Raw genomic sequence first — 112,014 nt, forward strand, 5'->3', positions numbered from 1 at the left:
CGTCCCCGGACGGGCCGGGGCTCCGGGGCCGGGATCCGGGCCGGTGGATCCAGGCGCGCCCTGTGGCCAGCGGTGGATCCTGGTGCGACGCTGGGCGGTATGAACATCCCTTTCCTGGACAACTGGCTGAACCGGCGTGAAACGGAACAGGGTGCGGGGCTCGCCGCCGCCCTCGCGGCCGACCCCGAGGGCGTGGCCGAGATGTTCTCGGAGTGCGAGATGCTGCGCGTCCAGGCCCGGGCGGCCGGGCTCGAACTCGACGAGAGCCAGGCCTCCTTGGAAGAGCTCGACCAGCTGATGCCCCGCTGGCGCAGGGACCCCGAGGTCGTGCCCTGGCTCGGCAACGACGCCGGTTTCTACCTCGGGACCGTGATCATCCGGACCGTCCCGGGCGCCGGCTGGCAGGTGTGGCCCAACGGCCAGCCGGTGATCCGGCTGGCCTCGGGCCGGGAGCTGAACGTGATCGAGTCGGGGGTGTCCTGGGCGATGACCGGATCCCCCGAGCTCAGCCAGGCGTACGCCGAGGCCTCCGAGGCCTCACCGAGCTTTCCGCCCCGGTGAGCGTGTCGCGGCGGAGTACCCGTCCGCGGCTGGATAGCTTGCGCTGACCTCGACACACCGACAACCGGGCAGGGCAGCGCATGGCCGTCGATCCGTTGATCGAACTACGGGACGTCAACAAGCACTTCGGGCAGTTGCACGTACTGCGGGACGTCAATCTCACCGTCGGCCGCGGGGAGGTGGTGGTGCTCATCGGCCCCTCCGGATCCGGCAAATCGACCCTGTGCCGGGCGATCAACCGGCTGGAGACCGTCGAGTCGGGCACGATCCTGCTCGACGGGAAGCCGGTGCCGGCCGAGGGCAAGGACCTGGCCCGGCTGCGCGCCGAGGTGGGGATGGTCTTCCAGTCCTTCAACCTCTTCGCGCACAAGACCGTCCTGGCCAACGTCTCGCTCGCCCAGGTCAAGGTCCGCGGCCGCGGGAGGGAGGAGGCGGACCGGCGCTCCCGGGAGCTCCTGGAGCGCGTCGGCCTCGCCGACCAGGCCGCCAAGTTCCCCGCCCAGCTCTCGGGCGGCCAGCAGCAGCGCGTGGCCATCGCCCGCGCGCTGGCCATGGACCCCAAGGCCCTGCTCTTCGACGAGCCCACCTCCGCCCTCGACCCCGAGATGATCAACGAGGTGCTGGAGGTCATGCGGCAGCTCGCCCGCGAGGGCATGACCATGGTCGTGGTCACCCACGAGATGGGCTTCGCCCGCTCCGCCGCCCACCGCGTGGTCTTCATGGCCGACGGGCGGATCGTCGAGGACCGGACCCCGGAGCAGTTCTTCACCGCCCCGGAGAGCGACCGGGCCAAGGACTTCCTGTCGAAGATCCTCAAGCACTAGGAGCCGGTCGGCGCGGGCGCCGGGCTGGGCTCGGGCCCCCGCCACGGCCCCGGACGCCCCGCCCGCGCGTCAGCCGTTCTGGGGGCCGCCGGACAGGGCGCTCTTGGCCTTCCACTGGTCCCAGGACAGGTTCCACTCGCCGTAGCCGTTGCCCAGGTCCGCGGTGCCCTTGGAGCCGTCACCGACGACCTCGAAGGGGTCGCCGACCTGCACCTCGGAGTAGAGGGACGCGGCGTCGGAGTCGCTCATCCCCACGCAGCCCGAACTGGCGTTGGCGCGGCCGAAGTTGGCGCTGTTCCACGGCGCGGCGTGCGCGTACATGCCCGACCAGGTCAGCCGCATCGAGTAGTCGACCATCTTGTCGTAGGCGTCGCCCAGGCCCACCGTCTGGGAGTCCATCCGGATGGTGCCCTCCTTGGACATCAGCACCATCTTCCCGGACCAGGAGGCCTTCTTGCCGCCCGGAGTACCGGCCGAGACGGCGATGGTCCGCACGTTCTGACCGTCCTCGAAGACCTTCAGCTTCTTCGTGTCGAGGCTGACTTCCATCCGGCGGTCCTTGCCGATCTTGAACTCGGTGGTGTAGTCCCGGGCGAAGAGTCCGCCGCCCTTGCCGGAGTCCACGCCGTTCAGGTTCATGTCGACCTTCACGTCTGTGCCGGACTTCCAGTACTCCTTGGGCCGCCAGTCCACCCGGTCCTTGCCGGAGTAGTCCTTGAACCAGCCCCAGGAACCCTCGGTGTTGTCCGACGTGCTGACCTTCAGCTGCTTCTCCACCTCGGCCTTGTTGGTCACCGGGTTGTCGAAGACGAGCGAGACGGGCATCGCGACGCCCACCGTGCTGCCCTTGGGCAGGTTGATCGAGACCTTGTTCACCTTGTCGGCGGCGCCGGTCTTGAACTGCGCCGCCGCGCTCTGGCTTTCGGTGTTCTGCGCCTCCACCTTGTAGTCCGTGCCCGGGGAGGCGTTGCGCTCGGAGGTCCAGGTCTTGCCGTCGGCGGATATTTGGCCGGCCAGCTCCCCGCCCTTGCCGTCCGTCACCTTCACCAGCGCGAGCTTGCCGTCGGCGATGGTCACCTTGACCGGCTCGCCCGCCTTGACCTGATCACCCGTGAGGTTCACCGATATCGCCATGTCCGGCTTCGGCTTCATCTCGGTCTTGCCCGTCGCGCTGCCGCCGTCCCCGCCCGAGCAGGCGGTCAGAGCGGCGGCCAGAAGTGCGGTGCCCGCCATGGCGGTGCGGCGTATGCGGCTCAACGAAGGGCCCCTTCAGGTAGCGGCAATAGTGATCGTTCGCAAATACAGATGCGAATGGGGCGACTTTAGGTTGCACCTTCCGCGGAAAAGGTCCGCTTTCCCTTTGTGACGACCACCGCAGCGAAACGGTCATCGTCCGGTCACACGCGCCGCGCACGGCGGTCACGGCGGGCTGTGAGAGTCCGGTACATGCTCGCGACCCCTTCCCAGCAGGATCAGCACCGGCACCGGCCCCAGGACCAGAACCGCGAACGGGAGCTCCAGGTGCGCGCCCTGTCCGTCCCCGAGTACGAGGCGTTCCTCTCCCGGCACGGCCGGGCGAGCTTTCTGCAATACCCCTCGTGGGCCCGTGTGAAGGACCTCTGGCGCTCGGAAAGGGTCGGATGGCACTACCCGGGGGGTGAGATCGAGGGTGCCGGACTCGTTCTCTATCGCCAATTCCCGGGCACCCGCAAATACTTCGCCTACCTCCCCGAGGGCCCTGTCGCCGACTGGTCCGACCCGCACATAGACCGCTGGCTGACGCCCCTCATGCGTCATCTGCGCGCCGCCGGCGCCTTCGCCGTCCGCATCGGCCCCACCCCGGCCTACCGCCGCTGGGACGCCGCCACCGCCAAGGCCGCCACCGGGCCCGGCCGGCAGATATCCGACGTGCTCGCCACCGAGGTCGACCCGGTGGGCGCGGCCCTCGCCGACCGGCTGCGCACCCGGGGCTGGACGCGGTGCGGCGGCGAGAGTGACGGCGACGCGCAGCCCCGCCACGTCTTTCGCGTACCGCTCGCCGGCCGCTCCCTCGACGACGTGTGGGCGGGCCTGAACCAGGAGTGGCGGCGCAATGTGCGCAAGGCCACGAAGGCGGGCGTGGAGTGCGTCCTCGGCACCTCGGCCGACCTGCCCGAGTTCTACCGGCTGCTGCGCATCACCGAGGAGCGCGACGGCTTCCGGCTCGGCCGCTCCCTCGCGTACTACGAGCAGCAGTACCGGGTCCTGAACGAGGAGCAGCCCGGCCGGATGCGGCTCTACCTGGCCGTTCACCGGGGCGAGATCCTCGCCGCCCACACGATGATCGTCGCCGGCAGCCGGGTCTGGTACCAGACCGGCGCCTCCGCCGACCACCGGCGCGACGTGCGCCCCAGCAACGCCCTGCAGTGGCGCATGATGTGCGATGCGCACGCCCTCGGCGCGCAGGAGTACGACATGCGCGGGGTACCCTCCACCCTCGACCCCGACGAACGTTCCTTCGGGCTGCTGCGCTGGAAGCTCGGCACCGGCGGACAGGTCGTCGAGACGCTCGGCGAGTGGGAGACCCCGATGGACGGCTACACCAACACGGCGCTCTACAAGGCCTTCCAGGCCTACCTGGCCCGCCGGTGAGCAACGCCGCCACCGCCGAGGGCGCCGCCCCGGCCGCCGCGCCCGCACCGGCGAAGAGCTCGGTGCTGCGCAGCGGCGCCCTCATGGCGGCCGGTTCGATCGTCTCCCGCGCCACCGGCTTCCTGCGCTCCGCCGTCGTCGTGGCGGCGCTCGGCACCGGACTGCTCGGGGACGGCTACGCCGTCGCCAACACCGTCCCCAACATCGTTTACATGCTGCTCATCGGCGGCGCGCTCAACGCCGTCTTCGTCCCCGAACTGGTCCGCGCCGCCCGCGAACACGCCGACGGCGGCAGCGCCTACACCGACCGGCTGCTCACCGCCTGCACGGTGGCGCTCGTGGCGCTGACCGCCCTCGCCGTCCTCGCCGCCCCGCTGATCGTCTCGGTGTACACCGACTACGACGGGGCCCAGGCGACGACCACCACGGCCCTGGCCCGCTACTGCCTGCCGCAGATCCTCTTCTACGGGCTGTTCACCCTGCTCGGCCAGGTGCTGAACGCCCGCGGCCGGTTCGGCGCGATGATGTGGACCCCGGTCCTCAACAACCTCGTGATCATCGGCGTCTTCGGGCTCTTCCTCTCCTTCTCCCACGACGCGACGGCCGGGCTGACGGCCGCGCAGACCCGCCTCCTCGGGCTCGGCACCACCGCCGGCATCGTCGTCCAGGCCCTCGCCCTGATCCCCTCGCTGCGCGCCGCCCGCTTCCGCTGGCGCCCCCGGTTCGACTGGCGCGGCAGCGGCCTGGGCCGTCCGCTGCGCAACGCGGGCTGGCTGGTCATGCTCGTCCTCACCAACCAGATCGCCTACTGGGTCATCACCCGGCTGTCCACCACCACCGGACAGCACGCCGTCGAAGCGGGACTCGCGGGCGGCGCCGGCTACACCGCCTACAGCAACGCCTACCAGCTGTGGATCGTCCCGCAGGGCATCGTCACCGTGTCCCTCGTCACCGCCCTGATGCCCCGGATGAGCGCCGCCGCCTCCGACGGCGACCTGGGCAGGGTGCGGGCCGACGTCTCCTACGCGCTGCGCTCCAGCGCCGCCCTCGTCGTGCCGGCCGCCGCGCTCTTCGCCGCCCTCGCGCCCTGGGTGATGGGCAGCGTCTTCGGGTACGGGCGTACGGGCCCCGCCGACATCGCGGTCATGGCGGGCATGCTGATCGCCTTCGCGCCGGGCCTGATCGCCTTCTCCGCGCAGTACGTGCTCTCCCGCGGCTTCTACGCGCTCTCCGACACCCGCACCCCCTTCTTCCTCAACCTCACCATCGCCGCCCTCAACGCCGGGCTGGCGGCCACTGCCTACGCCCTGCTCCCGCCGCGCTGGGCGGTCACCGGCATGGCCGCCGCGTACTCCGTCGCCCTGTTCGCGGGCGCCGCCCTCACCGGCCACACCCTCGCCCGCCGGCTCGGCCCGCGCGCGGGCACGCGTACCGAGAGGCGGGCCAACGCCGTACGGACCCACCTGCGGCTGCTGACCGCCTGCGTGCCGGCGGCCGCCGCCGGGTACGCGGCGGCCCGCGCCGCCGACCCCTTCGGGGACTTCGCCGCCGTCGGGGCGGGAACCGCGGCCCTCGCGTTCGTCGTCGTCCTCCTCGCCGGGCCACTGCGCCTGACGGAGATCACCGACCTGCTGGGTTCCCTGCGGCGCAAGACGGGCCGATAACGGGAGGCCAGGCCGTTCCCACCCTGGATACTGACCGGATGCCACGCGTACTGCTGATCGAGGACGACCCTTCCATCCGGGAAGGAGTGGCTCTCGGCCTGCGCCGGCGCGGCCACGAGGTGAGAGCGGCCGAGACCGGTGAGGAGGGCCTCGCCCTGATGGGGGCCTTCCGGCCCGAACTCGTCCTGCTCGACCTGATGCTGCCCGGGATCAACGGCGTGCAGGTCTGCCACCGCATCCGCGAGACCAGCGAGGTGCCGATCATCATGCTCACCGCGCGCGGCGACGACTTCGACATCGTCATCGGCCTGGAGGCCGGAGCCGACGACTACATCGTCAAGCCCGCCCGCACCGAGGTCATAGAAGCCCGCATCAAGGCCGTACTGCGCCGCCTCATCGACCCGGTGGGCGTCCGCCCCGAGGTCGAGGTGCACGCCGAACTGGCCATCGACCGCAGCGGGCTCACCGTCGCCAAGAACGGCGAGCGCGTCGCCCTCGCCCCCAGCGAGCTCAAGCTCCTGCTGCACCTGTCGGCCTCGCCCGAGCAGGTCTTCTCCCGCCAGCAGCTCCTGGAGTACGTCTGGGACCACAGCTACCACGCCGACGCCCGCCTGGTGGACGCCTGCGTGCGCCGCCTGCGCCACAAGATCGAGGACCCGGCCGGAGCCCCCCGCTACATACAGACCGTGCGGGGCTTCGGCTACCGCTTCGGCCCGGTCCAGGGCCCGCGACGGTGAGACGCATAGCGCCGCTCGGCCTGCGCACCCGGCTCATCGCCGCCTTCCTGCTGGTCGCCGCGATCAGCGCCGTGACCACCGCCGCCTTCACCTACCAGCAGGCGCGCAACGCCATCCTCAAGCAGACCCAGGACACCGCCGTCAACACCCTGCGGGACCAGGTCGAGCAGCAGGAGATGCGCCTTCCCCTGACCCAGCAGGAGCTCCAGCGCGTCGTCATCGAGCTCGGCAAGCGCGGCAAACCCCACCCGTGGATCATCTTCGGCGAGTACGAGGACCTGCGCGTCTCCACCAATCCCGACACGCCGACCTCCACCGTGATCACCGAGGGCCTGCGGGAGAAGGTCCGCGAGAACCGGTACTCCGCCTTCCAGCGCGTCGAGGACCAGCGCGGCAACCCGTGGCTCACCATCGGCGTCCCCGCCCTCTTCGAGCACAACGGCTACCGCGAACCCACCGGCGCCGTCTTCTACGCCAGCGTCCCCCTCGCCACCGAGAAGCAGACCGTCCAGGCCATGGTCGACGCCGCCCAGCAGGGCGCCGTCCCGGGACTGGCCATCGCCGTCGTGCCCGCGCTGCTGGCCGCCCGCAGCGTGCTGCGGCCGGTCCGCGACATGCGCCGGGCCGCCCAGCGGATGGGCCGCGGCCGCCTCGACACCCGCATCGAGGTCCGGGGCGCCGACGAACTCGCCGGACTGGCCCGCACCTTCAACGAGACCGCCCGCGCCCTGGAGCAGTCGGTGACCGAGCTCCGCGAAGCCGAGACCCGCGCCCGCCGCTTCGCCTCCGACGTCTCCCACGAACTGCGCACCCCCCTCGCGGGGATGCTCGCCGTGACCGAGGTCCTCGACGAGGACGCCGCGCACCTGGACGCCGACACCGCCAAGGCCCTGCGCCTGGTGAGCGCCGAGACCGGCAAGCTCGCCGTCCTGGTCGAGGACCTGATGGAGATCTCCCGCTTCGACGCCCGGGCAGCCGAGCTCAACCTGGACGACGTGGACATCGCCGAATCCGTGCGCAAGACCCTCGAACGACGCCACTGGGACGACGAACGCGTCCTCGTCGAGCTGCCGTACGGGGTACGCGCCCGACTCGACCCGCGCCGCTTCGACGTGGTCCTCGCCAACCTCGTCGGCAACGCCCTGCGGCACGGCGGCGCGCCCGTGCGCGTCACCGTACGGACCGCAGCGGGCCAGGACGGCGGACGGCTGCTGATCGAGGTCGCCGACAGCGGGCCCGGCATCGCCCCGGAGGTCCTGCCGCACATCTTCGACCGCTTCTTCAAGGCCGACGCGGCGCGGACCCGCTCCGCCGGAAGCGGCCTCGGACTCGCCATCACCCTGGAGAACGTCCGCCTGCACGGCGGCACCCTCCGGGCGGCCAACGGCCGCCTCGGGGGAGCCGTCTTCACCCTCGACATGCCGTTGGAGGCCCGCGCATGACCGGATGGAAGAGGAGAACGCGGACCGCCGCGGTGCTGGCGGCCTCCTGCGTCCTGCTGCTCGCCGGATGCGGGATCAAGACCACCGGCGTGATCGACAGCGGCCACGCCGCCACGGTCAAGAGCCCCGGTGGAAAGACCGCCGTGCTCTACTTCGTCTCCAAGGACGGCAGCCGGCTCGTCCCGGTGCCGTTCCCCGTCGACAACGCCTACACCATCGCGCCCAGGGCGCTCCTCCTCCTGCTGCTGAACGGCCCCAGCGGCCCGGCCGAGGAAGCCGGCCTCACCACGGCGCTGCCCCCGCTGGCCCCCGGACACGAGTCGGCGCTGGCGGTGGGCCCGTACGCGCAGAGCACGGGGATCACGGTCCACCTGCCCTTCGCCGTGGCGGGACTGTCGAAGACGGCCCGCGACCAGCTGGTGTGCACCATCGGCGTCTCCGCCGTGCCGGACGTCATCACCCCGGTCGTCCTGCGCGACGCCAACACCACCTACCCGGCCGCCGAGTGCGAGGCGCGGAGCTGACGCGTGCGGCCGGCCCGCGGGCGCCCTCGCGGGAGCCGCACCCTTGCGGCCCCGCCGCACACCGGTCACGGTGGCCCCATGGACCACGCCGCGGACGGACCCGACGTCTTCGACCCCCGGATCTACGCCGAGGGCATCCCCCACGAGCGCTACCGGATCCTGCGCGAGCACCGCCCGGTCTCCTGGCAGGCCGAGCCCGAGATCGACGGCTGGCCGGCCGGACCCGGCTTCTGGGCGGTCACCCGGCACGCCGACGTCGTGCGCGTCCTGCGCGACCACCGGACGTACTCCTCCTGGCTGGGCGCCACCCAGATCCGCGACCCCGACCCCGCCGACCTGCCGTTCCTGCGCCGCACCATGCTCAACCAGGACCCGGCCAAGGCCGCCGGCGACCACGGCCGGCTGCGGCGGCTGGTGGCCCGGGCCTTCACCCCGGCCCGCGTCGACGCCTTCGCCGGACGGGTACGGGACCGCGCCCGGACCCTGCTCGCCGCCGCCCGGGACGGCGCCGAGGACGGCGCCGCCGACCTCGTGCGCACCGTCACCGACGAGTACGCGCTGCTGAACCTGACCGACCTGCTGGGCGTCCCGGCCGCCGACCGGGCACTGCTCCTGGAGTGGACCGTACGGATCATCGGCTACCAGGACCCCGAGGACGCGCCCGCGCCCCGGCTCGGCCCGGACGGCAAGCCCCTCAACCCGCGCTCCCCGGCGCTGCTCGGCGAGATGTTCGCGTACGCCCGCGACCTGGCCGCCCACAAGCGCATGCACCCCGGCGACGACGTGATGACCGCCCTGGCCGGGGCCGGACTGGACCCGGCCGAGCTGGAGATGTTCTTCTTCCTGCTCACCGTCGCGGGCAACGACACCGTGCGCAGCGCGGCCCCCGGCGGCCTGCTGGCCCTCGCCGGCGACCCGGACGCCTACCGCCGGCTCGCGGCGGGGCACCACTCCCCGGCGGGAGCGGTCGAGGAGCTCCTGCGCGTCCACCCGCCGGTGCTCAGCTTCCGCCGCACGGCCGCGGTGGACACCGAGCTCGCCGGGCAGCCCGTAGGGGCCGGGGACAAGGTGGTGGTCTTCCACGCCTCCGCCAACCACGACGAGCGCGTCTTCACCGACCCCGGCCGCCTCGACCTCGCCCGGACGCCCAACCCGCACGTCTCCTTCGGGGACGGCCCGCACGTCTGCCTCGGCGCCCACTTCGCCCGGCTCCAGCTGCGCGTCTTCTACGAGGAGTGGTGCGCGGCCATGCCGCCGCCCGAACTTGCGGGCCCCCCGCGCAGGCTCGTGTCCAACTTCATCAACGGGATCACACGGCTGCCGCTACGGGTGTCCGGGCCGCCTCGGTGACGTCGGCGACCAGCTCCGACACGTCCGGCCCGTAGGCATCGGAGTTGATCACCTTCAGCACGAGGCAGAAGGAGTCCCCGTGGTACGTGCGGGCCAGGCGCTGGTGGTGCCGGGCCAGATAGCGGGCCGCGGCCTGGTTGCTGTTGGCGGTCTGACCCGACAGCAGGAACACCGGTCGTGAGCCGCGCCCCGCCGTCAGCCGCGCCAGCAGGACGTACTCGACCTGGCCCATCTGCCAGCGGTAGGTCTCGCCGCCGACCTTGATGGACCCGCGGTCGGGACCGCGCTCCGTGGAGGTGTCGACCCGCACCCCCGGCAGCATGGAGCTCAGGTGTGCCGTCGTACGGGCGTTGGAGACGGGCCCGCCGACGCAGAACTCGGCGCGCTCGCCGAACCCCTGGCGGGCCGTGTCGTGGGTGACGATCTGCACGTTCGCCCCGCAGTCCTTGATCAGGGCGGATATCTCCAGCAGGGCGAAGGCGTCGTTGCGGTGCAGCGACGATTCGGTGCCGCCCATCTGCCGGTTGACCACGAACAGGCAGTCGGACCCGGTCGGCAGCCCGAAGAAGGCCTGCTTGCGGCGCAGTTCGCGGCGCGTGAGGTAGGTCCGGGTGAACCAGCCGAAGCCTCCGCTGAGCGCGGTGGCTATCACCCCGAGCACGATGTTGCGCACGTCGTCGTTCATGCGCGGGATGCTAGGGCATCGCCCGCGGGGGCTCATCCGCCGGTCCGCGCGGGGGCTCACCGACCGGCACAGGGCCGACGTCCTGACGGAACGCCACGGCGGCGGATAGGCTCGGCGGACGCTGCCACTGGAGGTCCGGATGCACCGTCCCGCCGCACGTCAGTTAGCGCTCGTCGCCCTCGCCGGGGCGCTGGTGTCCACGGGGGCCGCGGCGCCCCCGCAGGACTCCGCCCCGGCCAAGGTGCCCGTCGCCGCCGGCTACGGAGGGGCCGTCGCCAGCGTCGACGCCGACGCCTCGGCGGCCGGCATCGCGGTCCTGCGCTCCGGCGGGAACGCCGTGGACGCGGCCGTCGCCACCGCCGCCGCGCTCGGGGTCACCGAGCCCTACTCGGCGGGCATCGGCGGAGGCGGGTACTTCGTCTACTACGACGCCCGTTCGCGCCGCGTGCACACCATCGACGGCCGCGAGACCGCCCCGGCCACGGCCACCGCCGCGCTGTTCCAGGAGAACGGCCTGCCCATCCCCTTCGCCGAGGGCCAGACCAGCGGCCTCGGCGTCGGCGTCCCCGGCACCCCCGCCACCTGGAAGAGCGCCCTCGACGCCTGGGGCACCCGGCCGCTGCGCCACCTGCTGAAGCCCGCCGAGAAACTGGCCCGGGACGGCTTCACCGTGGACGCCACCTTCCGCGCCCAGACCGAGGCCAACCAGGCCCGGTTCAAGGACTTCCCGGACACCGCGAAGCTGTTCCTGCCCGGCGGCGCCCTGCCGGTGGTCGGCTCCACCTTCAAGAACCCCGACCTGGCCGCCACGTACGCCGAGCTCGCCCGCAAGGGCACCGGCGCGCTCTACCGGGGCCCCCTCGCCGAGGACATCGTCGACGCCGTCCGCAAGCCCCCGGTGGACCCGGCGGCCACCCGCACCGTCCGCCCCGGCGACCTGACCACCGGCGACCTGCGCGCGTACGAGACCAAACGGCAGGCCCCGACCCAAGTGAGCTACCGGGGCCTGGACGTCTACAGCATGGCGCCCTCCTCCTCCGGCGGCACCACCGTCGGCGAGGCGCTGAACATCCTGGAGGGCAGCGACCTCGCGCAGCTGTCCGAGACGCAGTACCTGCACCGGTTCATCGAGGCCTCCCGGATCTCCTTCGCCGACCGCGGCCGCTGGGTCGGAGACCCGGCCGCCGAGGACGTGCCGACGCGGGAGCTGCTCTCCCAGCGGTACGCGGACACGCGTGCCTGCCTGATCAAGCCCGACCGGGCGCTGACCAGCCCGCTCGCCCCCGGCGACCCGCGGAACCCAGCGCCGTGCGCCACCACCGGGCAGGCCGCGCCGACCACGTACGAAGGGGAGAACACCACGCACCTGACGGTCGCCGACCGCTGGGGCAACGTCGTCTCCTACACCCTGACCATCGAGTCCACCGGCGGCAGCGCGATCACGGTCCCCGGGCGCGGCTTCCTCCTGAACAACGAGCTCACCGACTTCTCCTTCGCCCCGGCCGCGCCGGGCGTCCCGGATCCGAACCTGCCCGGCCCCGGCAAGCGGCCGCGCTCGTCGATGTCCCCGACCATCGTGCTGGAGGAGGGCCGCCCGGTCCTGGCGGTCGGCTCCCCGGGCGGCGCCACGATCATCACCACCGTCCTGCAGACCCTGACCGGCCACCTGGACCGGGGCCTGCCGCTGGTCGACGCGATCGCCGCGCCGCGGGCCAGCCAGCGCAACCAGAGCACCACCGAGCTGGAGCCGGGCCTGTGGAACAGCCCGCTGCGGACCTCGCTGGAGGCACTGGGTCACGGCTTCCGGCAGAACCCGGAGATCGGCGCCGCCACCGGCGTCCAGCGCCTGCCGGACGGCCGCTGGCTGGCGGCGGCCGAGACCACGCGCCGGGGCGGGGGCTCGGCGATGGTCGTCCACCCGCACGGCAAGCCGTAGCAGGCACTTGAGCGGGGGTGGGATCGGCGGCCGTTAGACCGCGGTGAGGATCCGCGGGCCGTCGGCGGTGATCGCGACCGTGTGCTCCGCGTGAGCGGCGCGGCTGCCGTCGACGGTCCGCAGGGTCCAGCCGTCGTCGTCGCACCGGTAGTCGTCCGTACCGCCCGCGGTCAGCATGGGCTCGATGGCGAGGACCATGCCGGGGCGCAGCTTCATGCCGCGTCCCGGCGGCCCCTCGTTGGGCACGCCCGGGTCCTCGTGCATGGCGCGGCCGATGCCGTGGCCGCCGAAGCCGTCCGGGACCCCGTATCCGGCGGCGCGGCAGACCGTACCGATCGCGTGGGCGATGTCCCCGATCCTGTTGCCCGGCACGGCGGCGGCGATCCCGGCGGCGAGCGCCGCCTCGGCGGCCGCGATCAGCCGGAGGTCGGCGGGGCGGGGCCTGCCGACGGTGAAGCTGACCGCCGCGTCCCCGACCCAGCCGTCGAGCTTCGCCCCGCAGTCGATGCTGACCAGATCGCCGTCGCGCAAGCGGTAGGTGTCCGGGATGCCGTGCACGATCGCGTCGTTGACCGAGGCGCACACCACGGCGGGGAAGGGCACCGGGGCGAACCGCGGCCGGTAGCCCAGGAAGGGTGAGCTCGCCCCGGCCTCCCGGAGCACTCCTCGCGCCACCCCGTCCAGCTCCAGCAGGGACATCCCCACGCGGGCGGCCGCCCGTACGGCGGCCAGCGTCTGGGCCACCACCCGGCCCGCGGCGCGCATCTCGTCGATCTCTCGGTCCGTCTTCAGTTCCACCATGCCAATAACTATACCGGTATAAGAATAACGGGATAGTTATTGGGCTGCGGGGTAGGATGAGGGCATGGTTCGTACCCCTCTCACCCCCGAAGAGCGCGAGCGCGGCGAGCGGCTGGGCGCGCTGCTGCGCGAAGCCCGGGGCGGGCGCAGCATGGTGGAGGTCGCGGCCGGGGCCGGGCTCTCCGCCGAGACCCTCCGCAAGATCGAGACGGGCCGGGCGCCCACCCCGGCCTTCTTCACGGTCGCGGCCCTCGCCGAGGCGCTCGGACTCTCGCTGGACGACCTGCTCAGGCGCAGCGCCGCGGTCCCCGCCTGACGTCTCCTCTGGCACTGTCCTCTGGTCGGTGGATCTGCCGTTCGGGCGGGCCCGCAGGCCGATCGGCCCAATCGCGGTGGGACCGCCGGAGCGCGGGGGAAGCGTGATTGCGTGTCAGCCACGAACGCATCCCAGCGACTCGGTTTCGGCCTCGTCGGCGCCCTCCTCGCGGGCGGTCTCCTGCTCGCGGCCTGCGCCGTCCCGGACGGCCGGCCGCGCTCCGGTGACGTGCTCGTCCACCACCCGGGCGTCGTCGCCGGCCACACCGAGCTACAGCGCGCGACGCCGTGAGGATCAAGGACGCCGATGCGCCTGGTCCGCGTCATCCGGCGGGGCGCGGACCGCCGGGCACCCACCGGGCCCGGCCCCGCTCCGCCCGCTTAGGGTCTCGCTATGGATCTCGAAGAGCTCGGCAGGGCGCGGTACGTCAGTCTGACCACCTTCCGCAAGGACGGCACGGCCGTGGCCACGCCGGTGTGGGCGGCCGCCGACGGCGGTGAGCTGTACGTGTGGACGCGCAGCGATTCGTGGAAGGTCAAGCGCATCAGGAACAGCGGCCGGGTCACCGTCACCGCGTGCGATGTGCGCGGGCGCGTGGTGGAAGGCGCGCCCGTGCGGGAGGGCGAGGCCCGGCTGCTCGACGAGGCGGGGCTGCGGCGGGTGCGGAAGCTGCTGTCGCGCAAGTACACGTGGCAGTTCTGGATGGTGGACGTACCGGCCACCCTGGCGCGGCGGGGCAAGCGCCCGCACACCGCGATCGCCGTCAAGCTTTGAGGCTCCCGTAGCCCGCCCGTAACACGGGTGGGGTCCAATGCGGTCATGGAGAGCGCGACTTCGCCGGCGATCAGTCAACTCTGCGCGTACTTGCGGGGGTTGACGCAGAGACTGGATCCCGGGGCAGGCTGGTACGGGGAGTTCCTGCGCCGGGATCCGGAGGGGATGCGGGCCTGTCTCGACGGGGCCGCGATGCCGCCCTGGGACGTGGTGGAGTCGCTGCTGCGGGACCTGGCGGTGGCGCGGGGCGCGGAGTTCGCGGCGCGCGAGAGCGCCCACGCGGCGCGGCTGCGCGCCGCGGCCGTCACCGTGTGGGACCGGCTGCCGGGCGGTGAGGCGGAGCTACGGACCCTGCTCGCGGCGTCCGCCTCCCAGCGGGCCGAGTCCGAGACGGCCCTGCGCAGCCTGACGACGCGGCTCGGCACGACCACCGACCGCGCCGAGGCCGACGCCCTGGCCCGAGAGCTCTCCTGGACCCAGGACGACGCAACCCGCGCCGCCGCCCGCCACGAGGACCTCACGTCCCGCCTGACGACCCTACAAGCCGCCCCCCTCACCCCACCCCCGTCCCCACCACCCCCCGGACGAACCAACCCCGCCCCACCGCCGCCCCCACCCACCGGACCCGCCGAAGCCCAGACGGCACCCAAGCCGTGGGCAGGGTGGGCCGAAGCCCAGGCGGCGGACGAGCCGTGGGCCGGGAGTGGCGAAGTCGGGTCGGTGCCCCGGGTGTCGGCCGGGCAGGCCGCGTACGACGGGGAGTCGGAGTGGGGTGGAGGGGCCGGGGCTGGTGACGCCGGGCCCGTGGCGCCGGTGGGGCGGGCCGAGGGGCGGTGGTTGCGGGGTGGGCGGCGGGCCGGGGGTGCCCGGTACGCCGGCTCGGCCGCCCCCGCCGCCCCGGCGTTCACCGCCCCGCCGGGCCACCCGGGCGGCACCGGCGCGGAGCCCGGGTCCGAGCCCGGCGAGCTCCCCGCGCCCCGCGGCGCCCGCTTCGGCACCCCGCAGGATTCGGCGCCCCGCGGTGCCCGCTTCGGCCGCCGCGAAGGGCGGGACGCCGAATCCGTCGCCCCGGGCGTCCGCGGGGGCCGGCCGGAGCCGGTGGCCGCTGAGACGCCCGCCGGGGGCGGGGAGCGGCCCGGTCATCCCCGGGGCGGCGGAGAGCGTCGCGCGGAGGACCTCGCCGCCGAGCTGCTCGCGCTGCGCGCGCAAGGGCGGAGCGGGGAGGCGCACGCGCTGCTGTGCGAGGCCGCGGCCTGGCCCGCAGGGCGGTTGCCCGCACTGGCCGCCGAACTGGCCCGCGCCGGGCTCGCCGCGGACTGGGACACCCTGCTCTGGGAGGCGGCCTCGCTCCCGCCCGGGCACCTCGCGGCCACCGCCGCCGCCCTCGGTGACGCCGGCCGCCAGGCCGACTGCGACCGCCTGCTGCGCCAGGGCGCGGCCCGCCCGGCCGCCGAGGTCGCGGCCGCGGCGCTCGCCCTCGACGAGGCAGGCCGGATCCGGGAGGCCGAGGCCCTCCTCGGCGCCTTCGTCCGGGTCCGCACCGCCGAGGAGGCGGCCGGGCTGGCCCGCCGCGACCCGCAGTGGTTCGCCCCGCGCCTGCTCAGCGCGGCCCGCGCCCTGGCCGGGCCCCACCACCGCGACCTCGCCCACGCCTTACGCGTGGCAGGCCTCGTCACGCCCTGAACCAAGACACAACCCGCCCGTCTGCTGACCGCAATCGACCGAGGGGTGACGTAACGAGATCGACTACTCCAACTGTGCAAGGCGGTCTTGCCCCGGGCTGTGACGAGGCCTACGTTCTACTCCCTACGTACTCCGTCTACGTGCGTAGAACCCGGCGTTCCCGTTCGCGAGGAGCAGCTCATGGCCCAAGTCGTCCGCGCCGCGCTGGTCCAGGCCACCTGGACCGGAGACACCGAATCGATGATCGCCAAACACGAGGCGCACGCCCGCCGGGCCGCCGCCCAGGGCGCGCAGATCATCGGCTTCCAGGAAGTGTTCAACGCCCCCTACTTCTGCCAGGTCCAGGAGCCCGAGCACTACCGCTGGGCCGAGCCCGTCCCCGACGGCCCGACCGTCCGCCGCATGCAGGACCTCGCCCGCGAGACCGGCATGGTGATCGTCGTACCGGTCTTCGAGCTGGAGAGCGCGGGCTTCTACTACAACACCGCGGCCGTCATCGACTCCGACGGCAGCTACCTCGGCAAGTACCGCAAGCACCACATCCCCCAGGTCAGGGGATTCTGGGAGAAGTACTACTTCCGCCCCGGAAACCTCGGCTGGCCGGTCTTCGACACCGCCGTCGGCAAGGTCGGCGTCTACATCTGCTACGACCGCCACTTCCCCGAGGGCTGGCGCCAACTGGGACTCGCCGGAGCCCAGTTGGTCTACAACCCCTCCGCCACCCACCGCGGCCTCTCCTCGCACCTGTGGCAGCTGGAACAGCCCGCCTCCGCCGTCGCCAACGAGTACTTCATCGCCGCCATCAACCGGGTCGGCCAAGAGGAGTACGGCGACAACGACTTCTACGGCACCAGCTACTTCGTCGACCCGCGCGGCCAGTTCGTCGGCGACGTCGCCAGCGACAAGGAAGAGGAACTCCTCGTCCGCGACCTCGACTTCGGCCTCATCGAAGAGGTCCGCACCCAATGGGCCTTCTACCGCGACCGCCGCCCCGACGCCTACGGAGGACTCGTACAGCCGTGACCAACCCGATCCCGCTCCACAGCCGCCACCGCACCGTCCTGCCCGACTGGCTCGCGCTCTACTACAAGCACCCCATCGAGCTCACCCACGGCGAGGGCCGCCACGTCTGGGACGCCGACGGCAACCGCTACCTCGACTTCTTCGGCGGCATCCTCACCACGATGACCGCGCACGCCCTGCCCGAGGTCACCAAGGCCGTCTCCGAACAGGCCGGGCGGATCATCCACTCCTCCACGCTCTACCTCAACCGGCCGATGATCGAGCTGGCCGAGCGGGTCGCCGCCCTGTCCGGAATCCCCGACGCCCGCGTCTTCTTCACCACGTCCGGCACCGAGGCCAACGACACCGCCCTGCTGCTCGCGACCACGTACCGCCGCTCCAACCAGATCCTGGCGATGCGCAACAGCTACCACGGCCGGTCCTTCTCCACCGTCTCGATCACCGGCAACCGGGGCTGGTCCCCGACCAGCCTCTCGCCGCTCCAGACGTACTACGTGCACGGCGCGGTCCGCTCCCGCGGCCCCTTCGCCCACCTCGACGACACCGCCTTCACCGCGGCCGCCGTCGCGGACCTGGAGGACGTACTGGGCCAGGCCCGCGGGGGAGTGGCCGCACTCATCGCCGAACCCGTCCAGGGCGTCGGTGGGTTCACCTCCCCGCCCGACGGCCTGTACGGCGCGTTCCGCGAGGTCCTGGACCGCCACGGCATCCTGTGGATCAGCGACGAGGTGCAGACCGGCTGGGGCCGCACCGGCGACCACTTCTGGGGCTGGCAGGCCCACGCCCAGAACGGCCCGCCGGACATCCTCACCTTCGCCAAGGGCATCGGCAACGGCATGTCCATCGGCGGCGTCGTGGCCCGCGCCGAGGTGATGAACTGCCTCGACTCCAACTCCATCTCCACCTTCGGCGGTTCCCCCGTCACCATGGCCGCCGGCGTCGCCAACCTCGCGTACCTGCTGGAACACGACCTCCAGGGCAACGCCCGCCGTGTCGGCGGCCTCCTCCTGGAGCGGCTGAGGGCCATCGCCGCGCACGTGCCCGCCGTGCGGGAGGTCCGCGGCCGGGGCCTGATGGCCGGCCTGGAACTGACGAAGCCCGGTACCGACGAGGCCGACCCGGACGCGGCCGCCGCCGTACTGGAAGCGGCCCGCGAAGGCGGCCTGCTGCTGGGCAAGGGCGGCGGTCACAACACCAGCGTGCTGCGCATCGCCCCGCCGCTCTCCCTCACCGTCTCCGAGGCGGAAGAGGGCGCCGAGATCCTCGAACGGGCTCTGCGCAGCGTCCAGTAGGGGGACCCACCATCCAGTAGGGGGACTCACCCATGAGCATCCGCACCCTGATCCGCGGCGGCCTCGTCGTCACCGCCGCCGACGAACTGCACGCGGACGTCCTGATCGAGGACGGCCGCGTGGCCGCCCTCGCCGCGCACGGCTCGGCCGCCGCCGCGGCCTGGACGGCCGACCGCACCATCGACGCGACCGGGAAGTACGTCATCCCGGGCGGGGTCGACGCGCACACCCACATGGAGCTGCCCTTCGGCGGCACCTCCGCCTCGGACACCTTCGAGACGGGCACCCGGGCCGCGGCCTGGGGCGGCACCACCACCATCGTCGACTTCGCGGTGCAGAGCGTGGGCCACGCCCTGCGCGAGGGGCTCGACGCCTGGTACGCCAAGGCCGACGGGCAGTGCGCGATCGACTACGCCTTCCACATGATCCTCTCGGACGTCAACGAGCACACGCTGAAGGAGATGGACCTCCTCGTCGAGGAGGGAGTCACCTCCTTCAAGCTGTTCATGGCCTACCCGGGCGTCTTCTACAGCGACGACGGACAGATCCTGCGGGCCATGCAGCGGGCCTCGGGCAACGGCGGGCTGATCATGATGCACGCCGAGAACGGCATCGCGATCGACGTCCTCGTCGAACAGGCCCTGGCGCGCGGGGAGACCGACCCCCGCCACCACGGCGAGGTCCGCAAGGTGCTCCTGGAGGCGGAGGCCACCCACCGTGCCATCCAGCTCGCCCGGGTCGCCGGGTCCCCCCTGTACGTGGTCCACGTCTCGGCGCAGGAGGCGGTGGCCGAGCTGGCCGCCGCCCGGGACAAGGGCCTGCCCGTCTTCGGGGAGACCTGCCCGCAGTACCTGTTCCTGTCCACCGACAACCTGGCGGAGCCCGACTTCCAGGGTGCCAAGTACGTCTGCTCCACCCCGCTGAGGCCGCGCGAGCACCAGGCGGCCCTGTGGCGGGGGCTGCGGACGAACGACCTCCAGGTGGTCTCCACCGACCACTGCCCGTTCTGCTTCCGCGGCCAGAAGGAGCTGGGCCGGGGCGACTTCTCCAAGATCCCGAACGGCCTGCCGGGGGTGGAGAACCGCATGGACCTCCTCCACCAGGCGGTCCTGGACGGGCACATCAGCCGCCGCCGCTGGATCGAGATCGCCTGCGCGACCCCGGCCCGGATGTTCGGCCTCTACCCGCAGAAGGGCACCATCGCGCCGGGCTCCGACGCCGACATCGTCCTCTACGATCCGCACGCCGAGCAGGTCATCTCCGCCGAGACCCACCACATGAACGTGGACTACTCGGCGTACGAGGGCAAGCGGATCACCGGACGCGTCGACACCGTGCTCTCGCGCGGCGAACTCGTCATCGAGCAGCGCGAATTCACCGGCCGGGCCGGCCACGGGGTGTTCATCCCGCGCTCCACCTGCCAGTACCTGTAAGGAGAGTCCCGTATGGACTTTGGCCTCGTCCTCCAGACCGACCCGCCGGCCTCCCAGGTCGTCAGCCTCATGAAGCGCGCCGAACGCAACGGCTTCCGCTACGGCTGGACCTTCGACTCGGCGGTCCTCTGGCAGGAGCCGTTCGTGATCTACAGCCAGATCCTGGCCCACACGCAGAAGCTTCACGTCGGCCCGATGGTGACCAATCCGGGCACCCGCACCTGGGAGGTCACCGCCTCCACCTTCGCCACCCTCAACGACATGTACGGCAACCGCACCGTCTGCGGGATCGGGCGGGGCGACTCGGCCATGCGGGTCGCCGGGCGCAAGCCCAACACCCTGGCCCGGCTCGGCGAGGCCATCGACGTCATCCGCGACCTGGCGGAGGGCCGCGAGGCGGTCGTCGACGGCAGCCCGATCCGGATCCCGTGGATCCGCGAGGGCAAGCTCCCCGTCTGGATGGCTGCGTACGGGCCGAAGGCCCTCGCGCTGGCCGGCCAGAAGGCGGACGGGTTCATCCTCCAGCTCGCCGACCTCTACCTCACCGAGTGGATGGTGAAGTCGGTCCGGCAGGCCGCGGCGGAGGCCGGCCGTGACCCGTCCGCGGTCACCATCTGCGTGGCCGCCCCGGCGTACGTGAGCGCGGACCTGGCGCACGCCCGCGACCAGTGCCGCTGGTTCGGCGGGATGGTCGGCAACCACGTCGCGGACCTCGTCGGCCGTTACGGCGAGCACTCCTCGATGGTCCCCGACGAGCTCACCGAGTACATCAAGGCCCGCCAGGGCTACGACTACAGCCACCACGGCCGCGCCGGAAACCCCTCCACCGACTTCGTCCCCGACGAGATCGTCGACCGCTTCTGCCTGCTCGGCCCGGTCGAGGCGCACATCGAGAAGCTGCGCGCCCTGCGCGACCTGGGCGTGGACCAGTTCGCGGTGTACGACATGCACGACGCGAGGGAAGCGACCATCGACGCGTACGGCGAGCACGTCATCCCGGCGCTGCGTGACTGATCCCCGCCCGTGAGGAACGTCGTCGTCAGTACAGGCCCATGCGGCGGGCGGTCTCCTCGCCGTGCCGCATCCGCTGGTGGGCGTCCTCCCCGAGGGCGGTGAGCACTCCGGCGACGACCGTCTCGACGACGGCGAGGGTCGGCACCAAGCTGTCGTAGGGGGAGGGGGCCGCGACCTGGCTGGGCAGGACCACGTCGGCGTGGGCGGACGACGGGGAGAGCCACATGTCGGTGAAGAGGATGACCTTCCCTCCCTGGGCTCGTACGAGTTCGGCCATCGCGACCTTGTCCTGCTCGTAGCGCCGGTAGTCGAAGACGACGAGGACGTCACGGCGGTGGAGAGCCGCGAACACGGCGGTGCGTTCGACGCTGCGGTCGGGCAGGAACCGCACGTCGTTGCGCAGTTGCATGAGGTGCAGTCCCAGGTACTGGGCGAACAGGTTCGTGAAGCGTCCTCCCACCAGGGTGATGCGGCGTTTGCCGTCGGACAGCAGTCCGATCGCGTGTTCGAGGTCGTGCGGGGGCAGCTCGGCGAGGGTCTGTGCCACGGCGGCGCTGAAGACGTCGCTGCCCCGTTGGAGGAGGGACAGGTCTTCTTCCGGCCCGCCCTTGCTGCGGCCGTAGTCGGTGGCCTCGTACAGGGAGAGGGGGGAGGCGTTGCGTTCGTCGAGCTCCGCTCGCAGCGCGGCCTGGAAGTCGGGGAAGCCCCGGTAGCCGAGCCGGTTGACGAAGCGCAGGACCGTGGGGGTGCTGACGGCGGCCCGCTCCGCGAGGACGGCCATGGTCTCGAAGCCCGCTGAGGGGTAGCCGGCCAGCAGCACGCGCGCGACCTTGCGTTCGGCGGGGCTGACGTCGCCCAGCTTGAGGCGGATCTCGTCGGCGAGCGTGCCAGGGGCCATGCGCGGGGTCTGCTTTCGTGGTGTGGGACAGGGGTGACGGGTGGCTGGTCGAGCTTACTGCCGCCCAGCGCGGGGAGGGGCCGGCCGGACGCCCTTGTGCCGGGGCGGCGTCACTCCGGAGTGACGGCCACCTCCAGGTCGGTGAGCGTGCGCGCGGTGGCGCCGTCACTGGTCCATGCGGTGAATCCGGGTCGCTTGCCGAAGGTGACGGTGAACCGGGGCCCGCTCTCGAAGGTGGCCGCGGTCGCGGTGCGCTGGACGGCGCTGGCCGCGAGGGCGCGCGCGCTGCCCAGGAACGAGTAGGGAGCGCCGGCGGGGTTCGCCGCGGAGTGGAACACGTCGGGGTTGGCGGGGACGGGGGTAGCGGAGGTCGCCACCAGGGGCCGCTTGCCGGCGTCGGGCAGGACGCGCCAGCGGCTGGGGTCGTAGCGGTCGCCATCGGTGAGGTAGGTGTAGCGGGCGCCGGTGAGGGACCACGCCCCGGATGCGGTCTTCCCCGTCCGGGCCTGGCGCAGGTCCAGGACGGCGACTCCTTGCGGCCCCAGAACGCGCAGGCGCTCGTGCGGGGTGCGGGGCGCCTCCACGACGAGGGCGGTGTTCTCCTCCAGTGCGTACACGCGGTCGTGTCCGGTCTCGGCGGCGAGGCGCAGGGCCCTGCCTTCGCGGCCGTAGGCGCCGGTGTGGGTGTCGATGAGCCCGGAGCGCAGGAAGCCGAACCCGCCGGCGGGCAGATACCCGAGCCGGGTCGGGTCCTCGAAGTAGCCCGGGCTGCTACCGTCGCGCAGCCCTTCGTAGGAGTCGCCTCCCGTCACCATGTCGGCTGCGGCGGCGATCTGCGCTCCGGCGCTGGAGCCGGATACGACCGCACCGGCGGCGAGCTTGGCGCGGATCGCGGCGAGGACCTTGGAGTCGGTGTGGGCGGAGCCGTGGAGCAGGGTGGTGACGTAGCGGTACTGGTCGCCCCCGCCGAAGAAGAAGCCGGTCATCGAGTCGACCTGCCGGACGACCTCGTCGGAGTCGGCGTTGGCCAGGTGGTCGAGGTCTACGGGGATCCACTCGGCGTCGGCGGCTCCGTGCCGTTCGAACAGGGCGGCGTAGTAGGCGCCGTTGCACTCCGCGTTGCTGCACTTGTCCGGGTCGGAGGCGTACGGGTCCTGGCTGGCGGGAACGGAGGAGGCGGTGATCACTCCGATCCTCGCCGAGGCGCCGCCGGCCCTGGTGATGATCTCGCCGTAGACCTGTGAGTTGTCCGCCTTCAGTCCGCCGCCGACGAGGACGAGGGAGCCCCGGTCGCCCGCGCGGGGCGGGGTGGCGGCTCCAGCCGTCGGGGCGAGGGCGAGGGTGAGCAGGAGGGCGGTGCCGGCCGCCAGTGTGGTGCGGCGGGCTCGGGTGGGGATGCGCATGTGGTGTCTCCTGGGGAGGGGCCCGGTGGTGGCCGGGACCGCGGTGGGTGTCAGCCGATGCGGCTGTCGCCGAGTGCGGCGACGAGGGACGCGAGGAGCGCGACGCGGAGCGGAACGGTGGAGGTGTCCAGCCATTCCTCGGGGGTGTGGTCGGCGCCGCCGACCGGGCCGAGGCCGTCCAGGGTGGGGACGCCGGTGCCCGCGATGAAGTTGGCGTCTCCCACGCCGCCCGTCGCCGCGCCGCCGAGCGGCACCCCGAGCTCCGCGGCGATCTTCCTGGCCAGGTCGAACATGCGGCGCGAGGCCGGTGTGTCCTCCATGGGCGGGCACAGGTCCAGCTGCTCCACCGTGGCGGTGGTACCGGGTACGGCGGGCCGCGCGGCCGCGGCTTCGATCGCGGACCTGGCCGCTGCGATACCGGCGGCGGTGGCCGAGCGCACCTCGACCCGCAGTTCGGCTTCCGGGCAGACGATGTTGGCACGGGTCCCCGCGCGGACGACGCCGACGTTGACGGTGACGTCGTCCTCGTGGCCGTTGAGCGCTTGGAGGGCCACGACCAGGTGGGCGGCCGCCAGGGCGGCGTTCGCCCCGCGCTCCGGTTCGATGCCGGCGTGCGCGGCCCGGCCGGTGACCGTCACCCGGAAGTCGGCGACGCCCTTGCGGGCGATGACCACGTCGCCGTTCTCCCGCGCGCACTCCAGGGCGAGCGCGAAATGGGCTCCGCGGGCCGCCGCCTCCGTGACTGGGCGGCTCGCGGGTGCGCCGATCTCCTCGTCCGGCGTGGCCAGGAAGACCAGTTCGGCGTACTGCCGCGTGCCGGTCTCTTCGAGGACCTCAAGAGCGCTGAGACCTGCGAGCAGGCCGCCCTTGTCGTCGCTGACGCCCGGCCCGCGCGCCATGCGGCCGTCGAGGGCGAAGGGCCGTTCGGCGGCGGTGCCTTCCTCGAACACGGTGTCCAGGTGAGCGACGAGCAGGACGCGCCGGCCGCCTTCGGTGACGGGCAGGTCGCCCCGTTTGCGAGCGACGATCACGTCGCCGACCGGGTGGCCGTGGGCGGGAGCCGCGGCGATGCGCTCGACGTCGAATCCGAGCCTCAGCAGCCGCTCCCGGGTCCAGTCGGCCATCCGGTTGACGCCGTCGGGGCTGTACGAGCCGGAGTCGATGGCGACCAGGCCGGCCAGGTCGTCCAGGTAGCCCTCCAGGCGGGCCTCGGCGTACGGGAGCAGCGCGGTGGCGCGCAGCCGCTCCCGGGAGGGGGCGGTCACAGGACCTTGGAGAGGAACGCGCGGGTGCGCTCCTGACGAGGTTCGACGAGGACGTGGCGGGGATCGCCGGATTCGACGACGACGCCGTCGTCCATGAAGACGGCGGTGTCCCCCACCTCGCGTGCGAAGCCGATCTCGTGGGTGACGACGACCATCGTCATGCCGTCGGCGGCGAGCTGCCGCATCACGTCCAGGACGTCCCCGACGAGCTCGGGGTCGAGCGCCGAGGTGGGCTCGTCGAAGAGCATGAGCTTGGGCTGCATGGCCAGGGCCCGGGCGATGGCGACGCGCTGCTGCTGCCCTCCGGACAGCTGCGCGGGGTAGTGGCCGGCCCGGTCACCGAGGCCCACCCGCTCCAGCAGGTCGTGTGCGGCGGCCTTGGCCTGCGCCTTGTCGACCCCGCACACGTTGACGGGGGCCTCCATGACGTTTTCGAGGGCGGTCATATGGGGGAAGAGGTTGAACCGCTGGAAGACCATGCCGATGTCACGGCGTCGCGCGGCGACCTCCTTCTCCCGCAGTTCATGCAGCCGCGGGCCGCTCTGGCGGTAGCCGACCAGCTCGCCGTCGACGGCGAGCTTCCCGCCGTCGACCCTGTCGAGGTGGTTGATGCAGCGCAGGAAGGTGGACTTTCCGGAGCCGGACGGCCCCAGCAGACAGCACACCTCGCCGCGCCGGACGGTCAGGTCGATGCCCTTGAGCACTTCGAGCTTCCCGAAGTGTTTGCGCACGCCCTGGGCGTGGACCATGGGGACGTTCACCGGACCGCCTCCTTGCTGTCCTTCTTCGCCCGAGCGGGTCGGGTGAGGGCTCCCGCGAGCATGCGGCGCAGCGGCGAGACGTGACCGCCGCGCCCGGCGCCGCGGCCGTAGCGGCGCTCCAGCCACGCCTGCGGAACGCCGAGCAGGGTGACCAGCCCGAGGTACCAGAGGCTGGCGACCACGAGCATGGGGATGACCTGGTAGTTCTGCGCGTAGACGTCCTGGATGTTCGACATGAGGTCGTGCGCCGAGATGATCGACACCAGGGCCGTCATCTTGAGCATGTTGATCGTCTCGTTGCCCATCGGCGGGATGATCACCCTCATGGCCTGGGGCAGCACGATCCGGCGCATCGTCAGGGCGGGCCGCATGCCGAGGGAATGGGCCGCCTCGGCCTGGCCGGTGTCCACTGACTGGATGCCGGCGCGGACGATCTCCGAGGCGTACGCGGCCTCGTTGAGGCCGAGGGCCAGCAGCGCGGCGACCGCCGGGGTGAGCAGGGAGTTGGTCTCGATCCGGAGGAAGGTGATGTCGGTGAACGGGATACCGATCATCACGTACTGGTAGAGCGCGGCGGCGTACCCCCAGAAGATGATCTGGACCAGCAGGGGAGTGCCGCGGAAGAACCAGACGAAGAGGGACGACATCCCGTACAGCACGGGATGGGCCGACAGGCGCATCACCGCGACCAAGGTGCCCAGGACGAGCCCGAGGGCCATCGCCGCCGCGGTGAGCCAGAGGGTGGTGACCAGCCCGGAGAAGATGAGGTCGGCGAAGAGGTAGTGGCCGATGATCTCCCAGTGGAGGTTGTCGTTCTTCGCCAGCGATCCGGCCGTGCCGGCGAGGGCGGCGACCGCCGCGAGGGCCGCGATCCAGCGGCCGTAGTGGCGCAGCGGAACGATCGTGAGCTCCTCGGGCGCCGCACGGTCGAGGTCGGCGGGAGCCGTGGTGGTGGTCATCTCTAGTCCACCGCCGCGTTCTTGGTGGCCTCCTTGACGGCGATGGAGGCGACGCCGTACTTGTCGAAGATCCTGGTGACGGTTCCGTCGTCGATCAGGGCTTGCAGCGCCTTCTGGATCGCGTCGCTGAGCTGCGGCAGTTTCTTGGACACGGCGATCCCGTTGGGTGAGGCGCCGTATCCGCCCGCGGCGGCCGGGTCGTCGACGACTTCGAAGGCGTTCCCCTGGTCGGCGGTCTTGGCGGCCCAGCCCGCGGCCGGCTTCGTCTGGACCTGGGCGACGACCTTGTCGGAGCGCAGGGCGAGCTGGGCGTCGGAGTCCTTGGGGAAGGTCTGGATGTCGATCTCGGCCTTGCCCGCGGCCTTGCACGCGGCCTGGTGTTCCTGGAGCAGGCTGAGCTGGTTGGTCGCCGCCTGCACCGCGGCCTTCTTGCCGCAGAGGTCGTCCAGGGTCGTGATCTTCGCCGGGTTGCCCTTGACGACCATGATCCCGGAGCCGGAGACGGAGTAGTCGACGAAGTCGACGACCGCCTGCCGTTCCTTGTTGTCGGTCATGGCCGACATCGCCGCGTCGAACTTTCCCGCCTGGACGGCGGGCACGATGCCGTCGAACTTCTGCGGCGTGAAGGCGAACCTCACCCCCAGCTTCGCGCCCAGCGCCTGGCCCAGGTCGTAGTCGAGGCCGGTCAGTTCGGGCTTGCCTTCGGTCACGAACATCTCGAAGGGTGCGTAGGGGACGTCGGTCGCCACGCGCACCACACCCGACTCTCTGATCTTCGCGGGCAGGGCGGAGTGCAGCGCCGCGTCCTTGGCGATCGTGACTCCCGCGACCGCGACCGTGGCTGGGGCGGCGGCGGACGGCTCGGCGGCACCGTCAGAGGCCTCGCCCCCGCAGGCGGAGACCGTGATGAGGATCGCCGCGGACAGGGCGGAGGCCGTCGTCGCGCGACGCAGGGGCGGGGTTGGCATCACAGGTAACCCTCTCGGAAGACCGGTCGGCGACGACTGCGTGCGCCACCGTCTGACACGCCAGGAAATTACATGATGGGCATGTGATTGGCTAGATGTAACGCCTATTTCATGAAGGGCAACGCGCTGCGGGCGGCAACCGGACAGGCAGGAGAGGGGCTCTCATCTGCCCAATCAAGGATGGCGGCCTCATCGTTGACCAAGTGCTGCGTTACATCTACCGCCCTGTCTGATTGACCTGTACTTTCCGTTGCGGCAAGCCGCAGCGCCTGCTTCACCGCATCGCTGCGCCCCCCTCACCGCTGCTCACGGAGGACCCCATGCGTCCGTTCCCCCGCACCACCCCGCCCGCGCGGCGCCGAGCCGCACACCGCGTCGCCACCTGCGTGGCAGCTGCTCTGGCGGTCGTCGCCGGTGCGTGCGTCCAGGCCGATCCGGCCGAGGCCGCCGCGAGCCGGATCCGCCTCGGCAGCTCCGCGGACGCCGGCCGGGCCACCTGGTCGGGCCCCGCCTTCACCATGAACGGGTCCGGTGGCATCGTCTCCGCCTCCATGACCAAGGCCGTCGACGCCATCCGCGGCGGAACCGGCTCGCTCGACGTGGTGGTGCTGGCGGCGTCCACGCCGAGCTCCGGCAGCAGGACGCCCGAGTGCGATGCGGTCATGCGCCTGAGCGGGATCAACTCCTGCACCACCTGGACGCTGACCAGGGCGAGTGACGGCAACAACGCCCAGGCCAACACCGACATCCGGAACGCGGAGTTCGTCTACTTCGCCGGCGGTGACCAGTGCAAGTACGCGGCCTGGAAGTCCACCTCGCTCCGCTCCTCCGTCCAGTCGGTCGTCGCCAAGGGCGGGGGCGCGGGCGGCGGCAGCGCCGGCCACCACATCAACAGCTCCGTCGTGTACGACGCCTGCCGAGGGAGCATCACCTCCGGCGAGGCCCTGGCCGACCCCTACGACGCGTACGCGACCTTCACCACGGGCATGTTCGACTGGCCGAACTACGCCGGCACCATCAACGACTCCCACTTCGTCACCCGCGACCGCATGGGCCGCACCATGGCCTTCGTCGCACGGGCGCTCCAGGACGGGCTGGTCACCGGCGGAAAGGCCTGGGGCGTAGGCGTCGAAGAGGGCGGCTCCCTCTTCATCGACAAGAACGGCCTGGCCACCCTCTCCGGGGCCGACACCTACGTCGTCCTGGGAGACCACCAGCCCGAGAAGGCCGTGCCCGGGCAGCCCCTCACCTACTCCGGCTTCAAGATCTGGCGCCTCACCTCCGGCCAGACCTTTGATTTCAAGAACCGCCCCACCTGCGGCTACTACCTCAGGAGCGTCACCAACGGCGTGACCGACGGCAGCCTGTACAGCGGCACCCCCGTCACCGGCTGCTGAGGCCGACACGGACAGCGCCGCCCTGCGGTGACCTGCCTGTTCGGTGATCTTCCTGCGTCGTCGGCCGTCGGCTCGTAGCGTCTGGTACGGAGCGGTTGTTCGAGCCGCCGCCGAAGGAGCGCAGGAAGGGAACCGACCATGTCGGAAGTGATCGAGAGCCTCGCACACGAGGGTGGCACCGTGCTCGTCACCGCGTTGGCCACCGGGCTGGTGGGCGCCGCGCAGAGGCTGCCGAGGCTTTGGCGCCGTGAGGGCGCCGAGGAGCGGATGGCGGCGGAGCTGGAGCGTTCGGCCCGGGAACTCGCCGACGCGCAGCCCGAGAACCCCGAGGCCGGGGCGCGCGTGGCGGTGGTGTGGGAGACCCGGTTGCGCGACCTGCTGATGACCGATCCGGCGGCCCGTGACGAACTGGAAGAGCTCCTGGCCGAGATCCGGCGCGAACACCCGCAGGTGACGACGAGCACCACCCAGCACATCACGGCGAGCGCTCCGAACGCGACGGCGCAGGGCGTGATCGGAGGCAGCATCTACAACCACGCCCCCGCCGCCCCGCCCGGGCACGGCGCGCTCCCGTCGTCGGACACCCGGGCATGACGGTACCCAGCTCGCCCGGCGGGGAGGGGCCCGCAGAGGCGTTACGGGGCGACGGCTCCCCGGGCGCCAGGATCGTCCAGAACGTCTACGCCTTCGACGGCTTCGCGTACGGGGCGATCAACGCGGACGTCCACATCCACGGTGACGGCCGGCCCGTGTACGTACTCGCCGAGCACGAACCGCCGGACGGCGATCCCGACCCGTCCTGGATCGAGCAGCCCAGCCGCCTGCTCAACGCGGGCAACGCGGTCGTGCCGTTCACCGGACGCACGGCCGAAGTGGACGAGTTGATCCGGTGGCGCGGCCCGGGCGCGGGGGGCCACAGCCCTGCCGGAGCCCCGAGCACCGGCCACGACGGTCGCGCCCTGGCCGTCCGCTGGCTACACGGCCCGGGCGGCCGCGGCAAGACCCGGCTCGCCGATCACTTCGCCGCGCGGTCCGTCCGCCAGGGGTGGAAGACCGTCGTCGTCCGGCACGGCGGGACGGTCCTGCCCGAGTCCGCGGGCAGTCACGACGCCCGCGCCGGCCATCTCCGGGGGCTGCTCGTCCTGGTGGACTACGCCGACCGGTGGCCCCTGCGGGACCTGACCTGGCTGTTCGCCAACAGCATGTTCAACGGTGGCCCGCGCGGCGGCGACCACGGGGCGCGGGTTCCGGTACGGGTCCTGCTGATGGCCCGTACGCCGCACGCGTGGCCGGCGGTGAAGTCCATGATCGGTGCACGGGCCGACGCCTCCGAGAGCGAGCTGGCACCCCTGGCGGCGGAACCGGGCGACCGGGAGCGCATGTTCACCACCGCGCGCACCGAGTTCGCGGAACTGTACGGGCGACCCGACGCGGCATCGGCCCCCTCCGCGGTGTCGCTGGCGGACCCCGCCTTCGGGCTCACGCTCACCGTGCACATGGCAGCCCTCGTCGCCGTGGACGCGCACGTCCACGGGCGCACCGCCCCTCGGGACCCGGCCGGGATGTCGGCCTACCTGTTGGAGCGGGAGCACGAGAACTGGCGGAGGCTCTACGAGAACGGCGCGGCCGGCCTGGACTTCCGTACCCCACCGGACGACATGGCGAGCGTCGCGTTCGTCGCCACACTGACCGGCGCTTCCACCTGGGAGGCGGCCGCGGCGGCCCTGGAACGGGCGGGCGTGGCCGACGGCCCCGGGGCCCGGCGCTCCCTCCTGCGCGACCACGCCCGCGTCTACCCGCCGCTGGACCCGCGCACCGTACTCGAACCGCTCTACCCCGACCGGCTGGCCGAGGACTTCCTGGCCCTGACCGTGCCCGGGCACACGGTCACCGGCTACCGCTCCGACGCGTGGGCGGTGGGGGTCCCGAAGGCACTGCTGACGGCGCCCGGCGCCGCCGCCGTCGCCCCGCGCGCCGTGACCCTCCTGGCCTCGGCGGCCGACCGATGGCCCCACCTCGCCGAACAGGTCCTGCACCCCCTGCTGCGCGAGCACCCCGACGTCGCGCTCGACGCCGGCAGTGCCGCCCTGGTGGCCATCAGCGCCATCGACGAACCCGACCCGGAGGTCCTCGAAGCCATCGAACGGGCCGCGTTCCGGAGGCTGGGCGGCATGCCACACGTGGACCTCGACACCGGCCTGGCCGCCGTCGCCGTACGCTCGGCCGCCTTCGTCGAGCCCGGCGCCTCCGATGTCGGACGGGCCGGGCGGTACCGGCACCTCGCGCTGCGCCTGGGCGGCGCGGGGCGCTGGGCGGAGGCACTCACGTACGCGCGGCGGACCGTGGACCTCCACCGTCACTCCCAGGCCCCGGCACAGGAGCGGGCCGGGGCGTTGTCCACGCTGGCGGTCGCCCTGGCGCACGCGGGGAAGCACGCGGAGGCCCTGGAGCGGTCCCGGCAGGTCGTGGACCTCTACGAGGCCCTGGTGCGGGCCGACCCCGAGGCCCATACGGTGCTGCTCGCGGAGGCGCTCGGCAACCACGCCAACCGGCTGGCCGAGGCCGGACGGCGGCGCGAGGCCCTGGAGTGCTCCGCCCGTTCGGTCGAGCTGATCGGATCGTCGCTGCCCGACTCCCTACCGTTCCCCCGCGTCCAGTCGCTCTCGGTGAGCATGGCGTTGGCCAACCACGCCAGCCTGCTGTACGAGGAGGGGCGGCACGAGGAGGCGCGCGACCACTACCGCCGTGCCACGGAGCAGTTGCGTGGCCTGGGCCAGGTCGACGAGGCCTTCGTCCGCCCCATGCAGGCACGTCTGCTGCTCAACCAGTCGCTCCTGGACGCCGCGACGGGGGACCTGGTGGGGGCGGTGGCCGGTTCCGCTTTGGCGGTCGAGCACCTGACGGAACTGGCTGAGATCAATCCGGGCAGCCACCTGCCGGGACTGGCCCAGGCCCTGGTCACGCACACCGGACAGCTGTGGACGTTCGGACTGCGCGAAGAGGCCCTGGAGCGGTCCCGGCAGGCGATCACGGTCTGGGACAAACTGGCCGACCAGAACCCCGGCGCGCACCGGGCGGGCCTGGTCGCGGCGTTTCGCAATCACGCCGGGTTCCTCGCGCAGACCGGCCGGCGCGAGGACGCCCTCGACTGCTCGCGCGTGGCCCTGGGGCTGGCGGAGGAGCTGGGCGGGGAAACGGACGGCGCGTCGCGTCCCTCCGACCCGGCGTCCCACCTCCCGGAGCTCGGGCGTGCCCAGTGGGCGTACGCGTTCGTCAGGTCCGTACTGGACACCGACCTCGATGACGGACTCGTCGTCGCGGCCCGGGCGGTCCTCGTCTTTCGTGATCTGGCGGAACGGAACCCGCAGACGTACGCCGCCGACCTCCTGGGCGCCTACGCACTCGTCGCCGACCTGCTGGAGCGCCTCGGCCGGGGCGAGGAGGCCGCCGAAGTGCGCCTCACGGCCGCCCGGCGGCGCGCGGAGACGGCCGCCGCCGGACCCGACGGTCCCCACGGACCTGAGGCACAGGACGCGAAGGACCAGCTGGAACGCGTCTACCGGGCGGAGGCCGAGGCGGGCCACGTACCCGCGATGATCCACCTCGGCCGCCTGCTGGAACAGGCGGACCGGATGGATGAGGCCGAACCGTGGCTGCGGCGCGCCGCCGAGACCGGCGAGCCCACGGCCGTCGTGCTCCTGGCCGGCGCCCTGCTCACCCGGGGCCGGGACGCCGAGGCCGAACCCTGGCTGGAGCGGTCCGCCCGCAGCGGTGACGTCACCGCCATGACCCTGCTCGGCGAGCGACTGGCCACAACGGGCCGCGGATCCCAGGCGGAGCCGTGGCTGCGCAAGGCCGCCGAGGCGGGCAACACCACCGCCCTCTACGAGTTCGGAGTCCTCCTGATGAGCACCGGGCGGGCGGAGGAAGCCGAACTCCCGCTGCGCCGGGCCGTGGGGGCGGGCCATCCCCGGGCCGCCGGCACCCTGGGCGTCCTCCTGTACGAGGGCGGCCGTGCACGGGAAGCGGAACCGTTCCTGCGGCAGGCAGCCGACGCCGGTAGCGCGAGTGCGATGAGCAACCTCGGAACGCTCCTCTACAAGGCGGGCCGGACGCGGGAGGCGGAGGACGCCTACCGGCGCGCGGTCGACGCCGGATTCGACCGCGCCCAGTACGACCTCGGCGTGCTCATGGAGAACACCGGACGGCCCGCCGAGGCCGAACGGTGGTACCGCCGGGCTGCCGAGTCCGGACACCTGCTCGGCGTCACCGCCCTGGCCCTCCGCCTGTGCGAGGCCGGCAAGCTGGGCGAGGCCGAGCCATGGCTGCGGCGCGCGAGCGAGGCGGGAGACGTGGGCTCGATGGTCAACCTGGGGCTCCTGCTCGGGCGCACCGGCCGGCTCCCGGAGGCGGAACGGTGGCTCACGCGGGCCGCGGCGGCGGGCAACGCCGCGGCCGCGCAGCTGCTGAGCGGTCGACCGTTCAGGGGAGCCGGGGACAAACCCCGGCGCCGCTGGGGCTTCCGCGCCGGCGGCTGACCCCTGACCGCCCTGGCCCGGCCGGGCTGAGGAGGGTGCGCAAGATTCAGCGATGACCGAGGAGTTGGACCAGCCCCACCGGGAGGAACGCGGGCCGGTGGGGCTGTCCGATCTGGTACGGCACGAAGCCCAGCGAGGCCGCGACCTCGACCTCCTCGGCCGTCTCCGCCTGGAAGACGAGCCGGCAGGGCCCTGCCTCGCTCCGCGCGCGCTGCCAGAGGACTGGAGCCGGTTTGCGTTCCGCCTCGGTGCGGGGGGTGAGGATGCGGCCGCCGAAGTCCTCCCAGGCGAAGGGCACGGAGCCCTTCCACTTGGCGTCGACCTCCTGCTTCAGCCGGGCGGCCCGCTCGGCGTCGGTCGTGCCCCACGAGGACGGCACGTTGGTGATCAGGCCGACCGTGATGCGGCGCTCGCGCAGGGCGCGCAGATAGGAGGCCGCTCCGGACCGGTAGGTGATGCCGCCGTCCTCGGCGGTGTGTACGAGGGTTTCGCCCAGGTCGAAGTACACGAGGGGGCAGCCGCGCTCGCCGGCCGGGCGTGCGGCCGAGTCCCTGCCCGCGACCCGGCTCGCGGTCCCGGGCGCCGCCGCACTCACGGTGGTGCAGAGCACGACCGACGCCAGGGCCGCACCGAGCACGAGGCCCACCCGGGCCGAACCCCTGGAGGGTGATCTGTTCATGGTGGCGTAGCCCCTCTCCCTGTCCCCCGCAAGGATGCACGAATGGCCGGTCCATGACATACGGGTGCGGCGGGGTTTTCTGTGAGCCCGTCGGCGGCCCCCGCACGTGAGGGACGCCTCAAGGGTGCTCGGCGACAGCCGGGGCATACGGGGCAGGAAGCGGTGCGGGCGGCCGCCCCGGGGAAGAAGGCCCGGGCCCAGCAGTCTCGCGCACGCATGCCGATAGGCCAGGAAGGGTTGATGGGGGACATGAGGGAAACGAGCCACTTGGTGATGCCGGAGGTGGTGGACAGCCCCGCCGCCGCTCAGCAGCCGTCCGGCGCCCTGGCGCGGTGGATGCTGCGCCACCGGGTCCAGCCGGTGGGGCCGGCGGCCGGTGAAGGCCATACCGAGCCGCAGGCGTGGTGGAAGGTGATGTGCCTGACGGGCGTGGACTACTTCTCCAGCCTGGCGTACGTGCCCGCGATCGCCGCGCTCGCCGCCGGGGCGGTCTCCCCCCTGGCGACCCTGCTGCTCGTGGCGCTGACCTTGCTCGGGATGCTGCCGATGTACCGGCGGGTGGCGAAGGAAAGCCCCAACGGAGCCGGGTCGGTGGCGATGCTGGAGGACCTGCTGCCGTTCTGGTGGGGCAAGCTGTTCGTGCTGGTCCTGCTCGGGTTCGTGGCGACCTCGTGGATCATCACGATCACCCTGTCCACGGCCGACGCCTCCGTCCACGTGGTGGAGAACCCCTTCTTCCCCGCCGCGCTGCACGGCCACGAGGTCGCGCTGACCGTGGTGCTGCTGCTGGTCCTGGGCGGGGTGTTCCTGCTCGGGTTCAGCGAGGCCGTCAGCGTGGCCATCCCGCTGGTCGCGGTCTTCCTGGCGCTGAACGCCGTCGTCATCGGCGTCGGCCTGGTCCACGTCTTCACCACCCCCGGCGCCTGGTCGCAGTGGACGGACGCCCTCTTCGACGGCGGAGGGGGCTTCGGGCACCTGATGGCTCCCGCGCTCCTGGCCTTCCCCCTGCTCGTGCTGGGCCTGTCGGGCTTCGAAACCGGCGTGAGCATGATGCCCCTCATCGCCGCCGACGGCGCAAACCCCGAACAGCGGCTTCGCGCGCGGGTCCGCAACGCCCGCCGCCTGCTGACCACCGCCGCCCTCGTGATGAGCGTCTACCTGCTCGCGGCCAGCTTCGTCACCACCCTCCTCATCCCCCACGAGGCCTTCGAACCCGGAGGCGCCGCCAACGGCCGGGCCCTGGCGTGGCTCGCCCACGAACACGTCGGGGAGGCGTTCGGCACCGTCTACGACATCAGCACCATCCTCATCCTCTGGTTCGCCGGGGCCTCCGCCATGGCCGGGCTGGTCAACATCGTCCCGCGCTACCTCCCCGACTACGGGATGGCGCCCGAATGGGGACGCGCGGTACGCCCCGTCGTGATCGTCTACACCGCCCTGTGCATCCTCATCACGATCGCCTTCGACGCCGACGTCGACAAACAGGCCGGCGCCTACGCCACCGGCATCCTGGCGATGATGGTCTCCGGTGCGTTCGCCGTCACCGTCTCCGTCGCCCGCCGACGCCGGCGCGCCACCACCGTCGGCTTCGGCCTGCTCACCGCGGTCCTGCTCTACGCCCTGGTCGCCAACATCGTCGACAAGCCCGACGGCATCGCCATCTCCGCCTTCTTCATCGCCGGGATCATCGTCGTGTCGCTGGTCTCCCGCGTCTCGCGCACCACCGAACTGCGCGCCGACCGCATCGTCTTCGACGAGAACGCACGCCGGTTCATCGACGACACCCTCGCCCATGACCGGGCCATCAACATCATCGCCAACCGCCGCCAGGGCGGCGACCACGCCGAGTACAGCGCCAAGGAGCGCGAACAGCGCGGCGTCAATCCGGTGCCCGGGCAGGCGGACGTCCTCTTCCTGGAGATCGACGTCGTCGACCCCTCCGACTTCAGCGACACCCTCACGGTCCGCGGCGTCGAAGTGGACGGCTACCGGATCCTGCGCGCCGACGCCCCCGCCGCCCCGAACGCCATCGCCGCCATCCTGCTGGCCCTGCGCAACGTCACCGGGGTCCAGCCGCACTGCTACTTCGCCTGGGCCGAGGGCAGCCCGGTGGTCCACATGGTCCGCTACTTCCTCCTCGGCCGCGGCGACACCGCCCCGGTCACCCGCGAGATCATCCGCAGCAACGAACCCGACCCCGGGCGCCGCCCCGGCATCCATGTCGGCGGCTGACCGGGATCCAGGGCGGCGACCCGGCTGCAGGGGCCACGACCCGGCGGCCGAGCCGCCCGTCACCGGGAGGGACTTCGGCCGGTTCTGCCCGTATTGGCTTGTTCGCCCTTTCGTCGCAGGGCCCGCTGTGCGTATATTTGCCGTAGAGCAACTATTGCCGTGCATCAACTCTTGGGTGCCGACGGGGGCGCTTGGGCAGCCGGTGAAGGGAGACCCGCGTGGTCAGCAGTGCGGCCGGTACGGCCGATGTCCGACGTCTCGTGCTGGATTCACTGAAGGGCCGGGCCGACGACATAGCTGACCGCTGGGTCCTGCTCCAGATGGAGCGGGCCCCCATGGACCCCGCGAACGGCGAGCGCGACCTGCGGTACGAGGCGGACGTACTGGCCTCAGCGCTCCTGAGCGGTCTGGACAGCACGCTGCCCGTGGAGCAGGTGGCCGCCGAGCACCGCGAACTGCGCGAGGCGGTCCGGGACCTGTCGCTGCGCCGGGCGCGGGCCGGGGCGGCGCCGACCGCGACCTCGCTGTCGGTACTGGCCCTCAAGGAGGTCCTGCTCGGGATCGTCCAGGAGAGCATCGACGACGCCCACGCACTGCTCGCGGCGGCGCTGCTGATCAACCGGCTCCTCGACGCGGCGGGCGCGCTGTCCTTCGCCACCTACGTGGAAGGGCGCGAGGACATCATCCGGCGGCAGAGCCGGCAGTTGCTGGAGGTCTCGACACCGGTCGTCCGGCTGTGGCGGCAGGTCGTCGCGGTGCCCCTGATCGGCACCCTGGACACCGCGCGCACCCAGGTGGTGATGGAGAACCTCCTCCAGGCCATCCAGGACGAGGACGCCCAGGTCGCGATCATCGACATCACCGGGGTCCCGACCGTCGACACGGCCGTGGCCCAGCACCTCATGCAGACCGTGCGGGCGGTGCGCCTGATGGGGGCGGACTGCGTCATCAGCGGGATCCGTCCCACCATCGCCCAGACCATCGCGCAGCTGGGCATCGACCTCTTCGACATCCTCACCCGGGCCACGCTCGCCGAGGCCCTGTCCGAAGCCATGAAGATCACCGGCGGTTCCGCGCCGGCTCCCTGTGCTCCGGTCATCCGGTGACGGCGCCCTCCTCCGCCGTGCCGATCCTGCGTCTGGGCGACGTGCTGGTCACCGGGCTGCTCGACGAGCTGGACGACAAGTCGGCCATCGCCTTCGCCCGCGAGCTCACCGAGCGGATCTCCGCCGACCGGGCCCGGGGAGTCCTCATCGACATCTCCCGCCTGGAGATCATCGACTCGTTCGTGGCACGGAACCTGATGGAGGTCACGACCATGGCCCGCTTGCTGGGAGCCAGGGTGATCGTCGCGGGCATGCGCCCTTCGGTGGCCATCACCCTCGTGGAGCTGGGGATCGAACTGACCGGCGTGGAAACGGCGTTGCACGCCGAACAGGGCATGGCCGCGCTGGGCTGGACCCGGACGGCGCCGCCCCGGGAAGGGGCGCCACATGAGGCCACTGGCTGAGGGCAGGCACACCAGGGACGGCGGCCGGCCGGACACCCCGCAGCCGGCCGGCGTCGACGAGGGACCCCTTCGGATCCCGTTGACCACGGAGGACGACCTGCTCATGGTCCGGCACGCCGTCCGTTCGGCCTCGGTCGCGGCCGGGTTCTCCATCATCGACCAGACCCGCGTCATCACCGCGGCCAGCGAACTGGCGCGCAACGCCTACGTCCACGGCGGCGGCGGGAACCTGACGATCGACTCCGCGTGCGACGAAGGGCGCAGCGGGCTGCGCCTGACGATCAGTGACCACGGACCGGGCATCCCCGATCTGGCGGCCGCCCTGACCGACGGCTACAGCACCGGGGTCGGCCTGGGCCACGGACTGGGCGGAGCGCGCCGCCTGATGGACGAGTTCGAGGTGCGCACGGAGCCGGGCGCCGGCACGACGATCATCACCACGCGGTGGCGGCGGTGACCTCCCGCGGCGGGTCCTCGGTGTCGCCTCCGGGCGCGGGAAGAGCGGTACCGGCTGCGCCGCGCGCCGCGGGGCGGCTCGCCCCGGGCGTCCAACTGCGCAGCCCCCCGAAGGTCCTGTACCCGCTTCCGGGCCTCCCGGAGGGTGCGGGCGGGGCGGCGGCGGTAGCGGCTCGGACCCCGCGGCCATGAGCCGGCTGTTCTGGTCCCTGCCCCCGCTGCGCGAAGAGGTGCGCGACCTGGCCGCGGTCTACCGGCTGCCCGCCGACCTGCGGGGGCGTCTCGTCCTGTCCGTCACCGACATGGCCGCCCCCGAATTCGAGGCCGGGCATCCCGTCAGGCTGACCGCCGTCCGCGACGCGTCGGGCACGGGCGCCCACCTCGCCGTCACCCTGACCGCGCCCCGGGCAGGGCACCCCTTGCAGGTCGGCGGGCTCGCCCTGACGGCGCTGGCCGCCTCCGCCACCTCGGTGACCTGGAACATCACCCTGCCGGCCCCGGAAGCCGCCCTCCCCGGCGCAGCGCGCTCCGCCGGCCGGCCCGAGCACGGCCCCGGCGCACCGGCCGACCACACGGCGGCGGCCGACGAGGAACTGCGCGCCGCCCTCGCCCTCGCGGACGGGCTCGCGGCCGAACGCCGTCGGCTCAAACACGAGCTGGCGGAGACCAACGCGGGCGTCCTGGCCCTGTACGTCCACCTGGAAGAGCGGGAGGAGGAGGCCGGCCAGGCGCACGGACGGGTGCTGCGGGAACTGGAGGACGCGCTGCGCCCCGAGCCGCTGGAGGTCGAGGGGGCGGAGCTGGCCGTGCACTTCGCCCCTGCCGATCCCGGCGCCCCGACCGGCGGCGACCTGTACGACTGGTTCACCCTGCCGGACGGGACGGTGCACATCACCGTCGTCGACGCCCTCGGCCACGGCGTGCGCGGCATCCGGACCGCCATCACCGTCACCCACGCGGTGCGCACGCTCGCCCTGGAGGGGCACGCGCTGGACTCCGTCCTGGCCCGCAGCCACCACATCCTCATGTCCTTCGACGCCGATCTGATGGCCACGGTGCTCCTGGCCCGGCTCGACGTCGTCACGGGGGAGCTCCAGATCGCCAACGGCGGCCACCCCGCGCCGGTTCTGGTGCGGGCGGGCGGAACCGCCCGGTACCTCGAAGCGCGGGGAAGGGGCATCGGTCACCCCGGCCCGGGCCGTGGGGGAGTACGCCGGGAGCACCTGGCCCCGGGTGACATGCTCCTGCTGTACACCGACGGACTCCTGGAGGGCCGCAAGGATCCGGCCGAAGGTGAGCGCAGGCTCATCGCGTCGGCCCGGACGCACGCCGGCCGCCCCCTGTGCGAAATCCCGGCCGCGATCGCCGCGGACCTGCACTCCGTCGTCCCGCACGCGGACGACACCCTCGCCCTGGCCGTCCGGCTCACACCCCGCATACCGCCGCCGGCGCCGCCCCGGCCCGGGTGACCGGAGCCCGGCCTCTACGGCCCAGGGGCGGGGTCGGCGTCGGGGGGAGCGCTGTCCGGGGGGTGTGTGGCGCGGGTGAAAGCACGCAGGCCGGCCAGCAGGACCTCCCGTTCGCCGTCGGGCACGTGCCGCAGGACGTCGCGCAGGTCCTCCGCACGTCGTTCGGACAGGGACAGGAGGGCGTCCGCGCCGTCCTTGGTCAGGGAGAGGCCGATCTCGCGGCGGTCCGCGGCGGCGCGGTCGCGGCGCAGGAAGCCCGCGGCCTCGAGCCGGTCGCACAGTCGGCTCGCCGCCGGAACCGATGCGCCGACCATCTCCGCCAGCCGGGAGAGGTTGGCTCCCGGAGCGCGCCGTACGGCCACCAGGGCCCGGACCTGAAGGGCCGAAAGACGGGGCGAGGAGTTCTGTCCGGCGCGGTTCCAGCAGTCCACCAACGCCTCGGCGGCGTCCGCGACCTCGCGGGACGCCTCGTACAGAGGATCGTCGGCCGGTTCCGCGCGGTCCATTGTGGCGGTCGCCTCCATGAGCAGGTGCAATGCCCCCAGAGGCCGCCGGCATCGGCCACCGCCTCCGCGCGGGGTCTCCCGCGTCTGCCCTCTCTGACGAAAGTATGCCCTCTGCAACGGCCGCATCCCTCCCGTATCCCGACGACACCACGGGCAACTCCTGTCCCGGTGACCGGCGGGTGCGGGTCCGCTTCCCTTCGGCGGCCCGTCCGGCCTATAGTTGCAGCAGGGCAACAGTTACCGTCCGGCAAATACCGGCCCTGCCGACGACCCCGCCCCCTGCCCGAAAGGCACCCCGTGATCAGCAGAGCGGTCCGTACCCGCCCCCGCGCAGAGCGCCGGCCGGAGGGGCGGACGGCTGACGGGGCCGCCGACCAGCCCGGGGAACACGACGGGTGGACGCGCTGATGGCGGGTTCTCCCGCGCCGGCGACCCGCCGGGTACGGATCGACCACCACAGCGCCGTGCACGACGCCGCCGAAACCGCCCGGTCCCTCGCACGGGAATGCGGGCTGCCCGGTGCCATGCCGGACCAGGCGGCGGTCCTCGCCTCCGAGCTCGCCGGAAACCTCGACAAACACGCCGTCGACGGCAGCCTCTACCTCCAGCCGCTGCCGCTGGGCGGCGGCCTGGAGATCCTGGCCGCGGACCGCGGGCCGGGCATGGCCGAACTCGAACGCTGCCTCACCGACGGCTACACCACCAAGGGCACCCTCGGCGCGGGGCTCGGCGCCGTCCGCCGCATCGCCACGGACCTCACCATCAGCACGCGGGCCGGCACCGGAACCCTGATCTGCGCCCGGCTCACCCTTCCCGAGGCCCGCGAGGCGGCCCGGGAAGCGGTGGGACTGCTCAGCCTGCCCGCGGCGAACGAGGACGAGTGCGGGGACGCCGCAGCGGTCACCGACCTCTCCGGTCTGCGCACCGCCGCCGTGGTGGACGGGCTCGGGCACGGCCCCGACGCCTCCGAGGCCGCCCAGGCGGCGGTGCGCACCTTCAAGGCCCACTCCGAAAGGCCGCTCACGGAGATCATGACCGCCATGCACCGGACCCTGCGCCACACCCGCGGCGCCGCCGTCGGCCTGCTGCGGCTCGCCGCCGGAGAGGCCGAGTACTGCGGCGTGGGGAACGTCCGGGCCGTGGCCATAGGCCCGGACGAGGTCCACCACCGGCTGACCGGCCAGCCCGGTACGGTCGGCTGGCGGATGCCCGCGCCGCGGACGCACGGCTTCCCCCTCGCCGGCGCCTCCACCGTCGTACTCCACAGCGACGGCATCGACCTGCGCTGGGCCCACACGCCGCCGCCCCATCTGCTGCGTCTGCCGGCCCCCCTGCTCGCCGCCGCCCTCGTACACGGCTACCACCGCACCCGCGACGACGCCACCGTGGTCGCGGCCCAGCCCCGCAGCTCGCGATGACGAACGGGGAGACCTTCCGCGACGTGACGGCCCTGCGCCGGGCGGTGCGCGCCCTCGCCCGCCACCACCGGCTGCCCGCCGAGGTGCGCGGCCGTCTGGTCCTGTCCGTCACGGAACTGGCCACGGGGCAGTTCGAGGCCGGACACCACGTCGAGCTCGCCGCCACCTGCGACAGGGGCACCGGAGACGACGGCCCCCAGCTCGTCATCACCCTGACCGCCCCGCAGGCAGCCGCGGCCCTGCGCTGCGACGGCTTGGCGCTGCCCGCCCCCACCACCACGGCGAACTCCGCCACCTGGCGCACCGCCCTCACGCACACCGCCGGCCGGCTCCCCCCGCCCCGGAAGCAGATCTCCCCGGGGCGGTGGACCGACCCCCAGGCCGACGCGGACGCCCAGGCCGACGCCGAGGAGGAGATGCGCGCCGCACTCGCCCTCGCGGACTCGCTCGCGGCCGACCACCGGCTCCTCAAGCACGAACTGGCCGAGACCAACGCGGGCGTCCTGGCCCTCTACGTACAGCTCGAAGAGCAGGAAGAGCAGCTGCGCAGCGCCCACGGCCGGGTGCTGCGCGAGCTGGAGGACGCACTGCGCCCCCCGCCGCCCCAGGTCGACGGCCTGGAACTCGCCGTCCACTACGCACCCGCCGACCCGGCCGCCCCCACCGGCGGAGACCTGTACGACTGGTTCGTGCTGCCCGACGGGACGGTCCACGTCACCGTCGTCGACGCGCTGGGCCACGGCGTCACCAGTACCCGCAGCGCGATCACCGTCACCCACGCCGTGCGGGCGCTGGCACTGGAGGGACACTCCCTGCAGTCGCTCCTGGCCCGGACGCACGAGCTCCTGAAACCCATCGACGCGGACCTGATGGCCACCGTGCTCCTGGGGCGGCTCGACCCGGCCACCGGGGAACTGCACCTGGCCAACGGCGGCCATCCGCCCGCCCTGCTCCTGCGGGCCGACGGCACGGCGGACTACCTGGAGGTGAGGGGCCGAGGCATCGGCTTCCCCTCTCCGGGCAGCGACACGGTCCTGACCGTCCGCATCGCACCGGGAGACCTGCTGCTCCTGTACACCGACGGGCTCACCGAGAGCCGCCGCGACATGATCGAAGGCGAGCGCAGGCTGATCCGGGCCCTGCGCGACCACTCCCACCTGCCGATGGCCGAGATTCCCGGCGCCGTCGCAGCCGACATGCACACCATCGTCTGCCACGCCGACGACACCCTGGCGCTGGCCTTCAGAATGAGGGGACCGAACACATGAGCCGGACCGCCATCCCGACCGGTCAGCACCCCGTGCGCCGCCCAGGGGCACACGCGAGCGGGCTGGCGAACGCCCGCAGGGGTGACTAGATTAGTGCGATGCCGCACGCCTTCCCGTTGCCGTCCCCCCACCCTGAACAGGTGGCTCTTGAGGCGTCCGCTCTCCTGGAGATGCTGGACCTGCTTTGGGGCCGCGGTCAGGAAGCCATGACCGCCGTGCCGCCGTCCCAGCTGCGCGCGCTCACCGTGATCGACGAGCGGGAGGGCATGAACCTACGGGACCTCGGCGAAGTGCTCGGCTCGACGCCCCCGTCCGTCAGCCGGCTGTGCGACCGGCTGGAAGCCGCCGGGCTGATCCACCGCTCCCGCGCCACGGCCAACCGGCGGGAACTGGAAGTGCGGCTGAGCCGTGGGGGACGCGCCGTCCTCGCGTCCGTACGCGCCGCCCGGGCGGGCGAGCTCCAGGCAGTCCTCACCCGCATGTCGCCCGCGCAGCAGCGAGCCCTCTTCGAGGGCATGACCGCGTTCCACAGTGCCGCCCTGGAACACATGGGCGTCATCGGAGAGGCTCCGGCCGCGAACGACATCTGCGACATCGCCTGAGCGCCTGAGCGCCTGAGCGCCCCTGGACGCCTGATCGCCTTGAGCGGCGGATGCCGCCGGGCGGCGGGGCCAGGCCCCTCAGCCCGTGGCCGCGCGGCCGAACCAGTCCATGCACAGCACCAGGGCGTCGTCCTCGGCGTCCGCGCCACGGTGCGCGGCCAGCTCCTGGAGGATGCCGCGCGGCACCGCGGCGGCGGGCAGCAGCCGGGTGGCCTGGATGGCCCGCGCCAGCGCCCGCTCGCTGTACGCCTCTCCGCCCGCGGAAGCGGCCGCGTACACACCGTCGCTGACGAAGACCAGCCGGTCGCCGGGCAGCGCGGTAAAATCCTGCGTCACATACGGGGTCTCCTCGAACATGCCCAAGGGGAGCTGCGCCTCGAACTCGACGCGCTCCACCGCCTTGTCCCGCAGCCTCCACAGTTGCGGAGAGCCGGCGTCCACGACGTGCCCGCGCCCCGTGGCCAGCTCGACGGACAGCAGGAGCGTGGAGACGTACTCCGTACCCCGGTAACGGGCGTAGATCGCCTGGTCGGCCAGAGCGGCCTGATCGGCGATCCCGATGCCCGCCCGGCGGGCGTTGCGCAGGGCGTTGATGGCGAGGTTCGTCAGCAGCGACGCATCGATCCCCTGGCCCATGCCGTTGGTGACGGTCAGGGTGAGGGTCTCCCCGGTGGTGGACCAGTCGAAGTTGTCGCCGTGGATGTCGTAAGCGGGCTCCAACTGGGCGCCGATCGCGTACTCGGGGCGGGCACAGGAGCGGGCGGGCAGCATCTGCCACTGCATCTCCGCGGCCAGAGTGAGCCGGGAGGCCCGGCGGGCCTGGAGGTACAGGTCGGTGTCGCGTTCGGCCACGATGATCTCGTGCCCCAACAGCTCGGCCAGCTCCCTCAGTTCGCGGAACGCCTCGGGCGTGCATCTGTGCTCGGGAAGGCGCACCGTCAAGATCCCCAACCGGTCACCCCGTACCGTGACGGGCAGATGCAGGTCGACGGCGTCGTTCTCGGCCGCGTCCTGCCGGTACGGCTCCTGACTGGCGAACGCCCTGCCCTGGGGGGTGCTTTGTACGGGAAGCGGCTCGGCGGTGTGAGGCAGGAAGGTCACGGGCTGCAGGCACGTGAGGCTGTAATCCGCCATGAGCAGTTCCACCGCGGTCGCCTCGAAGTGCTCGACCAGCGCGGCGCGGAGGGTACGCAGGAGATCGTCCGGGGCTGCCGTGCGGACAGCGCGCTCCACGGCCAGGAAGTTCGTCATGGTGAGGGCCATTCTGTCGAGACGTTACGAAGGAGGAGGAGACCTGCGGTGCGCGGGCGCACGGTGAGCCGTCCGCGGCCGGGGGTGTCCGCACGACCGCCGTGTCGAGCGGGTCCCGCGGGCCTCGGGGCTGTCAGCCACCTTCGTAGTTGTCATGTGACAACTATGAATGCTAACCGGCCCCGTGATGAAGACTCGCCGACGGGGAGCGGTCGGAGGGCGGTCGGCGCGCCATGCGGGCGCGGACGGACTTCCCGCCGCGCCCTTCGCGGGTCACCGTCACCGCGTTCGCCAGGCGGTGCACCAACGGCAGTCCGAATCCGCCCGTCTCACCGCTCACGTCGGGGGGTCGTATGAGGGGGAGACGGGAGCTGGTGTCGCGCACGCAGACGTCGACATGGGCCTCGGCGGCCGCCAGCTCGAAGGAGCACGTGCCGCCCGTGTGGCGCAGGGCGTTGGTGACCAGCTCGGAGACGACCAGCACGACCGCCTCGCCCACGCCCTCCTCGACGGCCGGGTCCAGATCCCGCAGGAACCCCCGTGTCCGCCTGCGCGCCTCCGCGACGGCTCCTGGCCGGCGTGGCAAGACGCAGACGACTTCCTGTGCTGACACGACGGCTGTGTTCTTCTCGCAGCGGTTCACGCGGCTCACCTCGGTTTCTGCCTTCCGGTTGCGATGGCTTTCCACCTCGAAGCAATTGCCCGGAATAACAGGCGCGTAACACCGCGTCCCAGACCGTGCCGGGGTCACCCCCGGACGCCGGACGGGCCGAAACTCTCGGACGTGCGTGCGGGCGGACACGTGCGCCCAGCCGCGGATTCCGTCATTTTCGAGAAACAGCTGAGGGATGCCGATAGCCGGTAGCCGATAGTCGATAGCAGGAGAAATCGACTAGGTGCGATGCGTGATTCGGGTCGAAGTTCGATCTGAAATGCCGCGTCGTCCGGGCTGCGGTGTGAGCAGGCGATCAGGCGTCGATACGGCGCTGGGCGAACCAGTCGGCCATGGCCGGGTCGCGGTGGTCGAAGAACAGCGACTTTCCGGTGTCGAGGGTGGCGATGGCCGCCATCTGGTCGTCCGTGAGTGCGAAGTCGAAGACGTCGAAGTTCTCCGCCATGCGCTCGGGACGGACCGACTTGGGGATGGCGACGACGTCGCGCTGGATCAGCCAGCGGAGCACGACCTGGGCGACGGACTTTCCGTGCCGGGCGCCGATCTCGCTGAGCAGCGGATGGGTGAACAGGTCGTTGCGTCCCTCGGCGAACCCGCCCCAGGACTGGATCTGCACGCCCCGCGCCCGCATGAGTTCCTGGTCGGCCGTGCGCTGGAAGAACGGGTGGGTCTCGATCTGGTTCACCGCGGGCGTGATCTCGTTGTTGAGGGTCAGGTCGACGAGCCGGTCGGGGTAGAAGTTGGCGACGCCGATCGCCCTGGCGAGGCCCTCCCGGTTCAGCTCCTCCATGGCGCGCCACTGGCCGTAGACGTCGCCGTAGGGCTGGTGCATCAGGTACAGGTCGACGTGGTCCAGGCCGAGCCGGGCCAGCGACCTCTCGAAGGCGCGCCGGGTGTTCTCCTCGGCGGGGGCGTCCTGGATCCACAGCTTGGTGGTGACGCACAGTTCCTCGCGCGGGATGCCGCTCTTCTTGATCGCCCGGCCGACGGCCTCCTCGTTCCCGTAGGCGGCGGCCGTGTCCAGCAGCCGGTAGCCGGCGGCGAGGGCCGCGGTGACGGCCTGCTCGGTCTCCTCGGCCGGGATCTGGTAGACGCCGAAGCCGAGGATCGGGATCTCGACGCCGTTGTTCAGCGTGACGTTCCGCATGGGGTCTTCCTCCGGATGTCAGTGGCGGGTACGAGGATGTGACCGTACCGCTCGACCGGCGACATCCAGGGGGATCCATGTCCGTACCCGCACCCGCGTCCTTCCGTTTCCCCACAGGGTGGTGCGCCACCGACCTCGGCTCCCACCGGCCGTGCGAGTTCACCTACGAGGTCTACCCGCTGGAGAGCCTGCCCTCCCTGGACTCCGTCCGCCTCGACGGCGGCTACGGGTGGCTGGGCGGCGGGCCGGGTGCGCCGGAGGGGCCCGAGCAGGGTCACGGCGAGCGCCTCGCGGCCGTGGAGGCCGAGCTCGCACCCCTCGGCCTGCGCCTTCCCGCCGACTTCCGCACCTTCTACGGCAGCGGCAGCCTCGGCCGCGCCTTCGACGAGGTGTCGGTGACCGCCTGCTGGAGCGACCTGTCCGGAGCGTTGCGGAGCCCGGTCGAGGAGGGCGCACGCCTCGTACGGTTCCTCCGGGACCAGCAGGACTGCGTGATCTGGTACTTGTACCTGCGTCCCTCGGGCGAGACGTTCGTGGTCTGCTCGCACCTGGACCTGGAGCTCGCCCCGGACATGGCGCTGGCCGGGCAGGAGCCGAGCGCGGCGCAGGCGGCCGACTTCCGTGCCGCGGCGGCGGAGTCGCTGGTGCGGTGCGCCTCGACCTTCGAGGAGTTCGCCTACCGCTTCGTGGTGGAGAACGAGCTGTGGATGCACCTGAACACCACGAACCCGGACGTCGCGCTGGCCCCCCACCTCCAGGAGTACCTCGACCACTACGCGGCCTCCGTGGGATCCGCGGCGAATAGTGGGTAGCCCGAGAGTATGAGCGAGCAGAATCCGAACAAGGACGTAGAGGAATGGGTCACCGGAGACGAGCCGGCGACCGGGCCCCAGCTGAGCTACCTGCGCACCCTGGCCAGGGAAACGAGCGAAGAGGTCCCGGCGGACCTCACCAAGGCCGAAGCCTCCAAGATGATCGACCGGCTACGGGAGGCTTCGCCCAGGACCGGCGGCTCGCCGGACCCCGGCGGGGCCGGTCGCGGCGGCCCGCAAGGGTGACGGCCACGCTGGGTACGTTAAGGGTGAGGGGGAACGGAAGGGACGTTCCGCTCGCGGGAGGCCGACGATGTCCCGCACGCATCGCTTCCACGTGGATCTGGAGGGGCACTCCGTCACGGTGCTCCTCGAATGGCCCGGGCACGAGATCGAGGTCCTGGTCGACGGTAAGGTCGTGGCCTACCGGCGCAGGCCGGAGAGGCGTGGCACGGTGCTGCACGCGGAGCTCCCCACGGACCCGCCGCAGCCCCTCACCCTGCTCGTCGAGGACATGGGTGACACCCCCTTCTGCTCCCTGATGACCCCCGACGCCCGCTACCGCCGCTTCCTCATGCCCGAGGTGCCCTTCCCGACGCACGCGCCGGGTGGCTGGCGGCCCGCGAGGACGCTACGGCGACTGCTCCGGCACCTGCTCCGCCGACTGCGGCGGATCCTGCGCCGTGTGCCCGGCTGAGGGCGCAGCCGGCCGCCCCCACTCCACCCGCGCCCGTCGCGATCATCAGGGCCGGGGCCCGCGTCGTGCCCCACCTACCCGGAAACCCGGGCGAACGGGTTCCCTCCACCGCAAATGGGTAAATTCCGGTAAACGTACGGCTGAAACGTGCGCTTCTTCGTTCCGCCCCGTGACGTGAGGAGGGGCAGGCATGGAACCGTGGCTGATGTGGCTGATCGCCGCGGCGGTGCTCGCCGTCGCGGAGGTCTTCACCCTCACCGCCGCGCTGGGCCTGCTGGCGGCCGCAGCCTCGGTCACCGCCGGCTGCGCCGCCCTCGGCCTCGCGCTGCCGTTGCAGTTCTTGGTGTTCACCCTGGTCGCGACGCTCAGCGTGCTCTTCGTACGCCCCTTCGCGCTGCGCCACCTGCTCCCGCTGCAAGAGGCACGGTTCGGCGTGGACGCGCTGGTCGGCAAGGCCGCCTACGCCGTCACCGAGGTCTCGGGGCGGGGCGGCAGGGTGCGCATCGACGGCGAGGAGTGGAGTGCCCGCGCCTACGACGACACGCTGGTGATCCCTCCCGGAACGACCGTCGACGTCATGGAGATCAGCGGCAGCACCGCACTCGTCTACCCCCGGGAGTGAACCATGGAAGCTTCGGCGTTCCTCGTCGTCGGCCTCATCGCCGCGGTCTTCGCCGTCTTCACCGTGGTGCGGGCGGTACGCATCGTCCCCCAGGCGCGCGCCCGCAACGTCGAACGGCTGGGTCGCTACCTCCGCACGCTGAAACCCGGGCTCAACGTCGTGATCCCGTACATCGACCGCGTGCATCCCATGATCGACCTGCGGGAACAGGTGGTCTCCTTCAAGCCGCAACCGGTCATCACCGAGGACAACCTCGTCGTCGAGATCGACACCGTCCTGTACTTCCAGGTCACCGACCCGCGGGCAGCCGCGTACGAGATCGCGAACTTCCTGCAGGCGGTCGAGCAGCTCACGGTCACCACGTTGCGCAACGTCGTCGGCTCCATGGACCTGGAGAAGACCCTCACCTCGCGCGACACCATCAACAGCCAGCTCCGTGGGGTCCTGGACGAGGCCACGGGCAAATGGGGGCTGCGCGTCAACCGCGTGGAGATCAAGGCCATCGATCCGCCGCAGTCGATCAAGGACGCGATGCAGAAGCAGATGCGGGCGGAGCGGGACAAGCGGGCCGCGATCCTGGCGGCCGAGGGGCAGCGGCAGTCGCAGATCCTCACCGCCGAAGGGGACAAGCAGTCCGCCGTGCTGCGCGCGGAGGGTGCCCGGACGGCCGAGATCCTCAAGGCGGAGGGCCAGTCGCGCGCGATCGACGAGGTGTTCCAGGCCGTGCACCGCAACGACCCGGACCCCAAGCTGCTCGCCTACCAGTACCTCCAGGTGCTGCCTCAGCTCGCCCAGGGCGCGGGCAGCACCTTCTGGGTGATCCCCGGCGAGGTCACCTCCGCGCTCCAGGCCGTGTCCCGCGCCTTCGGCGAGGTCCTCCCGCAGTCGCCCGCCACCCGCGCGTCCTCCTCGGACGACCGGGCAGCCCAGGCCGCCGACGACGCGGCCCAAGCCGCACAAGCCGCCGCCCAAGCCCTAGCCGACGCGGCCAAAGCCGACCCCACCTCAGGACCACTCCCGTAACGGCCCCGGCCCGCCCGCCCGGCGAACACGCGCGGTGGCGGATCGGCGGATCCCCGCGGCCGGGGCGGCACTCGACTATGCGCCCCGGCGAGTAACCGCAACGGGGTAGCGGCGGCTCAAACCCTGCCGGCGTCATGACGGGCGGGCTGCGATCTGGTGGCGAGCTGCGCCCCAGACTTGCTCGAACTCGTCGGACGTCAGCTCCTCCGGCTCGTGGCCTTCCCATGCGGAGACGGGCAGTTCTGCTGTGATCCCGAACCTGGGGTCGTACTCGTCGAGGGAGGCGGCCGCGATCGGCGTCAGCTCAGGCCCTTGGAGCTCGATTTGCCGGGTCACCCAACTTTCGGCGTCGACCTCGAAGTAGAACCAGATGTCTTCCTCGTCCCAGTAGCAGCGCATCCATGTGGTCACCAATCCATGATGACGGGGGTCTGAGGGCCTCGTGACACTTCACGGCCGGGAAACGTTGGGGTGGGGCGTCGGCCGCAACCGCACCGCCGGCACCCTCCCCACGTTCAGCGGTGGCGGCTGCCCCGGATGGACGAAAGCAGGCTGGAGACTCCCGGGACCGCCCGTCGGGGCCCGGGACGGGGGGAGGTGGGGCGCCGGGTCAGGGGGCTGGGGTGGTGGTGCGGAGGTAGGTGTTGAGGTGGTGGAGGTGGGTGGGGGAGGCTTCGCGGACGGCGGTCAGGATTTCGGGGTGGAGCGCAATCGGGCGGTCGAGGCGTTGGAGGGCCTCGTGGGCTTCGGTGCGGGCCTGGGCGGCGAGGGGGGCGGTGTCGAGGAAGTAGGGCAGCCGCATGCCGTATTCGGTGGCCGTCTCGACGGCATCGGACACGAACAGGTTCACTGAGTCCTCGACCGTCATGTCTTCCACCGGGGCACGCACCGGGGTGAACGGGGCCAGGAGTTCGGGCCGTGCGGACGGGGTGAGGATCATGTCGGCGAGGTGGCGGGCGATGACGGGGGAGCCGTGGAACCCGTCGCGGTAGGTGCCCGTCGCCACATACAGGCCGTCGATGCCGGTGGGGCCCAGCAAGGGTAAGCGGTCCAAGGGGACGGGGCGGTGGGCGTAGTGCCAGCGCCGGACGGCCGACATCGCGAGGCGGGTGTCGAACTGGTCGGTGGCGAACCGCATCAGGGACTGGGTGACACCGAGCCGGGGGCCCTCCGGCGGGTCGAAGCACACGATGTTCGTCGCGCCGAGGTACTCGACGCCGCCACCCAGGGGGACCAGGTGCATGCCGCACGCCCCGGAGCGGGTGGGGGTGCGGATCACCCGGTCGAAGCCGGGGCCCGTGTGCCGCCGGGTCTGGACCGCGCAGCCCGTTCCGTGCAGCAGGGGCGGGGTCCGGTGGGCGAGGACCTGGTCCAGGAGGGGCTGGGAGGCGGCCCCGGCCGCCACCACGACGGCGCCCGCGGAGATGGTGGTGCCGTCGGCGAGGTGCAGTGCGGTGGTCCGGCCGTTCGCGGTCAGCAGCCCGGACACCTGGCCGTCGACGGACGTGACACCCAGGCGGCGCCCGCAGCCCTCCAGGGCGGCGAGGACGGCGCGGGCGTCGACGGCCCCCTCGCGTTCCAGATACAGGGCGCGGACCGGGCGCTCGTGGGGTACGGGCCGCAGGCCCGGGATGTCGAGGGCCTGCACCTCGTGGTGCGGCTCCGCGTACTCCTTCAGCGCCGCCTGGACCGCGTCGAAGTTCCGTACGGCGGTCGGGGTGGCCTGAGCCCCCAGCACGACGAACGTGCCCGGCGCCACCATCGCCGGCGCCGGGCCGCCCCCTTCCCGCAGGGCTTCGAGCCAGGCGGGCCACGCGTCCAGAGCCGCCCGGGCCAGCGCGAACTTCGCCTGGGACGCCGCGTGGCGGGAGGTCACGTCGGTGACCTCGGCGAAGCAGTTGAGCATCGCACCGGCCGCGACCGTCGCCGAGCCCGGCCTGGTACCCGGCCCCGCCACCACCACCCTGAGCCCCGGGGAGCGGCGTACCAGCTCCACCGCGACCGACCACCCGAGCACCCCGTTGCCCGCCACCGCCACGTCCGCAGTCAGCCGCCGCACCGCACCGCCCCCTCTTCCCGCCCGTCGCGCCCCTCAGCGCCCTTCAGGCCTTCACGCCGTCGCGGCAACCTTCCCGCCCCCGCCGCCCGTACACCGCCCGGCCCGAGGAAGATCGCCGGGCCGGGCGGGCGGGCCGGGCTGGGCCTGGCCCGGGGGCGGGACTCAGGACCTCGTGCGGCGCAGGCCGAGGCCCACCAGGAGCGCCGCCGCGAGCAGGATCACCGCGTCGACCCCCAGGACCGTACGCACCCCGTCGAAGAGCGAGGCCTGCGTGGTGGCCAGGACACCGAGCAGCGGGATGCCGATCGTCAGGCCCACCTGCTGCGTGGTGGTCACCAGCCCGGTCGCCAGGCCCTGTTCGCCGTCCGGCACGCCACTGGTCACCACCAGCCCGTACGAGATGATCGCGCCGAGGTGGCACATGCTGGCCAGCGACACGGCCGCGGTCGCCACCCACGCGCCCGACTCCGCTCCCACGGCGAGCAGCGCGGCGGTCAGTACGCCCTGGCCGAGCAGGGAGCCGACCAGGGTGCGGCGGGCGCCGAAACGGCCGATGACCTTCGGCGCGTAGGCCCCGGCGAGGGCGGAGGCGGCGCCCTGGACGCCGAAGACCAGGCCCGTCAGGAAGGAGGACAGCTCCAGCGTCTCCTGGAGGTAGAGCGTCAGCACGAAGATGACCGTCGACATCATCGAGAACGTCACCAGGCCGCCGACATTGCCCCAGGCGACCGTGCGCCGCTTCAGCATCGGCAACGAGACCAGCGGAGCGGGGGACTTCGACTCCACCGCCACGAACGCGGTGAGCAGGACGAGTCCGAGCACCAGCGTGCCCCACACGTCCACGTCGCCGAAGCCGCGGCTGGCCGCCGTCGACAGGGCGTAGATCAGCGCGAGCAGACCGCCCGTGACGGTGACGGCGCCGGGGACGTCCAGGCGGGGCCGCTCGGTGGTGCGGGACTCCGGCAACAGCCCCGGCGCGAGGGCCAGTACGACCACCGCGGCGACCGAGAGCAGCCCCATGGTGGAGCGCCAGCCCAGGGTGTCGGTCATGACGCCGCCGAGGACCATGCCGATGGTGAAGCCGAGGGACAGCAGGGTTCCGGAGATGCCGAGCGCCCTGTCCCGCAGCGGACCCTCGGGGAAGGTCGTCGTGAGCAGGGACATGCCCGTGGGCACGATGACGGCCGCGCCCAGGCCCTGGAGCGCGCGCCCGGCCAGGAAGGACGCCGGGTCCCAGGCGAGGGTCGCGAGCAGGGAGGCCGCGCCGAAGACCAGGAGTCCGGTCAGGAAGAGCTTCTTGCGGCCGTACAGGTCGGCGATCCGGCCGAAGAGGAGCAGGAAGCCGCCGGAGGGCAGCGCGAACGCGGTGACCGCCCACTGGAGGGCGGACTGGCTGAGCCCGAGATCCTTGCCGAGCACCGGCAGAGCCACGTTCAGTACGGAGAAGTCGAGCGCCACCATGAACTGGGCGGCGCAGAGTACGAAGAGGACCAGCCGGGCGCGGCCGGAGAGCCGGCCGTCCCCCGGAGCCGGGGGAGTCTGGGCAGCCGGGGGAGTGGAGGGGGCCGCGTGAGCCCCGGCAGTCGGGGGAACCGCCGGGTGCGGTCCGCTGGTTGTCGTCTGTGTGTCGATCGCCATGGCCACCACCCTCGTGGCCCGGGAAGGTTCGTGGAGAGGAGGAACTTATCCTGGTGTCGCCGCCACCAGGCAGCTGACAGGGGGGACTCAGTGGCCACACCGATCGACGCGCACCGGCGCAGCGAACTCCGCGAGTTCCTGATGAGCCGACGGGCCAGGATCACCCCGGCGCAGGCCGGCCTCCCCGACGGCGGGGCCCGCCGCCGCACCCCGGGACTGCGCCGCGAGGAGGTCGCCGTACTCGCCGGGGTGGGGGTCTCCTGGTACCAATGGCTGGAGCAGGGACGCGACATCACGGTGTCCGCGCAGGTCCTGGACGCGGTGGGCCGGGTACTGAAGCTGACCAGCGCCGAGCGCCGGCACCTGTACGTGCTCGCCGGACTCAACCCGCCGGCCCTGGAAGTCGCCCCGGCCGACCGGGACATGTGCGCGGGCCTGAAGCGGCTGATCGAGGCGTGGATGCCCTTCCCCGCGCACATCATGGACGCCTACTGGAACACCGTGCTGTACAACGACGCCGCCGCTCTGGTGTTCGGGATGCGGCCCGAGATCGTCCAGAACTGTCTGATCGCCTTCTTCACCGACCCCATCTACCGCTCCCGCTCCCCGCATTGGGAGGAAGTCGCCAAGGCCGTGGTGGCGCAGTACCGGGCCGCCTGCTCGGAGCGTCCCCACGACGAGGGGTTCCGTGCCGTCGTCGAGGAGGCGCGCGAGCTCAGCCCCGAGTTCGCCGAGCTGTGGGACCGGCGGGACGTGCGGCCGGGCGGACAGACGCAGAAGCAGATGGAGCATCCGGTGGTCGGCACCCTGCACGTGGAGTCGACGCAGCTGCGCGTACCGGCCCGCCCCGACCTGGCGATCGTGCTCCACACCCCGCTGCCCGAGACCGGCACGGCCGAGAAGCTGGAGTGGCTGGCCTCGCCGGAGGGCCGGCGCGAAGCGATGTTCCCCCTGGCCGGCTGAAGCGGCGCCGTTCACCCGGCGGCCACGGGGTGGCCGGCCGCCCGTTCTGGACCGGCGGTGGGGTTTGCCGGCCGGGCGTGCTTTGCTGGAGACATGATCGATGAGTTCCTGGCCCATGGCCTGTCCGATGTGGAAGAGGCCGTCCGCAAGGCGGCGGCGATCGAGATCATGCCGAGGTTCAGGCAGCTGGCCGAGCACGAGGTCGTCCAGAAGAGCGGTCCCCACGACCTGGTGACCGTCGCCGACCGCAAGGCGGAGGAGCACCTCACGGCCGCCCTGACCCGGCTGCTGCCCGGTTCGGCCGTGGTCGGCGAGGAGGCCGTGCACGCGGACCCGACGGTGTACGGGGCGCTGCGCGCGGACGCGCCCGTGTGGATCGTCGACCCCGTGGACGGCACCCGGCAGTTCGTCAACGGCGACCCGGCCTTCTGCACCCTCGTCGCGCTGGCCCACCGCGGGGAGATCCTCGCGTCCTGGACCTTCGCCCCGGCGCTGGAGGAGCTGGCGACCGCCGTGCGCGGGCAGGGCGCGTACGTCAACGGCGAGCGGCTCCACAGCGGTTCGCCGCAGCCGGGCGCCGACCTGCGGGTCGCCGTCGCCCACCCGCTCTACACCTCCGAGGCGGACAAGCGGACGCTGGGCCGGCTGGACGTGCCCGGGGTGGCGGCGAGGCCGTGCGGTTCGGCGGGCCTGGAGTACCTGAAGGTGGCCCGCGGCGAGGTGGACGGCCTGGCCTTCACCTGGCCCTCGGCCTGGGACCACGCGGCCGGGCTGCTGCTGGTCGACGAGGCCGGCGGCTCCCAGAGCACCGTCGACGGGGTCCCCTTCCGAGTGGACCGGGACAACGCGCTGCCGTTCGCGGTCGGCCGCGACGAGCCCACGACCGCCCGCGTCCTCGCGCTGCTCCGGGGCGCCTAGGCCGTCTCTTTCGGATCTTGCCGGGCCCGCGCCGCCCGGCACCGCGCCTCGCCGCGTTGTCGGGGCGCCCGAGTACGTCCAGTACTCGGGCGCCCCTCCGCCTTGCGATGCACGGCACCGGACGACGCGGGCTCGACCGACAAGATCCGAAAGAGACGACCTAGTCCTCTGACACGAGCCGCCGCGGGTTCGTGTTCCCGGAGTCACGGGTGTGCGCCCCGCCGTGTCCGGCGCCATATCCTGAGGGCGCAGGCGCCGCCGGAGACGAAGGAGTCGCAAGTGCCGTCGATTCTCGATGCGGTCGTGGTGGGGGCGGGGCCCAACGGGCTGACCGCCGCCGTCGAACTGGCCCGGCGCGGCTTCTCCGTGGCCGTCTTCGAAGCCGCGGACACGGTCGGGGGCGGAGCCCGCACCGAGGAGCTCACCCTTCCCGGCTTCCGGCACGACCCCTGCTCGGCGGTGCACCCGCTCGGCGCCGGCTCGCCGGTCTTCGCCACGATGCCGCTGAAGCAGTACGGGCTGGAGTGGCTGCACGCCCCGCTGCCCATGGCGCACCCCTTCGACGACGGTACGGCCGCCGTCCTGTCGCGCTCGGTCGCGCAGACGGCGGCCTCGTTCGGCCCGCGCGACGCGGGCGCCTACCGGCGTCTCGTCGGGCCGTTCCTCGGCAAGTGGGACACCCTGGCGCGCGACTTCATGTCCCTGCCGAACACCGCGCTGCCCCGCGATCCCCTCACCCTCGCCCGCTTCGGGCTCGCCGGGCTGCCGCCCTCCACCTGGCTCCTGCGCCGCTTCCGCGACGAGAAGGCGCGGGCCCTGTTCGCGGGGCTCGTGGCCCACGTCATCGCACCGCTGGGCGGGATCGGCACCGGCGCCGTCGGCCTGACCTTCGCCCTGGCCGCGCACGCGAACGGCTGGCCGATGGCGCGCGGCGGGTCGCAGTCCCTCTCGGACGCGCTCGCCGGATACCTCCGCGACCTCGGCGGCACCGTCCACACCGGCTTCGAGGTCAAGCGCCTCGACGAGCTCCCGCCCGCCCGGGCCTACGTCTTCGACACCTCACCCACCGCACTGGCCCGGATCGCCCGCCTCGGCCGCGTCTACGACGGCTACCGGTACGGCGCCTCCGTGTTCAAGCTCGACTACGCGCTGGACGGCCCGGTCCCCTGGACCGCCGAGGCGCCGCGCCGCGCCGGCACCGTCCAGATCGGACCGCGCACCCGCGACATCGACGCCGCGCTGCAACTCGCCTCGGGCGGCCGGGCCCCCCGTAACCCCTTCCTCATCACGGCGCAGCCCAGCCTGGCCGACCCCGGCCGGGCGCCGGAGGGCAAGCACGTGTTCTGGGCGTACGGGCACGTCCCCGCCGGCTGGGACGGCGACCTCACCGACGCCGTCGAACGCCAACTGGAGCGCTTCGCCCCGGGCTTCCGCGACCTGGTCCTGGCCCGCGCCACGGCCGGACCTCCCCAGCTCGCCGCCCGCAACCCCAACTACGTCGGCGGGGACATCGCCTGCGGGGCCGCCTCGGGGCTCCAGCTCCTGCTGCGGCCCAAGCTCACCCTCTCCCCGTACACGACGGCGCACCCGGCGGTCTTCCTCTGCTCCTCGGCGACCCCGCCGGGCCCGGGCGTGCACGGCATGTCCGGCCACAACGCCGCCAAGGCGGTCTGGCGCCACCTGCGCCGGCTTCCCTGACCGCGCACGCCCCGCCGTACGCCCCGTACCGCGGGTCTACGAGGGCGCCCGGGTGCCCGGTCGGACCGCTGTGGCCGCGTCCACGTCGGAGTGCATGGGGAAGAGGTGGTCGAGGCCGACGATGCCCAGGACGCGGGCCGTGCCCGCGGGGACCGCGGCCAGGGCGATGTCCGCCCGGGCGGCCACGGCACGGTTGCGGGCGAGGATGAGGGCGGCGATGCCGCTGGAGTCGCAGAACCGCAGGCCGGAGAGGTCCAGGACGAGCAGCTGGCCCGGTCGCAGGCTGAGCGCGACCAGAGTCTGCCGCAGGCGCGGCGCCTGGTCGAAGTCGAGGTCGCCCGCGATCTCCATGACGGGACCGGTCGGGGCGTCTCTGGTGGTGATCGTCAGGGAGTTCATGTCACCTCGTGTCCGCGCGGAACGGCTGGGGGACGCGGCACGCCCAGCGCGAGGAGGGCGGTGTCGTCGTCCAGTCCCTCGCCGAAGCCGGCGAGGAGCCCGGTGAGGGCGGTGATCAGCTCCTGCGCCCCGCCGTGGGTGCAGCCGACGGCGAAGGAGCGCAGGGCGTCGTCCCCGTAGAGCTCGCGGTGCGGGCCGATGCGGGCTTCCGTGAGGCCGTCGGTGTACAGGAGGAGGGTGTCGCCGGGGCCCAGTGTGGTCTCGGCGGAGGTGAACGGGGGATCGGGCAGCACGCCGATGAGGAGACCGCCGGGGGTGGGGAGGTAGTCGGCCCGTCCCTCGGCACGCAGGACGAGAGCGGGGGGATGGCCGCCGGACGCGAGGCGCACGGCGGTCGTGCCGGCGGTGGCGTCGTGTTCCATCACGCCGAAGATCGCGGTGCAGTAGCGCGGGTCCCCGCTCGTGAACTGCTCGTGGAGCACGGTGTTCAGGGTGGCCAGCGCGGCGGCGGGGTCGGGGTCGTGGAGGGCGGCGGCGCGCAGGGTGTGCCGGGTCAGGGAGGTCACGGCTGCGGCCTGGGGGCCTTTGCCGCAGACGTCTCCGAGGAAGAACGCCCAGCGCTCGTCGTCCAGCGGGAACAGGTCGTAGAAGTCTCCGCCGAGCCGGTCGACGGAGGCCGTGTGGTAGTAGGAGGCCGCCGTCATCCCCGGTACCGCGGGCAGGGCGGCGGGCAGCAGGCTCTGTTGCAGGACCGCGAGTGCTTCCCGTAGCCGTTCCCGGTCCGCTTCGGCCTGGCGGCGTGCCTCTTCCGCCGCGCGGCGCTCGCGGAGCAGCTCGTTCTCGTAGGCGCGTCGCTGTCGTGCGTCGAAGACGGTGGTGCGGATGAGCATCGGCTCGCCGTCGCCGCTCGTCTTGACCGTCGAGGAGATCAGGACCGGGAGCCGTCTCCCGCCGGAGCCCTTGAGCTCCAGCGCGATCTCGCTGACCTTGCCCTGCATGCGCAGCAGGGGCGCGAAATGCGTCTCGTGGTAGAGCTTGCCGCCGACGGTGAGCAGGTCGGTGAAGCGCTTGCGGCCCACGACGTCCTCGCGCGTCAGGCCGAGCCAGTCCAGGAGCGTGGCGTTGACCTTGGCGATGGTGCCGTCCATCAGGGTGGAGAGGTAGCCGCAGGGCGCGGACTCGTAGAGTTCGTCGGCGGTGTCCTCCAGCAGGGTGGTGAACGCGGCGTCGGTGGCGGCCTTCTCGCCCTCCGGTGGCGGCGGGTCGTGCGCCGTGCGGCACATCACCGCAGGCTCCGGACGAACGACCTGATGGCCGACGTGGTGGCCTCGGGGGCGCTCAGCTGGGGGCAGTGGCCCGTCGCGTCCAGGGTGATCAGGCGGCTTCCGGGGATGGCCGCGTGGACGTAGGCGCCGACCTCGCGCGGTGCGATCACGTCCTGCGAGCACTCCAGCACCAGCGTCGGCACGCCCACCGACTTCAGGTCGCGGCGGCTGTCGGAGAGGAACGTGGTGCGGGCGAAGACACGGGCCATGGCCGGGTCGGTGGCGCAGAAGCTGTTGGTCAGCTCCTCTCCCAGTTCCGGACGCTCCGGGTTGCCCATGATCACCGGCGCCATGGCGGCCGACCAGCCGAGGTAGTTGGACTCCAGCGACTCCAGCAGCTCGTCGATGTCCTCGGCGCTGAAGCCGCCACGGTAGGTGTCGTCGTCGATGTAGCACGGTGAGGGGCCGACCATGACCAGCGAGGAGAGCCGCTCCGGGGCGGCCGCCGCCGCGAGGACCCCGATCATCGCGCTGACCGAATGCCCCACGAAGGTCACGTCTCGCAGGTCCAGGGCCTCGCAGACCTCGATCACGTCGCGGGCGTAGCCGTCCAGCGACGCGTACCGCTCGTCGTTCCAGGCGGAGGGGTCGGAGCCGCCCGAACCCACGTAGTCGAACAGGACCACCCGGAATTCCCCGGCCAGCGCGGGCGCCACCAGGCGCCACATGTTCTGGTCGCAGCCGAACCCGTGGGCCAGCACGATCACGGGGTTGCCGAGTGAACCGCTGACCTTGACGTTGTTCCTCCGCATGATGTCCATCGCGCCATCCTGTCATCCGGAACGCAAGCGGTCTCCGGCCGCCCTGTGCTTCCCTGATCATGGCCGGGTGGGGGGCGCGCCCCCGCAGGTCCGATCCCGAAGGGAAAGCGATGGTCTGCATCACCCTGGTCCTGGGCGACATCACCGCCGAGGCGGCCGACGCCATCGTGAACGCCGCGAACTCCTCGCTGCTCGGCGGCGGCGGGGTCGACGGGGCCATCCACCGGCGCGGCGGGCCGGAGATCCTGGCGGCCTGCGAGGACCTGCGCCGCTCGCACTACGGCAAGGGCCTGCCGACGGGCCGGGCCGTCGCCACCACGGCCGGCCGGCTCCCCGCCCGGCACGTGATCCACACGGTGGGCCCGGTCTGGTCGCGCGAGGAGGACCGCTCGGAGCTGCTGGCCTCCTGCTACCGGGAATCGCTGCGGGTCGCCGACGAGCTGGGGGCCCGCACGGTCGCCTTCCCGGCCATCTCCACCGGGATCTACGGCTGGCCCATGGACGACGGGGCCCGGATCGCGGTGCGGACCGTACGGGAGGCCCGGACGGAGGTGGAGGAGGTGCGGTTCGTCCTCTTCGACGCGGCCGCCTACGCCGCCTTCGAAGAGGCGGCCGGGGACGACGGGGACGCCGCGGACGCCGGATAGGACCCCCTGCGGCTACCCGCGGGGGCGCGGGCGGGGGTACGTACGGGACTGCTTGACGCTGCCGTACGCGAAGCTCGACTCGATGGAGGCGATGCCCGGGATCGCGTGGATCCGGTGGCGCACCAGGGCCTCGTACGCTTCGAGGTCCTCGATGACCACGCGGAGCAGGTAGTCGCTGCTGCCCGCCATCAGATAACAGTCCTGGATGTGCTCGATGAGCGCGACGTGTTCCTCGAACACCCGGACCGCCTGCGCGGTGTGGCGTTCCAGGCGGATCCGGACGAAGACGGTGACCGGCAGACCGAAGGCGACCTGGTCGACCATGGCCGTGTAGCCGCGGATGAGGCCCGCCTCCTCCAGCCGCCGTACGCGGCGCAGGCACGGCGACGGGGACAGCCGTACGCGGTCGGCGAGGTCCTGGTTGGACAGGCGTCCGTCGGCCTGCAACTCCCGGATGATCTGCAGATCGACTGCGTCCATGGCTCTCCTTGGCAGATTCTGCCCCAAACGTATGTCCGAGGAGCAGAACTGGCAATCGGCTGCCCCGCTCCACGCCCTAACGTTGCCCGGGACGGGCCGGACCGGCCCGGTCCCAGAGGCTGGAGCAATTCCCTTGGTCGCGACGAACACCTCCCCGGCGGCCGCGCCTCCCCGTGCGGCGGGCCCGCAGGCCGGACACCCCGGCCGGCGCGGGCTCTCCCCCCAGGCCGAGGGCATGCTGGCACTGCTGGTGACCGTGGCCATCTGGGCGGCCTTCGCGCTCAGCGCCCGCGCCCTGAGCGCCTCCTCCCTGCTGCCCGCCGACGCCGCCCTGCTGCGGTTCGGGGTGCCCCTCGTCGTCCTGTTCCCCGCCCTGTGGCGCCGCCGCCGTCGCATCGCGGCGGTGCGGCCGGGCGCCGCCGCCAAGATCATCTGTGGTGCCGGGGTGCCCTTCTTCCTGGCCGCCATGCACGGCGGCGCCCTGACCTCCGCCGCCTTCGTCGGCTCGATCGTCCCCGGGATGGTCCCGCTCTTCGTCTCCGCGATCATGATCCGGCGCGGGCACGGCGTCCCCCGCGGGACACAGGCGGCCGGTCTCGCGCTGATCGCGGCCGGTGTGGCCGCCCTCGTCTGGCGCTACGTGGTCCCGGTGGACACCGACGTGCTCGCCGGCTCCGGCATCCTGCTGGTGGCCAGCGGACTGTGGGCGCTCTACACGGTGGGCCTGCGCGAAGTCGACCTCGACCCCGTCGGGTCGATCGGACTGCTCTGCCTGCCCTCCTTCGCGGTGATCGGACTCCTCGCCTTGACCGGCGTGCTCCCTACCGGCATCGCCCACGCGGCGGGCGGCGACATCGCGCTGTTCCTCGTCGTACAGGGCCTCGGAGTCGGACTGTGCGCCGGCCTGCTGTACGCCTTCGCCATCCGCAGGCTGGGCGCCGAGCGCAGCTCCGTCGTCGGCAGCCTCAGCCCCGTCGCCGTCGTCCTGCTCGCCGTCCCCCTGCTCGGCGAGTCCCCGACCTTCGCCGTACTCGTCGGCGTCCCCCTCATCACCGCCGGCGTCGTCCTCGCCAACCGCCGGCCCCGACCCAAGGTTCCCGCAGATGCTTGAGCTCCTCCCCCCGCCGCCCACCGACCCGCTGTGGGACCTGACGTACGAGTTCGGTGACGACGACCGGCCCGAGCGCCTGAACCTCGTCCTCGGCGTCTACCGCGACCAGACGGGCACCACGCCCGTCATGGCCGCCGTGCGCGAGGCCGAGCTCCGCCTGGCGCAGCGCTCCGAGTCCAAGGAGTACCGCGGCCTCTCCGGGAACGCCGCCTTCAACCGCGCCCTGCTGGACCTGGTCCTGGGCACCGCCCCCGGCGGACCGGCCGACCGGGCCGCCGCCGTGCAGACCGTCGCGGGCTCCGGCGCGCTGCGGCTGCTGGCCGATCTGATCTGCCGGACCCGCCCGGGCACCACGGTCTGGATCAGCGACCCCGCCTACGTCAACCACCGGCCCATCCTGGAGGCCGCCGGGCTGAGGGTGCGCACCTTCGGCTGGCGCGACCGCGAGGGCGGATTCGACACCGCCGGCGTGCTGCGGGACCTGCGCGACGCCCGGCGCGACGACGTCGTCCTGCTCCAGGGCTGCTGCCACAACCCCACCGGCGTGGACCCGCTCCTCGACGACTGGGAGGCGCTGGCCGAGTCGGCCGTCCGAGGTGGCTGGGTGCCCTTCGTCGACCTCGCCTACCACGGGCTCGGCGACGGCCTGGAGGCCGACCTGCTGGCCACGCGGATGCTGGCGGCGCGCGTGCCGGAGATGCTGGTCGCCGTCAGCTGCTCGAAGAACTTCGGCCTCTACAGCGACCGCGTGGGCTGCGCCATCGTGCTCGGCGCCACGGAGCGGTCGGTACGCAACGCCGAGACGGCCCTGCAGAACGCCGCCCGGACGCTGTACTCGATGCCGCCCGAGCACGGCGCGGCCGTCGTGACCACGATCCTCCAGGACGACGGGCTGCGGGCCGCCTGGCGGGCGGAGCTGGACGTCATGCGGGACCGGATCACGGCCAACCGGGCCGACCTGACCGCGCACCTGGGCAACCTCGGCTGCGAGGAGCAGGCGCGGACCCTCGCCCGGCAGAAGGGCATGTTCTCCATGCTGCCGCTGACCCCGCACGACATGCTCCGCCTGCGCCGGCAGTACGCGATCTACGGCACGACCTCCGGGCGGATCAACATCGCGGGCATCCCGGCACACCGGATCCCCTGCCTGGCGCAGGGCATCGCGGGGGTCCTCGGCGCGGCGGACGCGCCCCGGCCGGTCATCCTCTGAGGGACGCGGGGCCCGGGTACGGCCACCGGCCCCGGGGCCGCTCACCGTACCCGCCGCTGATCGCCGTACACGGAGCCCCGCGCCCGGGCCTCGGATAGGGTGAATCGGTAGGAATCAGGCCCCCCGGGGTGAGGTCGGTGCATTGGACGCTTACCAGTCGACGAGCGAGGTGCCCGACCAGCCCGTGGCGGCTGTCGGGTACGCCGGCGTGCTCCGCGAGCTGCTGCCCATCGCCCTGTGGCGGGAGGACGCCGACGGCCGCATCGTGGAGTGGTCCCTGGCCGCCCAGGACCTGCTCGGGCACCGCCCCGAGGACATCCTCGGCCGCCCCGGCACCTCCGTCCTCGTCCCCGAGGCCAACCGCGAGCTCGCCGACCAGCTCACCCGGCGGGTCCAGGCCGGGGAGACCGTGGTCGGGACCCTGCCCGTCCGCCACCGCGACGGCCACCGCGTCCGGATGGAGATGTGGATCGTCCCCGCCGTCGACCCGCAGGGCCGTACGGGGGCCATGCTCATCGCCGTGGAGACCTCCGAGGTCCTGCACATGCGGGACTCCCTCGCGGCCCTCCAGAGCCTCTTCACCCAGTCGCCCATCGGCCTCGCCACCCTCGGCCCCGACCTGCGGTTCCTGCGGGTCAACGACGCCCTGGCCCGGATGAACGGCGTCTCGGCCGCGGCGCACCTCGGCAAACGCCTCACCGAGGTGGTGCCCGGGGTCAACGCCACCGCGCTGGAGGCGACCATGCGCCAGGTGCTCGACCGGGGCACCGCCGTCGTCGACGTCCGCCGCACCGGGCGCACCCCCGCCGACCCCGAGCACGACCGGACCTGGTCCTGCTCCTACGCCCCGCTGATGGACGGCTCCGGCCGGCGCCTGGGCCTGATCGCCTCCCTCATCGACATCACCGAGGGCCAGCGGGCCCAGGCCGAGGCTGAACGGGCCCGGCACCGCTTCGCCCTGCTGGCGGAGGCGGGCACCCGCATCGGTACGACCCTGGACCTCCGCCAGACCGCCCAGGAGATCGTGGAGGTGCTGGTACCGCAGCTCGCGGACTCGGCCGACGTCCAGCTGCTGGAAGCGGTCCTCGGCCCGGACGAGGGCGGGGGGACGGCGGGCTCCACGGCCGGCGTCATGCGCCGTCTGGCGGCCCACTTCCCCGACCCGTCGGCCCCGACCGCGCAACTGGCCGCGGGCCAGACCTTCCAGATCCCCCCGGGCACCGTCTACGAGCAGGTCATCGCCGAGGGACGGCCCATGAACCTGTACGCCTCCGACATCCCGGCGCTCATCACCTCTCCGCGCGCCCAGGCCCTGCGCGCCTACCTCGCCACCCTCGGCTCGGCCCGCCTGGTCCCGCTGGTCGCCCGCGGCACCGTGCTCGGCGCCGTCGCGGTGACGCGGACGCGCGAGCGCGAGCCCTTCGACGAACAGGACTGCGTGCTCGTCGACGAGCTGGTCGCCCGCGCGGCGCTCAACATCGACAACGCGCGGATGTACACCCGTCAGCGGCACGCCGCCCTGACCCTCCAGCGCAGCCTCACCAACAGCGCCCTGCCCGAGGTCCCCGGCCTCGAACTCACCGGGCGCTACCTGCCGGCCAGCGACCACGACGTCGGCGGGGACTGGTTCGACGCCATCCCGCTGCCCGGCGGCCGCACCGGGCTGGTCATCGGGGACGTGATGGGGCACGGGATCCACGCGGCGGCGGTCATGGGGCAGCTGCGGACCTCGGTACGGACCCTCGCGCGCCACGACGTGCCCCCGGCGCAGATGCTCCGCTCCCTCGACGCCGTGGTGGCCGACCTGGGCGAGGACGAGATGGCGACCTGCGTGTACGCCGTGCACGACCCGGCGACGGGCGGCTGCGTCGTCGCCCGCGCGGGCCACCCCCCGCCGGCCGTGGTCGCGACCGACGGGAGCATCACCTTCCTCGACGGGCCGCCCGGGACCCCGCTGGGCACCGGCGGCCAGGACTTCCGCACAGAGGAGGTGCGGCTGCCCGCCGGGAGCCTGCTCGTGCTCTACACCGACGGCCTCATCGAGGCCCGGGACCGGGACCTCGACGAGGGCATGGCCCAGCTGGCACTGGCCCTGCGCGGGGCCCGGCAGCCGCTGGAGGAGCTGTGCGACGGCATCCTGGAGCGGCTGCTGCCGCACGCCCAGCAGGACGACGTGGCGATGCTGCTGGCCCGGACCCGACCTCAGCCCTGACCCGGCGGCGGCCCTGACGCGCCCGGCCTGACGCCCTGACGCCCCGACGCCCGGCCTCCCGCGCCGGGAGGCACAGGTCACCAGGCCATGTCCTCCAGCGCGTCCAGGTCCAGCGGGGCCGGCGCCTGCGGCTCCGCGCCCCCGGTCAGCGGCAGCTCGGCCCAGATGACCTTCCCGCGGTCGGTGTAGCGGGTGCCCCACCGGTCGGCGTACTGGGCGACCAGGAACAGCCCGCGCCCGCCCTCGTCGGTGGTGGCCGCGTACCGCAGGTGCGGGGAGGTGCTGCTGCCGTCGGAGACCTCGCAGATGAGGCTGCGGTCGCGCAGCAGACGCACCCGGACGGGCGCGCTCCCGTACCGGATGGCGTTGGTGACCAGCTCGCTGAGGATCAGTTCGGTGGTGAAGGAGACGTCCTCCAGGCCCCATGCGGCGAGTTGCGCCGAGCCCGCGTTGCGCACCCGCGAGACGGCCGAGGGCTCGCCCGGCACCTCCCACTCGGCGATCCGGTCGGCCTCCAGCCGCCGGGTGTCGGCGATCAGCAGGGCGATGTCGTCGCTCGGCACCGGGAACAGCATCGCCGCGAGCACGTCCGAACAGGCCTGGTCGGGGCTGCGGCCGGGCCGCGCCAGCGTATCGCCCAGCAGCCGCAGGCCCGCGTCGAAGTCCCGGTCGCGGTCCTCCACCAGGCCGTCGGTGAACAGCACCAGCCGACTTCCCTCGGGCAGCCGGAACGTGGCGGCCTCGAAGGGCATGCCGCCCACGCCGAGCGGCAGCCCGGTGGGCAGCTCCGGGAACTCCACCTGCCCGTCGGGGCGGATCAGCGCGGGCCCGGGGTGTCCGGCGCTGGCCATCGAGCAGTGCCCGGACACCGGGTCGTAGACCGCGTACAGACAGGTCGCGCCGGTGATCCCGGCCGGCCCGGCCACCCCGTCGGAGTTGCCCTCCTGCGCGGCCCCGCCGTCCCCGGCCTCGTTCTGGTCGATCCGGTTGATCAGCTCGTCCAGGTGCCCCAGCAGCTCGTCGGGCGGCAGGTCCAGGGTGGAGAAGTTGTGCACGGCGGTCCGCAGCCGGCCCATGGTGGCCGCCGCGTGCACCCCGTGCCCGACGACGTCGCCGACGACCAGCGCCACCCGGGCGCCGGGCAGCGGGATCACGTCGAACCAGTCCCCGCCCACCCCCGCCGTCGCGGGCAGGTAGCGGAAGGCCACGTTCACCGCGCTCTGGTCGGGCAGCACCCGGGGCAGCAGGCTGCGCTGGAGCGTCACCGCCATCGCGTGCTCGCGGGTGAAACGGCGGGCGTTGTCGATGGAGACCGCCGCGCGGGCGCCCAGCTCCTCGGCGAAGGAGAGGTCCTCCTCCTCGAAGGGCTCCGGGGTGTCGGCCCGCCAGAAGTTGGCCATGCCGAGGACCACGCCCCGTGCCTGGAGGGGTACGGAGATCAGCGAGTGCAGCCCGTAGTCCAGGGCCGCGCGGGTCCCTTGGGAGTCCTGGGCCCGCCAGCCCATGGCCGCGTGCAGATCGGCCGCCAGCACCGCGTGACCGGCGTCCAGGGCCGCCGCCATAGGGGCCGTCGGCACGACGAACCGGATGACGTCGCCGACCGGCTGGAGCGGCGAGTCGGTGCGGATCCCGGAGATGGCCGCCCGGCGCATCTCGGTGTAGGCGCCGTTGACCAGCGAGGGCTCGTCACCGCGCAGCACCGGATCCAGCAGTTCCACCGTGACGAAGTCCGCGAAGCGCGGGACGGCGACCTCGGAGAGCTCCTCGGCGGTCCGCACCACGTCCAGGGTCGTACCGATGCGCACCCCGGCGTCGTACAGCAGCTGGAGCCGGCCGCGGGCCACCTCGGCCCGGCCGGAGAGCGCCGCGAGTTCGGTGGAGTCGCGCAGGGTCACGACGTGGCCGGTGGGGCGGCCCTTGAACGGCTTGGTGGGCCGTACGTTGACGGCGAGGAGTCGGTCGCCCGCCAGGTGGACGAGGTCCGTCACGATCCGGCCGGAGGCCAGCAGCTCGGTGGTGCGCGGGTCCAGGCCCAGCTCGGCGACGGGCCGCCCCTCGGCCTCGGCCGACAGGTCGAGGAGCCGCCGGGCCTCGTCGTTGGCCAGGACCAGCCGCCGGTCGGCGCCGATGATCAGCACGCCCTCGCGCACGGCGTGCAGGACGGCTTCGTGGTGCTCGTTCATCCGGGTCATCTCGGCGGCCCCGAGCCCGCGGGTCTGGCGGCGCAGCCGCCGGCTGACCAGGGCGGCGCCGCTCGTGCCCAGCAGCAGGCCGCCCGCCGCGGCGCCGAGCAGGAGCGGCAGCTGACCCTCGACCACCTGGGAGACGTTGGCCACCTCTATGCCGGTGCCGACCAGGCCGACGACGGCGCCGCTCGCGTCCCGGACGGGGACCACGGCCCGGACGGCGTCGCTCGGCTCCCCGGTGAAGGTCTCGGTGAACGACTCCCCGGCGACGGCGCGGTCGAGGTCCCCGGTGGCCTTCTGGCCGATCAGCTCGGGCCGCGAGTCGGTGTAGCGGACCCCCTCGGTGTTCATCACGGCGATGAAGTCGACGCCCGAGCCCCGCCGGGCCGCCTCGGCCAGCGGCTGGAGCGCGGCGGTCGGATCCGGCGACTTCAGCGCCTCGGGCAGACCGGGCGCGTGCGCGAAGGCCTCGGCGGCCGCGAGCGAGCGGTGACGGGCGTCGCGCTGGCTGTCGTACCGGGCCTGGACCACCAGCGCCACCGCGGCCGCGGCGATCAGGAGCAGCACGATCACCGCCTGGAGGGCGAAGACCTGACCGGCGACGCTGCGCCCCCACCGGGACAGGCGCGCGAGAAGGCGCGAGCCCCACCCGGTCGGCTGGCGACCAAAACGTCCCGTCATGAGCCCTTTTTAACACTGTCCCGTGGGTTTGGGGCTGGGGGCCGGGGCGGCGGCGGCCGCACGGTACGCGCGGGGAGCGAGGCCGACGTACGCCGTGAAGTGCTGGCGGAAGGTGACCTCGCTGGCGAATCCGGTCCGGCGGGCCACCTCCCCGACGGGGTGGTCGGTGCGCTCCAGGAGCTTGCGGGCCGCGTCCAGCCGGTGCTCCAGCAGCCAGCGGTGCGGGGTGGTGCCGGTGGCCGCGGTGAAGTGGCGGGCGAAGGAGCGCGCGGACATCCCCGCCCAGCGGGCCAGGGTGGCCACGTCCACCGGCTGGTCCAGGGAACGCAGGGCGCGTTCGCGTACGGCGGCCAGTGCCTCGGCGGTCCGGTCCGTGGCCGGGACGGGCCGGTCGAGGTACTGGGCGTGGGCCCCCGCACGGAAAGGGCCCGTCACCATGGAACGGGCGATGGAGGCGGCGGCCTCGGCGCCGTGCGCCTCCCGGACCAGGTGCAGGCAGAGGTCGATCCCGGCGGCCACCCCGGCCGAGGTCCACAGCCCGTCGTCCTCCACGTAGAGCGGGGCCTCCTCGACCACGACCGCCGGGTACCGCGCGGCCAGCTGCGGCGCCAGCCACCAGTGGGTGACGGCCCGGCGGCCGTCGAGCAGCCCGGCCTCCGCCAGCACGAACGCTCCGGCGCACAGGGCGGCGACGGGCACGCCCCGGGCGTGCGCCGCGCGCAGGGCGGCGAGGACGGGCTCGGGCGTCGGATCGGCCGGCTCGGCCAGCGCCGGTACGACGACCAGATCGGCCGTGGTCAGCCAGTCCAGGCCCCGGTCGGGGGTCAGGGTCAGGCCGCCGGGCAGGGCGACGGGACCGGGCTCCAGGGCGCAGCGGCGCAGCTCGAAGGGGGGCGCGGCGCCGCGGCTGCGGCCGGCACCCCAGACCTCGGTGATGACGGCCAGGTCGAAGCTGCGGATGCCGGGCTGGACGACGATCGCGACGCGGTGCATGACGGCATCCTGCCAGGGGCGCCCCGTCAGGGCTGCCAGGCTGGCAGGATCCCATCGGTTCGGGACATCGGTGGTCCTGTCGGGCCGGCCGCGCGGCGGACAGCATGGAGGCATGACATCGCACGCGATCGAGATCGCTTCCGACAGTGCCCTGCTGGTCATCGACGTGCAGAAGGGCTTCGACGACGCGTCCTTCTGGGGGCCCCGCGACAACCCCGCCGCCGAGGACAACATCGCCGCCCTGATGGACGCCTGGCAGGACGCGGGCCGCCCGGTGGTCCTTGTACAGCACCTCTCCGAGCGCCCCGGTTCCGTCCTGGCCGCCGACCACCCCGGTCACGCCTTCAAGGACCTGGTCGAGAAGCGGCGCGCCGACGCCCTCGTGATCACCAAGAGTGTGAACTCCGCCTTCTACGGCACGCCGGACCTGGCCGAGTGGCTCACCGCGCGGGGGATCGGCCAGCTGGTCGTCGTCGGCATCCAGACCAACATGTGCGTCGAGACCACCGCCCGCATGGCGGGCAACCTCGGCTACGACGTCCTCGTGCCGCTCGACGCCACCCACACCTTCGACCTGGCCGGACCGGCGGGGACGTCCCTGACCGCCGCCCAGCTGGCGACGGCCACGGCGGTCAACCTCCAGGGCGGCGGCTTCGCCCGGGTGGTCACCACGGCGGAGCTCCTCGGCTGAGGCCGCCCGCCCCTCAGCCCCGCCGGCGCCTCACACGCCGGCGAGGCCGGACGGTCAGAGCACGTCGGCGGCGATGGTGGCCGCGACCCGCTCCAGCAGGGGACCGGCGTTCGGGATGGACTTGGCCGGGTCGGGCTCCAGGTCCGTCAGCGGGTACGCCCGCTGGATCCCCGCCGACCGGAGGGCTTCCTCGCTCAGCAGCAGCCGTCCGCAGACCGCCACGACCGGCTTGCCCGCCGCGCGGGCGGCCGCGGCCACACCGGCCGGGGCCTTGCCGTGCAGGGTCTGCTCGTCCAGCGAGCCCTCACCGGTGATGACCAGGGTGGCCCGCTCCAGCGCCGGCGCGAAGCCCAGCACCTCCAGCATCAGCTCGATGCCCGGGCGGAACGTCGCGCCGAGCAGCAACGCCCCGTAGCCGATGCCGCCCGCACCCCCCGCACCCGGGAGCACCGCGCACTCGGCGGCCTTCGCCCCGATCGACTTCTCCAGGACCACCGCGAAGTGGGCCAGCGCGGCGTCCAGCGTCGCCACGTCCTCGGGCGAGGCGCCCTTCTGCGGGCCGTAGACCGCCGCGCACCCCTTCGGGCCGGTCAGCGGGTTGTCCACGTCGCTCGCCAGGACGAAGTCCACGTCGGCGAAGCGCGGGTCGACACCGGACAGGTCCGCCGACGCCAGGTCGGCCAGCGCGCCGCCGCCCGGACCGACCGGTTCGCCGTTCGCATCCAGGAACACCGCGCCGAGCGCGGCCAGCATGCCGGCGCCGCCGTCGGTGGTGGCGCTGCCGCCCACGCCGAAGACGATCGAGCGCGCACCGGCGTCCAGCGCGGCCTTCAGGAGCTCGCCCGAGCCGTACGTGGTGGCCGTCAGCGGGGCGAAGGTGCCCGCCGGCAGCAGCTGGAGCCCGGAGGCCTCCGCCATCTCGACCACCGCCGTGCCCTCGCGGAACGCGAAGGCGGCCGTGACCTGGTCACCGAGGGGTCCGGTGACCCGTACCTCCCGGCGTTCAAAACCGGCCGCCACCGCCGCCGCGACCGTACCGTCGCCGCCGTCCGCCACGGGGAGGGTCTCGATCTCCACGCCCGGGACGGCCTTGCGAAGACCGGCCGTCACCCGCTCCGCGACCTGAACGGCCGTGAGCGAGCCCTTGAATTTGTCCGCGGCGATGAGCACGCGCGCGGCCTCAGTTACTGCTCCGTCCGTCACCTTTGCCATTCCCTTGCTATCGAACAGTGCAGTCGCGCCGCCATGAGCTTATCCGGAGGATCCTCCTATGCCCATGAGTGGCCTAGGCCACACCCGGCGCGTCATGCCCTTGAATACGGATATACGCCCGCATAGTGGGGCCGCATGAGTACGGATGCGCGGGAACAGTCACGTCCGGACGTCCCGGGCGGTGGCCCGGACGTCCCCGCGGACGGTGCTCACGACCCGGCGGACGGCGCACCCGACCACATGGTCGTCACCGTGGGAGTGGTAGCCGTGCTGGCCGTCGTCGCCTGGGCGGCCTCGGCCAAGGGCTCCTTCGACACGGCGTCGAGCACCGCGCTCGCCTGGGTCCTGGACAACTTCGCCTGGCTGTTCGTCATCGCCGCCGACCTCTTCCTCGTGATGTGCGTCGTGCTCGCCGTCAGCCGCTTCGGCCGGATCCGGCTCGGCCGGGACGACTCCGAGCCCGAGTTCACCAACCTCGCGTGGATCGCGATGATGTTCAGCGCCGGCATGGGCATCGGCCTGATGTTCTTCGGAGTGGGCGAGCCCCTCACCCACTACCTGAACCCGCCCCCCGCCTCCGGCGCGGCCCCCGGCACGGGCGCAGCCGCCCGCACCGCGATGGAGTACTCCTTCTTCCACTGGACCCTCACCCCCTGGGCCATCTACGGCATCGCGGGTCTCGCCCTGGCCTACGCGACCTTCCGCAAGGGCCGCGGCAACCGCCTCAGCTCCGCCTTCGTCCCCCTGATGGGTGAGGAGCGGGCGAACGGCCGGCCGGGCAAGGCCATCGACCTGCTCGCCGTCTTCGCCACCGTCTTCGGCACCGCGACCAGCCTCGGACTCGGCGCCCTCCAGGTCTCCAAGGGCCTCAACATCACCACGGGGATCGAGGACTCCACCACCGTGGAGCTGATCATCATCGGCTCCCTCTCGGCGGCCTTCGTCCTGTCCGCCTTCTCCGGCCTGCACAAGGGGGTCAAGTGGCTGAGCACCCTCAACATCGTGCTCGCCGCCACCCTCATGCTCTTCGTCTTCGTGCTCGGACCCACCGTCTACGTCCTCGACGTGATCCCCTCCAGCGTCGGCGGCTACCTCCACGAACTGCTGCCCATGGCCAGCCGCACCGGCGCCTTCACCGACGCCGGCTGGCTCGGCGCGTGGACGATCTTCTACTGGGCGTGGTGGCTCTCCTGGGCCCCCTTCGTCGGGACCTTCATCGCCCGCATCTCGCGCGGCCGCACCATCCGCGAATTCCTCATCGGCGTGCTGCTCGTGCCCAGTGGGGCCACCGTCATCTGGTTCTGCGTGATGGGCGGCACCGCCATCCGGCTCGACTCCACCGATACCGTCGACTTCGCCTCCGAGCTCAAGGACGGTACGGAGGCCTCGCTCTTCGCGATGCTGGACGCGCTGCCGCTGTCCACGCTCACCTCGTGGGTCGCGATGCTCCTGGTGATGACGTACTTCGTCACCAGCGCCGACTCCGCCTCCCTGGTCATGGGCTCCCTGACCAGCCGGGGCTCCCTGCACCCGCCCACCTGGCTCGTCGTCACCTGGGGCGTGCTGATGGCCGCCGTGGCCGCCGTCCTGCTCGTCGCGGGCGGCCTGAAGTCCCTGCAGACGGCCACCATCCTGGTCGCGCTGCCCTTCGTGGTCGTCATGCTGCTGCTGTGCTGGGCCCTGCTGAAGGAGCTCCGCGAGGACCCCGGCGCCGGACCGCCCCGCCACCACCCCCCGCGCGGCGCACGGGACGCCGTCCGGGCCATGACCGGCGACGCCCTCACCGAGCGGGGCCGGGGCCGGGGCCCGGGCCGCGCGGACGGCCCCGGCCGCCCTGGGTAGGGTGGCGCGGTGACCACCACGGATGACTACGCCACGTACATCGCGAGCCTGCCCCGGGTGCTGGCCGGCGCCGCCGCCCTCTACCGGGACGCCGAGGGCAGGGTCCTGCTCGTCGAGCCCAACTACCGCGAGGGCTGGGCCCTGCCGGGCGGCACCATCGAGTCGGACCAGGGCGAGTCACCGCGTACGGCCGCCCGCCGCGAGAGCGCCGAGGAGATCGGCATCGACGTGCCGCTCGGCCGGCTGCTCGCCGTCGACTGGACCCTGGGCGCCGCCCGCCCGCCGCTGGTCGCCTACCTCTACGACGGCGGGGTGCTCGACGCGTCCCAGCTCGCCTCGATCACCCTCCAGGAGGAGGAGCTGATCTCCTGGCGGCTGGTCGAGCCGGCCGAACTCACCGCCTACCTGCCGGGATCGCTCGGGCTGCGCACGCAGGAGGCGTACCGGGTCCTGCTGTCGGGCGAGGGCACGGCGGAGCTGGAGAACGGCCGGCGCCCGGTGAGCGCGTGAGCCGTGACCACCTGCCTGTAACACCGGGCTTACTCCGACCAGGACAGAATCAGCAGATGATCACGATGTACGCCTGGCCCAGCACCGCCGACGGGCCCGACGCCCTGCCCATGGTCCACTTCACCACCGACCAGCAGGCCGGCGGCGAGGTCACCCCCGAGGGCACCCCCGTCTGGCTGTTCGACACCGCGATACGCGAAGGCGGCTGGGCCCGGTTCACCGACTTCGAGGGCTGGTCCGCGCCCGCCGCCGGCTGGCAGGCCTTCTACCGCCGCGAGGACGACCTGCTCGCCGTCACCGGCCCCGGCTCCTGCGAGGGCTGGTACCAGGGCAACCTCGGAGCCGACGCCGACTGGGTGACGGCGGCCGCCACCCAGCAGAGCGTCGTCCTGCTCGCCGCCCCCGTCCAGCACCCCTCGCTCTACAGCTACGCCGTGGAGGCGGGCGCCGCCTTCGCCCTGCTCGTGCCCCTCCTCGTGGTCTGACGACGCGCGCCCGAGGTGCGGGGCGCCGCGGCCGATGCTGGAATGAGCGCCCATGGAGCGCTGCCGTCTGCTGGCGGTCCACCTCCTCCGCTCGGCGGTGTCGGTGGTCCTGCTCATCGCGCTGTACTACCTGCTTCCGCTGGACCAGGGGCTCGACGCCGCCGTGATCACGCTCCTGCTCCTCGGGCTGGTGGCCTTCGGCTGTGTGCTCGCCTGGCAGATCTACGCCGTCAGCCACGCGGAGTACCCGCGGCTGCGGGCCCTGGAGGCGCTGGCCACGGCCGTGCCCCTGTTCCTCGTGGTGTTCTCGGTGACGTACTTCCTGCTCGCGGCGGAGCAGCCGGGGTCGTTCTCGGAGCCGCTGACCCGGACCGACGCCCTGTACTTCGCGGTCACGGTCTTCGCGACCGTGGGCTTCGGGGACATCGTCCCCACCTCCGGGACGGGCCGTGCGCTGACCACCGTGCAGATGATCGCCGACTTGATCATCGTCGGCGTGGTCGCCAAGGTCCTCTTCGGCGCGATCAAGGTCGGACTGCGCCGGAAGGGCGCCGACGCGGACGACTAGAGGGTCTCCTGGAGCTCCGGCAGCGTCCGGAGCCGGTCACCGGACTCGAAGGCCAGCAGCCGGACCTTGCGCTCGACCCCGCCGCCGTAGCCGGTCATGGCGCCCGAGGCCCCGATGACCCGGTGGCAGGGCACGATGATGCCCACCGGGTTCTTCCCGTTGGCCAGCCCCACCGCGCGCGAGGCGTTCGGCTTGCCCAGCTCCGCCGCGAGCCGGCCGTACGACCAGGTCTCGCCGTACGGGATCCGTACGAGCTGGTCCCAGACGCTGCGCTGGAAGGCGGTGCCCTCCAGGCGCAGGGGGAGCGCGAACTCGGTGAGCTCCCCGGCGAAGTACGCGGCCAGCTGGCGCACCACTTCGGGGAAGGGCTCCTCGCTCGCGGCGACCCGCTCCCCGAAGGACTCCTCGGCGGGCCGGTGCCGCTGACCGGTCATGTACAGGCCGCACAGGACGCCGTCCGCGGCGACCAGGGTGAGCGCGCCGTAGGGGCTGTCGACGACGGTGTGCTGCTTGCTGCTCATGGCGTGCTCCTCAGGCGGGCAAGTGGTTGATGGGGTGGGCGTCGGTGGCCCACAGGTACTGGACGGCGTAGGCGCGCCAGGGCCGCCAGCCGGCCGCGCGGGCGGTCAGCGCGGAGGGCGTGGACGGCAGCCCGAGCCCGCGCGCCGCGCGCCGGACCCCCAGATCGGACGGCAGGAACGCGTCCGGGTCGCCGAGCGCCCGCATCGCGATCACCTCGGTGGTCCACGGACCGAAGCCGGGCAGCGCGCTCAGCTGCGCGCGGGCCGCCTCCCAGTCGCTGTCGATGCCGAGCGGCAGCGAGCCGTCGGCGAGCGCCGAGACCAGCGTCGTGAGCGTGGTGCGCCGGCTGCGCGGCAGGGCCAGGGACTGCGGGTCCAGCCCGGCGAGCGCCTGCGGGGACGGGAAGAGGTGCGTGAGCCCGCCCAAGGGGTCCTCGATGCTCTCGCCGTGCGCGCTGACCAGCCGGGCCGCGTGCGTGCGCGCCGCCGCGGTGGAGACCTGCTGGCCGAGGACGGCCCGTACGGCGAACTCCGCCGCGTCGACCGTACGCGGGACCCTGCGCCCGGGGGCCTTGTCCACGAGCGGGGCCAGCAGCGGGTCGGAGCGGAGCTGGCCGTCGACCGCCTCCGGGTCGGCGTCCAGGTCGAGCATCCAGCGGCAGCGGCTGATGGCGATGGTGAGGTCGCGCAGGTCGGTGAGGGCGAGGCGGCAGCCGATGTGGTCGGGCCGCGGGGTCAGGGCGACGACGCCCGTGCCGTAGGGGAGCCGCAGGGTGCGGCGGTAGGCGCCGTCCCGCCACTCCTCGACGCCGGGGACGGCGGTCGCGGCGAGGTGCCCGAAGAGGTTGTCGGGGTTGAGGGGGGCCCGGAACGGCAGCCGCAGACTGATCGTGCCGGGGATCCTGGGCGGGGCGTTCTTGTTCCGGCTGGCCTTCACCGCCCTGGCCCGCAGCTCGCTCGGGGAGAGGGCGAAGACCTCGCGGACGGTGTCGTTGAAGGTACGGATGGAGGAGAAGCCGGAGGCGAAGGCCAGGTCGCCCATGGGGAGCTCGGAGGTCTCGATGAGCAGCCGGGCGGTCTGGGCGCGCTGGGCCCGCGCCAGGGCGAGGGGTCCGGCCCCCAGCTCGGCGTTGAGCTGCCGCTCGACCTGGCGGGTGGAGTAGCCCAGGCGGGTGGCGAGGCCCGGGACCCCCTCCCGGTCCACGACCCCGTCCTGGATCAGCCGCATCGCCCGTGCGACGGCGTCGGCGCGGGCGTTCCACTCGGGCGAACCGGGACTCGTGTCGGGCCGGCACCGCTTGCACGCCCGGAAGCCGGCCTGCTGGCAGGCGGCGGCGCTGGGCAGGAAGGTCATGTTCTCGACCTTCGGCGGGACGGCGGGGCAGCTGGGCCGACAGTAGATCCGGGTGGTCAGGACGGCGGTGAAGAACCAGCCGTCGAAGCGGGCGTCCTTCGACTGCACGGCCCTTACGCAGCGCTCGGTGTCGGTGTGCATGGCTCCAGGATCCGGGGCGCGGCCGCCTGCGGCTGGCGGTTTTCCGACATCAAGCGTAGGGCCTGAACCGGCCCGCGCCGCAGCCGGACGACAGAGGGCCCCGGATGCCATTGGCATCCGGGGCCCTCACACCTGCCGAGCTCAGCGCAGCGTCGCCGCGCGGGCTTCCCGCCGGTTGTGGCGGAACGTGTTCGCGCGACGGGTCGTCGCGAACAGCGGGATGGTCGCCGCCATCGCGATCTGCAGGGCGCAGCCGGTCTGGAGCAGCAGCTGACCGCCCGGGGCGTCGAACGCCCAGGCCGCCAGCAGCCCCATCGCGCTGATGATCCAGCACAGCATCGCCACCGCGAGGACACCCCGCGGCTTCGGGTACTCGACCCGGCTCACCATCAGCCAGGCCACCCCGATGATCGCCAGCAGCGTCGGGACGAACGGCAGCTCCAGCAGCACGATCGAGACGACCGTCAGCGCGCCGAAGGGGCTCGGCATGCCCTGGAACATGCCGTCCTTCATCGTCACGCAGCTGAATCTCGCGAGTCGCAGCACCACGGCGAGCAGCACCACGATCGCGGCCAGCGCCGACATCTTCTGGTGCGCGTCGACGGCGACCATGCCGTAGACGAGCACGAAGTAGGCCGGAGCCAGGCCGAAGCTGATCAGGTCGGACAGGTTGTCCAGCTCGGCGCCCATCGGCGAGCTGCGCAGCTTGCGGGCCACGATGCCGTCGAAGAGGTCGAAGACCGCGGCGAGCAGCATCAGTATCACTGCCGTCGCGGCGCTGTTGCGGGCCATGCCCGACTCGCCGCTGCCGGTGAGGTGCGGAATGAGGATCCCGGTGGTGGTGAAGTACACCGCCATGAATCCGCACGTCGCGTTACCGAGGGTGAGGGTGTCCGCTATCGACAGCCGCAGCGAGAGCGGCATGTCGTCCTCGGCGGACTCCTCCTCGGCGGGCTCGGGCACCCAGCCGGCGGCCGGAGTCTCAGGGTCAGTCACGGTCAATTCGTGTCACCCCCGCGGTGGTGGCCTGGCCGACCTCGACCGCGACCTCGACACCCTCGGGGAGGTAGATGTCGACGCGGGAGCCGAAGCGGATCAGACCGATGCGTTCGCCCTGCTCCACCTTGGTGCCGGCCGGCAGGTAGGGGACGATGCGACGGGCGACGGCGCCGGCGATCTGCACCATCTCGATGTCGCCGAGCTCGGTGTCGAAGTGCCAGACAACGCGCTCGTTGTTCTCGCTCTCCTTGTTGAACGCCGGGACGAATCCGCCGGGGATGTGCTCCACGGACGTCACCGTGCCCGCGAGGGGCGCGCGGTTGACGTGGACGTTCAGCGGGCTCATGAAGATCGCGACCCGGGTCCGTCCGTCCTTCCACGGCATGATGCTCTGCACCACACCGTCGGCGGGGGAGATGACACGGCCCTGAGCGATCTCACGCTCGGGGTCGCGGAAGAACCACAGCATGCCCGCGGCGAGCGCGGTTGCGGGCACGGCCGCCGCGGCCCAGCGTCCGGACTTGCGGGCCCGGGTGAGGCTGAGCGCCGCGGTGGCGACGGTCGGCAGAAGCCACGGCGATGCTCCGCGCGCGAGGCGTACGCCAAGGAGGCTGTCGCGAGGTGCAGAGGTTTGGCTGTGGGGCATGGATGACCTTCGTAGCGGGTGATTGCCGCGCCGCAAACAGGGGGACGGGACGGCGGCTTTACTGGAATGCTATCGGTTGCGCGCAACAACTGGGCAAGCCAGAAGCCGAGTCGATGACCGTCAGCCAGTGACTGGTAGTGACCCCCCTGCGGCGAATCCATGGATGATTCGCCGCAAAAGGGACATTCAGCCCTGGAGTCGGTACTCCTCAAGCAGGCGTCGCCCGATGATCATTTTCTGGATCTCGGCGGTACCTTCACCGATCAGCAACATCGGAGCCTCTCGGTAGAGACGCTCGATCTCGTACTCCTTCGAGAACCCGTATCCGCCGTGGATCCGGAAGGCGTCCTCGACCACTTCCTTGCAGTACTCGGAGGCGAGGTACTTCGCCATCCCTGCTTCCAGGTCGTTTCGTTCCCCGGAGTCCTTTTTGCGTGCTGCGTTCACCATCATGGCATGAGCGGCTTCGATTTTGGTAGCCATTTCGGCCAGCTTGAACTGGATCGCCTGGTGCTGGGCGATCGGCTTGCCGAAAGTGTGACGTTGCTGGGCATACGAGACACCCAGTTCGAAAGCACGCTGAGCGACGCCGCAGCCACGCGCCGCCACGTTGACGCGGCCGACCTCGACCCCGTCCATCATTTGGTAAAACCCTCGGCCCGTCTCGCCGCCGAGGACCCGATTGGCCGGAATGCGCAGTCCGTCCATGATGAGCTCGGTCGTGTCGACGCCCTTGTAGCCCATCTTGTCGATCTTGCCGGGGATGGTCAGGCCCGGACGGACCTCACCGAAGCCCGGCTCCTTCTCGACGAGGAAGGTCGTCATCGACTTGTGGGGCGCGGTGCCCTCGGGGTGTCCTTCGTCACTGCGCACGAGGACGGCCACCAGGGTGGAGCTGCCGCCGTTCGTCAGCCACATCTTCTGGCCGTTCAGGACGTACTCGTCGCCGTCCTTCACCGCCTTGGACGTGATGGCCGACACGTCCGAGCCGAGGGCCGGCTCGGACATCGAGAACGCGCCGCGCACCTCGCCCAGCGCCATGCGCGGGAGGAAGTAATCCTTCTGCTCCTGCGTGCCGTGCTGCTTGAGCATGTACGCCACGATGAAGTGCGTGTTGATGATGCCCGAGACGGACATCCAGCCGCGCGCGATCTCCTCGACGCACAGGGCGTAGGTGAGGAGCGACTCACCCAGGCCGCCGTACTCCTCCGGGATCATCAGCCCGAAGAGGCCGAGCTCCTTGAGGCCGTCGACGATCGCCTGCGGGTACTCGTCGCGGTGCTCCAGCTCGGTCGCGACCGGGATGATCTCCTTGTCGACGAACTCCCGGACGGTCTTGAGGATCTCCCGCTGGACGTCCGTGAGCCCGGCGGTCTGGGCGAGTCGGGCCATGGCTACTTCCCCTGTTCCTTCAGCTGCGGGCGGCCGGGCTGCTCGCCGCCGCGCTCCTTGATGTACGTCTCGGTCGGGACCATCACCTTGCGCCGGAAGACGCAGACGAGGGTGCCGTCCTGCTTGTAGCCCTTGGTCTCGACGTAGACGATGCCGCGGTCGTTCTTCGACTTCGACGGGGTCTTGTCGAGGACCGTGGTCTCGCCGTAGATCGTGTCGCCGTGGAAGGTCGGCGCCACGTGCCGCAGGGACTCGATCTCCAGGTTGGCGATGGCCTTCCCGGAGACGTCCGGCACGGACATGCCGAGCAGCAGCGAGTAGATGTAGTTGCCCACGACGACGTTCTTGCCGAAGTCGGTCGTGTTCTCGGCGTAGTTGCTGTCCATGTGGAGCGGGTGGTGATTCATGGTCAGCAGACAGAAGAGGTGGTCGTCGTACTCCGTGACCGTCTTTCCGGGCCAGTGCTTGTAGACCGCGCCGACCTCGAACTCCTCGTACGTGCGTCCGAACTGCATGGCTCAGGCCTCCGGGATCTCGAACTTGCTGGTGCGCTGCATGCCCGCGGCCCGGCCCTTGCCCGCGATGACCAGGGCCATCTTGCGGCTGGCCTCGTCGATCATCTCGTCGCCCAGCATCGCCGAGCCCTTCTTGCCGCCGGCCTCCGAGGTGCACCAGTCGTACGCGTCGAGGATCAGCTCGGCGTGGTCGTAGTCCTCCTGCGAGGGGGAGAAGACCTCGTTGGCCGCGTCGACCTGGCCCGGGTGCAGCACCCACTTGCCGTCGAAGCCCAGCGCCGCCGCCCGGCCGGCCACCTCGCGGTAGGCGTCCACGTCACGGATCTGGAGGAAGGGGCCGTCGATCGCCTGGAGGTTGTGCATGCGGGCCGCCATCAGGATCCGCATGAGGATGTAGTGGTAGGCGTCCGCGCCGTAGCCGGGCGGCTGCATGCCCACGACCAGGGACTTCATGTTGATCGAGGCCATGAAGTCGGCCGGGCCGAAGATGATGGTCTCCAGGCGCGGCGAGGCGGCGGCGATCTCGTCGACGTTCACCAGGCCCTTGGCGTTCTCGATCTGCGCCTCGATGCCGATCTTGCCGACCTCGAAGCCCATGGTCTTCTCGATCTGCGTCAGCAGCAGGTCCAGCGCCACGACCTGCTGGGCGTCCTGGACCTTCGGCAGCATGATGCAGTCGAGGTTCTGGCCGGCGCCCTCGACGACCGTGATGACGTCGCGGTACGTCCAGTGCGTGGTCCAGTCGTTGACGCGCACGACCCGGGTCTTGCCCGTCCAGTCGCCGTTGTTCAGCGCGTCCACGATGGTGTGGCGGGCGCCTTCCTTGGCGAGCGGCGCGCAGGCGTCCTCCAGGTCGAGGAAGACCTGGTCGGCCGGCAGGCCCTGGGCCTTCTCCAGGAACCGCGGGTTCGAGCCGGGCACCGCGAGGCAGGAGCGACGCGGGCGGAGACGGTTCACCGGGTGGACAGGCGTGGTCATGCGGGGACCTCCGTGCTTGCAAGGATTTCGAGAGGGGCGAGCTTGTTGGCTTTGCGGATCTCGTCGACGATACGGCCGATGATCTCCGTGATGCCGAAGTCCTTCGGCGTGAAGACGGCGGCGACGCCGGCCGCCTTGAGCGTCACGGCATCCGCGTTCGGAATGATGCCTCCGACGATGACGGGGATGTCACCCGCCCCCGCCGCACGCAGGCGTTCGAGGACGTCCGGGACGAGTGCGCTGTGGGATCCGGACAGGATGGACAGTCCCACGCAGTGCACGTCCTCGGCCAGCGCCGCCGAGGAGATCTCCTCCGGTGTCAGCCTGATGCCCTGGTAGACCACCTCGAAGCCCGCGTCGCGGGCCCGGACGGCGATCTGCTCGGCGCCGTTGGAGTGGCCGTCCAGGCCGGGCTTGCCGACCAGCAGGCGCAGCCGGCCCGAGCCGAGCTCGTCGGCCGTACGGGCCACCTTCTCGCGGACCTCGTGCATCGGCGTGCCGGGCTCGGCGGTGACCGCCACCGGCGCCGAGGAGACCCCGGTCGGGGCGCGGAACTCGCCGAACACCTCGCGCAGCGCGCCCGCCCACTCGCCGGTGGTGACACCCGCCCGGGCGCACTCCAGGGTGGCCTCCATCAGGTTCTCGGTGCCGGCGGCGGCCTCCTTGAGGCGCTCCAGGGCCTGCTGGGTGGTGGGGAAGACGAACGGGTCGCCGTTCCCCTGCCGCTCCGAGGACTCCTGCCGCTCGGCCCGCCAGCGGACGATGCGCTCGACGGTGAGCGCCTCCACCGCGGGGTCCACCGTCATGATGGCGCCGTCCAGGTCGGAGGTGAGCGGGTTCTCCTCCGTCTGCTGGAAGCAGTTCACGCCGACGATCTTGTCCTCGCCGGCCTCGATCCGCGCCCGCCGCTCGGCGTGCGAGGAGACCAGCTGGGACTTCAGGTACCCGGACTCGACGGCCGCCATCGCGCCGCCCATCTCCTGGATCCGGTCGATCTCGGCCAGGCAGTCGGCGACCAGGGAGTCGACTTTGGCTTCGATGACGTGGGATCCGGCGAAGATGTCCTCGTACTCCAGCAGGTCGCTCTCGTGCGCGAGGACCTGCTGGATGCGCAGCGACCACTGCTGGTCCCAGGGCCGGGGCAGGCCCAGCGCCTCGTTCCAGGCGGGCAGCTGCACCGCGCGGGCGCGGGCGTCCTTGGAGAGGGTGACGGCCAGCATCTCCAGCACGATGCGCTGGACGTTGTTCTCCGGCTGCGCCTCGGTCAGGCCCAGGGAGTTGACCTGGACGCCGTACCGGAAGCGGCGCTGCTTCTCGTTCTCGATGCCGTAGCGCTCGCGGGTGACCTTGTCCCAGATGCGGCCGAAGGCGCGCATCTTGCACATCTCCTCGATGAAGCGGACGCCCGCGTTCACGAAGAAGGAGATCCGGGCGACGACCTCGCCGAAGCGCTCCTCGGGCACCTGGCCCGAGTCGCGCACCGAGTCGAGGACGGCGATCGCGGTGGACATCGCGTACGAGATCTCCTGGACCGGGGTGGCCCCGGCCTCCTGGAGGTGGTACGAGCAGATGTTGATCGGGTTCCACTTCGGGATGTGGTTGACCGTGTACGCGATCATGTCCGTCGTCAGGCGGAGCGAGGGCCCCGGCGGGAAGACGTGCGTCCCGCGCGAGAGGTACTCCTTGACGATGTCGTTCTGCGTGGTGCCCTGGAGCTGGGAGATGTCCGCACCCTGCTCCTCGGCGGCCACCTGATAGAGCGCCAGCAGCCACATGGCCGTGGCGTTGATCGTCATCGAGGTGTTCATCTGCTCCAGGGGGATGTCCTGGAACAGCCGCCGCATGTCGCCCAGATGGGAGACCGGGACCCCGACCCGGCCCACCTCGCCGCGGGCGAGGACGTGGTCGGGGTCGTAGCCGGTCTGCGTCGGCAGGTCGAACGCGACCGACAGGCCGGTCTGGCCCTTGGCGAGGTTGCGGCGGTACAGCTCGTTGGACGCCTCGGCCGTGGAGTGGCCGGCGTACGTCCGCATGAGCCACGGACGGTCCTTCTGGCGCTCTGTCATCTCAGGCTGTCCCTTTGGCCTTTGAGGCGTCTCAGACGTTGCGGAAGCGGTTGATGGCGTCGAGGTGCGTCGCGCGCAGCTCGTGGTCGCGCACGCCCAGGCCCTCCTCGGGGGCCAGCGCGAGGACGCCGACCTTGCCCTGGTGGAGGTTGCGGTGGACGTCGTAGGCGGCCTGGCCGGTCTCCTCCAGGGAGTAGACCTTCGACAGGGTGGGGTGGATCTTGCCCTTGGCGATCAGGCGGTTGGCCTCCCACGCCTCGCGGTAGTTGGCGAAGTGCGAGCCGATGATCCGCTTGAGCGACATCCACAGGTAGCGGTTGTCGTACTCGTGCATGTAGCCCGAGGTCGAGGCGCAGGTGGTGATCGTGCCGCCCTTGCGGGTGACGTAGACCGAGGCGCCGAAGGTCTCGCGGCCGGGGTGCTCGAAGACGATGTCGATGTCCTCGCCGCCGGTCAGCTCGCGGATGCGCTTGCCGAAGCGCTTCCACTCCTTCGGGTCCTGGGTGTGCTCGTCCTTCCAGAACTTGTAGCCTTCGGCGTTGCGGTCGATGACCGCCTCCGCGCCCATGGCCCGGCAGATGTCCGCCTTCTCGGGGCTGGAGACCACGCAGATCGGGTTGGCGCCGCCGGCCAGGGCGAACTGGGTGGCGTAGGAGCCCAGGCCACCGCTGGCGCCCCAGATCAGGACGTTGTCGCCCTGCTTCATGCCGGCGCCGTTGCGGGAGACCAGCTGGCGGTAGGCGGTGGAGTTGACCAGGCCGGGGGAGGCGGCCTCCTCCCAGCTCAGGTGGCCGGGCTTCGGCATCAGCTGGTTGGACTTGACCAGCGCGATCTCCGCCAGGCCGCCGAAGTTGGTCTCGAAGCCCCAGATGCGCTGCTCGGGGTCGAGCATCGTGTCGTTGTGGCCGTCGGAGGACTCCAGCTCGACCGAGAGGCAGTGCGCGACGACCTCGTCGCCCGGCTTCCAGGCGTTGACGCCGGGGCCGGTGCGCAGCACGACGCCCGCGAGGTCGGAGCCGATGACGTGGTACGGGAGGTCGTGGCGCTTGGTGAGCTCCGACAGGCGCCCGTAGCGCTCCAGGAAGCTGAAGGTGGACACCGGCTCGAAGATCGAGGTCCACACGGAGTTGTAGTTGACCGACGAGGCCATGACGGCCACCAGGGCCTCGCCCGGGCCGAGCTCCGGCACCGGGACCTGGTCCAGGTGGAGGGACTTGCGCGGGTCCTTCTCGCGTGTCGTCAGCCCCGCGAACATCTCCGCCTCGTCCTTGTGCACGGTGATCGCGCGGTACGAGTCGGGCAGCGGCAGGGCTGCGAAGTCTGCGGCGGTGGCGGACTGCGACTGAATCGCGTCCAGGATGTCCTTCACGGTAGAGCCTCCGGCTAGCGCTGATGAGGGTGCGCTGAGGTGATGACGGGGTGCGTGGAGCGGGTGGGGTGTGCCGTCGGTCCGGCTGTGCGGTGGTGCGGGGCGACGCTCGGTGCAGCGTGCGGTGCCTGGTGACGCAGGCAGTCCGGGGCGCGTTCCGTGCCGTGTGGGCGTGGGTCGCGGGGACGTCCGGACGAGAATCAACGTATGGCACCCCGTGTCACCCGGCAAGGCACCGCGTGCCAAAACTTTCTCTCATTTGCCGATTGACCTGCACCGATGAGCGATGATCGATCAGAGTTACCCGCGAGTAGGGGCAAGCCGGACAAACGAAAGCGGCCACCCCCGGTAACAGGAGTGGCCGCTGTGACGCGAATCGCTTCGTGTGTCGCCAGCTGTGTCGCTACGTGTCTCGCTCCGCGGACTACGTGCCGCGCAGCGCCTCTTCGATGGTCCGCATGACCTCGTCCAGCGGAGCGTCGGTGCGGGCCACCGCCACGAGCACCTCGCCCTGCGTCCGGACGGCGGCCGGCGCGGCCGGCGCCGCCGTCGTGAGGGTGCGGCCCGCGCCGATCCCCGAGCCGAAGGTGTTGCGCACGATCGAGAAGGCGTGGTCCAGCTGCGCCTCCACGTCGCCCTGGCCGCCGGCCCGCAGCCAGCGCCGCAGCACGTGGTTGTGGGCGGTGACCACCGCCGAGGCGGCCACCTCGGCCAGCAGCGGGTCGTCGTTGCCGTCGTGGTGGTCGGTCTCGTCGAAGTGGGCCAGCAGGTAGCGGGTGAACAGCCGCTCGTACCGGGCCACCGAGGCGATCTCCCGCTCCCGCAGCGCCGGCACCTCGCGGGTCAGCCGGTAGCGCTCCACCGACACCGCGGGCGAGGCCGCGTACATCTTCATGACTTCCTTGATCCCGCGGCACACCGTGTCGAGCGGGTGCTCGTGCGCCGGGGCCACGTCCAGGACGGCCTCGGCGCGGGTCAGGGTGTCGTCGTGGTCCGGGAAGATCGCCTCTTCCTTGGACCGGAAGTGCCTGAAGAAGGTCCGGCGCGCCACCCCCGCCGTCGCGGCGATCTCGTCGACCGTCGTCGCCTCGTACCCCTTGGTCGCGAAGAGCTCCATGGCCGCGGCGGCGAGCTCACGGCGCATTTTGAGCCGCTGCGCGGCCGCCTTGGTGCCGGCCGGGCTGTCCGGGGTCTCGGAGGCCGTGGCGGCGCGGGGCGAGGTCTTGGCGGGCTGGGACATAGAGCGAAAGTACTTCATTCGTGCAGGGGAGCGCGCCTGCGGGGGGTGGGAGGGGGATGGATGCGGGGGAGAGCCCGCACTGGGCTCGGGAGGGTAAGTCCGCCGTGAGGGTCCGGCGGACCCGAGCAGCCCTCCCCACGCATCCGGCTCGTGGCCCGACCGATTACCGGCGGGCGGCGTACTCACGGAATCCGCGGCCGGTCTTCCGGCCCAGGCAGCCCGCCGCCACCAGGTGCTCCAGCAGCGCGGACGGGGCCAGACCCGGGTCGCGGAACTCCTTGTGGAGGACCTTCTCGATGGCCAGCGAGACATCGAGGCCGACCACGTCGAGGAGCTCGAACGGCCCCATCGGGTAGCCGGCGCCCAGCTTCATCGCCGCGTCGATCTGGTCGATGCCGGCGTAGTGCTGCTCGACCATCTTGATCGCGTTGTTGAGGTACGGGAACAGCAGCGCGTTCACGATGAAACCGGCACGGTCCCCGCAGTCCACCGGGTGCTTGCGCACCTTCGTGCAGATCTCGCGGACCGTCGCGTGCACGTCGTCGGCGGTCAGGACCGTGCGGACCACCTCGACCAGCTTCATCGCGGGGGCCGGGTTGAAGAAGTGCATGCCGATCACGTCCTGCGGACGCGAGGTCACGCGGGCGATCGCGATCACCGGCAGCGAGGAGGTGGTGGTGGCCAGCACCGCACCCGGCTTGCAGACCTTGTCCAGGGCCGCGAACAGCTCCTGCTTGACCCCGAGGTCCTCGGCGACGGCCTCCACGGCCAGGTCCACGTCGGAGAAGGCGTCCAGCGAACCGGCCGGGGTGATCCGGGCCAGGGTCTGCTCGGCGCCGTCCTGCGTCAGCCGGCCCTTGGACACCGCACGGCCCAAGGACTTGCCGATGGCGGCCTTCGCGGCCTCCGCCTTCTCCTGACTGCGGGCGGCCAGCACCACGTCGAACCCGGCCTGCGCGAAGACCTGGGCGATCCCGCTCGCCATGGTGCCCGAGCCGGCCACGCCGACCGAGCTGACCGGGCGGCCCTCGCCGAGCCGGGCGCCGTCCGTCGGGGTCTGCGCGTCACGGACGACCGTGGAGCTGCCCGCGGCCTCGTACGTGTAGAAGCCGCGGCCCGCCTTCTGCCCGGTCAGGCCCGCCTCGGCGAGCTGTCCCAGGATCGGGGCCGGGGCGTGCAGACGGTCGCCGGAGGAGGTGTACATCGCCTCCAGGACGGTGCGGGCGGTGTCCACGCCGATCAGGTCGAGCAGGGCCAGCGGGCCCATGGGCAGACCGCAGCCGAGCCGCATCGCCGCGTCGATGTCCTCGCGGGAGGCGTACCGCGCCTCGTACATGGCGGCGGCCTGGTTGAGGTAGCCGAACAGCAGGCCGTCGGCGACGAAACCGGGCCGGTCGCCGACCGGGACGGGCTCCTTGCCGAGCTCGCGGGCCAGCTCGGTGACCGTCTCCACGGCCGTCGGCGCGGTCAGGACGCTGGAGGCGACCTCGACCAGCTTCATCGCCGGGACCGGGTGGAAGAAGTGCAGCCCCACCACGCGCTCCGGGCGCTGCGACTCGGCGGCGAGCCGCGTCACCGACAGGGCGTTCGTGCCGGTGGCCAGGATCGTGTCGGGCCGCACGATGGCGTCGAGCTCGCGGAACACCTGCTGCTTGAGCTCGTACGACTCCGGCACGACCTCGATGACGAGGTCGGCCTCGGCGGCGGCGCCCAGGTCGGTGTAGGTGCGGAAGCGGGCGAGGACGTCCGTCCGCTCCTGCTCGGTGAGCCGCTCCTTGGTGACGGAGCGGGCGGTCGCCGCGGCGAGGGAGTCCGCGGCCCGGCGGGCGGCGGTCTGGCTGATGTCGATGCCGATGACCTCGCGGCCGGCCCGGGCGAGGACCTCGGCGATGCCGGTGCCCATCGTGCCGAGTCCGACGACGGCGATGGTCTGGAGGGTGGGCTGACTGGACTGACGGTCCATCGAGGGACTCCAGTGGAAGAGGGTGACGACTGGGGAGCGCGCGGCGCACAGCGCGCGCTGATGCCGTACGACAGAGCCGTGCGGTGAAGAGCCCGGAGAGAGGGCCCGGAGGGGGAAGAGCACCCAGGGGAGGTGACCCAGCGGGTGGAAGCGGCGCGACCCTGTCCCGGGGGGCGCCGTGCAGAACGAACCGACCGGCACGGGGCGGCTGCGTCACCAGGCCGCCCTCGTACGTGTTGTAAGGACAGTAACTCGCCGGTAACTGCTGCGCCAGAGCGCGGAGATGTGACCTGTACCGCCCAAATGTACCGATCATCGATCATCGATCAACCGGGGTCGCCACCCATCCGGGAGAACCCGGCACGGCGCCGCTCCTGGCGCCCTAGGGTGGCCGCGTGAACGACGTGCTGGAACGCCTGCGGGCGGAGGCCGGTCAGTCGCCCGCGTACGAGGCGCTGCGCGCGGCCGGCCCCGACGAACTGGCGGCCTCCCTGACCTCGGCCGGGCTGCCCCTGTGGGCCCGCGAGCTGGCCGCCTACCGGCTGGGCCTCGCCGGAGACCGCCGCGCCTTCGAGTCCCTGGTGCTGCTCCTCAACCACCGCGACCCGCCGCGCTGCGCGGCCGCCGCCGAGGCGCTCGCCGTGCTGGACGACCCCCGCACCGCCCGCGCGGCGGCGGCCCTCGCCACCAACGCCCTGCGCACGGCCTACGCACTCCAGCCCGTCCGGCTGCTCACCGCACTGCGCGCCCCGGAGTCCGTACCGGCCCTGCTGGCCACCCTCGCCCGGCTGCTGTCCCCGAACGATCCGTACTGGCGGGTGGCCCTGGCCTGCGTCGAGGGCCTCGGGGCGCTGGCCGACCCCCGTGCCCGCGAGCTCCTCGTGCGCGCCCAGTCCCACCCCCGTCTCGCGGTGGCGGCGACGGCCGCCCTGCGCGGGCTGCCGCCCGGCTGACCGGGCGGGGTCCCCGGATCAGGCCGGCTCGGCCGGGACGACCGCGAAGGCCTCCACCTCCAGGAGGAGCTCGGGGCGGAAGAGGGCCGCGACCTGGACGGCTGAGGAGGCCGGCAGCCGGTCCGCGGGGATGACGGCGTCGCGGGCCGCCCGTACCGCCGGCAGGTGGGCCACGTCGGTGACGAAGTAGGTCAGCTTCACGACGTCGTCGAAGGTGGCCCCGGCCGCCGCCAGGCACCGGCGCAGGTTCTCGAACACCTGGCGGGCCTGGGCGGCGGCGTCGCCCTCGCCGACCACCTCGCCCTTCTCGTCGAAGGCGCACTGACCGGAGACGGCGACGAACCGTCCGGTGCCCCAGACGACATGGCTGTATCCGGTCCCGGGACTGACGCCCTGCGGGGCGTGCACGCGGGTCAGGTGGCTGCGTTCAGGCGTGGTGGTCATGGGCATGATCTTGCCCGGGGAAGATCAGCCGCGGAAGCCCAGCAGACCGTGCAGGGCCGCGCCGCCCGCGGAGGACGGGACCGCGCGCGTCGCCGTGGTCGGCTTCGGGGGCGCCTGCGCGGCGCACGTGGCGTCCGCGGCCTGCCCCGTCCTCAGGTACGCCGCCACCTTCTCGTCCAGGCACTTGTTCCCGCTCAGCGCGATGCCGTGGTTGCCGCCGCCCTCCTCGACCACCAGGGCCGAGCCCTTCAGCTTGTCCTGCATGCTCAGCGCCCCCTGGAAGGGGGTCGCCGCGTCCTCCGTCGCCTGGAGCAGGAGCGCGGGCGGGAGGTCCGCGTTGGTCACGTCCGGGGCCTGGAGCGGCTCCGCCGGCCAGAACGCGCACGGAGCGTTGTACCAGGCGTTGTTCCAGGTCATGAAGGGCGCGGCGGCGTGGGTGCTCCACATGTCAGCGCGCCACTGGTTCCAGTCCTTCGGCCAGGCCGAGTCCCGGCACTGGACCGCCGTGTAGACGCTGTAGCCGTTGCCCGCGGAGGGCTCCACCGCGCCGAACCGCTCGTACGCCGCCACCAGCGGCTTCGGGTCCTTGCCCACCGCGTACGCCGCGAACGCCTCGGCGAGGCTCGGCCAGTAGCCGTTGTAGTAGCCGCCGGGCATGAAGGTGTCCTCCAGCTCGGCCGCGCCCACCTTGCCGCCCGCCGGCGTCGTGCGCAGCGCGTCCCGCATCGCGTACCAGCGCTCCTCCACCGCCTCGGGGTCGGTGCCGAGCCGATAGGTGGCGTCGTGCTCCGCCACCCAGGCCAGGAAGGCCTTGTGGCGGGCGTCGAAGGCCTTGTCCTGGGCGAGGTTGTCCTCGTACCAGACGCCGTTCGGGTCGACCACGGAGTCCAGGACGAGCCGGTGCACCCGGCCCGGGTGGAGCTTGGCGTACACCGCGCCCAGGTAGGTGCCGTAGGAGTAGCCGAAGTAGCTGATCCGCTCCGCGCCGAGGGCCGCGCGCAGCACCTCGATGTCCCGGGCGGCCGACACCGTGCCGATGTGCGGGAGCACGTCCGCGTGCTTGCTCCCGCAGGACTCGGCGAAGGAGCGGACCCGGTCCAGGTTGGCCTGCTCGGTCGCCTCGTCGACGGGTACGGAGTCCGGCCGGACGGGGGCGAAGTGGCCGGGCGCGCAGTCGAGGGCGGGCTCGCTCCTGCCGACGCCCCGGGGATCGAAGCCGATCACGTCGTACTGGCCGGCCACGTCCTTGGGGAGGGCGGAGGCGACGAAACCGGCCAGGCCGCGACCGCTGCCGCCCGGGCCGCCGGGGTTGACCAGCAGCGGGCCCTGCGAGGTGGCGGCGGTGTGGGGGACCCGGGTCAGCGCGAGGGTGATCTGGCGGCCGCCGGGCCGGTCGTGGTCGAGGGGCACCTTGAGGGACGCGCACTGCAGCGTCGTGTAGCGGGGGGTCGCGCAGCCGGTCCAGCGCAGCGGGGCCTGCTTCGGCGCCGGGGCGGGCGGGGCCGCCGAGGCCGCCGGGGCGGCGGTGACCGGGCCCGCGAGGGCGGCGGCGACGGTGGAGATCGCCAGCAGGACGGCGGCGCGCTTCTTCAAGGGGTGCAGCATGGGGCCTCCCAGCCGAGGGTTCTGGGCGGAATCGTCCCGGAAACCGTGCCCGGAAGCCGGGATTGGGCCGCCCATTGGCCCGATGTGATGACCGTTCAGGGGCCGTCCGAGGTCACCACGGGGTGAGCCGGAGGGGCCCGGTCGCCACCGGCCCGGCCGTGCGCCCGGGCGCGGCGACGGCGAGCGCGGCGCCGCGCCGGGCCGGCCCGGTGCCGAAGTGCGCCGCCGGAGCGCGGACTTGGCGGGTGATCCACGGCCGGTACCGGGTGGGCGCGTACGGCCCGGCCGCATGCATCCGCTCGTACCCTGCGACGAGGCGGGGTGGTGCTCGCCCCGCCGGGCCGCGAACCACTCGCGCGCCCCGGGCCGCAGATGGAGTACGAGGGGTGTCACGGAGGCGGCGCCGCGAGGCGGCGGCGGCCCGGACGGCGTCGTGCGGCCGCTCGGGGCGTCACCGAGGAGGGCGTCCGCCTCCGCCGTCGCGGCCGACCCGGATTTGGGCCCCCGCCCCGGAGGTGGTTGGCTTCGCGGTGAGACGCGGACACAACTGCTGGAGGAACAGCTATGGGGCAGGTCGAGGCCACCACGGAGCGGATCATCGCAGCCGACGCGGAGACGGTGTTCGACGCGCTGGCGGACTACACCGGGATCCGGGGGAAGGTGCTGCCCGAGCACTTCAGCGAGTACGAAGTGCGCGAAGGCGGCGACGGCGAGGGCACCCTGGTGCACTGGAAGCTCCAGGCCACCAGCAAGCGCGTGCGGGACTGCCTGCTGGAGGTCACCGAGCCCACCGACGGGCAGCTGGTGGAGAAGGACCGCAACTCCTCCATGGTCACCACCTGGCTGGTCACCCCGGCCGGTGAGGGCAAGTCCAAGGTCGTGGTCTCCACCGTGTGGAACGGCGCCGGCGGCATCGGCGGCTTCTTCGAGCGCACCTTCGCGCCCAAGGGACTCGCCCGGATCTACGACACCCTGCTGGCCAACCTGGCCGCCGAAGTAGAGGCCTGAGACGGGGAGTTGCTTCGGCGGAGGCCTGCCGGGGCCGCCACACGTGGGCCGCACGCGGGCCGTGGGCGGCTCACCGGATCGGGTGGATTTCCCGGCCCGCGTGAGCCGCAGGCCCCCCGTCGGCTCCCGCTGGCCCGCCGACGCGCCCGGGGCGCATGACCCCGGGCCGCTCCCGGCGCCGGACGGTTAGGCTGGGCGTCGCGCGCGACCGCGCAACCGACCGCCCGGGGGCCCGATGAAGATCCTCATCTCCGCTGACATGGAAGGCGCCACCGGCGTCACCTGGCCCGCCGACGTGATGCCCGGCACCCCGCAGTGGGAGCGCTGCCGGGGGCTGTTCACCTCGGACGTCAACGCCGCCGTCCTCGGCTTCTACGACGGCGGCGCCGACCAGGTCCTCATCAACGAGGCCCACTCCACCATGCGCAACCTGCTGCTGGAGGACCTCGACGCCCGCGCCGAGATGATCACCGGCCGCCACAAGTCCCTCTCCATGGTCGAGGGCGTCCAGCACGGTGACGTCGACGGGATCGCCTTCGTCGGCTACCACACCGGCGCCGGCTCCGAGGGCGTCCTGGCCCACACCTACCTCGCCAACTCCATCACCGGCGTCTGGGTCAACGGGGTGCGCGCCAGCGAGGGCCTGCTCAACGCCCATGTGGTCGCCGAGTGCGGTGTCCCGGTCGTCCTGGTCACCGGCGACGACCTCACCTGTGCGGACGCCGCCGGCTACGCCCCGGAGGCGGTGACCGTCGCGGTCAAGGACCACGTCTCGCGGTACGCCGCCGTGTGCCGGACCCCCGCCCGCACCGCCGCCGACATCCGGGCCGCCGCCAAACAGGCCACCGCCCTGGCCGTGCGGCACGAGCCGGTGCGGGGCGGCCCCTTCACCGTGGAGCTGGAGTTCGACGCCGAGCACCTGGCCCTGGCCGCCACGGTGGTTCCCGGTGCGGAGCGGTGCGGGGAGCGCAGGGTCGCGTACACCAGCGAGACGATGTACGAGGGGATCCGCACCTTCAAGGCGGTCACGACGGTCGTGTCGGCGGCCGTGGAGGAGCAGTATGGCTGACATGCACGCACTCCATACCGAGACCCCGATCGAACAGGCAGACGCCGTCGGCGCCGTCGCCGCCGTCGACGAGAGGGCCCTCGCCGAGGCCGTCGAGTTCACCTCCGACCTCATCAGGATCGACACCACCAACCGGGGCGGCGGCGACTGCCGCGAACGCCCCGCCGCCGAATACGTCGCCGAGCGGCTCGCCGCCGCAGGCCTGGAGCCGGTCCTGCTGGAGCGCACCCCGGGCCGCACCAACGTGGTCGCGCGGATCGAGGGGACCGACCCCGGCGCCGAGGCCCTCCTGGTCCACGGCCACCTGGACGTGGTCCCGGCCGAGGCCTCCGACTGGAGCGTGGACCCCTTCTCGGGCGAGGTCCGCGACGGCGTGGTCTGGGGCCGCGGCGCCGTCGACATGAAGAACATGGACGCGATGGTCCTGGCCGTCGTACGGGCCTGGGCGCGCGCCGGAGTGAAGCCGCGCCGCGACATCGTGATCGCCTACACCGCCGACGAGGAGGACAGCGCCGTCGACGGCTCCGGCTTCCTCGCCGACCGGCACCCGCACCTCTTCGAAGGCTGCACGGAGGGCATCAGCGAGTCCGGGGCCTTCACCGTGCACGCCGGACGCGGCCAGGCGCTCTACCCGATCGCGGCGGGCGAACGCGGCACCGCCTGGCTGAAGTTGACCGCGCACGGCACCGCCGGTCACGGCTCCAAGCCCAACCGGGCCAATGCCGTCAGCCGGCTCGCCGCCGCCGTGGCGCGGATCGGCGCGTACGAGTGGCCGGTCCAGCTCACCGACACCGTCACCGCCTGCATCGTCGAACTCGCCGCCGTACAGGGCCTGTCGGTCGACCCCCGGCAGCCCGGCTTCGACCTCGACGCGGTGCTCGACAAGCTCGGCCCGGCCGCCGTCCTCGTCGAGGCGACCGCCCGCAACAGCGCCAACCCCACCATGCTCAGCGCCGGTTACAAGCTCAACGTGATCCCCGGCGAGGCCACCGGCTACGTCGACGGCCGGATGGTGCCGGGCGGCGAGGCCGCTTTCATCGCCACCCTGGACGAACTCACCGGACCCGACGTGAAGTGGGAGTTCCAGCACCGGGAGGTCGCCCTTCAGGCTCCCGTGGACGGGCGGACCTTCGCCGTCCTGCGCGAGTCGGTCGAACGCTTCGACCCGGACGGGCACGTGGTGCCCTTCTGCATGGCGGGCGGGACCGACGCCAAGCAGTTCTCCCGCCTCGGGATCACCGGCTACGGCTTCTCCCCCCTGAAGCTGCCGCCCGGCTTCGACTACTGGGCGCTCTTCCACGGGGTGGACGAGCGGGTGCCCGTGGAGGCGCTGCACTTCGGCGTCCGCGTCCTCGACCGCGCCCTGCGGGCCCTGTGAGGGAGAACCGGTGATGGCGGCGCCGACCCTGCCCTACGGAAGCTGGCCGTCCCCCATCGACGCCGCGCTCGCCGCCTCCCTGGACGGGCGGCCCGAGTACGTGGGCACGGTCGGCCCCGAGGTCTGGTGGACCGAGCCCCGGCCGGCCGAGGGCGGCCGCCGGACCCTGGTCCGCCTGCCCGCCGACGGCGGACCCGCGGTCACGGTGCTGCCCCCGCCGTGGAACGTGCGCAGCCGCCTCACCGAGTACGGCGGCCGGCCCTGGGCCGCGGCGCAGCGGCCCGACGGCGGGCCGCTGCTGGTCTTCGTCCACTTCGCCGACCAGCGGCTGTACGCCTACGAGCCGGACGCGCCCGGGGGCGCCGCGCCGCGGCCCCTCACCCCCGTCTCGGCGACCGGCGGCGGGCTGCGCTGGGCCGACCCCGTGCTGCGCGGCGGTGAGGTCTGGTGCGTGCTGGAGGAGTTCACCGGGCCCGCCCCGACCGATGTGCGCCGGGTGCCGGCCGCCGTCCCGCTGGACGGCTCGGCGGCCGGGGACCGGGGCGCCGTAAGGGAGTTGACCGATGACCGGCACCGGTTCACCACCGGGCCGCGGCTCTCCCCGGACGGCCGGCGCGCCGCCTGGCTGGTCTGGGACCATCCCCGGATGCCCTGGGACGGCACCGAACTGAAGCTGGCCGAGGTCACCGCCGACGGGACACTGGCCGAGGCCCGCACCGTGCTCGGCGGCCCCACCGAGTCCGTCGCCCAGGTGGAGTGGACGGCCGGCGGGTCCCTCCTCGCGGTCAGCGACCGCGGCGGCTGGTGGAACCCGTACCGGGTGGATCCGGACACGGGCGAGGCCGTCAACCTGTGCCCGCGCGAGGAGGAGTTCGGCGGCCCGCTGTGGAAGACCGGGCTCTGCTGGCTCGCCCCGCTGCCTGGGGGCACCTCCCAGGCCGAAGGCTCGGGGGGAGAGCTCGTCGCCGTCCTGCACGGCCAGGGCGCCCCGGTGCTGGGCATCCTGGACCCGGAGAGCGGCGACCTGGTGGACGCGGCCGGGCCGTGGACGGCCTGGCAGCCGACGCTCGCCGTGCACGGCACCCGGGTCTACGGGGTCGCCGCCAGCCCGCGCAGCGCGTACGAGGTGGTCGAGCTGGACACCGCCACCGGGCACGCCCGGGTCGTCGGCGCGCGCGGGGTGGATCCGGTGGACCCGGCGTACTACCCGGAGCCGCAGAGCCGCACCTTCCTCGGCCCCGATGACCGGGAGATCCACGCGCACGTCTACCCGCCGCACCACCCCGCCTGCCGGGCCGCCGCCGACGAACTGCCCCCGTACGTGGTGTGGGCGCACGGCGGACCCACCGATCACGTGCCGCCCGTACTCGACCTGCACATCGCCTACTTCACCTCGCGCGGCATCGGCGTGGTCGAGGTCAACTACGGCGGCTCCACCGGCTACGGCCGCGCCTACCGGGAGCGGCTGCGCGGGCAGTGGGGCGTGGTGGACGTGGAGGACTGCGCGGCGGTGGCCCGGGCACTGGCCGCCGAGGGCACCGCCGATCCCGCCCGGCTCGCCGTGCGCGGCGGCAGCGCGGGCGGCTGGACGGCGGCGGCCTCGCTGGCCGCCACCGACCTGTACGCGTGCGCGGCGATCATCTACCCGGTGCTGGACCTGACCGGCTTCGCCGAGGAGACCCACGACCTGGAGTCCCGCTACATCGACAGCCTGGCGGGGCCCCCGCAGACCCTCGCCGTGATCAACCGCGAGCGCTCCCCGGTGGCCCGCGCCGACCGGATCACGGCGCCGTTCGTCCTGCTCCAGGGGCTGGACGACGCGGTGTGCCCACCGGCCCAGGCGGAGCGCTTCCTGGCCGCCCTACGGGACCGTCCGGCCCCGCAGGCGCCGGTGCCGCACGCCTACGTGGCCTTCGAGGGCGAGGGCCACGGCTTCCGCCGGGCGGACACGATGATCCGGGCACTGGAGGCGGAACTCTCCCTGTACGCCCAGGTCTTCGGGATCGAGCGGACCGACATCCCCCGGCTGGATCTCACGCTGTGACCGGAGAGGTTCACCGGGTTCGGAGCCAGACCCGCAGCGGGCCGATCGGGGTGAAGCCGTGGCGGAGCGCCGTGGCCAGGTCGTCCCCGGACTCGTAGCCGACCACGTCCAGGCCGGGCCAGCGGGCGCCCACCTCGGCGAGGACGCCGGCCCAGGCCGCGTCCGTGTCCGCGGCGGACGCGGCGGACGCGGCGGACGCCCCGGCCCCGGCGAACAGGTTGGAGACGCCGACGACTCCCGAGGCCCGGTTCGCGACGGCGCCGGCGACGACGCGGCCGTCGCGGCGGCCCGCCAGGAAGGCGATGTCCTCGGTGAGGAGGGCGGGGCGGAACAGCCCGCTGCTCCCCTCGCCGTCCCAGGCGGCCTCCCAGGCCTCCAGCTCGCCCGCGGTGGCCACCCGCGTCCACTCCAGGCCGCCCGAGGCCGCCGGCGGAACCGGGGCTCCGGCCGGGCGGTGGATCCACTGGGCCTCGAAGAGCACCTCGAAGCCGTCCCCGGTCAGGTCCAGGGCGGCGAAGCTGTCCTTCACCGAGCAGCCCGGGCTGTCCGTGTCGATCCCCCGGAGCACGCGCGGCGCCGCCACGGACGCGTCCAGGGTCACCGCGTCGGGATACAGCGGCGGGGTCCTGTGCGCGCTGAGCCACAACCGCCGGTCGTCGTAGTGCGGCGACAGGCCGTGTGCGGAGCACACCGCGTCGCACCATGCGGCGTTGTTCAGCGCTGCCGCGAGCAGCGCCGTGTTCGTCTCGTCCGTGATCACCACCGGGATGATGCCACAGCCCCGCGCCCGTCCCGTGATCATGTGAACGGACGCGGATGTTAGCTTCCCTTCCGTGAGCGAGCACCAGGAGGAGACCAGGGCGGCCTACGACGGGGTCGTCGAGCTGTACGCGTCGTTGTTCGCCGACCGGCTGGAGACCCAGCCGTTCGCGCGGGCCATGATCACCACGTTCGCCGAGCTGGTGCGCGCGACGGGGAACCGGCGGGCCGCCGACGTCGGCTGCGGGCCCGGGCATCTGACCGCCCTGCTGGGCGAGTTCGGGCTGGACGCCTTCGGGCTCGACCTCTCTCCGGGCATGATCGGCCACGCCCGGCGGGCCCATCCGGCGCTGCGGTTCGAGGAGGCGAGGATGGAGGCCCTGCCCGTCGGGGACCGCGCGCTCGGCGGCGTACTGGCCCACTACTCGATGATCCACACCCCGCCCGCGGAACTGCCCGCCCTCCTCGCCGAGCAGGTGCGCGTCCTGGCGCCGGGCGGTCTGCTCCTGGTCTCGTTCTTCGCGACCGAGGGACCGGAGCCGGTCCGCTTCGACCACAAGGTGACGCCCGCCTACAGCTGGCCGGTGGACCGGTTCGCCGCGCTGCTGACCGGGGCCGGGCTCGTCCCCTTCGCCCGGCTGCTCCACGACCCGGCCTCCGAGCGGGGCTTCCTCGACGCCCACGTGCTGGCCCGCCTCCCGCACCCGACCGCCCCCGCCGACCGGAACCCGGAGCCCTGAGAGCCGTGACGACGTCTTCGAACCACCTGCGCCAGGGTGTACGGGTGGGCCTGCGGCCCTTCCGGCTCGCCGACGGCCCCGAGTTCACCGCGCGCGTGCGCGAGAGCCGGCGCCTGCACCACCCCTGGCTCTCCCCGCCCGCCACGATCGAGGAGTACGAGCCCTACGCGGCCCGGCTCGCCGAGGGGGACGTCCGGGCGGGGTTCCTCGTGTGCGAGCTCGGCACCGGGGCGCTGGCCGGGTTCGTCAACGTCAACAACATCGTGCGCCGCGCCTTCCAGTGCGGAGCCCTCGGCTACGGTGCCTTCGCGCACGCCGCCGGACGCGGACTGATGCGCGAAGCCCTCGGGCTCGTCCTCGCCCACGCCTTCGCCCCGGCCGCCGAGGGCGGCCTCGCACTGCACCGCCTGGAGGCCAACATCCAGCCCGCCAACGCCGCTTCGATCGCGCTGGTCCGCGGCTCGGGCTTCCGCCGGGAGGGCCTCTCCCCGGACTTCCTCCACGTCGACGGCGCCTGGCGCGACCACGAACGGTGGGCGATCACGGCCGAAATGCCGCGCGCCTAGCAGGCGAGTGGAACAGGATGGGAGCATGCGAAGCCTCGTACTGCTCGACGCCCCGTCCAACCTCGGCCTGCGTCCGCCCGCGCCCGGTACCGTACCCGGCGTCTACAAGCTCGCCGGGGCCCTGCGCGAACAGGGCCTGCTGGCCCGGCTCGGCGCGCGCGAGGGCGGGGTGGTCGTCCCGCCGCGCTACGACCGCGGCGACTGGAAGGAGGGCGACGGCGTCTTCCACGCCGACGCCATCGCCGCGTACACCGTCACCCTCGCCGACCGGATCGAACGGCACCTGAGAGCCGGGGAGTTCCCCGTCGTGCTCGGCGGGGACTGCTCGATCCAGCTCGGCGCCGCCCTCGCCATGCGCCGGCTCGGGCGGTACGGGCTCGCCGCGATCGACGGCTCCGCCGACTTCCGCCACCCCGGCAACGAAGCCGTGAACGGGCCCGTCGGCGCCGTCGGCGGCGAGGAGCTGGCCCTCTCCACCGGGCGCGGCCAGCCCGAACTCGCCGACCTGGAGGGCCTCTCGCCGTACCTGCGCGACGAGGACGTACGGCTCTTCGGGGTCCGGGACGGCGATCCGGACCTCCCGGAGCTGCGCGCGGCCGGGATCTTCACTGCCACCGTCGGCGGGATCCGCGACCGCGGCGCCGGGCCGGTCGCGCGCCTCGCACTGGACGGGCTGCACCCGCCGGCCACCGCCGGATTCTGGGTGCACCTGGACGCCGACGTCCTGGACCCGAGCGTCATGCCGGCCGTCGACAGCCCCGACCCCGGCGGCCTGGTCCCCGACGAACTGGCGGAACTGCTGGCGGTGCTGGTGAGCTCCCCGCGCTGCGTCGGGATCAACGTCACGATCTACGACCCGGACCTGGACCCGGACGGACGTGCGGGAGCCCTGCTCTCCGACCTGGTGGCGGGGGCCTTCGCGTCATCCTGACCGGTGGTGATCCGCCGAACCCCTGTGCAGAGGCCGCCGGGGCGTGTTCCCTTTCCTCATGGCCACCACCGTCCGCCGCGCCGTACTGACCCTTCCCGCAGCCCCGTTGGGCTCCGAGAACCCGCTGCCCGCCCTGCGCGCGCCCGACGGCGTCCACGCCGTCGGGCCGGGGGGCCCGGCCGAGAGCTCCCGCGACGGGATGCCGCGCGGCATGGCGCGCCAGATCGGCTACGAGCCGCTGCGCTCGCTGCTGCCCGTCCGGATCCGCGACGGGTACCGGCGGGAGCGCTCGGAGCAGGAGTTCGCGTCGATCGTCATCGAGAACGAGCACCTGCGGGTCACCGTGCTGCCGGAGCTCGGCGGGCGCGTCCACTCGCTCGTGCACCTGCCGACCGGGCGGGAACTCCTCTACCGCAACCCGGTGTTCCAGCCCGCCCACTTCGCCCTGAACGGGGCCTGGTTCTCCGGCGGCATCGAATGGAACACGGGCGCGACCGGCCACACCACCTTGTCCTGCGCCCCGTTGCACGCCGCGCTCGTCCCCGCACCGGACGGCGGCGTGATGGTCCGGCTGTGGGAGTGGGAACGGCTGCGCGACCTGCCCTTCCAGGTGGACCTGTGGCTGCCGGAGGACTCGGAGTTCCTCTACGTCGGCGTCCGCGTGCGCAATCCGCACGAGCGGCCCGCGCCCGTGTACTGGTGGTCGAACACCGCCGTCCCGGAGGACGCGGGCACGCGCGTGCTCGCCCCCGCGGACCAGGCCTGGCACTTCGGCTACGAGCGCGCGCTGCGCCGCGTCCCCGTACCGCGCTGGGAGGGCGCGGACCGTACGTACCCCCTGCGCAGCGAGTACCCGGCCGACTTCTTCTACGAGGTGCAGGACGCGGCCCGGCCCTGGATCGCCTCGCTGGACGCGGAGGGGCGGGGGCTCGTACAGACCTCCACGGGGCGGCTGAGCGGGCGCAAGCTGTTCGTGTGGGGCTCGGGCGGTGGCGGCCGGCGCTGGCAGGAGTGGCTGACCGAGCCGGGCACGGGCGGCTACGCGGAGATCCAGGCGGGCCTGGCCACGACCCAGCTGGAGCACGTACGGCTGGAGGGCGGGGCGGAGTTCAGCTGGCTGGAGGCGTACGGGCCGCTGGCCGCGGAGCCCGCCGCGGTACACGGCGAGGACTGGGCCGCGGCCCGCGCCGCGGCGCAGGACGCCCTGGCGCGGGCGCTCCCGGCCGACCGGGTGGAGGCGGCGTACGCGGCGTGGCGCGCCGGCGCGGCCGACGCCGAGCCGGGGGAGCGGCTGGCGGTGGGCTCGGGCTGGGGCACGCTGGAGGTGCTGTGCGGGGGGTTCGAGCTGCCGGGCACGCCCTTCGAGGAGTCCGCGCTCGGCGAGGAGCAGGAGCCGTGGCTGGAGCTGTGGCGCACGGGCGTCTTCCCCGCCCCGCGCCGGGCGGCCCCGCCGGGGCCGAGCCTGGTCGCCGCGCACTGGCGGGACATGCTGGAGACCGCCCCGGCGGATCCGCTGACCGAGTACCACCTGGGGGTCGCCCAGTGGCACGCCGGCGATGTGGCCCAGGCGGTGCGCAGCTGGGAGCGCGGGCTGGCGCTCGCCCCTTCGCGCTGGCCGCTGCTGCGCTGCCTGGCGGTGGCGGACGCCCTGGCCGGTGATCCGGAGCGGGCGGCCGACGGGTATGCGGCGGCCTTCGAGGACCTGGCGGGCGAGAGCCGGGGCGGCGAACTGTGGACGGCCGCGGAGGCGGCGCTCGGCCGGGAGGCGATGGCGGCCCTCCTCGACGCCGGCCGGCTGCCGCAGGCCCGCGCCGTCTGGGACCGGCTGCGGCCCGCCCTGCGCGAGGAGGGCCGGATGCGGCTGCTCGCGGCGCGGTTGCTGGCGGCGGAGGGCCATGTGGCGGCGGCCCGGCGGGTCTTCGAGGACGGCTTCGAACTCCCGGACCTGAGGGAGGGTGAGGAGGTCCTGTCCGAGGTCTGGTCCGCCCTCACCGACCGCCCGCTGCCGCCGCACTACGACTTCCGCATGCGCCCGCCTACTTCTTGATCCTGTCGATGCAGAGCACGAACTGGTTGCCGGACCGGCGCCGCGACCCGCCGCTCTGCTCCTGGTAGCCGATGTCCGCCGTGCCCTGGCACTTGGAGGTGTCCAGCGTGTCCTTGTGCACCTGGACCACCTTGTACTCGGCCTCGGTGCCGCCGCACGTGACGACCTGGAGGTCGGGGGAGATCGTGGTGCCGTTGTTCTTGAGACAGTCGCCGACCTTGGCCTGGTCCGCGTCGTCGCGGCTCAGGAAGTAGCCCACCGCGACGACGACGAGGGCGATCACGACACCGATGATCTTGAGGGTCTTCATGACGCCCAGGCCCCCGCTGCGGGCCGGCGGCGCCGGGGGAGCGGACCACTGCTGCTGGGGCGGGAAACCCTGCGGTTGCGGCGCGGCGCCGTACGGCGGCTGAGCCTGCTGCTGCGGCTGCCCCCACCCGGGCTGCTGCGGCTGCCCGTATCCCGGCTGGGGCGGGTATCCCTGCGGCTGCTGGCCGTACGGGCCGGGGCCCTGCTGCGGTGGGTGGGTCATAGGGCGTTCCCCCAGTAAGCGTGCGGTAAAGATTGACGCGTGCACGCTATATCAAGCCGTGATCGCCTCCGCACGGCGGCTGCCCGGAGTCAGGCCCGGCACAGGACCTCGGCGTTCAGGACCGAGAACCAGGCGTCGGGCTCCGCGCCCCAGGCGTGCCAGGCCTCGGCGACGGCGGCCAGGTCCCCGGCCGTGGCGTGGCCGCCGCCGGTGGCGACGGTCGCGTAGGCGGAGGCCCCCGTGCGGTCCGCCCACAGACCCGTCCACCAGGCGATCTCCTCCGGGGTGGAGAAGCACCAGGACGTGGCGGAGCAGGTCACGTCGGTGAAGCCGGCCGCCCGGGCCCAGGAGCGCAGCCGACGGCCCGCGTCCGGTTCGCCGCCGTTGGCGCGGGCGACCCGCCGGTACAGGTCCAGCCAGTCGTCCAGGCCCGCCGAGTGCGGGTACCAGGTCATTGCCGCGTAGTCGGCGTCGCGCGCGGCCACGATCCCGCCCGGGCGGCACACGCGCCGCATCTCGCGCAGCGCCCGTACGGGGTCGCCGACGTGCTGCAGGACCTGATGGGCGTGGACCACGTCGAAGGAGTCGTCCGGGAAGTCCAGCGCGTGGACGTCCGCCGTGCGGAAGGTGATCGCCGCGCTCAGGCCGCGTTCCGCCGCGTGGGCGCGGGCCTGCTCCACGACGTCCTGCGCCGCGTCGACCGCCGTGACGTGGCCGCCGGGCGCGACCAGCTCCGCCAGGTCGGCGGTGATCGTGCCCGGGCCGCAGCCGACGTCCAGGACCGACATCCCCGGGCGCAGTGCGCCGATCAGGTACGCGGCCGAGTTCTCGGCGGTGCGCCAGCGGTGCGAGCGCAGTACCGATTCGTGGTGGCCGTGGGTGTAGACGGCGGTCTCCTTGGCGGCGTTCATGGTCTGACCCCTCCTCGTCGAAGCGTTGGTCCCACCGTAAGCGATCAGTTCGCGATGCGAGACCGGCGTTTTGACATGTGGACACGCTCCTTGTGATGCAAGGGGGTTGGCGGGGTCGGTGGCAGGGGGACGCGGGTGCGAGGAGAGTGGCAGCAGGGGAAGAGCCCGCGGTGAAGGACGGTGAGGGCCATGCCGGAGGACGCGCTGCTCGAACGGCACGCCGAGGCGCTGCGGCTCTTCGGCGCGTACGTGCGCGCCGTCAAGGACGACCAGTGGGACGCGCCGACCCCGTGCGCGGAGTGGAACGTACGGGACCTGGTCAATCACGTCACCGGGGAGCAACTGTGGATCCCGCCGCTGGTCACCGAGGGCCGCACCGTCGAGGAGGTCGGCGACGCGCTCTCCGGGGACGTGCTGGGTGAGGACCCGGTCGCCGCCTGGGACGCCGCCGCGGCCGCCTCGCACGCCGCCTTCGCCGAGCCCGGCGCGCTGGAACGCACCGTGCGGCTCTCCTACGGCCCCGCGCTCGGGCGGGCGTACTGCTCGGAGCTGACGGCCGACTGCGTCGTGCACGCCTGGGACCTCGCGCGGGGCATCGGGGCCGATGACCGGCTGCCGGACGGCCTCGTCGAGTTCTCCATCAAGGAGGTCATGCCGTACGCCGACTCGCTCGCGGCCAGTGGTGCGTACGCCGAGGCGCTGGAGGTCCCGGCGGGCGCCGACGCGCAGACGAGGCTCCTCGCACTGCTGGGCAGGCGGGGCTGACCGGGGCTGGCTGATCTGCGCCGGCTGACCTGCGCTGGAGAACAGGCATATCGGGCTCAATAATCGTATAAAGGCAGCGTTGGGTGAGGTCGCGGGGAAGGGGACACGGTGGCGGGGATGCAGCGCACGGCGGCGGAAGGCCGCGGTCCGGTCCGGTACGGCCCACCCGCACCGCAGCCGGGTCTGCCCGTCCTGCCCGAGCTGATCTCCGTACTCGCCGCCGGCGCGGGCCGCTCGGCCGCCGAACCCGCGGGTGGCGGGGAGCCCGTCCGCGAGGCCGCCTGCCGCCACTGGGGGCGGCGCGGCCTCGACACCTCCCCCGCGAGCGTGGCCGCCGGCCCCGGAGCCCCCGCGCTGCTCCTCGCCCTGCTGGGCGCGTACGGGGGCGACGTGCTGCTGCCCAGGCCCTGCCCCGCGTGGTGGACGCCGCAGGTCCGCCTGCTGGGACGGCGCGCCTACCACGTGCCGACCCCGGCCGAGTGCGGCGGCGTACCGGACCCCTACGCCCTGCTGGAGACCGTGCGACGGGTGCGCGCCGAGGGCGGCGACCCCCGGGTGCTGCTGCTGTCCGTCGCCGACGACCCGACCGCGACCGTGCCGCCGCCGGAGCAGCTGCGCGAGGCCTGCGAGGCCGCCGGGTCGGCCGGGCTGTTCGTGGTCAGCGACGAGACCTGGCGCGACACCGTCCACCGGCCGCACGACACCCTGGTCCTGAGCCCGGCCGAGATGCTCCCCGACGAGGTGGCCGTCCTCGTCGACCTGTCCGGCGCGCTGCTGCCCGCCGGGTGGCCCGCCGCCGTGGTCCGCTTCCCCGACACCGCGCGCGGGACCTGGCTGCGGGCCCGCACCCTGGACGTGCTCACCGCCACCGGGGCGATGGTCGCCGGACCCGTCGCGGCGGCCGCCGCGCACGCCCTGGACGAGCCCGACGCCGTCGCCGCCCGCGCCTGCGCCGCCGCCTCCCTGCACGGCGTGGTGGCCGCCGCCGCACACCACGTACTCCTCGCGGCCGGAGCCATGGCCCTGCCGCCGCAGGCCGGCCGGCACCTCTACGCCGACCTCTCCCCGCTGCGCGCCGGACTGGCCCGGCACGGGGTGGGCGACGCCATGGAACTGGAGGACTGGCTCGGCCCCCGGCTGGGTGCGCCCACACCCGGCGGGCAGCGCTTCGCGGACGAATTGGGCGCGCTGCGCGTGCGGTTGTCCACCGGGCCGCTGCTGGGCGCCACCCCGCAGGAGCGGCTGGCCGCGCTCACCGCCCGCGATCCGCTCGCGCTCCCGCACGTACGCGGCGCCCTGGAGCACCTCGGATCGATCCTGACCGGGCTGGCCTGACGGGCCTCCCCAATGACCGACCGCCCCCGCTGAAAGGAGAACTCCCGATGAGGGACCGGACGGACGCCCCAGCCCCCGCCCCGACGGCGCCCGTACGACCCCCCGGCGACCGGCGTCCCGCGCCCTCGCCCTCCCCCTCCGCCTCCCCCTCGGCGCGGCAGCCCGAGGGCCCGTCAGCCCCGCGCCCGCTCGGCGCGCACCGGCGCTGGCCCGGCTCCTTCGCCGACCGGCTGACCACACCGCTGCCCGGCGTCCGCTCCTTCGCCCGGCTCGCCCGTGAGGGCGCCTTCCGGCCCGGACCCGAGGGACTGCGCGGCATCCCCGACCTGCCGTACGAGCCCGGCCCGCTGCCCGCCGCCGCCCCCGGCAGTGTCTGCGTGACCTGGGCCGGGCACGCCAGTTGGGTGCTGCGGACCGGCGGGCTGACCGTACTGACCGACCCCGTCTGGTCGCGGCGGATCCTCGGCACCCCGAGCCGGATGACGCCCGTCGGGGTCCGCTGGGAGGACCTGCCCCCGGTGGACGCGGTGGTGATCAGCCACAACCACTACGACCACCTCGACGCCCCCACCGTCAAGCGGCTGCCGCGGCACACGCCCCTCTTCGTCCCGGCCGGGCTCGCCGGCTGGTTCCGCCGCCGCGGCTTCACCTCGGTCACCGACCTCGACTGGTGGGAGTCGGCCGAACTGGGCGGCGTACGCTTCGAGTTCGTCCCGGCCCACCACTGGTCCAAGCGGTCCCTGATCGACACCTGCCGGTCCCTGTGGGGCGGCTGGATCCTCACCGACACCCTGAGCCCGACCCCGCGGAAGGTCTACTTCGCGGGCGATACCGGCTACGGACACTGGTTCGCGGAGATCGGGGCCCGCCACCCGGGCATCGACCTCGCCCTCCTGCCGATCGGCGCCTACGCCCCGCGCTGGTGGCTCAGCGACGTCCACGCCGATCCGGAGGAAGCCGTCCGGGCCTGCCTGGACCTCGGGGCCCGCCGGATGGCCCCCATGCACTGGGCCACCTTCGTCCTGTCCGCCGAACCGGTCATGGAGCCCCTGCACCGGGTCCGGGCCGCCTGGTCGCGCGCGGGGCTGCCCCGCGAAGACCTCTGGGACCTCCCGGTCGGGGCCTCGCGCACGCTGACCTGAGCGCGGGCTGGGCTCGCGGCTGCGGTCCTTCAGAGCTGCGGTCCTTCAGAACTCCACGGTGACGAATCCGTCCTCCGCCTGCGACGCCGGCTTCACCACGCTGTACCCGAACTGTTCCTGCAGGCCCTCGTCCTCCCAGACCTCCGCACGCTGGCGGTAGTTGAAGAAGAGCTCCTTCGTGTCCCCGCCGTTCTTGAGGATCCGTGCGATGGCGATGTCGTCGGGGTGGCCGTGGACCTGGCCGTTGGTGGAGATGAGATAGCGTCCGCAGTCGAGCAGACGCAGGAGGTCGTTCGACAGGTTCTTGGCGCTGCCGTGGTGGGCGACCTTGAGGGCGTCGATCCGCAGCCGTCCGCCCTCCGCCTCCGCGCGCGGCCGGACCGAGGCCACCAGGCGCGGGTCGTCCGCGTCGCCGGTCAGGACGATGCGGGTCCCCTCGAACTCGAAGAGCAGGCCGATGCTGGTCGGGTTGGTCGGCGAACCGTCCTTCTTGAAGGGCAGTGCGGCCAGCGCGTCGACGTCGACCGTGCCGAAGTGCTCGATCGCGCCCACCGGTTCCCGCTCCATCGGGTCGACGCCCGGGATCAGCCCGGCTTCCTCGGCCTTCTTGCGCCATGTGGTGATCAGGGACTCCAGCAAGTGGCGGTCCGGCGCCAGCACCTCCATCGTGGACCCGTCGTCGAACCAGGTCAGTGGATGGTCCACTTCGATGCTGCGGCCGTCGAAGGCCTTGTTCCAGGGCAGGTCCTGGGTGATGAGCGCGGTGGTGAGCCGTTCGCCCTCCGGCGCGCCGAGCACCTCGCGGTCGTGGAGGTGGTCGAAGCCGTTGAACCACACGTCCCCGAACTCCACCGTGCGGTCCCGGTCTTCGAGCAGCGCGAGCGCACCGAGGATGTGGTCCTGGTCGACATGGGTCACCACGAACACGTCGATCAGGCCGTCCAGCCCGGCGAGCAGCGGCTTGATCCGTTGGTAGGTGCCCCTCCGTCCGCCGTCGACGAGGATCCGCCGGACGAACTCCTCGTTGCCGTATTCGAGGAGCAGGCAGTCGCCGTCCTCGGCGGGCAGCATCCTGAGCCGGATCATCACGTACTCCCTTGCCTCAGGTCGAGAATCAGGAACGGCTCGCGCATGTCGGCCAGCCAGGACAGGCGGCGCACCTCGTCGAGCCGGCGTCGGCACTCGGGGTCGTCGGGGAAGGCGGACAGCCCGTCGACGAGCCAGGCGAGCCCGAGGGTGTAGAGGGGCACGCCGCGCTCGAAGGCCTCGATCAGCCGGTCGCGGGCCTCCCGCAGCTGGGGCGGGGCCGAGGCCCGGCGCAGCGTCCGCACCGCCCGCAGGATCGCCCCGTCGCTGAGCCCGGGGAAGCCCTCGGCCAGGGCCTCCAGCCACGCGTCCCAGTACGTCTCGCCCGGCGAGCGGTCCGTGCCGAGCAGGACGTAGCAGGCGGCCGCCGTCGCGAGCGGGTGGGCGGGCGCGGCGCCGGGCGTCTCCCCGGTCTCGGTCCCGAGGCCGGCGAAGAGCCGGGCCGCGCTGTCCAGGGCGCCCTGGGACATGTACGCGAGCCCGGCGCCGGCCACGGGGTCGCGCACGGTCACGGCGACGGCGCTGCCGGTCGGGCTCTGGCGCAGATTGACCAGGACCTCGACCTCGGCGGCGCCCCAGGGCAGGGGCAGCGTGACCAGGCGCAGGGATCCGGCGGCCTCCACGACCAGGAACTGCCGCTCGCCCACGGGTCCGCCGGGGGCGTGGAGGGGGCCGTGCGGGCCGAACCGGTAGAGCGGCGCGAGCGCCCCGCCGCGCACGTCGGGCGCCGGCAGGACCTGCGGTTCGCCCCGGGCGAGGGCCTGGACGACCCCCTGCCCGGTCGGCTGCTGCCGCAGGGCCAGGACCGAGGCGAAGGAGCAGCTCGCGGGCTCGGCGTCACCGATCCAGGTGGCGAGCGCGGCCAGGTCGACGGCCGTGTCCGGGACGACCCCGTCCGGCCCGGCGGCGGCGGCCACCATCGACCGCGAGGCCACCGACTCGGCCAGCGGGATCGGGGCGGGTCCGTGGTAGACCCGGCCGGGCTCGATGTTGCCCATGAGGTACTGCCAGGAGTGCGTCTCGTACGGCGAGTCCGTCATGACGAAGTCCACCGCGGTCCGCCGGCCCGCCACGGCCGTGACGTTCTCGGTCAGCACCAGTCCGGACGGCAGGGCCGCCGTCACGAGATAGCGCCCGGGCGTCACCGCGTACGAGGTGGGCTCGGGCGAACTCCCGCAGGGGATCAGGATGTCGTGCTGCTCCGTGCCGTCGAGGCCGGCCGGGCGGATGTCCCCGACGATGACCGCGTCGTTGGCTTCCCCGGCGGAGGAGAGGAAGAGCCGGACGGCGAGCGTGGCGCCGGCGCTCATAGCCGGGCCAGTCCGACGCGGAACATCGGCGGGCGGGCGTCCAGTTCCTGCCTGCGCACGTCTTCCGGCCCGAGGACGGCCTCGACCTCGTAACGCCCGAACGGCAGGAAGAGGGCCCACTCGCCGAGGTCGGGCTCCTCGCCGGCGGGGGGCGGCGGCCGGCGCCGTTCCTCCTGCTGGGGATGGCGGCAGACGAACTCGGCGCGCGCGTTGTCCTCGGGGTCCTTGCAGCCGATGTACACGGGGACGACCGGGTCGCCCCGCAGCTCGTGGAAGCCGAAGTCGACCGACTCGGAGCTCACCGGTACCTGGGCCTTCGCGAGGCTGCCCGCGAAGGGACGCTCCGCCATGAAGCGGAAGACCGCGTGGATCAGGGTGCCGGTGGTCACCCGCCACACCTGGCCCTCCGTGTTCTCGCTCGCCGAGCCGTCGAAACTGCGCAGCAGCGCGTCGGTGAACAGGCTGAGCCGGCCGGCGCGGGCGAAGGACTCCTCACCGTCCAGGGTCGCGTAGAGGACGGCGTGTTCCCGCGGCACGAAACCCTCCGGCCGGATGTTCCCGGACACCGGGACCCGTCCGACGGTGTCCGTCCCGACCTGGCTCACCAGCGTGTCGGAGCCGGAGCGGCAGGAGTCGACGAAGAAGACCTGCTGGCCGGCCCGGCAGCGGTTGAGCCCTCGCCTGAGCGCCTCGAAGTTCAGCGCGCCGTTCAGCGGGCTGTCCTCGTCGGCGAAGACGTCCGCCGCCAGCAGGGAGGTGTCCAGGCCCAGAGAGACGCCGTGGCCGCAGAAGTAGAAGACCAGCCGGGCCTCGTCGTGGTCGCCCCGGTCCTTCCACTCCTTGACCGCGGCCACGATGTTGTCGATGGTGGCCGGCTGCGCCAACTGCTCGGCGTGCGTGTGGGGGTGGACGAAGGACGCGGGGCTCTCCTCGCTCAGCAGCAGGGCCAGGCTCCCCAGCGGCCTCGCCGGGTCGTGGTACTGGTCGATCAACCAGGTCGCGAACGCACGCGCCGAGCGCGGCGGCGACGACAGCTGCCGCAGGCCCGTGGCGCCGGGATGGGTCGTGGGCGCCGTCCCGCCGGCCAGGTGCGCGTACCGTCCCACCCCGATGACGAGCGCGTGCGTGGCCGCGGGCCCCGTGTTCTCGTCCAGGTGAACGGTGAAGGCGGCCATGGGACCTCCGCGTGCCGCACCGGCAGGCCGGTGGGAGGGTTTGCTCCCATTATAGAAAGGGATGCGGCATGTGTCCCTCGGAGGCGCCGTCGGTGCCCGGCCGCGTCGGGCCGCGCCCGGCCCGAGGCCCTGGCGGCGCTGGGGCGCGATCAACCAGCCCCCAGCCCCCTCCACTTCACCGCAGGCGGCGCCACACGGCCGGGCCCGCGCTGATCAGAAGGGCCAGGCCGACCGCCAGGGCCACGCCCTTCCACGGCTCCGAGAAGAGCGAGCCGCCCAGGATGCCGATCAGGCCGTACGTCGCCGCCCAGGCCAGGCACGCCGGAGCGTCGCCGCGGGCGAAGCGCCGTACCGGCAGCTCGGCCAGCAGACAGGCCAGCATCACCGGGATCCGGCCCGCCGGCACCAACCGCGAGAGCACCAGGACCAGCACCCCGTGCTCGTCCAGCCGTGCCTGCGCCTGCGCCAGCCGCTCGGGCGTGGCACGGCCGCGCAGCGCCTCCAGCCACCGCGAACCACCCCGCGAGCGCACCCCGCGCCGCCCCAGCCAGTACAGCGCCAGGTCCCCCGTGAAGGCCGCCAGCGCGGCCACTCCGAACACCAGCAACACCCCGAAGGGCAAGGACTGATGATGGAACGCCACCACGGCCGCCGAGCTCACCAGCGCCCCCGTCGGAATCACCGGAACGAGCGCGCCCAGCGCCACCAGCACGAACAGCGCCGGGTATCCCACGGCCTGCTGGGTGGTCTCCGCCGGCACCTGTCCGGCTGCCGTCGCGAGGTCGTGCCACGTCACGGCAGCCGCACCCGCGCTCCGTGCTCGGGCACCCGTACGGTGACCTTCGGCGCCAGCAGCCGCGCGAGCCGCTCGAACTCCTCGCCCGGCGCGTGGAATTCGTGCGGCCGCACCGCGTCCATCCCGACGGGCCAGTACGTGCCGTAGTGCACCGGCACCGCCGCCGCGGGCGCGAGCGCGGCCAGGGCCTGCGCCGCCCGTCCCGCGTCGAGGTGTCCCGGCCCGAGGTACGGGCCCCAGCCGCCGACCGGCAGCAGGGCCACGTCCACCGGCCCGACCTCCTCGGCCATCGACGCGAACAGCCCGGTGTCCCCGGCGAAGTAGGTCCGGGCCGCGCCCTGGACGACGTACCCGAGCGCCGGCGCCCGCTGCGGACCGAACGGCATCCGCCGCCCGTCGTGGCGCGCGCTGACCGCCCGTACCCGTACGCCGTCCGCCACGTCGACCTCCGCGCCCGGGGCCACCTCCGTCACCGCCAGCCCCCGCAGCCCGGCGACCCGTGCCAGCCCCGGCACCGCCCGGCGCGCCCCGCGCGGCACCAGCAGCCGGGTACCGGGAGCGAGCCGCGCCAGCGAGGCCAGGTGCAAGTGGTCGGCGTGCAGGTGCGACACCAGGACGACGTCCGCCACCGCGGCCTCGGGCGGCGGCACCGCGCCACGCCGGCGCCGCAGATGCGCGAGCCGCCGCGCGAACAGCGGGTCCGTCAGCAGCCGGACCCCGGAGTCCTCGACGGTGCACGTGGCATGACCCCACCAGGTGATCTCCACCGGCACCCCGGCCTCCCTCCCTCGCGCCTCGTCCACGAGCCTAGAGGCTGCCCCGGGGATCCGGCGGGAACCGACCGGGACCGCCCCCTCCTCTCGGGCGGCGGATCGGAGTAGGGTCCGGCGGCATGGAAGAGTTGCGCGTGGCCGCGATCACCAGCCTGGCCCCGCTCGAAGACCTGGACGCCGACCCCTTCGCCGTGGACACCCGCAGCCAGCACGCCATGTGCGCGCGCTGGGCCGCCGACCGGGGCTACGTCGTGACGAGGCAGCTGCTCCTCTACGGGCTGCGCGCCGACCACTGCGGCCTGTGGTCCGACGTCGACGCCGGGCAGGTCGACCTCTTCGTCGCTGCCAACCAGCGGGTACTGGCCCGGGCACTGCGCTCCGTCGAGGACTTCACCGCCGAGTGCGCGCGGCGCGGCGTACCGCTGGAGACCGCGGGGGGCGAGGAACCCCGGTACACCTCCGCGATGAAGGCCGAAGTGCACCGCAGGCTGTCCATGCCCACCGCCGGCTACGACGGCACCTGAGCCGGTCCCGCCCCCGCCCCGCCCCGACCCGCCCCCGCCCCGTCCGCCCCTCCGTGCGTCGTCCCCGTGACCCGCCCGTACGCGGCCGGTTGTGCGAGCCTGGAGGGCGGAACGGGCTCGCGGGAGGTGGCGGGGTGCGGCGGCGACGGTGGCGGGGGCGGTGGCGCAGCGCGGGCAGCGCCCTGCTGCGGGTGCTCCTCGTATGGGCGGTGTCCACCCTCACCATGCTCGCCCTGGCCGGGATCCTGCCGGACTTCAGCCTCCAGTCCGACCAGGGCGACGGCAACGGCGACAGCCTCACGCGGATCGGGCTGACGGCCGCCTGGGGCGCCGGGGCCTTCGGCCTGCTCAGCGCGCTGGTCTGGCCCGTGCTCGTACGGGCCCTGCTCCTGGTGCCCGCCCTGGTGCTCGGGCTGCTCGTCTTCTTCCTGAACGGCTCGATCCTGCTCATCGCCCTCAGCCTCATCCCCACCGGGCGGGGCGCGGCGGCCCCCGAGACCGCCGTGGTCGTGGCCGCCGTCATGTCGGCCGTGGCCTCGGCGACCTCCACCGCACTCGCGGTGCGCGACGACGAGGCGTACCGCCGTCGCCTCTACCGGCTCGCCGACCGGCGCCGCCGCAGGCGCGGCACACCCGTCGGCCCGGCGGGCGGCGGCGCCGAGCCCGGCCTGGTCTTCCTCCAGCTCGACGGGGTCGGGTACGAGGTGCTGCGCGACGTGTGCCGCGGCGGGGTGATGCCGACCGTCGCCGACTGGCTGGACCGCAGCCACCGCCTCACGTCCTGGCGCACGGACTGGTCGAGCCAGACCGGCGCCAGCCAGCTCGGCATCCTGCACGGCTCCACCTACGACGTGCCCGCCTTCCGCTGGTACGAGAAGGAGACCGGGGAGGTGATGGTCTGCAACCGGCCCCGCAGCGCCGCCGAGCTCCAGCGGCGCGCCGCCCAGCGCACCGGAGACGGCGGGCTGCTCACCCGCGACGGGGCCAGCCGCGGCAACCTGTTCAGCGGGGGCGCCGACCAACTGGCGCTCGTCCTGTCGGTATCGGCCCGGCGGGGGCGGTCGAACCGGTCCCGCGCGGGCTACTTCGCGTACTTCTGCGACC

At 72.9% G+C, this 112,014-nt stretch carries 105 protein-coding genes (1 of these 105 cut by a window edge); 59 read left to right on the top strand and 46 right to left on the bottom strand.

The window, feature by feature from the left end; translation table 11 throughout:
• The first annotated feature begins 99 nt into the window (after positions 1-99).
• Both ACF059_RS10565 and ACF059_RS10570 read left to right on the top strand, forming a co-directional pair.
• Positions 100-561, top strand: a complete 462-nt coding sequence (locus tag ACF059_RS10565) for a DUF6278 family protein (protein WP_392054276.1) — start codon at positions 100-102, stop codon at positions 559-561.
• Between the two features lie 80 nt (positions 562-641).
• Entirely contained in the window at positions 642-1,385 is a 744-nt protein-coding gene (locus tag ACF059_RS10570; RefSeq protein WP_392054279.1) for an amino acid ABC transporter ATP-binding protein, read from the top strand.
• Between the two features lie 69 nt (positions 1,386-1,454).
• Here the strand turns inward: ACF059_RS10570 and ACF059_RS10575 are convergent, their stop codons facing one another.
• Positions 1,455-2,618, bottom strand: a complete 1,164-nt coding sequence (locus ACF059_RS10575; RefSeq protein ID WP_392056584.1) for an Ig-like domain-containing protein — start codon at positions 2,616-2,618, stop codon at positions 1,455-1,457.
• Positions 2,619-2,831: 213 nt separating this feature from the next.
• Here ACF059_RS10575 and ACF059_RS10580 point away from each other — a divergent pair, with 213 nt between their 5' ends.
• From ACF059_RS10580 to ACF059_RS10605, 6 genes are all read left to right on the top strand, one after another.
• Positions 2,832-4,016, top strand: a complete 1,185-nt coding sequence (locus ACF059_RS10580) for a peptidoglycan bridge formation glycyltransferase FemA/FemB family protein (protein WP_361947501.1) — start codon at positions 2,832-2,834, stop codon at positions 4,014-4,016.
• Complete coding sequence (murJ, locus tag ACF059_RS10585; protein WP_392054282.1) at positions 4,013-5,680, top strand: murein biosynthesis integral membrane protein MurJ; 1,668 nt, start codon at positions 4,013-4,015, stop codon at positions 5,678-5,680. The genes ACF059_RS10580 and murJ overlap by 4 nt, the downstream gene beginning before the upstream one ends.
• Before the next feature lie 38 nt (positions 5,681-5,718).
• Positions 5,719-6,417 (top strand): response regulator transcription factor, encoded by a 699-nt coding sequence (locus tag ACF059_RS10590; protein WP_360889436.1) that lies wholly within the window; start codon positions 5,719-5,721, stop codon positions 6,415-6,417.
• Positions 6,414-7,859: an ATP-binding protein gene (locus ACF059_RS10595; RefSeq protein WP_392054285.1), complete on the top strand. Its 1,446-nt coding sequence runs from the start codon at positions 6,414-6,416 to the stop codon at positions 7,857-7,859. Before ACF059_RS10590 ends, ACF059_RS10595 begins: the two co-directional genes overlap by 4 nt.
• The gene (locus ACF059_RS10600; protein WP_392054288.1) at positions 7,856-8,383 is read left to right on the top strand and encodes a hypothetical protein; all 528 of its coding nucleotides are present in this window, start codon (positions 7,856-7,858) and stop codon (positions 8,381-8,383) included. The genes ACF059_RS10595 and ACF059_RS10600 overlap by 4 nt, the downstream gene beginning before the upstream one ends.
• A 78-nt stretch (positions 8,384-8,461) precedes the next feature.
• Positions 8,462-9,733, top strand: coding sequence for a cytochrome P450 (locus ACF059_RS10605; protein ID WP_392054291.1), 1,272 nt, complete (start codon positions 8,462-8,464; stop codon positions 9,731-9,733).
• Here the strand turns inward: ACF059_RS10605 and ACF059_RS10610 are convergent.
• Positions 9,693-10,418 carry a hypothetical protein gene (locus ACF059_RS10610; protein ID WP_366864127.1) on the bottom strand — a complete coding sequence of 242 codons (726 nt, stop codon included), beginning with the start codon at positions 10,416-10,418 and terminating at the stop codon, positions 9,693-9,695. The two genes, ACF059_RS10605 and ACF059_RS10610, sit on opposite strands and share 41 nt — an antisense overlap.
• 139 nt (positions 10,419-10,557) lie before the next feature.
• Here ACF059_RS10610 and ggt point away from each other — a divergent pair, with 139 nt between their 5' ends.
• Positions 10,558-12,354, top strand: a complete 1,797-nt coding sequence (gene ggt / locus ACF059_RS10615) for a gamma-glutamyltransferase (protein ID WP_392054294.1) — start codon at positions 10,558-10,560, stop codon at positions 12,352-12,354.
• Positions 12,355-12,387: 33 nt separating this feature from the next.
• Here ggt and map read toward each other — a convergent pair whose 3' ends face one another.
• Positions 12,388-13,155, bottom strand: coding sequence for a type I methionyl aminopeptidase (map, locus tag ACF059_RS10620; protein WP_392054297.1), 768 nt, complete (start codon positions 13,153-13,155; stop codon positions 12,388-12,390).
• Positions 13,156-13,219: 64 nt separating this feature from the next.
• On the opposite strand from map, the gene ACF059_RS10625 reads away from it, so the two are divergent.
• The 8 genes from ACF059_RS10625 to ACF059_RS10660 all read left to right on the top strand — a co-directional run bounded on the left by ACF059_RS10625 (position 13,220) and on the right by ACF059_RS10660 (position 20,690).
• The gene (locus tag ACF059_RS10625) at positions 13,220-13,471 is read left to right on the top strand and encodes a helix-turn-helix transcriptional regulator (RefSeq protein ID WP_361939329.1); all 252 of its coding nucleotides are present in this window, start codon (positions 13,220-13,222) and stop codon (positions 13,469-13,471) included.
• Positions 13,472-13,582: 111 nt separating this feature from the next.
• On the top strand, positions 13,583-13,762 hold the full coding sequence (locus ACF059_RS10630; protein ID WP_392054299.1) for a hypothetical protein: 180 nt from the start codon (positions 13,583-13,585) through the stop codon (positions 13,760-13,762).
• A gap of 102 nt (positions 13,763-13,864) precedes the next feature.
• Entirely contained in the window at positions 13,865-14,245 is a 381-nt protein-coding gene (locus tag ACF059_RS10635) for a PPOX class F420-dependent oxidoreductase (RefSeq protein WP_360889408.1), read from the top strand.
• 99 nt (positions 14,246-14,344) lie between these two features.
• Positions 14,345-15,928, top strand: coding sequence for a hypothetical protein (locus ACF059_RS10640; protein WP_392054303.1), 1,584 nt, complete (start codon positions 14,345-14,347; stop codon positions 15,926-15,928).
• 180 nt (positions 15,929-16,108) lie between these two features.
• Positions 16,109-16,951: a nitrilase-related carbon-nitrogen hydrolase gene (locus ACF059_RS10645; RefSeq protein WP_392054306.1), complete on the top strand. Its 843-nt coding sequence runs from the start codon at positions 16,109-16,111 to the stop codon at positions 16,949-16,951.
• Positions 16,948-18,243 carry an aspartate aminotransferase family protein gene (locus ACF059_RS10650; protein ID WP_392054309.1) on the top strand — a complete coding sequence of 432 codons (1,296 nt, stop codon included), beginning with the start codon at positions 16,948-16,950 and terminating at the stop codon, positions 18,241-18,243. The genes ACF059_RS10645 and ACF059_RS10650 overlap by 4 nt, the downstream gene beginning before the upstream one ends.
• A gap of 32 nt (positions 18,244-18,275) precedes the next feature.
• Positions 18,276-19,676, top strand: coding sequence for a dihydropyrimidinase (gene hydA, locus ACF059_RS10655; RefSeq protein WP_392054312.1), 1,401 nt, complete (start codon positions 18,276-18,278; stop codon positions 19,674-19,676).
• A 12-nt stretch (positions 19,677-19,688) separates the two neighbouring features.
• Complete coding sequence (locus tag ACF059_RS10660; protein WP_392054315.1) at positions 19,689-20,690, top strand: TIGR03842 family LLM class F420-dependent oxidoreductase; 1,002 nt, start codon at positions 19,689-19,691, stop codon at positions 20,688-20,690.
• Positions 20,691-20,715: 25 nt separating this feature from the next.
• Here the strand turns inward: ACF059_RS10660 and ACF059_RS10665 are convergent, their stop codons facing one another.
• From ACF059_RS10665 to ACF059_RS10690, 6 genes are all read right to left on the bottom strand, one after another.
• On the bottom strand, positions 20,716-21,588 hold the full coding sequence (locus ACF059_RS10665; protein WP_392054318.1) for a MurR/RpiR family transcriptional regulator: 873 nt from the start codon (positions 21,586-21,588) through the stop codon (positions 20,716-20,718).
• Between the two features lie 110 nt (positions 21,589-21,698).
• Entirely contained in the window at positions 21,699-22,991 is a 1,293-nt protein-coding gene (locus ACF059_RS10670) for a cyanophycinase (protein WP_392054321.1), read from the bottom strand.
• 50 nt (positions 22,992-23,041) lie between these two features.
• Positions 23,042-24,256, bottom strand: a complete 1,215-nt coding sequence (locus ACF059_RS10675) for a M20/M25/M40 family metallo-hydrolase (protein WP_392054324.1) — start codon at positions 24,254-24,256, stop codon at positions 23,042-23,044.
• Positions 24,253-25,005, bottom strand: a complete 753-nt coding sequence (locus tag ACF059_RS10680; RefSeq protein ID WP_392056587.1) for an amino acid ABC transporter ATP-binding protein — start codon at positions 25,003-25,005, stop codon at positions 24,253-24,255. The genes ACF059_RS10675 and ACF059_RS10680 overlap by 4 nt, the downstream gene beginning before the upstream one ends.
• Positions 25,006-25,013: 8 nt before the next feature.
• Complete coding sequence (locus tag ACF059_RS10685) at positions 25,014-25,976, bottom strand: amino acid ABC transporter permease (RefSeq protein WP_392054328.1); 963 nt, start codon at positions 25,974-25,976, stop codon at positions 25,014-25,016.
• A 2-nt stretch (positions 25,977-25,978) separates the two neighbouring features.
• A complete protein-coding gene (locus ACF059_RS10690) occupies positions 25,979-26,944 on the bottom strand; it encodes an ABC transporter substrate-binding protein (protein ID WP_392054331.1) in 966 nt (321 codons plus the stop codon).
• Between the two features lie 320 nt (positions 26,945-27,264).
• Between ACF059_RS10690 and ACF059_RS10695 the strand changes: the two genes are divergently transcribed.
• From ACF059_RS10695 to ACF059_RS10705, 3 genes are all read left to right on the top strand, one after another.
• Positions 27,265-28,341: a hypothetical protein gene (locus ACF059_RS10695; protein WP_392054334.1), complete on the top strand. Its 1,077-nt coding sequence runs from the start codon at positions 27,265-27,267 to the stop codon at positions 28,339-28,341.
• 138 nt (positions 28,342-28,479) lie between these two features.
• Positions 28,480-28,935: a hypothetical protein gene (locus ACF059_RS10700; RefSeq protein ID WP_392054337.1), complete on the top strand. Its 456-nt coding sequence runs from the start codon at positions 28,480-28,482 to the stop codon at positions 28,933-28,935.
• Positions 28,932-32,879 (top strand): tetratricopeptide repeat protein, encoded by a 3,948-nt coding sequence (locus tag ACF059_RS10705; RefSeq protein ID WP_392054340.1) that lies wholly within the window; start codon positions 28,932-28,934, stop codon positions 32,877-32,879. Before ACF059_RS10700 ends, ACF059_RS10705 begins: the two co-directional genes overlap by 4 nt.
• Before the next feature lie 46 nt (positions 32,880-32,925).
• On the opposite strand, the gene ACF059_RS10710 is transcribed toward ACF059_RS10705, so the two are convergent.
• Positions 32,926-33,558: a hypothetical protein gene (locus tag ACF059_RS10710; protein ID WP_392054343.1), complete on the bottom strand. Its 633-nt coding sequence runs from the start codon at positions 33,556-33,558 to the stop codon at positions 32,926-32,928.
• Between the two features lie 273 nt (positions 33,559-33,831).
• Here ACF059_RS10710 and ACF059_RS10715 point away from each other — a divergent pair, with 273 nt between their 5' ends.
• The 5 genes from ACF059_RS10715 (at position 33,832) to ACF059_RS10735 (ending at position 39,225) form a co-directional block, all read left to right on the top strand.
• Positions 33,832-35,790 carry an amino acid transporter gene (locus ACF059_RS10715; protein ID WP_392056590.1) on the top strand — a complete coding sequence of 653 codons (1,959 nt, stop codon included), beginning with the start codon at positions 33,832-33,834 and terminating at the stop codon, positions 35,788-35,790.
• A 218-nt stretch (positions 35,791-36,008) separates the two neighbouring features.
• On the top strand, positions 36,009-36,896 hold the full coding sequence (locus ACF059_RS10720; RefSeq protein ID WP_392054346.1) for an STAS domain-containing protein: 888 nt from the start codon (positions 36,009-36,011) through the stop codon (positions 36,894-36,896).
• Positions 36,893-37,300: an STAS domain-containing protein gene (locus tag ACF059_RS10725; RefSeq protein WP_392054349.1), complete on the top strand. Its 408-nt coding sequence runs from the start codon at positions 36,893-36,895 to the stop codon at positions 37,298-37,300. The genes ACF059_RS10720 and ACF059_RS10725 overlap by 4 nt, the downstream gene beginning before the upstream one ends.
• Positions 37,284-37,757 carry an anti-sigma regulatory factor gene (locus ACF059_RS10730; RefSeq protein ID WP_392054352.1) on the top strand — a complete coding sequence of 158 codons (474 nt, stop codon included), beginning with the start codon at positions 37,284-37,286 and terminating at the stop codon, positions 37,755-37,757. The genes ACF059_RS10725 and ACF059_RS10730 overlap by 17 nt, the downstream gene beginning before the upstream one ends.
• A 187-nt stretch (positions 37,758-37,944) precedes the next feature.
• Positions 37,945-39,225 (top strand): PP2C family protein-serine/threonine phosphatase, encoded by a 1,281-nt coding sequence (locus tag ACF059_RS10735; protein WP_392054355.1) that lies wholly within the window; start codon positions 37,945-37,947, stop codon positions 39,223-39,225.
• A 14-nt stretch (positions 39,226-39,239) separates the two neighbouring features.
• On the opposite strand, the gene ACF059_RS10740 is transcribed toward ACF059_RS10735, so the two are convergent.
• The gene (locus tag ACF059_RS10740; protein WP_392054358.1) at positions 39,240-39,731 is read right to left on the bottom strand and encodes a MarR family winged helix-turn-helix transcriptional regulator; all 492 of its coding nucleotides are present in this window, start codon (positions 39,729-39,731) and stop codon (positions 39,240-39,242) included.
• A gap of 407 nt (positions 39,732-40,138) precedes the next feature.
• Between ACF059_RS10740 and ACF059_RS10745 the strand changes: the two genes are divergently transcribed.
• The 3 genes from ACF059_RS10745 to ACF059_RS10755 all read left to right on the top strand — a co-directional run bounded on the left by ACF059_RS10745 (position 40,139) and on the right by ACF059_RS10755 (position 43,019).
• A complete protein-coding gene (locus ACF059_RS10745) occupies positions 40,139-41,149 on the top strand; it encodes a SpoIIE family protein phosphatase (protein WP_392054361.1) in 1,011 nt (336 codons plus the stop codon).
• The gene (locus tag ACF059_RS10750) at positions 41,146-42,417 is read left to right on the top strand and encodes a PP2C family protein-serine/threonine phosphatase (RefSeq protein WP_392054364.1); all 1,272 of its coding nucleotides are present in this window, start codon (positions 41,146-41,148) and stop codon (positions 42,415-42,417) included. The genes ACF059_RS10745 and ACF059_RS10750 overlap by 4 nt, the downstream gene beginning before the upstream one ends.
• A 98-nt stretch (positions 42,418-42,515) precedes the next feature.
• The gene (locus ACF059_RS10755) at positions 42,516-43,019 is read left to right on the top strand and encodes a MarR family transcriptional regulator (RefSeq protein ID WP_392054367.1); all 504 of its coding nucleotides are present in this window, start codon (positions 42,516-42,518) and stop codon (positions 43,017-43,019) included.
• A 78-nt stretch (positions 43,020-43,097) separates the two neighbouring features.
• On the opposite strand, the gene ACF059_RS10760 is transcribed toward ACF059_RS10755, so the two are convergent.
• From ACF059_RS10760 to ACF059_RS10770, 3 genes are all read right to left on the bottom strand, one after another.
• Entirely contained in the window at positions 43,098-44,270 is a 1,173-nt protein-coding gene (locus tag ACF059_RS10760; protein WP_392054370.1) for a PP2C family protein-serine/threonine phosphatase, read from the bottom strand.
• 172 nt (positions 44,271-44,442) lie between these two features.
• A complete protein-coding gene (locus ACF059_RS10765; protein WP_392054373.1) occupies positions 44,443-44,883 on the bottom strand; it encodes an ATP-binding protein in 441 nt (146 codons plus the stop codon).
• A gap of 355 nt (positions 44,884-45,238) precedes the next feature.
• The gene (locus ACF059_RS10770) at positions 45,239-46,090 is read right to left on the bottom strand and encodes an aldo/keto reductase (protein WP_392054376.1); all 852 of its coding nucleotides are present in this window, start codon (positions 46,088-46,090) and stop codon (positions 45,239-45,241) included.
• A gap of 77 nt (positions 46,091-46,167) precedes the next feature.
• On the opposite strand from ACF059_RS10770, the gene ACF059_RS10775 reads away from it, so the two are divergent.
• The 5 genes from ACF059_RS10775 to ACF059_RS10795 all read left to right on the top strand — a co-directional run bounded on the left by ACF059_RS10775 (position 46,168) and on the right by ACF059_RS10795 (position 49,244).
• The gene (locus tag ACF059_RS10775; protein ID WP_392054379.1) at positions 46,168-46,902 is read left to right on the top strand and encodes a hypothetical protein; all 735 of its coding nucleotides are present in this window, start codon (positions 46,168-46,170) and stop codon (positions 46,900-46,902) included.
• Between the two features lie 9 nt (positions 46,903-46,911).
• Positions 46,912-47,148 carry a DUF3072 domain-containing protein gene (locus tag ACF059_RS10780; RefSeq protein ID WP_392054382.1) on the top strand — a complete coding sequence of 79 codons (237 nt, stop codon included), beginning with the start codon at positions 46,912-46,914 and terminating at the stop codon, positions 47,146-47,148.
• 67 nt (positions 47,149-47,215) lie between these two features.
• Positions 47,216-47,599 (top strand): hypothetical protein, encoded by a 384-nt coding sequence (locus ACF059_RS10785; RefSeq protein WP_392054385.1) that lies wholly within the window; start codon positions 47,216-47,218, stop codon positions 47,597-47,599.
• 190 nt (positions 47,600-47,789) lie between these two features.
• Positions 47,790-48,221, top strand: coding sequence for an NfeD family protein (locus ACF059_RS10790; protein ID WP_392054388.1), 432 nt, complete (start codon positions 47,790-47,792; stop codon positions 48,219-48,221).
• Positions 48,222-48,224: 3 nt separating this feature from the next.
• Positions 48,225-49,244, top strand: a complete 1,020-nt coding sequence (locus ACF059_RS10795) for an SPFH domain-containing protein (RefSeq protein WP_392054391.1) — start codon at positions 48,225-48,227, stop codon at positions 49,242-49,244.
• A 132-nt stretch (positions 49,245-49,376) separates the two neighbouring features.
• Here the strand turns inward: ACF059_RS10795 and ACF059_RS10800 are convergent, their stop codons facing one another.
• The 3 genes from ACF059_RS10800 to ACF059_RS10810 form a co-directional block, all read right to left on the bottom strand.
• Entirely contained in the window at positions 49,377-49,655 is a 279-nt protein-coding gene (locus ACF059_RS10800; RefSeq protein ID WP_392054394.1) for a hypothetical protein, read from the bottom strand.
• A 199-nt stretch (positions 49,656-49,854) separates the two neighbouring features.
• On the bottom strand, positions 49,855-51,303 hold the full coding sequence (locus ACF059_RS10805; protein ID WP_392054396.1) for an NAD(P)/FAD-dependent oxidoreductase: 1,449 nt from the start codon (positions 51,301-51,303) through the stop codon (positions 49,855-49,857).
• 162 nt (positions 51,304-51,465) lie between these two features.
• Positions 51,466-52,941 carry an MFS transporter gene (locus ACF059_RS10810; protein ID WP_392054399.1) on the bottom strand — a complete coding sequence of 492 codons (1,476 nt, stop codon included), beginning with the start codon at positions 52,939-52,941 and terminating at the stop codon, positions 51,466-51,468.
• Between the two features lie 141 nt (positions 52,942-53,082).
• Between ACF059_RS10810 and ACF059_RS10815 the strand changes: the two genes are divergently transcribed.
• The 3 genes from ACF059_RS10815 to ACF059_RS10825 all read left to right on the top strand — a co-directional run bounded on the left by ACF059_RS10815 (position 53,083) and on the right by ACF059_RS10825 (position 56,520).
• Entirely contained in the window at positions 53,083-53,904 is an 822-nt protein-coding gene (locus ACF059_RS10815; protein WP_392056593.1) for a helix-turn-helix transcriptional regulator, read from the top strand.
• A gap of 93 nt (positions 53,905-53,997) precedes the next feature.
• The gene (locus tag ACF059_RS10820) at positions 53,998-54,822 is read left to right on the top strand and encodes an inositol monophosphatase family protein (protein ID WP_392054402.1); all 825 of its coding nucleotides are present in this window, start codon (positions 53,998-54,000) and stop codon (positions 54,820-54,822) included.
• Between the two features lie 279 nt (positions 54,823-55,101).
• Positions 55,102-56,520 (top strand): phytoene desaturase family protein, encoded by a 1,419-nt coding sequence (locus ACF059_RS10825; RefSeq protein WP_392054405.1) that lies wholly within the window; start codon positions 55,102-55,104, stop codon positions 56,518-56,520.
• 36 nt (positions 56,521-56,556) lie between these two features.
• Here ACF059_RS10825 and ACF059_RS10830 read toward each other — a convergent pair whose 3' ends face one another.
• Genes ACF059_RS10830 through ACF059_RS10840 form a run of 3 tightly spaced genes read right to left on the bottom strand, consistent with a single transcriptional unit; the run spans position 56,557 to position 59,005 of the window.
• Positions 56,557-56,919 (bottom strand): STAS domain-containing protein, encoded by a 363-nt coding sequence (locus ACF059_RS10830; protein ID WP_392054408.1) that lies wholly within the window; start codon positions 56,917-56,919, stop codon positions 56,557-56,559.
• Positions 56,916-58,202 carry a PP2C family protein-serine/threonine phosphatase gene (locus ACF059_RS10835; protein ID WP_392054411.1) on the bottom strand — a complete coding sequence of 429 codons (1,287 nt, stop codon included), beginning with the start codon at positions 58,200-58,202 and terminating at the stop codon, positions 56,916-56,918. Before ACF059_RS10835 ends, ACF059_RS10830 begins: the two co-directional genes overlap by 4 nt.
• Positions 58,202-59,005 (bottom strand): alpha/beta fold hydrolase, encoded by an 804-nt coding sequence (locus ACF059_RS10840; RefSeq protein WP_392054414.1) that lies wholly within the window; start codon positions 59,003-59,005, stop codon positions 58,202-58,204. Before ACF059_RS10840 ends, ACF059_RS10835 begins: the two co-directional genes overlap by 1 nt.
• Positions 59,006-59,115: 110 nt before the next feature.
• Here ACF059_RS10840 and ACF059_RS10845 point away from each other — a divergent pair, with 110 nt between their 5' ends.
• The gene (locus tag ACF059_RS10845; RefSeq protein WP_392054417.1) at positions 59,116-59,652 is read left to right on the top strand and encodes an O-acetyl-ADP-ribose deacetylase; all 537 of its coding nucleotides are present in this window, start codon (positions 59,116-59,118) and stop codon (positions 59,650-59,652) included.
• Positions 59,653-59,664: 12 nt separating this feature from the next.
• On the opposite strand, the gene ACF059_RS10850 is transcribed toward ACF059_RS10845, so the two are convergent.
• Positions 59,665-60,132: an Lrp/AsnC family transcriptional regulator gene (locus tag ACF059_RS10850; RefSeq protein WP_360889309.1), complete on the bottom strand. Its 468-nt coding sequence runs from the start codon at positions 60,130-60,132 to the stop codon at positions 59,665-59,667.
• A 133-nt stretch (positions 60,133-60,265) separates the two neighbouring features.
• On the opposite strand from ACF059_RS10850, the gene ACF059_RS10855 reads away from it, so the two are divergent.
• From ACF059_RS10855 to ACF059_RS10865, 3 genes are all read left to right on the top strand, one after another.
• Positions 60,266-61,243 carry a DMT family transporter gene (locus ACF059_RS10855; RefSeq protein WP_392054420.1) on the top strand — a complete coding sequence of 326 codons (978 nt, stop codon included), beginning with the start codon at positions 60,266-60,268 and terminating at the stop codon, positions 61,241-61,243.
• On the top strand, positions 61,236-62,453 hold the full coding sequence (locus ACF059_RS10860) for an aromatic amino acid transaminase (RefSeq protein WP_392054423.1): 1,218 nt from the start codon (positions 61,236-61,238) through the stop codon (positions 62,451-62,453). The genes ACF059_RS10855 and ACF059_RS10860 overlap by 8 nt, the downstream gene beginning before the upstream one ends.
• A 142-nt stretch (positions 62,454-62,595) precedes the next feature.
• Positions 62,596-64,665, top strand: coding sequence for a SpoIIE family protein phosphatase (locus ACF059_RS10865; protein ID WP_392054426.1), 2,070 nt, complete (start codon positions 62,596-62,598; stop codon positions 64,663-64,665).
• Between the two features lie 77 nt (positions 64,666-64,742).
• On the opposite strand, the gene ACF059_RS10870 is transcribed toward ACF059_RS10865, so the two are convergent.
• Together ACF059_RS10870 and ACF059_RS10875 are read right to left on the bottom strand one after the other, a co-directional pair.
• Positions 64,743-67,532, bottom strand: a complete 2,790-nt coding sequence (locus tag ACF059_RS10870; protein ID WP_392054429.1) for a SpoIIE family protein phosphatase — start codon at positions 67,530-67,532, stop codon at positions 64,743-64,745.
• A gap of 9 nt (positions 67,533-67,541) precedes the next feature.
• Positions 67,542-68,525 carry a GlxA family transcriptional regulator gene (locus ACF059_RS10875; protein ID WP_392054432.1) on the bottom strand — a complete coding sequence of 328 codons (984 nt, stop codon included), beginning with the start codon at positions 68,523-68,525 and terminating at the stop codon, positions 67,542-67,544.
• 112 nt (positions 68,526-68,637) lie between these two features.
• On the opposite strand from ACF059_RS10875, the gene ACF059_RS10880 reads away from it, so the two are divergent.
• Entirely contained in the window at positions 68,638-69,216 is a 579-nt protein-coding gene (locus ACF059_RS10880; protein WP_392054435.1) for a cysteine hydrolase family protein, read from the top strand.
• Positions 69,217-69,270: 54 nt separating this feature from the next.
• Here ACF059_RS10880 and ACF059_RS10885 read toward each other — a convergent pair whose 3' ends face one another.
• Positions 69,271-70,428 (bottom strand): glycerate kinase, encoded by a 1,158-nt coding sequence (locus tag ACF059_RS10885; protein ID WP_392054438.1) that lies wholly within the window; start codon positions 70,426-70,428, stop codon positions 69,271-69,273.
• Between the two features lie 135 nt (positions 70,429-70,563).
• Between ACF059_RS10885 and ACF059_RS10890 the strand changes: the two genes are divergently transcribed.
• From ACF059_RS10890 to ACF059_RS10905, 4 genes are read left to right on the top strand one after another with little or no spacing between them, the layout of a single operon-like run.
• Entirely contained in the window at positions 70,564-72,270 is a 1,707-nt protein-coding gene (locus ACF059_RS10890; RefSeq protein ID WP_392054441.1) for a BCCT family transporter, read from the top strand.
• A 9-nt stretch (positions 72,271-72,279) separates the two neighbouring features.
• Entirely contained in the window at positions 72,280-72,780 is a 501-nt protein-coding gene (locus ACF059_RS10895) for an NUDIX hydrolase (protein WP_361939462.1), read from the top strand.
• 56 nt (positions 72,781-72,836) lie between these two features.
• The gene (locus ACF059_RS10900) at positions 72,837-73,265 is read left to right on the top strand and encodes a hypothetical protein (protein ID WP_360889282.1); all 429 of its coding nucleotides are present in this window, start codon (positions 72,837-72,839) and stop codon (positions 73,263-73,265) included.
• Positions 73,266-73,317: 52 nt separating this feature from the next.
• A complete protein-coding gene (locus tag ACF059_RS10905; RefSeq protein ID WP_392054444.1) occupies positions 73,318-73,833 on the top strand; it encodes a potassium channel family protein in 516 nt (171 codons plus the stop codon).
• On the opposite strand, the gene ACF059_RS10910 is transcribed toward ACF059_RS10905, so the two are convergent.
• The 11 genes from ACF059_RS10910 to ACF059_RS10960 form a co-directional block, all read right to left on the bottom strand.
• Complete coding sequence (locus ACF059_RS10910; RefSeq protein ID WP_392054447.1) at positions 73,830-74,354, bottom strand: methylated-DNA--[protein]-cysteine S-methyltransferase; 525 nt, start codon at positions 74,352-74,354, stop codon at positions 73,830-73,832. The genes ACF059_RS10905 and ACF059_RS10910 overlap by 4 nt on opposite strands.
• Before the next feature lie 10 nt (positions 74,355-74,364).
• Entirely contained in the window at positions 74,365-75,849 is a 1,485-nt protein-coding gene (locus ACF059_RS10915; protein ID WP_392054450.1) for a DNA-3-methyladenine glycosylase 2 family protein, read from the bottom strand.
• 141 nt (positions 75,850-75,990) lie between these two features.
• Positions 75,991-76,851, bottom strand: a complete 861-nt coding sequence (gene pssA / locus ACF059_RS10920; protein ID WP_199808112.1) for a CDP-diacylglycerol--serine O-phosphatidyltransferase — start codon at positions 76,849-76,851, stop codon at positions 75,991-75,993.
• On the bottom strand, positions 76,838-77,494 hold the full coding sequence (locus tag ACF059_RS10925; RefSeq protein WP_030010161.1) for a phosphatidylserine decarboxylase: 657 nt from the start codon (positions 77,492-77,494) through the stop codon (positions 76,838-76,840). Before ACF059_RS10925 ends, pssA begins: the two co-directional genes overlap by 14 nt.
• Positions 77,495-77,680: 186 nt before the next feature.
• Positions 77,681-78,886, bottom strand: a complete 1,206-nt coding sequence (locus ACF059_RS10930; RefSeq protein WP_392054454.1) for an acyl-CoA dehydrogenase family protein — start codon at positions 78,884-78,886, stop codon at positions 77,681-77,683.
• 2 nt (positions 78,887-78,888) lie between these two features.
• A complete protein-coding gene (locus tag ACF059_RS10935) occupies positions 78,889-79,401 on the bottom strand; it encodes a MaoC family dehydratase (protein ID WP_030155134.1) in 513 nt (170 codons plus the stop codon).
• 3 nt (positions 79,402-79,404) lie between these two features.
• Complete coding sequence (locus ACF059_RS10940) at positions 79,405-80,379, bottom strand: CoA ester lyase (RefSeq protein ID WP_249768874.1); 975 nt, start codon at positions 80,377-80,379, stop codon at positions 79,405-79,407.
• Positions 80,376-82,445: a protein meaA gene (locus ACF059_RS10945; protein WP_361939480.1), complete on the bottom strand. Its 2,070-nt coding sequence runs from the start codon at positions 82,443-82,445 to the stop codon at positions 80,376-80,378. Before ACF059_RS10945 ends, ACF059_RS10940 begins: the two co-directional genes overlap by 4 nt.
• A gap of 31 nt (positions 82,446-82,476) precedes the next feature.
• Positions 82,477-83,814, bottom strand: coding sequence for a crotonyl-CoA carboxylase/reductase (gene ccrA, locus ACF059_RS10950; protein ID WP_360889264.1), 1,338 nt, complete (start codon positions 83,812-83,814; stop codon positions 82,477-82,479).
• Positions 83,815-84,238: 424 nt separating this feature from the next.
• On the bottom strand, positions 84,239-85,054 hold the full coding sequence (locus ACF059_RS10955; protein WP_392054458.1) for a TetR family transcriptional regulator: 816 nt from the start codon (positions 85,052-85,054) through the stop codon (positions 84,239-84,241).
• Between the two features lie 163 nt (positions 85,055-85,217).
• Positions 85,218-87,017 carry a 3-hydroxyacyl-CoA dehydrogenase family protein gene (locus ACF059_RS10960; RefSeq protein WP_392054460.1) on the bottom strand — a complete coding sequence of 600 codons (1,800 nt, stop codon included), beginning with the start codon at positions 87,015-87,017 and terminating at the stop codon, positions 85,218-85,220.
• A gap of 395 nt (positions 87,018-87,412) precedes the next feature.
• Between ACF059_RS10960 and ACF059_RS10965 the strand changes: the two genes are divergently transcribed.
• The gene (locus ACF059_RS10965) at positions 87,413-87,970 is read left to right on the top strand and encodes an adenylosuccinate lyase (protein WP_360889256.1); all 558 of its coding nucleotides are present in this window, start codon (positions 87,413-87,415) and stop codon (positions 87,968-87,970) included.
• Positions 87,971-87,988: 18 nt separating this feature from the next.
• On the opposite strand, the gene ACF059_RS10970 is transcribed toward ACF059_RS10965, so the two are convergent.
• From ACF059_RS10970 to ACF059_RS10980, 3 genes are all read right to left on the bottom strand, one after another.
• Complete coding sequence (locus ACF059_RS10970) at positions 87,989-88,414, bottom strand: Rid family hydrolase (protein WP_392054464.1); 426 nt, start codon at positions 88,412-88,414, stop codon at positions 87,989-87,991.
• A 24-nt stretch (positions 88,415-88,438) separates the two neighbouring features.
• Complete coding sequence (locus ACF059_RS10975; RefSeq protein ID WP_392054467.1) at positions 88,439-90,019, bottom strand: alpha/beta hydrolase; 1,581 nt, start codon at positions 90,017-90,019, stop codon at positions 88,439-88,441.
• Between the two features lie 112 nt (positions 90,020-90,131).
• Entirely contained in the window at positions 90,132-90,314 is a 183-nt protein-coding gene (locus ACF059_RS10980) for a hypothetical protein (protein WP_392054470.1), read from the bottom strand.
• 269 nt (positions 90,315-90,583) lie between these two features.
• On the opposite strand from ACF059_RS10980, the gene ACF059_RS10985 reads away from it, so the two are divergent.
• The 4 genes from ACF059_RS10985 (at position 90,584) to ACF059_RS11000 (ending at position 95,518) form a co-directional block, all read left to right on the top strand.
• Complete coding sequence (locus ACF059_RS10985) at positions 90,584-91,027, top strand: SRPBCC family protein (RefSeq protein ID WP_366864067.1); 444 nt, start codon at positions 90,584-90,586, stop codon at positions 91,025-91,027.
• Positions 91,028-91,262: 235 nt separating this feature from the next.
• Positions 91,263-92,096, top strand: coding sequence for a M55 family metallopeptidase (locus ACF059_RS10990; protein ID WP_392054473.1), 834 nt, complete (start codon positions 91,263-91,265; stop codon positions 92,094-92,096).
• 1 nt (position 92,097) lies between these two features.
• On the top strand, positions 92,098-93,474 hold the full coding sequence (locus ACF059_RS10995) for a M20/M25/M40 family metallo-hydrolase (RefSeq protein ID WP_392054476.1): 1,377 nt from the start codon (positions 92,098-92,100) through the stop codon (positions 93,472-93,474).
• Positions 93,475-93,487: 13 nt separating this feature from the next.
• Entirely contained in the window at positions 93,488-95,518 is a 2,031-nt protein-coding gene (locus tag ACF059_RS11000) for a prolyl oligopeptidase family serine peptidase (RefSeq protein WP_392054479.1), read from the top strand.
• A 10-nt stretch (positions 95,519-95,528) separates the two neighbouring features.
• Here the strand turns inward: ACF059_RS11000 and ACF059_RS11005 are convergent, their stop codons facing one another.
• Positions 95,529-96,275 (bottom strand): hypothetical protein, encoded by a 747-nt coding sequence (locus tag ACF059_RS11005; protein ID WP_392056595.1) that lies wholly within the window; start codon positions 96,273-96,275, stop codon positions 95,529-95,531.
• 76 nt (positions 96,276-96,351) lie between these two features.
• Here ACF059_RS11005 and ACF059_RS11010 point away from each other — a divergent pair, with 76 nt between their 5' ends.
• The 4 genes from ACF059_RS11010 to ACF059_RS11025 are packed head-to-tail and all read left to right on the top strand — an operon-like array spanning position 96,352 to position 100,561.
• Positions 96,352-97,017, top strand: a complete 666-nt coding sequence (locus ACF059_RS11010; RefSeq protein ID WP_392054482.1) for a class I SAM-dependent methyltransferase — start codon at positions 96,352-96,354, stop codon at positions 97,015-97,017.
• A gap of 5 nt (positions 97,018-97,022) precedes the next feature.
• Positions 97,023-97,583: a GNAT family N-acetyltransferase gene (locus tag ACF059_RS11015; protein WP_392054485.1), complete on the top strand. Its 561-nt coding sequence runs from the start codon at positions 97,023-97,025 to the stop codon at positions 97,581-97,583.
• 25 nt (positions 97,584-97,608) lie between these two features.
• The gene (locus ACF059_RS11020) at positions 97,609-98,514 is read left to right on the top strand and encodes an arginase family protein (protein ID WP_392054488.1); all 906 of its coding nucleotides are present in this window, start codon (positions 97,609-97,611) and stop codon (positions 98,512-98,514) included.
• 58 nt (positions 98,515-98,572) lie between these two features.
• Entirely contained in the window at positions 98,573-100,561 is a 1,989-nt protein-coding gene (locus tag ACF059_RS11025) for a DUF5107 domain-containing protein (protein WP_392054490.1), read from the top strand.
• Here the strand turns inward: ACF059_RS11025 and ACF059_RS11030 are convergent.
• Together ACF059_RS11030 and ACF059_RS11035 are read right to left on the bottom strand one after the other, a co-directional pair.
• Entirely contained in the window at positions 100,551-101,093 is a 543-nt protein-coding gene (locus ACF059_RS11030) for a hypothetical protein (protein ID WP_392054493.1), read from the bottom strand. The genes ACF059_RS11025 and ACF059_RS11030 overlap by 11 nt on opposite strands.
• A gap of 89 nt (positions 101,094-101,182) precedes the next feature.
• The gene (locus tag ACF059_RS11035; protein WP_392054496.1) at positions 101,183-102,004 is read right to left on the bottom strand and encodes a methyltransferase domain-containing protein; all 822 of its coding nucleotides are present in this window, start codon (positions 102,002-102,004) and stop codon (positions 101,183-101,185) included.
• Positions 102,005-102,193: 189 nt separating this feature from the next.
• Between ACF059_RS11035 and ACF059_RS11040 the strand changes: the two genes are divergently transcribed.
• From ACF059_RS11040 to ACF059_RS11050, 3 genes are all read left to right on the top strand, one after another.
• Positions 102,194-102,769, top strand: a complete 576-nt coding sequence (locus ACF059_RS11040) for a TIGR03086 family metal-binding protein (RefSeq protein ID WP_392054499.1) — start codon at positions 102,194-102,196, stop codon at positions 102,767-102,769.
• Between the two features lie 117 nt (positions 102,770-102,886).
• Entirely contained in the window at positions 102,887-104,104 is a 1,218-nt protein-coding gene (locus tag ACF059_RS11045) for an aminotransferase class I/II-fold pyridoxal phosphate-dependent enzyme (RefSeq protein WP_392054502.1), read from the top strand.
• 47 nt (positions 104,105-104,151) lie between these two features.
• Positions 104,152-105,246, top strand: a complete 1,095-nt coding sequence (locus ACF059_RS11050) for an MBL fold metallo-hydrolase (protein ID WP_392054505.1) — start codon at positions 104,152-104,154, stop codon at positions 105,244-105,246.
• A 45-nt stretch (positions 105,247-105,291) separates the two neighbouring features.
• On the opposite strand, the gene ACF059_RS11055 is transcribed toward ACF059_RS11050, so the two are convergent.
• From ACF059_RS11055 to ACF059_RS11075, 5 genes are all read right to left on the bottom strand, one after another.
• Entirely contained in the window at positions 105,292-106,332 is a 1,041-nt protein-coding gene (locus ACF059_RS11055) for a ComEC/Rec2 family competence protein (protein ID WP_392054508.1), read from the bottom strand.
• Positions 106,332-107,642 carry a hypothetical protein gene (locus tag ACF059_RS11060; protein WP_392054510.1) on the bottom strand — a complete coding sequence of 437 codons (1,311 nt, stop codon included), beginning with the start codon at positions 107,640-107,642 and terminating at the stop codon, positions 106,332-106,334. The genes ACF059_RS11055 and ACF059_RS11060 overlap by 1 nt, the downstream gene beginning before the upstream one ends.
• Entirely contained in the window at positions 107,639-108,817 is a 1,179-nt protein-coding gene (locus ACF059_RS11065) for a caspase domain-containing protein (RefSeq protein ID WP_392054513.1), read from the bottom strand. The genes ACF059_RS11060 and ACF059_RS11065 overlap by 4 nt, the downstream gene beginning before the upstream one ends.
• Positions 108,818-108,992: 175 nt before the next feature.
• Positions 108,993-109,613, bottom strand: coding sequence for a DedA family protein (locus ACF059_RS11070; RefSeq protein WP_392054516.1), 621 nt, complete (start codon positions 109,611-109,613; stop codon positions 108,993-108,995).
• The gene (locus ACF059_RS11075) at positions 109,610-110,386 is read right to left on the bottom strand and encodes an MBL fold metallo-hydrolase (protein WP_392056598.1); all 777 of its coding nucleotides are present in this window, start codon (positions 110,384-110,386) and stop codon (positions 109,610-109,612) included. The genes ACF059_RS11070 and ACF059_RS11075 overlap by 4 nt, the downstream gene beginning before the upstream one ends.
• 119 nt (positions 110,387-110,505) lie before the next feature.
• Between ACF059_RS11075 and ACF059_RS11080 the strand changes: the two genes are divergently transcribed.
• Positions 110,506-110,910 (top strand): hypothetical protein, encoded by a 405-nt coding sequence (locus tag ACF059_RS11080; protein ID WP_392054519.1) that lies wholly within the window; start codon positions 110,506-110,508, stop codon positions 110,908-110,910.
• A gap of 134 nt (positions 110,911-111,044) precedes the next feature.
• Positions 111,045-112,014 carry the start of a phage holin family protein gene (locus tag ACF059_RS11085; RefSeq protein ID WP_392054522.1) on the top strand. The gene runs 1,274 nt beyond the window's last position, so 970 of the gene's 2,244 nt are visible here — the first part of the coding sequence; its start codon is at positions 111,045-111,047; the stop codon falls past the right edge of the window.

This window comes from Streptomyces sp. NPDC016562, from assembly GCF_043076955.1.
In the GTDB taxonomy this organism is placed as follows: Bacteria; Actinomycetota; Actinomycetes; order Streptomycetales; family Streptomycetaceae; genus Streptomyces.

What these genes read in the sequence shown, in the direction of transcription:
- ACF059_RS11055 (WP_392054508.1), bottom strand. Translation starts at nt 106,332, where the DNA reads ATGATCCGGCTCAGGATGCTGCCCGCCGAGGACGGCGACTGCCTGCTC.
- ACF059_RS10745 (WP_392054361.1), top strand. Translation starts at nt 40,139, where the DNA reads ATGGCGGGTTCTCCCGCGCCGGCGACCCGCCGGGTACGGATCGACCAC.
- hydA (WP_392054312.1), top strand. Translation starts at nt 18,276, where the DNA reads ATGAGCATCCGCACCCTGATCCGCGGCGGCCTCGTCGTCACCGCCGCC.
- ACF059_RS10815 (WP_392056593.1), top strand. Translation starts at nt 53,083, where the DNA reads ATGAGCCGACGGGCCAGGATCACCCCGGCGCAGGCCGGCCTCCCCGAC.
- ACF059_RS10635 (WP_360889408.1), top strand. Translation starts at nt 13,865, where the DNA reads ATGGATCTCGAAGAGCTCGGCAGGGCGCGGTACGTCAGTCTGACCACC.
- ACF059_RS10955 (WP_392054458.1), bottom strand. Translation starts at nt 85,054, where the DNA reads ATGTCCCAGCCCGCCAAGACCTCGCCCCGCGCCGCCACGGCCTCCGAG.
- ACF059_RS10710 (WP_392054343.1), bottom strand. Translation starts at nt 33,558, where the DNA reads ATGAACAGATCACCCTCCAGGGGTTCGGCCCGGGTGGGCCTCGTGCTC.
- ACF059_RS11045 (WP_392054502.1), top strand. Translation starts at nt 102,887, where the DNA reads ATGCAGCGCACGGCGGCGGAAGGCCGCGGTCCGGTCCGGTACGGCCCA.
- ACF059_RS10990 (WP_392054473.1), top strand. Translation starts at nt 91,263, where the DNA reads ATGAAGATCCTCATCTCCGCTGACATGGAAGGCGCCACCGGCGTCACC.
- ACF059_RS10915 (WP_392054450.1), bottom strand. Translation starts at nt 75,849, where the DNA reads ATGCACACCGACACCGAGCGCTGCGTAAGGGCCGTGCAGTCGAAGGAC.
- ACF059_RS10785 (WP_392054385.1), top strand. Translation starts at nt 47,216, where the DNA reads ATGTCCCGCACGCATCGCTTCCACGTGGATCTGGAGGGGCACTCCGTC.
- ACF059_RS10605 (WP_392054291.1), top strand. Translation starts at nt 8,462, where the DNA reads ATGGACCACGCCGCGGACGGACCCGACGTCTTCGACCCCCGGATCTAC.
- ACF059_RS10565 (WP_392054276.1), top strand. Translation starts at nt 100, where the DNA reads ATGAACATCCCTTTCCTGGACAACTGGCTGAACCGGCGTGAAACGGAA.
- ACF059_RS11035 (WP_392054496.1), bottom strand. Translation starts at nt 102,004, where the DNA reads ATGAACGCCGCCAAGGAGACCGCCGTCTACACCCACGGCCACCACGAA.
- ACF059_RS10730 (WP_392054352.1), top strand. Translation starts at nt 37,284, where the DNA reads ATGAGGCCACTGGCTGAGGGCAGGCACACCAGGGACGGCGGCCGGCCG.
- ACF059_RS10905 (WP_392054444.1), top strand. Translation starts at nt 73,318, where the DNA reads ATGGAGCGCTGCCGTCTGCTGGCGGTCCACCTCCTCCGCTCGGCGGTG.
- ACF059_RS10960 (WP_392054460.1), bottom strand. Translation starts at nt 87,017, where the DNA reads ATGGACCGTCAGTCCAGTCAGCCCACCCTCCAGACCATCGCCGTCGTC.
- ACF059_RS10985 (WP_366864067.1), top strand. Translation starts at nt 90,584, where the DNA reads ATGGGGCAGGTCGAGGCCACCACGGAGCGGATCATCGCAGCCGACGCG.
- ACF059_RS10860 (WP_392054423.1), top strand. Translation starts at nt 61,236, where the DNA reads ATGCTTGAGCTCCTCCCCCCGCCGCCCACCGACCCGCTGTGGGACCTG.
- ACF059_RS10945 (WP_361939480.1), bottom strand. Translation starts at nt 82,445, where the DNA reads ATGACAGAGCGCCAGAAGGACCGTCCGTGGCTCATGCGGACGTACGCC.
- ACF059_RS10580 (WP_361947501.1), top strand. Translation starts at nt 2,832, where the DNA reads ATGCTCGCGACCCCTTCCCAGCAGGATCAGCACCGGCACCGGCCCCAG.
- ACF059_RS10970 (WP_392054464.1), bottom strand. Translation starts at nt 88,414, where the DNA reads ATGACCACCACGCCTGAACGCAGCCACCTGACCCGCGTGCACGCCCCG.
- ACF059_RS10700 (WP_392054337.1), top strand. Translation starts at nt 28,480, where the DNA reads ATGTCGGAAGTGATCGAGAGCCTCGCACACGAGGGTGGCACCGTGCTC.
- ACF059_RS10870 (WP_392054429.1), bottom strand. Translation starts at nt 67,532, where the DNA reads ATGACGGGACGTTTTGGTCGCCAGCCGACCGGGTGGGGCTCGCGCCTT.
- ACF059_RS10875 (WP_392054432.1), bottom strand. Translation starts at nt 68,525, where the DNA reads ATGCACCGCGTCGCGATCGTCGTCCAGCCCGGCATCCGCAGCTTCGAC.
- ACF059_RS10975 (WP_392054467.1), bottom strand. Translation starts at nt 90,019, where the DNA reads ATGCTGCACCCCTTGAAGAAGCGCGCCGCCGTCCTGCTGGCGATCTCC.
- ACF059_RS10760 (WP_392054370.1), bottom strand. Translation starts at nt 44,270, where the DNA reads ATGACGAACTTCCTGGCCGTGGAGCGCGCTGTCCGCACGGCAGCCCCG.
- ACF059_RS10850 (WP_360889309.1), bottom strand. Translation starts at nt 60,132, where the DNA reads ATGGACGCAGTCGATCTGCAGATCATCCGGGAGTTGCAGGCCGACGGA.
- ACF059_RS10645 (WP_392054306.1), top strand. Translation starts at nt 16,109, where the DNA reads ATGGCCCAAGTCGTCCGCGCCGCGCTGGTCCAGGCCACCTGGACCGGA.
- ACF059_RS11060 (WP_392054510.1), bottom strand. Translation starts at nt 107,642, where the DNA reads ATGAGCGCCGGCGCCACGCTCGCCGTCCGGCTCTTCCTCTCCTCCGCC.
- ACF059_RS10685 (WP_392054328.1), bottom strand. Translation starts at nt 25,976, where the DNA reads ATGACCACCACCACGGCTCCCGCCGACCTCGACCGTGCGGCGCCCGAG.
- ACF059_RS10715 (WP_392056590.1), top strand. Translation starts at nt 33,832, where the DNA reads ATGCCGGAGGTGGTGGACAGCCCCGCCGCCGCTCAGCAGCCGTCCGGC.
- ACF059_RS11080 (WP_392054519.1), top strand. Translation starts at nt 110,506, where the DNA reads ATGGAAGAGTTGCGCGTGGCCGCGATCACCAGCCTGGCCCCGCTCGAA.
- ACF059_RS10610 (WP_366864127.1), bottom strand. Translation starts at nt 10,418, where the DNA reads ATGAACGACGACGTGCGCAACATCGTGCTCGGGGTGATAGCCACCGCG.
- ACF059_RS10995 (WP_392054476.1), top strand. Translation starts at nt 92,098, where the DNA reads ATGCACGCACTCCATACCGAGACCCCGATCGAACAGGCAGACGCCGTC.
- ACF059_RS10600 (WP_392054288.1), top strand. Translation starts at nt 7,856, where the DNA reads ATGACCGGATGGAAGAGGAGAACGCGGACCGCCGCGGTGCTGGCGGCC.
- ACF059_RS10900 (WP_360889282.1), top strand. Translation starts at nt 72,837, where the DNA reads ATGATCACGATGTACGCCTGGCCCAGCACCGCCGACGGGCCCGACGCC.
- ACF059_RS10925 (WP_030010161.1), bottom strand. Translation starts at nt 77,494, where the DNA reads ATGCCCCACAGCCAAACCTCTGCACCTCGCGACAGCCTCCTTGGCGTA.
- ACF059_RS10690 (WP_392054331.1), bottom strand. Translation starts at nt 26,944, where the DNA reads ATGCCAACCCCGCCCCTGCGTCGCGCGACGACGGCCTCCGCCCTGTCC.
- ACF059_RS10980 (WP_392054470.1), bottom strand. Translation starts at nt 90,314, where the DNA reads ATGCATGCGGCCGGGCCGTACGCGCCCACCCGGTACCGGCCGTGGATC.
- ACF059_RS10810 (WP_392054399.1), bottom strand. Translation starts at nt 52,941, where the DNA reads ATGGCGATCGACACACAGACGACAACCAGCGGACCGCACCCGGCGGTT.
- ACF059_RS10775 (WP_392054379.1), top strand. Translation starts at nt 46,168, where the DNA reads ATGTCCGTACCCGCACCCGCGTCCTTCCGTTTCCCCACAGGGTGGTGC.
- ACF059_RS11040 (WP_392054499.1), top strand. Translation starts at nt 102,194, where the DNA reads ATGCCGGAGGACGCGCTGCTCGAACGGCACGCCGAGGCGCTGCGGCTC.
- ACF059_RS11065 (WP_392054513.1), bottom strand. Translation starts at nt 108,817, where the DNA reads ATGGCCGCCTTCACCGTTCACCTGGACGAGAACACGGGGCCCGCGGCC.
- ACF059_RS10570 (WP_392054279.1), top strand. Translation starts at nt 642, where the DNA reads ATGGCCGTCGATCCGTTGATCGAACTACGGGACGTCAACAAGCACTTC.
- ACF059_RS10770 (WP_392054376.1), bottom strand. Translation starts at nt 46,090, where the DNA reads ATGCGGAACGTCACGCTGAACAACGGCGTCGAGATCCCGATCCTCGGC.
- ACF059_RS10660 (WP_392054315.1), top strand. Translation starts at nt 19,689, where the DNA reads ATGGACTTTGGCCTCGTCCTCCAGACCGACCCGCCGGCCTCCCAGGTC.
- ACF059_RS10735 (WP_392054355.1), top strand. Translation starts at nt 37,945, where the DNA reads ATGAGCCGGCTGTTCTGGTCCCTGCCCCCGCTGCGCGAAGAGGTGCGC.
- ACF059_RS10880 (WP_392054435.1), top strand. Translation starts at nt 68,638, where the DNA reads ATGACATCGCACGCGATCGAGATCGCTTCCGACAGTGCCCTGCTGGTC.
- ACF059_RS10740 (WP_392054358.1), bottom strand. Translation starts at nt 39,731, where the DNA reads ATGGACCGCGCGGAACCGGCCGACGATCCTCTGTACGAGGCGTCCCGC.
- ACF059_RS10910 (WP_392054447.1), bottom strand. Translation starts at nt 74,354, where the DNA reads ATGAGCAGCAAGCAGCACACCGTCGTCGACAGCCCCTACGGCGCGCTC.
- ACF059_RS10940 (WP_249768874.1), bottom strand. Translation starts at nt 80,379, where the DNA reads ATGACCACGCCTGTCCACCCGGTGAACCGTCTCCGCCCGCGTCGCTCC.
- ACF059_RS10750 (WP_392054364.1), top strand. Translation starts at nt 41,146, where the DNA reads ATGACGAACGGGGAGACCTTCCGCGACGTGACGGCCCTGCGCCGGGCG.
- ACF059_RS10780 (WP_392054382.1), top strand. Translation starts at nt 46,912, where the DNA reads ATGAGCGAGCAGAATCCGAACAAGGACGTAGAGGAATGGGTCACCGGA.
- ACF059_RS10625 (WP_361939329.1), top strand. Translation starts at nt 13,220, where the DNA reads ATGGTTCGTACCCCTCTCACCCCCGAAGAGCGCGAGCGCGGCGAGCGG.
- ACF059_RS10840 (WP_392054414.1), bottom strand. Translation starts at nt 59,005, where the DNA reads ATGGACATCATGCGGAGGAACAACGTCAAGGTCAGCGGTTCACTCGGC.
- ACF059_RS11030 (WP_392054493.1), bottom strand. Translation starts at nt 101,093, where the DNA reads ATGACCCACCCACCGCAGCAGGGCCCCGGCCCGTACGGCCAGCAGCCG.
- ACF059_RS10890 (WP_392054441.1), top strand. Translation starts at nt 70,564, where the DNA reads ATGAGTACGGATGCGCGGGAACAGTCACGTCCGGACGTCCCGGGCGGT.
- ACF059_RS10680 (WP_392056587.1), bottom strand. Translation starts at nt 25,005, where the DNA reads ATGGTCCACGCCCAGGGCGTGCGCAAACACTTCGGGAAGCTCGAAGTG.
- ACF059_RS11050 (WP_392054505.1), top strand. Translation starts at nt 104,152, where the DNA reads ATGAGGGACCGGACGGACGCCCCAGCCCCCGCCCCGACGGCGCCCGTA.
- ACF059_RS11020 (WP_392054488.1), top strand. Translation starts at nt 97,609, where the DNA reads ATGCGAAGCCTCGTACTGCTCGACGCCCCGTCCAACCTCGGCCTGCGT.
- ACF059_RS10885 (WP_392054438.1), bottom strand. Translation starts at nt 70,428, where the DNA reads ATGGCAAAGGTGACGGACGGAGCAGTAACTGAGGCCGCGCGCGTGCTC.
- ACF059_RS10830 (WP_392054408.1), bottom strand. Translation starts at nt 56,919, where the DNA reads ATGAACTCCCTGACGATCACCACCAGAGACGCCCCGACCGGTCCCGTC.
- ACF059_RS10670 (WP_392054321.1), bottom strand. Translation starts at nt 22,991, where the DNA reads ATGCGCATCCCCACCCGAGCCCGCCGCACCACACTGGCGGCCGGCACC.
- ACF059_RS11025 (WP_392054490.1), top strand. Translation starts at nt 98,573, where the DNA reads ATGGCCACCACCGTCCGCCGCGCCGTACTGACCCTTCCCGCAGCCCCG.
- ACF059_RS10930 (WP_392054454.1), bottom strand. Translation starts at nt 78,886, where the DNA reads ATGGCCCGACTCGCCCAGACCGCCGGGCTCACGGACGTCCAGCGGGAG.
- ACF059_RS10665 (WP_392054318.1), bottom strand. Translation starts at nt 21,588, where the DNA reads ATGGCCCCTGGCACGCTCGCCGACGAGATCCGCCTCAAGCTGGGCGAC.
- ACF059_RS10590 (WP_360889436.1), top strand. Translation starts at nt 5,719, where the DNA reads ATGCCACGCGTACTGCTGATCGAGGACGACCCTTCCATCCGGGAAGGA.
- ACF059_RS11000 (WP_392054479.1), top strand. Translation starts at nt 93,488, where the DNA reads ATGGCGGCGCCGACCCTGCCCTACGGAAGCTGGCCGTCCCCCATCGAC.
- ACF059_RS10935 (WP_030155134.1), bottom strand. Translation starts at nt 79,401, where the DNA reads ATGCAGTTCGGACGCACGTACGAGGAGTTCGAGGTCGGCGCGGTCTAC.
- ACF059_RS10835 (WP_392054411.1), bottom strand. Translation starts at nt 58,202, where the DNA reads ATGTGCCGCACGGCGCACGACCCGCCGCCACCGGAGGGCGAGAAGGCC.
- ACF059_RS10755 (WP_392054367.1), top strand. Translation starts at nt 42,516, where the DNA reads ATGCCGCACGCCTTCCCGTTGCCGTCCCCCCACCCTGAACAGGTGGCT.
- map (WP_392054297.1), bottom strand. Translation starts at nt 13,155, where the DNA reads ATGGTGGAACTGAAGACGGACCGAGAGATCGACGAGATGCGCGCCGCG.
- ACF059_RS10695 (WP_392054334.1), top strand. Translation starts at nt 27,265, where the DNA reads ATGCGTCCGTTCCCCCGCACCACCCCGCCCGCGCGGCGCCGAGCCGCA.
- ACF059_RS10705 (WP_392054340.1), top strand. Translation starts at nt 28,932, where the DNA reads ATGACGGTACCCAGCTCGCCCGGCGGGGAGGGGCCCGCAGAGGCGTTA.
- ACF059_RS10845 (WP_392054417.1), top strand. Translation starts at nt 59,116, where the DNA reads ATGGTCTGCATCACCCTGGTCCTGGGCGACATCACCGCCGAGGCGGCC.
- ggt (WP_392054294.1), top strand. Translation starts at nt 10,558, where the DNA reads ATGCACCGTCCCGCCGCACGTCAGTTAGCGCTCGTCGCCCTCGCCGGG.
- ACF059_RS10575 (WP_392056584.1), bottom strand. Translation starts at nt 2,618, where the DNA reads ATGGCGGGCACCGCACTTCTGGCCGCCGCTCTGACCGCCTGCTCGGGC.
- ACF059_RS10820 (WP_392054402.1), top strand. Translation starts at nt 53,998, where the DNA reads ATGATCGATGAGTTCCTGGCCCATGGCCTGTCCGATGTGGAAGAGGCC.
- ACF059_RS10790 (WP_392054388.1), top strand. Translation starts at nt 47,790, where the DNA reads ATGGAACCGTGGCTGATGTGGCTGATCGCCGCGGCGGTGCTCGCCGTC.
- ACF059_RS10795 (WP_392054391.1), top strand. Translation starts at nt 48,225, where the DNA reads ATGGAAGCTTCGGCGTTCCTCGTCGTCGGCCTCATCGCCGCGGTCTTC.